Here is a 113,520-nt window from a genome sequence, read left to right as displayed (position 1 = left end):
CTACGAAATTGGTTGTTTTATTTTCGCCGGCCCGGCCATTTCTCTCTGCCGAACGGCGCTATGTGATGATCCTCTGGTTACGCTAGCTATCGTAGCGCTGCGATTTTTACCCTACAATCGATCCTCGTCGTCCATTCGTCGTAGACCCGGCGCGAGACAAGTGCCGCCAAGGTCCGGTCAACGAACCGCGCCCGACCCGTTACACTACCGGACCGGGCACGACGGCAGCATGAGCAGCGATCACGCGACAGGGATAAGGACCAAGGCCGTGGCAAGACGCAGGCGCAGTTCACAACGGGTCACCATGGGGGAAGTCGCGCAACTGGCGGATGTATCGCCGAGCACGGTGTCTTTGTACATGCGGCGCCCGGATGAGGTTTCCCCGCGACGCGCCGAGAAGATCCAGTCGGCGATCGACCGGCTGGGCTATCTGCCCAACACCATGGCCGGCGGGCTGGCCTCGTCGCGCTCCAATGTCATTGGCGTGATCGTGCCGACCATCACCAATTCGTTCTTCTCGGCCACGCTCGAGACCCTGGAACGCCATCTGCGTAGCGCCGGCTATCAACTGCTGATCGGCAACACCGAATTCGACGAATCCCGCGAAGAGGAGCTGATCCGCTCGGTCATGAGCTGGAACCCGGCCGGGCTGGTGTTGACCGGTTTCCTGCACAGTCGCAAGTCGCTCTCGCTGCTGGCCAACAGCGACACGCCGATCGTCGAGATGTGGGATTACGGCAGACCGGGGCTGGACATGGTGGTCGGGTTTTCCCATCACGCCAGCGGTCGCCTGGTGGCCGAACACATGCTCGGCAGGGGTTATCGACGTACCGCCTTCATCAGCACCAACTTCCAGCGCGACGTGCGCGCCGGCGATCGTTACCTCGGCTTTCGCGAGACCATCGAAGCCGCCGGCGGCCGGGTCGTGCTGCGCCAGCTTTCGGGACGCAGCGACACCGCGGAGACCGGCCGGCTGCTCGGCGAGCTGATCGCCGAAAACCCCGGGATCGAAGCGATCTGCTGCTCCAACGACATGGTCGCCCTCGGCGTGATGTTCGAATGCCAGCGGCAGGGCTGGCCGATCCCCGACCGCCTCGCCGTGGCCGGCTTCGGCAATCAGGACTTCACCGCCAGCACCGTGCCGCCCATGACCAGCGTCGAGCCGCCTCGTCAGGAAATCGGTCGCCATGTTGCACGCCTGTTGATGGCCAGACTGCGCGATGGCACGACGCCCCAGGAAGGCAACCTCGATCTGGGCGTCGAGCTGGTGGTACGCGAGAGTACCTGACCCCATGAGCGATCAGCGGACCTAATCGTCGCCAGCGCGCCAGCAATGCCTCGGCCAGGCAGCGCCAATGCCTGGCATCGAGGGGCGAGTCACTCACGCGCCTCTCTCCTTTCCGAAGGGGATGCACAGCGACTTATCGGGGCCGGACTTAAAAGTCGACGCTGTAACCCACGCTCAGCGTCCGGCCGCGACCGGCGAAGTAGCGGTCATTCATGTAATCCGCATTGCCGCTGTCCAGGGCACTCTGGGAGTAGTAGGTGATGTAACGCTTGTCGAACAGGTTGGCCACGGCAAGGTCGAGACGCCCGACCGGCAGCCGATAGCCGACCGCTGCATCGACCAGGGTGTAGCCGTCGAAGTCCAGGTCCCAGCCGTTGGTGCTGTCGTCAAAATCCTTGTCGAAGGCATGGTTGACCTGCACGAAGGTCGACCATTTCGGCGTCCAGTCGGCCGACCAACTGGCGACCAGGCGATCCGGCGCCACATTCAAGCCGTTGAGCTTGGCGTCGAGAGTGCCGTTGTCGTTGCTGTCATAGCGGCCGCGCATATGCGAATAGGCCAGTCGCGAGCTGTGACGCTCGTTGAACCGATAGTCGAGTGAGGCTTCGACTCCCTCGATCTCGGTCTTCTCGCGCTGCATCTCGAAAACGCCGTTGCGGGTCGTCAGCCGCGAGCCGAAGTCGGACGAGGATATGTAGTAGCTCAGCTCACCGCTGAGACGCCCGTTGTCGTAACGGACACCGGTCTCGATGTTGTCGGTGACTATCGGGCGCAGGTTCTCGATGTCGTCGACCGAACTGCCCGGCGTGTCGATGCCGCGCAACACCCGGCCAACGTCGGGAATGCTGAACCCTTCCGAGTAGTTGGCGAACAGGCTCCAGTCGTCCACCGGACGCCAGATCACCCCAGCGTTGAACAGGGTGTCGTTGAAGCTCGGCGAGCCGCCTTCGACATCGACGCCGTTGTTGGCGGCCACGGTACGATAGCCGTCAATGTCGAGCTTGGCGTATTCGTAGCGAGCCCCGGCAGAGAAGGTCAAAGCCTCGATCGGGCTGAAATCGACCTGCATGAAGGGTGACAGGTCGGAGTACTCCACCGGCGGTACGTAGGTGCGGTCGGTAAGCCACAGGTACTGCTCGGTCTCGTCGCGCAGAACGTCGAAGCCCAGGGTCAGCTTGACCCGATCGTTCCACAGATCGTCCTTGGTCAGCGACGACTTGATGCCGTACTTGCGGGTATCCGCCATGGACTGGTCGTAGAGCGTGCCGACCGGGGCGATGGCGGGATCCTGGAAGCTGCCGGAGTCGGTGGCGCCGAACAGCGATTCGTAATCCTGATAGAAGCCGAGCACGTTCAGGTGCATGCCGGCGAGATCGTAGTCGTCCCAGGTCAGCCCGGTGGTCCACACCCGGTTGTAGGGCGCGTCCCCCGGCGGGTCGCCGCGCTCCGAGGTGGTGGCGATGTCCGCCTGGCGATCGCCGGTGACACTGACGTACTCGTCCTCGCCTTCTACACGATAGTGATTGACGCTGAACTGCAGGCGGCGGTCGTCGCCGAACCAGTAGGCAACCTTGCCGAACAGGTCGTAGGCCTCGGAATTCATCAGGTCGCCCTGAGTGTTGTCGACGCCGACCGGGCGATCGTCACCGTCGAGGTATAGCCCGCGGTCCTCGTAGCTCATCGAGAACACGTAGTCGACCGGCCCCCGGTTGCCACTAAATCCGTAGTTGGTGCGATAACTGTCGGTGTCGGAATCGAATTCCGAGGTCGGCGTGGTGACCCGGGCCTCGAAGTGCTGATTGAACGAGCCGGGTTCCGGCCGCCTGGTAACCAGATTGATCACACCACCGGCCGCCCCCAAGCCGTTGGTGGCATTCGCCCCCTTGATCACCTCGATGTGGTCGACCATCGAGAAGTCGATGGTATGCAGCTCGCGACCGGTGGGGCGCAGCGGATTGGACTGCGGAATGCCGTCGATCAGGACCAGCGGCGTGCGCCCCCGCAGAGTCTCGCCGCTGCCGGTCATCTTCTGGCGGGGCGGTGCATAACTCGGCATCAGATTGCTGAGTATCTCGGACGAGTCCGAGGTGATGCGTTGCTGCTGTTCCAGCTCTTCCCGGGTAATGACCCGTATCACCTGGGGCGTGTCCTGTTGCGTTTCGCCCGAACGGGTCGCCGTCACCACCAGGGGATCCATCGTCGCGTCATCCGCCGCCTGTGCCAGACCGTAACTCGTGAGAAGGCCTGAGCCGACCATGAGACGGATTAGTGTCTTTCGCATGATCCTTACCCTGTGTCGCATTTTTCGTGTTCTTCGTGGGTGTTGTCGAGAGAAAGACCCTATCAGCCAAGTTTCGAATATAAAAGCAAATGATAATGGTTTTTATTGAATTTCATCAGCGGCAAATGCTTTCTACGACGGCAGGCTGGGCACCAACGGAACGGGACAGGCAAGCACGGCGGCACGCAGGCGCCGCCGGCCCATCACCGCGGCACCGGCAGCTGGCTATAGTGCTGCCGCCACATCAGCACCGCGCCGGCCACCGCGCCGGGCAGCAGCACCAGGTTGACCAGCGGCAGCCAGGTCGCCGCCATCACCCAGCCGCCGAAGGTCAGCGTCGGCCACCAGCGTTGGCGTAGCCGGCGGCGCATGTCCTTGAAGCTGACCCGGTTGTTGTCCATGGGGTAGTCGAGGTAGGTGATCGCCATCATCCACGCCGAGAACGCCGCCCACAGAAACGGCATCGCCAGGTTGAGCCCGGGCACGAAGCCGATCAGGAACAGTAGCGCCATGCGCGGCAGGATATAGCCCAGCTTGACCAGTTCGCGGCCCAGCGCGTCGATGCCGCCACGCACCAGGCTGCGTTCATCGGCCGGCGGCCGGCCGCTGAGCCGGGTCTCGACCTTCTCGGCGAGGAAGCCGTAGAACGGTGCGGCGATCAGGTTGGAGACCAGCGTGAAGGTGAAGAACACCACCACCACCAGGCTGACCACCAGCAGCGGCCAGATCAGCCACTCGAGCCAGTCGAGCCAACCCGGCACCTTGAGCATCCAGTAATCGAGCCAGCCGCCGAAATTGTTCAGCAGATAGACGATGGTGCCGACGTAGAGCGCCAGGTTGGCGACGATCGGCAGAAACACGTAACGGCGCAGGCCCGGCGAGAGCACCAGCCGGGTGCCCTGCGCCAGGGCGCCAAAGGCGTTGAGCATGACAGCGATCCGTAGGCCGACGTACAAGAAGGCCGCCAGCGAGGCGGCGTGTTCGTCCGCCGGCCAGGGCGGCGGCGGGCGAGGCCTAACCTTTACTGCCCAGTTCCTGCTCGTCAAGGGTATCGACGTCGCTGTGGCGGATGTCGAGGCCCTTGACCAGATAGATGACGTACTCGGCGAGGTTGTCGGCGTGATCGCCGATGCGTTCCAGCGCGCGCAGGATCCACATCACGCTGAGGATCGAGGTGATCGAGCGCGGGTCCTCCATCATGAAGGTCACCAGCGAGCGCATCGCCGAGGTGTATTCGCTGTCCACCGCCTCGTCCTCGCGGACCACCTTGAGCGCCAGGTCGGTATCGAAGCGGGCGAAGGCGGTCAATGCGTCGCGGACCATGCCGCGCACGTGCTCGCTGATGTGGCGGACCTCGACGAAGCCCCGTGCCGAGCGCCCCGACTCGGCCAGTGACAGCGCGTTGCGGGCGATCTTGTTGGCCTCGTCGCCGATCCGCTCGAGATCCGAGGTGGCGCGTATCACCGCCAGCACCAGGCGCAGATCGGAGGCCGCCGGCTGGCGACGCGCCAGTACCCGGGTACACTCCTCGTCGATCTTGAGCTGCATGTCGTTGACCGCGGTGTCGTTGTCGCGCACCTGCTCGGCCAGCCGGCTGTCGCCCTCGAGCAGCGCCGAGATGGCGTCCTGGACCTGCTTCTCGACCAGCCCGCCCATCGCCATCAGATGGGTCTTGAGCGCCTCGAGTTCCTGGTTGAACTGGTTGGAGATATGCTGACTGTGGGTATCGCTGGTGATGTCCATGTTTCCTCCGGGGCCGCGAGGGTTTCGAAAAAGCTCAACTCATGCGGCCGGTGATGTAGTTTTCGGTGCGCGCCAGGCGCGGATTGGTGAACAGCCGGTCGGTGGCGGCGTACTCGACGAGCTCGCCGGCCTGCAGGAAGGCGGTGTAGTCCGAGACCCGCGCCGCCTGCTGCATGTTGTGGGTGACCAGCACCAGCGTCAGCCGCGACTTGAGGCCACGGATCAGCTCCTCGACCTTGAGCGTCGAGATCGGATCGAGCGCCGAGGCCGGTTCGTCGAGCAGCAGCACTTCCGGCTGCACCGCCAGCGTGCGGGCGATCACCAGGCGCTGCTGCTGGCCACCCGACAGCGCCCACGCCGAGCCGTGCAGACGATCCTTGACCTCGTCCCACAGGGCCGCCGACACCAGCGCCGATTCCACCGCCTCGTCGAGTACGCGCTTGCGCTTGACGCCCTGCAGGCGCAGGCCGAACGCCACATTGTCGTAGACCGACATCGGGAACGGGTTGGGCGCCTGGAAGACCATCCCCACCCGGCGGCGCAACTCGGCGACATCGACATCGTCGGCATGAATATCCGCGCCCTCCAGGTGGATACGGCCCTGACGGCCGACCTCGTCGTTGAGATCGTGCAGCCGGTTGAGGGCGCGCAGCAGGGTCGACTTGCCGCAGCCCGACGGACCGATGAAGGCGGTCACCCGCTGGCGCGGGATGCGCAACGTCAAGCCGCGCAGCGCCGGCTTGCCGGCGTAGTCCAGCGACAGACCGTCGATGGCGAAACAGCTCGCCTGGTCGGCAAAATCGGCGATCGCCGTGGACACGGACGACGGGCTCGAAAGGGTGGACAACTAGATCAAACCTCCTAACGATGCAGAGCACGGTGACGTGCCCGCAGATGATGCCGCAAGAATATTGCAGTCAGGTTAAGCACCACGATCACCGCCACCAGCAGCAGCGCGGTGGCGTAGACCAGCGGCAACGCACTTTCGACATCGTCGCCCTGAAAGCCGAGGCTGTAGATATGGTAGCCGAGGTGCATGAACTTGCCGTCGAGATGCAGAAAAGGGAACTGCCCGTCCAGCGCCAGCTGTGGCGCCAGCTTGACCACCCCGACCAGCATCAATGGCGCCACCTCGCCGGCGGCCCGCGCCACCGCCAGGATCACCCCGGTGAGCATCGCCGGCAACGTCATCGGCAGCACCACCCGGCGCAGGGTCTCGTAGCGCGTCGCGCCGAGCGCCAGCGCCCCCTCGCGCTGATGATCGGGAATCCGCGCCAGGCCCTCCTCGGTGGCGACGATCACCACCGGCAGGGTCAGCAGCGCCAGGGTCAGCGACGCCCACAGCAGGCCACCGGTGCCGAAGGTCGGTGACGGCAGCCGCTCGCTGAACAGCCACTGGTCGAGTTGACCGCCGATGCCGTAGACGAACACCCCCAGCCCGAACACGCCATAGACGATCGACGGCACCCCGGCGAGATTGCGCACGGCGATACGCACCAGCCGGGTCAGCCGGCCCTGATAGGCAATCTCGTGCAGGTAGACCGCGGCCAGCACGCCGAACGGCGTGACCACCAGCGACATCAGCATCACCATCAGCACCGTACCGAAGATCGCCGGCCACACGCCGCCGCCGGTATTGGCGGCCCGTGGCCCCTCGCTGAGAAACGCCCATACCCGCTGCCCCCAGGCTCCGAGCTTGGCGAGCGGGTCCATGGCATTGGGTCGCCAGGCGTCGAGCACCTCCTCGAGGGGCAGCGTCAGACGCCGGCCATCGGCGCTTTCGAGCGTCAGCGACTCGCCGTCCAACGCCTGCTGCAGTTCGACGAGGCGCTGACGCGCCTTCGCGAAGGCCGCCAGTGTCGCCGGCGAGGGGTTATCGGTAGCGGCGATCTCGTCGGCCAGCGGCTCGAGGGTCGACGCGCGCAGCGCCGACAGTCGTTCACGCAGCGCTCGAGTCCTGGCCAGGCGATCCTGCAGGGCCTGCCAGCGCGCCGCCGACGATGGCGACATTCCGGCATCGGCTATCGACGGTTCCACCGCCCGCAGGTAGCCGATGAACGGCCCCCAGCGCCGGCGCTCCAGGCGGACGAGCTCTTCCGGCGTGTCGCGGTCGACGATGCGCCCGGCATCGACCCAGCGCCATGCCCGGCCATCGAGGTCGCGGTTGGCGGTGGCATAGAGCCACTCGTGGCGGCCGTCCCGGGTCTCTATCCGGCGGATCAACTGGCCCGCGATGACCTCGCCGTCGCTGAGCGTCACGCGCTCCAGTGCCGCGGGCCAGAAATGCCCCAGGCCCCGGCTGGCCAGCAGCACCAGCAGCGCCGTGACCATCAGCAGCGACAGCGCCACGCCACCGGCGGCCAGCCAGGGCCAGCCGCCCTCGCCACGCCGCCCTGTGCGCGCCACCCTGGAAGTTCCGGGGGCATTCATCGTGAGCCTCCGAGGCGCCGATAGCGACGCTGCAGACGTTGCCGAACCACCTCGGCCAGCGTGTTGACGGCGAAGGTGAAGGCAAACAGCACCAGCGCGCTCAACAGCAGGACCCGGTAGTGGGTGCCGCCGAACGCGGCCTCGGGCAATTCGATGGCGATGTTGGCGGCGATCGAACGCAGCCCCTCGAAGGGACTGACGGACATCAGTGCGGTATTGCCGGTGGCCATCAGCACGATCATCGTCTCGCCCACCGCGCGCCCGGCGCCAATCATCACCGCCGAGAGCAGGCCCGGGCTGGCGGCCGGCAGCCACACCCGCCACAGCGCCTGCCAGCGGGTCGCGCCCAGCGCCCGGGCGCCCTCGTCGAGTGCGCGGGGTACGCCGGAGAGCGCATCCTCGGCCAGCGCATAAATGGTCGGGATCACCGCAAAGCCCATCGCCACGCCGACGATCATGGCGTTGCGGGTGACGTAGGTCAGTCCCAGTTCGCTGGCCAGCCAGCCCTGAAGGTCGCCGCCGAACAGCGTCGCCTCGAGCCATGGCGACAACGTCAGCGACGCCGCGCACAGCAGCGCCAGCCAGGGCACCAGCCAGAGCCCGGCCCAGCCCAGCGGCAGCCGGTGCTGCAGCCGGGCAGGCAGGCGAGCCCACAGTGCCCCGACCAGCAGCAACCCCAGCGGAACCACCAGCGCCAGCGCCAGCGTGCCGGCCAGGTGACGGTCGACGTAGGGGGCGATCACCAGCCCAGCAACGAAACCGATCACCACCCCGGGCAGCGCTTCCATCAGCTCGAGCGCCGGGCGCACGCGGTTGCGCAGCCTCGCCGGCATGTACACCGCGGTGTGGACCGCCGCGGCGAGTGCCAGCGGCACCGCGAACAGCAACGCCCAGCCGGCGGCCTTGAGCGTTCCCCAGGCCAGCGGCGTGAGATTGAAGCGCGACTCGCCGCCAGCTCCGCCGACCTCGGCCTGCCAGCGCTGCACGGGCTGGGTATGCCCCTCGTAGAGCTGCGCCTGCCAGAGGGTGCGCCAGGTCACCGCGGCATGTTCGGCGCGGACGGTGCGCACCTGAAGCCCCTTTTCATCCAGCCACCAGAGTCGTTCCTCGCCGGCGACGCCCCACGCCAGCGGTTCGCCCGACGGCGCCCGACCCTGCCAGCGGCGCCCGCTCAGGGCCTGGTAGAGCCCCAGTCCACCGTGCGCATCGAGCGCCAGCGCCGCATGCTTTCCGGGCAGCGGCAGCAGGCGAGATATCGCTTCGCCGAGGGGTGCCGGGTCGCTCGGCGCGGCGATCAGCGGCGCCCGGCCATCGTGACGATCCAGCCAGCGCCGCAACTGGCCGCGGTTGTCGCCGACCAGCAGCGTCTCGCCCCCGGCGAGATAGCTCAACGCGGTGATTCGCCGATCCGGCCCATCGAGTGCCCTGATGTCCCCCAGCGCCTGCGCCCGGTCGCCGTCCAGCGTCCAGACGGCGAGCCGTGGGCCGCTGGCCAGTACCAACCGGCCATCGCCATCCAGCGCGAGATGCTCGGCTTCCTGGGGAACCGTGAAACGGCGCACGGCAGCCTCCCGGGAAGCGTCATCCTGGCCACCGCCGCGCAGCACGGCAACCCGGCCCTCCTCGCTGCGCCCCGCCAGCCACCAGCGTCGAGAATCGCCGGCCAGGGCCAGCTCGGCGGGCCGGGTTTCGGCGAACAGCGCGTAGCGCCTTGCGCGCGCCCCCTCGGGGCCGCCATCGGTGCCACGCGGGATGCGAATCACGTCGCCACCGGCAAGTGCCAGCACCAGCGCCGCGTCATTCGCGACGACCCCGGTAACCCGCTGCCCGGCGAGCAGCGCGCTCGGCAATCGATCCCAATCGCCCGGCGGCGCCCCGTCGAGCGAACGGGTGCGGTAGCGTCCATCGGGGGTGAGGGTGAGCAGCGTGTCGGCATCCAGCGTCACGCCACCGACGATCGTCTCGCTGGCGGCCATCGCCGGCCCAGCGGCCGGACCGGGCGAATCGATGCGCGCCGGCGCGAACAGCGGCAACACCTCGACGACCAGGAATACGCCGATCGCCAGGACCGCGGCGATCACCCCGGTCCCCGCCGCGCGGATCACCAGGCTGGCCAGGCGATCGCGCAGCTGGCGACGGCGGCGGCGGGAGGCGGAAGGGGCGATATCGAGCATGCAGCAGGGCGGGCCCATCGGGGGTAGAACGATAAACTACGACAGTAGCATGTCAGTTTGATGACGACTCACTCGGCCGACGCGAAATCGAGTCCCAGGCGCTGTCGCCAATGCTGGCGGGTGGCTTCGGGTAGCGGGATGAAGCCCGCCTCGGCGACCCGCGACTGGCCGGCCGGCGACAGCACCAGCGCGAGGAAGGCCCGTTCCAGGGGCGGCAACGGCTCGTCGGGGCGACGGTTGAGATACAGATACAGCCGCCGGGTCAGCGGATAGGCGCCGCTGGCCGCCGTTTCCGGCGTGGGCCGGACATGCCGGCCCTGTGCATCGATCAGTGCCAGCGGCTTGACCGCCGCGGTGAGATAGCCCATGCCGGCGTAACCGATCCCGCCCAGGCTGTCGCCCACCGCGGCGACCACCGCCGCCGAGCCCGGGTATTGATTGACCGACGGCTGGAAAGTGCCATGACACAGCACCTCGCGCTGAAAGACATCGAAGGTGCCCGACACGCTATTGCGGCTATGGCGGGTGATCGGCCGTTCCCGCCAGGGCCCGTCGAGCCCGAGCTGGCCCCAGCGGGTGAGCGCCGGCCGGCCGCTGCAGCGCCGGGTATCGGAGAAGATCGCGTCGAGCTGGTCGCGGCTCAGTGCCTCGACGGGGTTGTCGCGGTTCACGAACACCGTCAGCGCGTCGAGCGCCACCGGCACGGCGGTCGGCGGGTAGCCCTGCTCGGCAACGAAGGCGGCAAGCTCGGCATCGCTCATGGCCCGCGACATCGCGCCCAGCCGGGTGGCGCCCTGGGCCAGCGCCGGCGGCGCGGTGGCCGAACCGCTCGCCTGCAGTTGCAGTCGCACGCCGGGGTGGCGCGTCGCGAACTGCTCGCCCCAGCGCAGCATCAGCCCGGCCAGCGTGTCCGAGCCGATCGCGTCGAGCGTGCCGACGACCGGCTGTTGCGCCGCCACCGCCGGCGTTGCGCCAAGTGCCGCCACGAGCGCCAGCCCGGCCAGCGTCGGCGCCCCGACACCCCGCCGACGAGAGAGTGGTCGAGCGGGCCGCCCGCCGTTTAAGATGGCACTCAGCAAGCGGATAACAACAAGCGCTGAATTGGGAGCAAGCATGACCGACCTCGATGACGTACCGGCCCCGCAGGGCGATCTGACCCTGAAGGTCCTGGCGACCCGCCAGGACACCAATTTCTATGGCGATATCAGCGGTGGCTGGTTGATCAACCAGATGGACCAGGCCGCCGAGCTGTGCGCCGGCCGTAAGGCCCATGGGCGTATCGCCACGGTGGCGGTCGAGTCGATGGACTTCCTGTGCCCGGTACGCATCGGCTCGGTGGTCAATATCTTCACCGCCGTGCGCGACATCGGCCACAGCTCGATCACCATCGATGCCGAGGTCTGGATTCGCCCGCCCCACGAGCGCAACCCCGACGAGCTCTACAAGGTCACCGAGGCGCGTTTCGTGATGGTCGCCCTGGACGACAACGGGCGCATCCGCGCGGTGCCGGCCGAGACCTGACCCCGGCCGGCAGCATCGACGCGCCTGAAGGCGGCGCTTACCCGCGCACCATCGAGCGGTTCTTCAGATAGGCGAACTCGCCGGCGTCGGTGTACGGCCGGATGCGCTGCTGGAAGGCGCGATACGACTCGTAGATCCTGGCCGAGGCGGGATCGCTGGCCGCCTGCTCCTCGAGTACCTTCTGCGAGGCCTCGTACAGGGCCTTGAGCACATCGTCGGGCAGCGAGCGCAGCTTGACGCCATGCTCGTCGACCAGCGTCTTGAGCGCCTCGGCGTTGTGCAGGGTGAATTCGTCGATCATCGCCAGGTTGGCGCTGCGCGCCGCTTCGGCGACCACCACCTTGAGGTCGTCGGGCAACGCCTTCCAGGCATCCAGGTTGACGGTGCCCTCGAGGATCGCGCTGGGCTCGTTCCAGGCCGAGGTGTAGTAGTACTCGGCAACCTGATGCAGGCCGAAGGCCAGGTCGTTGTAGGGCCCCACCCAGTCGGCGGCGTCGAGCACGCCGGTCTGCATCGAGGTGAAGATCTCCGAGCCCGGAATGGTCAGCGCGGTGGCGCCGATGCGGTTCATTACCTCGCCGGCGAGCCCGGGCAGGCGGATCTTGAGCCCCTGCATGTCCTCCAGCGAGTCGATCTCCTGCTTGAACCAGCCGGCCATCTGGGTGCCGGTGTTGCCCACCGCGAACGGCTTGAGGTTGGACTCGGCGTAGAGCTCGTCCCACAGCTGCATGCCATCGCCCTGGTAGAGCCAGGCATTGGTTTCCATGGTGTTCATGCCGAACGGCACGGCGGTGAAGTACTGCGCCGCCTTGACCTTGCCGAGCCAGTAATAGGAAGCGGAGTGGCCCATCTGCGCGGTGCCCGACGATACCGCGTCGAACACTTCCATGGCGGGGACCATCTCGCCGGCGCCGTAGACCTCGACCTGCATGCGCCCACCGGAGAGCTCGCCGATGCGTTTGGCGAAATCGTTGGCGCCGGTGCCCAGCGCCGGAAAGTTCTTGGGCCAGGAGGTGACCATCTTCCAGCGCACGGTGTCCTGCGCGCGGGCGGTGGAAACGAAGGGCGCGGCGACCGCACCGGCGCCGAGCGCGGTAAGAAACTTGCGACGTTGCATAACGGGCGTGACTCCAGATGATTGTTCTATTGGCCCTCGAGGGGCGCAAAGGTCAGTGTCGGAGTATGCGCGAAGGACGTTTTCATGAGCAAGCGAAGGGGCTGCGCCTCATCGGGAAGTCACAGCGGCGTCAGCTTGGCGAAACCCAGCACCAGCCACTTGTCGCCCTCGCCCTCGAAGCTGACGTGGACCCGGGCGCGCTCCCCTTCGCCTTCGGCATTGAGAATCACCCCCTCGCCGAACAGCGGGTGGCTGACCCGTTGCCCCAGCGACAGCGCGGGCAGGTCGTCGCCGGCCGAGACCGTGGTCTGCTGCGACAGGCTGCGCCCCGCGCGCGTCGCGGTGACCGGACGCGAGATCTGGCCGCGCAGGCGCACCTCCTCGAGCAGTTCCTCGGGCAGCTCGCGGATGAACCGCGAGGGCCGCTGGAAGGTCTCCTTGCCGTGCAGCCGGCGCATCTCGGCATGCGTCAGGTAGAGCTTGTGCATGGCGCGAGTCACGCCGACGTAGCACAGCCGGCGCTCCTCCTCGAGACGGCCCGGCTCCTCCATCGACATCTTGTGGGGGAACAGCCCCTCCTCGACGCCGGCGACGAACACGATCGGAAACTCCAGGCCCTTGGCCGAGTGCAGCGTCATCAACTGCACGCAGTCCTCGAACTCGTCGGCCTCGTGATCGCCGGCGTTGAGCGCCGCCTCGGCAAGAAACGGCACGAGCGCCGCGCTGCCCTCGCCGACCTCCTCGAGGTTCATGGCGTCGCCCTGGGTGAAGGCCCGCGCGGCGTTGACCAGTTCCTCGAGGTTCTCGACCCGGGCCTGTCCCTTCTCGCCCTTCTCGCTGCGGTGATGCTCGACCAGGCCGGTGATCGCGTTGACGTGGGTGATGATCTCGTGGAGCGCCATGCCGGCGGTCTCGTTGTCGAGACGCTCGATCAGGTTGGAGAAGTTCGATAGCGCATTGCCGGCGCGGCCCCTGCAGGTGCCGTCGCTGACGCTGTCATGCAGCGCCTGCCACAGCGAGACGCCGTGATCGCGGGCTCGCTCGCGAAGGATTTCCACCGTACGGGTACCGATGCCGCGCGCCGGCACGTTGATCACCCGCTCCAGCGAGGCATCGTCCTCGCGGTTGAGCAACAGCCGCAGGTAGGCCAGCGCGTTCTTGATCTCAAGACGCTCGTAGAACCGCTGGCCGCCGTAGATGCGATACGGCATGCCCTGGCGGATCAGCGTCTCCTCGAGCACCCGCGACTGGGCGTTGGAGCGATACAGGATCGCCACTTCGCGGCGATTGAAGCCTTCGTCGACCTTGGCCTTGATGGTATCGACGATGAAGCGCGCCTCGTCCAGATCGTTGAAACCGGCATACACCGAGATCGGTTCGCCCTTGGCGCCGGCGGTCCACAGCTCCTTGCCCATGCGCCCGGCGTTGTGGCTGATCAGCGCGTTGGCGGCATCGAGGATCGCGCTGGTCGAGCGGTAGTTCTGCTCCAACCGCACGGTGCGGGTGTTGGCAAACTCCTGCTCGAAGCGGCGGATGTTCTCGACCCGCGCGCCGCGCCAACCGTAGATCGACTGGTCGTCGTCACCGACCACGGTGAGCCCGGCGCTGTCGCCGGCCAGCAGCTTGAGCCAGGCGTACTGCAGGGTGTTGGTGTCCTGGAACTCGTCGACCAGCAGGTGGGCGAAGCGCTCGCGGTAGTGGGCCAGCAGCCGCGGGTTGTCGCGCAGCAGTTCCAGGCTCCTGAGCAGCAGCTCGCCGAAGTCGACCAGTCCGCCGCGCTCGCAGGTCAACTGATAGCGTTCGTAGAGCTCGACCATCTGGCCCATGTAGACGTCGCCGTGGGTCTGAACCTGGTGCGCGCGCAGCCCCTCCTCCTTGCAGCCCGAGATGAAGTGCTGCACCTGGCGCGGCGGATAGCGTTCGTCGTCGACGTTGTGATCCTTGAGCAGGCGCTTGATCAGCCGCAACTGATCGTCGCTGTCGATGATCTGGAAGTGCTGGGGCAGCCGCGCGTCCTGCCAGTGGGTGCGCAACAGACGATGGGCGATGGAGTGGAAGGTGCCGACCCAGATGTTGCGCAGCGACAGGCCCAGCAGCGCCTCGAGCCGGGTGCGCATCTCGCGCGCCGCCTTGTTGGTGAAGGTCACGGCAAGAATCGCATAGGGCGAGAGCTGCTCGACCTGCATCAGCCAGGCGATGCGGTGAACCAGCACCCGGGTCTTGCCCGAGCCGGCGCCGGCCAGCACCAGCATGTTGCCCATCGGTGCACTGACGGCCTCGCGCTGGGCCGGATTGAGAGCGTCGAGAAGCGGCGAAACGTCGCCCGGCGAAACGTCATCCATGGGGAGTAATCGAAGGTGTCGAAATGGACGCCCAGCTTAGCATACCGACAATGACGCGACGCCCTTACAGGGTGTCGCTCATGATGCTTCCGGTCGTGACGGTGCACTCCCTCGCAGGCCGGCATGAAGCAGGACGCTCTGGCCAATGATTCGAAAGCCAATCATCACGCTCATTCGGGGCTCGGCAGCAGGGAACGATTGGCCTCGACCACTTCCCGAAGCACTTCGATGAAACGCTCCGCTGCGGGCGATAGTTCGCGCCGGCGCGAGGTAAGAACACCGATGTCGCGATAGAGTCGTTCACGAATGGGGATGAGGCAAACATCGTCACGTCGGAACATCATCTTCAGGGATGACGGCAAGGCACTGACGCCGATGTCATTGGCAACCATACCAAGAATGGTCGACTGGTAGGCGGCAACCTGCACCGGCTCCATCGGCTTGCCGGCGATGGCGAACCCCTTCTCGGTCAACCGGCGCATGCTAGTACGGGTTTTCATGGCAATGAATGGCCATTCCACGATCTGCTGCCAACTGACCTCGGCCGCATCGGCCAAGGGATGGCGTGGCGAGCAGACGAAGTAGAGATAGTCCTTGTAGATGGGATGGAACTCCACCTCGTCGACATGGGTCGGCGCCACGCTCACGCCGAAATCGACATCGCCCGCGATCACCTGCTGATAGATCGGTTCGTCACTTTCCTCCAGATACTCCAACCCGATATCCGGAAAGCGGGACTGAAATACCGCCATCGCTGCCGGGATCAAGCTGCCGCCGACCGTCAGCAATGCGGCAAAGCTGAGTCGCCCGCGCTGACCACTCGCAAGCGCCCGCATGTCCTGCATTCCGCGCTCCAGGCGTGCCAGTACACGTTCGGCCACCGGCAAGAAATCCTGCCCGGCGGCAGATAGCCTTACGCGACGCGTCGTTCGCTCGAACAATCTGACACCCAGGACGTCCTCTAACTGGCGCACGAGATGACTGAGCGACGGCTGAGAAAGATGAAGTCTTTCAGCAGCTTCGGTGAAACTGCCGAGATCGGCGACCGCGATCAACGCTTCGAGTTGACGGGCTGTAACGTTATTCATCGGGATTTCCAATTAATTCATTTTTCATTCGAATTTATCCGATTAATCCCGCCACGTATTCTGCCTTTTATTCCACGCTCACCTTCAAGGCACTACGTATGCTGAAGCAAGTCATCGATCTTCATGAAATTCTCGACAGCCCCAGCGCCTCGGGAGCTCGCGTCAAGGAGTATTTGATCAGTTGCGGCGCAACGCCCGAAACGGTTCAGGTCACCCGCGTCAGATCCGAAAAAGGTGCAAGCGATTTCCTGCATGTGCTGATCGCCGGTCGCGAAGGCAAGCAGGCAGGTGGCAACGCACCGACGCTGGGCGTAATTGGCCGCCTTGGCGGCATTGGCGCGCGGCCAGAGATCGCTGGCTACGTCTCCGATGGCGACGGCGCCCTGGCCGCCACGGCGGCAGCGGCCAAGCTGATCGGCATGGCCGCGAACGGCGATCGGCTGCCGGGCGACGTGATCGTGACCACGCACATCTGCCCCGATGCACCGACCCGCGAGCATCATCCGGTGCCATTCATGGATTCACCGATCAGCTTCGAGGACACCTGGGAGCACGAGATCGATGCCGCCATGGATGCTGTCGTCTCCATCGATACCACCAAGGGCAACCGCATCATCAACGTGCGCGGCGTGGCGATGTCCCCCACCGTCAAGCAGGGGTATATCCTGCGCATCAGCGAAGATCTGATGGACGTGATGTCCCGCGTCACCGGCCGACTGCCGGAAGTGTTCGCGCTGACCCAACAGGACATCACGCCTTACGGTAACGGTCTCCACCATCTCAACAGCATTCTGCAGCCGGCCGTGGCCACCTCGGCGCCGGTGGTCGGCGTGGCACTGGCCACCGAGACCGCCGTGGCGGGTTGCGCCACCGGCGCCAGCCATGAAGTGGATATCGAACAGGCGGCGCGCTTCGCCGTCGAGGTCGCCAAGGACTTCACCGCCGGCATCTGCCAATTCTTCGATGCCGAAGAGTTCGCACGTCTGACCGAACTCTATGGCGAACAGACTCACTTCCAGCATGGCGGGGCACGGGGATGAGCGAGTCGCCGACCGCCTCTTCACGACTCGGCATCGTCACCATCGGCCAGGCGCCACGCAGCGACCTGCATGACGATCTCGCCACGCTGCTCGACGAGAACATCGAGGTCGTCGAGCGTGGCGCGCTCGACTCGCTGACGCTGGAGGAGATCGAACGGCGCTATCCGGTAGGCGACCAGCCGCAGGTGCTGGTCTCGCGAATGCGCGACGGCCGTCAGGTCACCATCGCCGAGCCGGATCTGGAACCGCTGCTGGACACGGCCATCCGCACCATGGCGGACGACGATGGCGTCGATGCCATCGTCGTGCTGTGCACCGGTGATCTCCCCGATTACAACGACCTGGGCGTACCGGTGCTGTCGCCGAGGCGCCTGGTTCGGCATGGCATCCAAGCGCTCTTCCCTGCGGGACGGCTGCTGGTCATGAGCCCTGAAAGTCGCCAGAAGGCTCACGCGCGAATGCGCTGGCAAGCGGCAGGATTTCACGTCGAAACACTCAGCGCTTCTCCCTATGGCGATACCGCCGAACTGGAGCACGCGGCACGCCAAGCGGCGAGCCTCGAATGCGATCTGCTCTATCTCGACTGCATGGGCTACACGCTGTCCCAGCGGCAGCGTATCGCCAGGCTCTCCGGTCAGCGCACGGTCACGCCACGGCAACTGGTCTTTAGCGCGGCTAATCTACTGCTGGGTCACTGATACCGCAACAAACACAACAACATGGGCTACAACGATATGAACGATACTTCTCCACCCGCCTCCGCCGACACCAGTGCGTCTCGCCGTCATCCTCGATTCTTCGCCCCCGGTCAGATGGTGGTCAATGTCATCGTCTGCGTGCTGGGGGCGATTATCGGTATGGAGTTGATCACCCGGGTCGGTATCACGCCTAACACTTCGATCATCGGTGCGTTGATCGCGATTCTGCTTTCCTACATCCCGCTGCGGCTATTTCGTCGCTATCGTTCGCTGGAGAGCCAGACGCTGGTCCAGACGACGATCTCCGGGGCGACCTTCTCCGCCGCCAATGGCCTGCTGTTGCCGCTCGCGATCCCATTCTTGATGGGCGAATCGGACATGTTGATTCCAATGCTGATCGGCGCCGCATTGGCAGTGATCACCGACGCCTCGATTCTCTACTTTTCCTTCGATAGCAAGATCTTCTCGGCCCGCGCCGCCTGGCCGCCAGGCTTGGCCACGGCGGAAGCGCTCAAGGCCGCCGCCGACAAGGGGCGTAACGCGCTGCTGCTATTGGTCGGCATGGTCGGCGGCGTGGTCGGCAAGGCGTTCGGCATCCCGGCGGAAATGTTCGGCATCGCCTGGATAGCTAACATCTTCGCCATGTGCGCCCTCGGCTTGGGCTTGATTCTGCGCGGCTACTCCGAGCAGTTGTTCGGTTTCGATATCAGTACTGCCTACATTCCTCACGGCATCATGATCGGTGCCGGCCTGATCGCACTGGTCCAGATTCTGCTGCTGATGCGTCACGATCGCCGCCAGAGTAAAGCCAAGGGCGAGTCGACCCAGCGTCCGACCCGTTCGGCACTGCAGATGCGTACCGCCATGCTGAGCGGCTTCGGTGCCTATCTGATCATCGCCCTGATCCTGGCGCTCGGCACCGGTATCTATACTGGCATGTCGTTCGGCATGTTGATCGGTTGGCTGGTATTCGCTGCACTGGCGGCCATGGCCTCCGAACTCATCGTCGGTATCGCCGCCATGCACTCGGGCTGGTTCCCGTCCTTCGCCACTGCACTGATCTTCCTGGTCATCGGCATGCTGATCGGCTTTCCGACAACGGCGCTGGGCATTCTGGTCGCCTTCACCGTGGCGACCGGGCCGGCGTTCGCCGACATGGCCTATGACCTCAAGGCCGGCTGGACCATCCGTGGCGAAGGCAGCGACCCGGGATACGAGATGGATGGCCGACGTCAACAGTATTTCGCCGAGCTATTCAGCTTCGGCGTGGCGATCGTGATCGTCGCGTTCGCCTTCCATGCCTACTTTGCCGCCGATCTGGTACCACCGGTGGCGCGCGTCTATGTCGCTACCATCGACGCTGGCGCCAGCCTGGAAGTCGCCAAGCAACTGCTGATCTGGGGTAGCGTCGGTGCCATCATTCAGGCTCTCGGTGGCGTTTCGCGTCAGATCGGCGTGCTACTGGCCACCGGCCTGCTGATCACTTCACCCATCGCCGGTATCGTGATCTATCTCGCCCTGCTGGTGCGCTGGATCGTGCTCAAGCGCTTCGGCGATACTGGAGGCCACAAGCTATACGTGCTCGGTGCCGGCTTCATTACTGGCTCGGCCCTCTACAGTTTCTTCTCCTCGACCCTGAAGCTGGGCTCGAAATAAATCCGATTCGAGGACACCAGATGGTGTCCTCGGCGTTTGGGAGTCGTTTCATGTCTCGCCTTCTACTGCTCAGCAGCTCCCGCGCCGGTTCGACCGGCTATCTCGAACACGCCCAGCCGCTGATCGCCGATTTTATCGGCGCCAGGCCAGCACCGCCCAAACGCGTGCTGTTCATTCCTTTTGCCGGTGTCGTCAAGACCTTCGATGCCTATCTCGAACAGGTGCGCCCGGCATTCACGGCCATTGGTCTCGGTGTCGATAGTGTCCATCAGGCGGCCGATCCCCAAGCCGCCGTTCACGAGGCCGAAGCCATTGTCGTTGGCGGCGGTAATACCTTCGCCTTGGTCAAGCGTCTCCATGAGACAGATCTACTGGAGGCGATTCGCCAACGTGTTTCTGACGGCATACCCTACATCGGCTGGAGCGCCGGCTCGAATATCGCCGGACCGACGCTCTGTACTACCAACGACATGCCGATCGTCGAACCACCGAGCTTCGTTACGCTCGGCCTGGTACCGTTCCAGCTCAATCCGCACTTCATGGCCGGCAAGCCGCCTGGCCATAATGGCGAGAGCCGCGAGGAGCGCCTGGCCGAGTATCTGGCGCTCAATCCAGGGGCACTGGTCGTGGCATTGCGCGAGGGCACAGCGCTACGGCGGGAAGGCGATTCATTGACCCTCGTCGGCGGGCTAGATGGCGTGGCCTTCAGCGCCGATGGCCAGGCAGCGTTGGCCGCCGGAAGTCGCCTTGACACTCTGCTCACTCCGGGCATTCAGCCATGAAACGGGTCGGCATTTTGCGCGTCGTGACCTCCAGTGACCGCGAATTTCTCGAGCATCATCAGCGTCTGGTCCAGGCCGATCATCCCGAGTTAGCGCTGGAGACCCGTTGCCTGCCCGACCAGCCGCGGGGCATCCACGATGCCGAGAGCCTGATCCACGCGTTGCCGCAGATCGAGGCGCTGGCCAGCGAATGGGTCTGTGATCTCGATGGGCTGATCGTCAGTTGCGCCGCCGATCCCGGCTTGAAGAAGCTCAAGGCAACACTGCCGATCCCGGTCATCGGCGCCGGCGAAGCGTGCTGCGAGAAAGCGCTGATGATGGGTTCGCACATTGGCGCCATCGGTATCGAAGCCGATGCTCCGCCAGTGTTTCGCGCTCGGTTAAAGGGCCGATTGATGCGCTATCTCCAGCCTGACGGTGTCGAATGCACCCATGACATTCACACCGAAGAAGGCAAGCTCGCTATCATCGCCGCGGCGCAGGCTCTCGAGGGCCAAGGCGCCGACGTGGTGGCACTCGCCTGTACCGGCATGGCAACAACCGACGTGGCGATGCTCGTTGCGCCTTACATCCGTCTGCCAGTCGTTAATCCGGTGCGGGCGGCGGGCGACCTGATGAGTCGGCGCTTGTCGAGAGGATGATCGCTGGTCGGCTCCGTATCGCCATGCGGCATGCTCGATGAGAAGGTGCCTGTTCCGTCGATGTTTCCTCTCTGCGCCCGCCGGCTGATGGTCATTTATCCAACGACAGTTAGCGCGACTCACGGCTAATCGTTCAGGTATCACCCGGCGACTCTGGAAAGCGCAGCGGGTTGAGGCTGCGCTTGACGGCCTTGAGCTGTTCGGCGAGATGCGGCCCGCGGGTCTTGGCCACGCCCACCGCGAGCACGTCGATCAATACCAGGTGAGCGATGCGCGAGCTCATCGGCGTATAGATCTCGGTGTCCTCGTGAACGTCGATGTACAGCGGTAGGCCTACCTCCTCGGCCAGCGGCGTATCGCTGGGGCAAAGACCGATCACCGTGGCGCCGGTCTCGCGCGCCAGGCGCACGCTGTCGACCAGCGCGCGGGTGCGCCCGGTCTGCGAGATGGCCACCACCACGTCGCCCTCCTTGAGGGTCGCCGCCGACATGTTCTGCATGTGCGGGTCGGCATAGGCCGACGTCGATATCTGCAGGCGGAAGAACTTGTGCTGGGCGTCGAAGGCCACCGCCCCCGACGCGCCGAAGCCGTAGAATTCCACCCGGTTGGCCATCGCCAGGGCGTTGACCGCCCGGCCCAGCGCCTCGTTGTCGAGACGGTCGCGTACCGACAGCAGGGTGCCTACGGTGGAGTCGAAGATGCTGTGGGAAAACTCGGCGACGCTGTCGCTGTCGTTCATCGAGAACTGGGCGAACTGGCTGCCGGTGGCCAGCATCTGCGCCAGCTTTAGCTTGAAATCCTGGAAGCCGTCGCAGCCCAGTGCACGGCAGAAACGCACCACGGTCGGCTCGCTGACCTTGGCCTCGGTGGCCAGATCGACGATGCGCATGTGGATGACTTCATCGGGGTTGCGCAGCACGAAGCGCGCGACCTTCTGCTCGGAGCGCCGGAAGAGCTCCATGCGACGTCTCATTTCATCGAACAGGGCACGGCTCACGGCGGGCTCCTCGGTGATGGCCTTGCGGCATGGATAGTGCCCGAATACGGGAGGGCAGGCACTGAATTCGCGCGGGTTACGATCACCCCGTTCAGGCTGACCGACCCGGCAGGCGCAATCAAGCGTTAAAAACGCATTTATCGACGCCAATGTCACGCTTTTGTCAACTGGGGTATAGTAAAAAAGGTGTCGCAGTGACGTCACCGAAGAAAGGAGAGTCGATCATGCCTAATGCAACCCATCAGCTTGGCGCCGTGAAACGTGAACTCCTCGACATTTTCATGAACCTTGAGGTCGCCGATCACGAATCGCGCAAGAAGAGCGCCGCCATTCGTTATCTCAGGGCCCGGCGCGGCATCGAGATGCACAACGAGATAAAGCGCCTGGAGCGCGACATCGCCGCCTACGACGAAGAAGCCCTGCAGTAGCGACCTGATGGCAAGGCCCCGGTCGAGCCGGGGCCCTGCGAACGGTGCCGCGTGGAGCGTCTCAGAGACTGCCGACGAACACCACGATCACCCCCAGCGGGGCGACGAAACGCGTCACCAGCTGCCATAGCGTCGCGCTGCCGCCGCTGAGCCCCAGCTCGCTCTGCACGCTCCGGCGGTCCAGCCGCCAAGCGGTGAACAGGATAGCGCCCAGCCCGGTCAACGGCAGCATGAACTTGCTGGTCAGCGTGTCGAGCAGGTTGAAGACATCCAGCCCGAAGACCAGCGGCTCGCTCCACACGTTGAACGACAGCAGCGCGGCGATACCCAGCGCCCAGGCGCCGGCACCGGCGACCAGCGTCGCGCCGACCCGTGCCAGCGGCGTGCGCTCCTCGACGAATTCGACCACCGGCTCGAGCAGCGAGATCGCCGAGGTCAGCGCGGCAAAGGTCAGCAGCAGGAAGAACATCAGCCCCAGGATGACGCCGCCGTCCATGTTGCCGAAGGCCAGCGGCAGGGTGACGAAGATCAGCCCCGGTCCGGATGCCAGGTCGAGCCCGTTGGCGAAGACGATGGGGAAGATCGCCAGGCCGGCACCGAGCGCGATCACGGTATCCATGATCACCACCGTGCGCGCGGTCTTGAGCAGGTTGACCTCTTCGCCCAGATAGGAGCCGTAGGCCATCATGATGCCCATGCCCAACGACAGCGTGAAGAAGGCATGGCCCAGCGCCGCCAGCACGGTGGTACCGGTGAGCTTGCTCCACTCGGGATTGAACAGGTAATTCATCGCCTCGCCGAAATGCCCGGTGGTCATGCCATAGCCGATCAGGATCACCAGCAGCACCGCCAGGGCCGGCATCAGCGTGCGCACCGCGCCCTCCAGGCCGCTGGTCACGCCGCGGGCGACGATGCCGATCGTCAGGATCATGAACAGCGAATGCCAGCCGAGCAGCACCCCGGGGCTGGCCAGCATGCCGTTGAAAAGCCCACCGACGCCATCGGCGTCCAGGCCGCTGAACTCGCCGGTCACCGCGCCCAGCGTGTAGGACAGCGACCAGCCGCCGATCACGCTGTAGAACGACAGGATCAGAAAGGCCCCGAGCACACCGCTGATGCCCACCAGCGTCCAGCCTCGGCTCAAGCCGTTGTGGCGGGCCAGTTCGCTCATGGTGTTGATCGGATTCTTCTGGCCGCGCCGGCCCAGCAGCCATTCGGCCACCAGGATCGGCAGGCCGATCAGGGCGATACAGACCAGGTAGACGAGCACGAAGGCCGCGCCACCGCTCTCCCCCACCATGTAGGGGAATTTCCAGATGTTGCCCAGGCCGACCGCCGAGCCCGTCGCCGCAAGGACGAAGGTCAGCCGGGACGACCAGTGTGCGTGAAGTTGTTTCGACATAACTCACCCTGAATGTACGTGTCGTCATCGATCGATCGGATGCGATGACGGCTTGTGCTTGTTGTGCCACGTCCCGCGCGTCGCGGATCGCGCAACGCTGGCCAGGGGCATGACAGGATCCATGAAAGCCAGCAGGATCACTGCCGCGCGGCAACGCCGCGTCGCCATTGCCCGGTAAGGCGTCAGGCGATGAAGCGTGCCGGAGGATTACCGAAGAACGCCGGAACGAGCGCTTTTCAGCAAGGATCGCCATCGAGGCGAAAAAAGGCCCGACAAAACTATCCGATGACAGGACGAATGGCCAGTCCAAGCCGCTGCGAAGCGGCCTTCAGAACAACGTTGCCTGGCGCTCGCCGGGATAGGCGCCAGGCGCTTCCAAGATCCCCGCAGGCAGCCGGGACGTCAACGCACGGGCGAGTTCGGGGGCATGACGATTGTCCGGTGTATGCACAAAGAGATAAGGAGTTTTCCCCTGTTTTATCCACAGGACGAGGCGCTCGATCCAGGCCGCGAAATACCGCTGATTGATCGCCGTGTCAAGGTGTCCGATAAAACGGACGATCGGACGCTCGCCGGTGGAGAGCACGTGTAGCGGGCGTCGTGGCTTTTCGCCCTGCGCCTTGAGCAGGCGTGGGTCGTTGCCGGCCGGCGTCGAGAACAGCGGTCTCACGTCGAGCATCACCCGGTCGACGCCGTGACTTATCAACAAGCGGTTGAGTTGCTGCTCGGCGCTCCCCTTGTGGAAAAATTCACTGGCTCTGACCTCGACGGCACAGGGAATATTCCGTGGCCAGCGCTCGAGCACATCGGCCAGTCGGGGCAGCTCGTCGCTGCCGAAGTCACGCGGCAACTGGATCATCAGCGGCCCGAGCCGATCCTCGAGGGGCGCCAGGCTGGCCAGAAACGCCGCCAGCTCCTCATCGATCGCCACCAGGCGTTTCTCGTGGGTAAGGCGTGCCGGCAGCTTGAAACAAAATCGGAAGTACGCCGGAGCCTGACGCGCCCAACCGGCCACGGTGGCCTCGCGTGGCACCCCGCTGTAGAAGGTGGTATTGCCCTCGACGCTGCTGAAGAAGCGTGCGTAGTCGGCGAGGAACGTCGCGGCCTTGGCATGCCGCGGGTAGAGTCCTCCCCGCCAGTCGGTGTTGGCCCACATGGGCAGCCCCAGGTGAAGCCGGGGCTCGTCGCTCGTTGCCATTGTTTGCCTTTCCGGTTGCGCGTAGCGTCCGTTTCGTGCGCTGATATCGCCTCGAAAGAGGGCATTATCATCTGGCGTGCCTCGCCGGAACACGCACGTGGCCTCGATGTCGACCCCTGCAGGAACCGGTAAATGCGTGGCACGACCCTTGGCGTATAGCGTAACGTCCGCCTTGGCCTATAATCGCTGACGGTCGGCCCAGCGCCGAACCGCTTTCAGGGAACGGAAACAGGGGTAATCTGCGTGCGCAATCTGGCCATCGACCGGCGGCCGTCCGGCCTCTCCCATAAATTCGCTTCACGCCTTGCTGGATTGTGCCTCATGCTCTTGCTGGCCGCCTGTAGCAGCCGGCCGCCCTCGCCCACCATGCCGCCTCCATCGGCCGGCGGCGACCTCCGCGGGCAAATGCGGCCGATGCCCTGGCAGGCCCTGCCCGGCTGGCCGCAGGACAACGCCGTCAGTGCCTGGAGCGCCTTTCGCGCCAGTTGCACCCGGCTCGCCGACAAGCCTGCCTGGAGCGGCGTGTGTGCCGATGCCGGGCGCGTCGACCCGCTCGACAATCGCGCCATCACCCGCTTCTTCGAGCGGCATTTCGCGCCTCACCTGATGATCAACGACGACGGCTCGACCACCGGCACGATCACCGGCTACTACGAGCCGCGCCTGCAGGGCTCGCTCCAGCGCCACGGACGCTATCAGGTGCCGCTCTACCGGCTGCCGCCTGCCTGGGCACAAGACACCGGCAAGACTCGCCCGCCGCGTGCCGAGTTGATGGAGTCCGGGATCCTGCGCGGCCAGGAACTGGTCTGGGTCGACGATCCGGTAGAGGCCGCCTACCTGCAGATTCAGGGCTCGGGGCGTATCGAGCTGGCCGAGGGCGGCGTGATGCGGGTGGGCTTCGCGGGTACCAACAACCAGCCGTTTCGCTCCTTCGCCCGGGCGCTGATCGAACGCGGAGAGATCACCCCCGGCGAGGCGACCCTCGCCGGCATACGCGACTGGGCACGGGGCAACCCCCGGCGCGTCGACAGCGCGCTCGACGTCAATCCCCGCATGGTGTTCTTCCAGTCCCGGGGCATCGATCCCCGGGTCACCGGCGAGGGACCGGTCGGGGCACTGGGCGTACCGTTGACCTCGCAACGCAGCCTCGCCGTCGATCCGTCGCGCATCCCCCTGGGCGCACCGGTGTTCCTGGCCACCACGCAGCCGCTCTCCGAGGAACCGCTGCAACGCCTGATGGTCGCCCAGGATACCGGCAGCGCCATCAAGGGGTCGGTACGTGCCGACTTCTTCTGGGGGTACGGTGACGAAGCCGGCGAAAATGCCGGTCGCATGAAGCAGCCCGGTCAGCTGTGGGTACTGATGCCCAGGACGCGCTGATTGGCGCGCCGTCGCCAACCGCCGGGACACGCATACAGGACCTGGGCCAAGCTCCCCGTTCCTGGCAACTTCGTCAGAGTCACTTCCGCCCGAGCCAGGATGCCTTCGCGTGTCTCCTGGCTCGACTTCCTGCTCGGCCTTTTCATGTACCTTGTCACGCCCCATGCGCTCGCGCATGCCATGCCCGTTTCGATATCCGGTTTCACCGACCGTTGTGTTCGCTCACCAGTTGCTCCTTGAAACCAGGAGGTCATCAAAAGGCAGCTGGATATTCAAAGATCCGGCAGGACGAATTACTCGACGGTCACCGACTTGGCCAGGTTACGCGGCTGATCGACGTCGGTGCCCTTGAGCACAGCGACATGGTAAGCGAGCAACTGCAGCGGCACGGTATAGAGAATCGGCGCCAGCGCCTCGTCGATATGCGGCAGGCGCATCACGTGGACCCCTTCGGCCTCTTCCAGGTATACCGCCTCGTCGGCGAACACGAACAGCTCGCCGCCGCGGGCACGAACCTCCTGGAGATTGGACTTGAGCTTCTCCAGCAACTCATCGTTGGGCGCCACGGAGATCACCGGCATCTCACTGTCGATAAGCGCCAGCGGACCGTGCTTGAGTTCGCCGGCCGGGTAGGCTTCGGCGTGGATGTAGGAGATTTCCTTGAGCTTGAGCGCGCCTTCCAGGGCGATCGGGAAATGCGCACCGCGGCCGAGGAACAGCGCATGCTCCTTCTCGGCGAAAGCCATGGCCAGTTCCTCGATGTCACCATCCAGGCCAAGTACCTGGGAAACGGCCTGGGGCAAGTGTCGCAGGGCCTGAACGATCTCGCCTTCGCGGGACTCGTCCATGCCACGCAGCCGTCCCAGCGATAGCGTCAACAGCAGCAGCCCGACCAGTTGGGTGGTAAAGGCCTTGGTCGAGGCGACGCCGATCTCGGGGCCGGCGTGGGTCATCAGCGTCAGATCCGACTCGCGCACCAGCGAACTGCCCGGCACGTTGCAGATCGCCAGGCTGGCCAGATAGCCGCGTTCCCGAGCGAAACGCAGCGCGGCCAGGGTGTCGGCGGTTTCTCCGGACTGTGAAAGCGTGACGAACAACGTGCCCTCGGGCACCACGACCTGACGATAGCGGTACTCCGAGGCGACCTCGACCTGGGTGGGAATGCCGGCATACCTTTCCAGCCAGTAGCGTGCCACCAGTCCGGCATGGTAGCTGGTGCCGCAGGCGATGATGTGGATCTGGCGGGTTTCGGCGAACAAGGCCTCGGCCTCGGTACCGAAGCTCTTGACCAACGCATGACGCTCGCTGAGCCGGCCTTCCAGCGCGGCGGCGACGACCTGCGGCTGCTCGTGGATCTCCTTGAGCATGAAATGCCGATAGCCCCCCTTGGTGACCGCGCCGTCGCCATGCTCGTAGGTCTGTACGCTGCGCTCCTGATGCTCGCCGCGGCGATCGAAGATGGCCACCGGCTCGCCCCGCGCGATGCGTACCACGTCGCCTTCCTGAAGATAGATGAAGCGGTCGGTGACCGGCAGCAGGGCCATCGGGTCGGACGCCAGAAAGCTCTCGCCGATGCCGACCCCGACGACCAGCGGGCTACCCTGGCGGGCACCGACGATAACGTCGGGCTGGGCCTTGTGGATGACCGCCAGCGCGTAGGCACCATCGAGGGTCGCGACCACCGTCTGCACCGCCGTGAGCAGATCCTGGGTGCGGTTGAACTCCCTGCCCAGCAGATGCGCCACGACCTCGGTGTCGGTCTGCGAGGTGAAGACGTAACCCTGGCCCTCGAGTTCGCGCTTGAGCGACTCGAAGTTTTCGATGATGCCGTTGTGCACCACCGCCAGACTCTCGCCGGACTGATGCGGGTGGGCATTCTCTTCGCTGGGCCGACCGTGAGTCGCCCAACGCGTATGAGCGACACCCACCCGACCGCTCAACGGCGCCGTCAGCAAGCGTTCCTCGAGGGCCGCGACCTTGCCTGTCGCCCGCTGGCGATTGAGGCGCGCATCCTCGGACAGCACCGCCATGCCCGCCGAGTCGTAGCCGCGGTACTCGAGCCGTCGCAGGCCCTCGAGCAGGATCTCCTGAACGTTGCGTTCGGCAACGGCGCCAACGATTCCACACATGTTCGCTACTCCTCAATGATCGCGCTTGGACGCCTTCTGCGGGCGCACCCAGTCGGGCTTGCTGATCTGCCGGCCACGCGCCACCGCCAGCGCGCCGGCCTCGACATTCCTGCTGATCGTCGAACCGGCACCCACGGTCGCTCCTTCACCGACCGTCACCGGCGCCACCAGTGCGGTGTTGGAGCCGATGAAGGCGCTATCGCCGATCTCAGTAAGGTGCTTGTTGGCGCCGTCGTAGTTGCAGGTGATGGTGCCGGCACCGATATTGACGCCACGCCCCAGCCGCGCATCGCCGACGTAGCTCAAGTGATTGATCTTGGCGCCCTCGCCGAGATCGGCGTTCTTGGTCTCGACGAAATTGCCGATCCTGGCGCCGCGTGCCAGCCGCGTGCCGGGGCGCAGCCGCGCGAACGGGCCGATCCGGCTGTCGCCCTCGACGCTCGCCCCCTCGAGGACGCTATGCGCCTCGATCACGCTGCCGGGGCCGATGAGGCTGTCGCGAATCACGCAGTACGGCCCCACTCGAACGTCGTCGGCCAACTCGACGCGGCCCTCGAAGACGCAACCGACATCGATGACCACATCGCGCCCGCAGTCGAGCTCGCCGCGCACGTCGAGGCGTAATGGATCGGCCAGCGCCACCCCCTCGCGCATCAGCCGCTCGGCCTCGCCGGCCTGGAAGACACGCTCCAGGCGTGCCAACTGCACGCGGTCGTTGACGCCCTCGACCTCGCCGGGCGAGCCGGGCTGGGTGGTGGCAATCGCCGTGCCCTCGACGGCGGCCATGGCGATCACATCGGTCAGGTAGTATTCACCCTGCACGTTATCGGCGGAAAGCCGGGGCAACCAGCGGCGCAACTGCAGCGCGGTCATCGCCATGATGCCGGTATTGCACTCGCGAATGGTCCGTTCCGCCGCGGTGGCGTCCTTGTGCTCGACGATCGCCACCGCCTCGCCATCGGCGTCGCGCTTGATGCGTCCGTAGCCGGCGGGGTCGTCCAGATCGACGGTAAGCAGCCCCATGCACCGCTCGTCGACCCGCTCGAGCAAAGCCGTCAGCGTTTCACGTCGAATCAGCGGCACATCGGCATACAGAACCAGTACCTGGCCATCGCCGAGTCCCTCGAGCGCCTGGGCCACTGCATGACCGGTCCCCTTCTGCTCGGCCTGCACGACGAAATTGACCTCGGCATCGGCGAGCGCCTCGCGAACCTGGTCGCCGCCGTGACCGATCACCACGTGCAGACGCGCGTCCTCCAGGCTCGAGGCGGTGGCGATGACATGATCGATCAGCGCCTTGCCCGCCAGTTCGTGCAGCACCTTGGGCCGCGTCGAACGCATCCGTGTCCCCTGGCCCGCCGCCAGGATCACTACATCGAGAGTCATCATCACCCCTTTATTCGTGTACAGGTACCGAGCCGAACATAGCCCGCTATTCTACGGCGACCCGCCTGGCGCTACCAACGTCCGCGGACTACCGCGACCAATGCCTAGTGCCTTTCAGCGTTTACCAGTAACGCCGGCTCGCCTTGCCGGATACGTTCGGCTTACACGCATCAGCCCCCGTTGCAGGGTCGCTCATGCCTCGCCCGCCTTCCGACACACAAAAAAATGCCCCGCGGCGAACCACGGGGCATTCGTTGACGGCGCTAAAGGCTTATCAGCGCTTACCGCTCATGCGGCGCAACTGATCGAGGGTGCGTAGCTTGGCCACCGCCTCGGCGAGCTCGGCCGCGGCCCGAGTATAGTCCAGGTCCGACTTCTGCTCGTTGATCGACTTCTGTGCGTCCTGGCGCGCCGCCTCGGCCTCGGCCTCGTCGAGGTCCCGCGCGCGCATCGCGCTGTCGGCGAGCACCGATACCAGCGTCGGCTGGACTTCGATGAAGCCGCCGTCGACGTAGTAGATGCTCTCCTCGCCATCCTCGCCGAGGATCCGCAGCGGACCCGGCTTGAGCTCGGTCAACAGCGGCGCGTGCCCCGGCATGATGCCCAGGTCGCCCATCGTCCCGGCGGCGACAATCTGGCGGATCTCGCCGGAGAAGATCGAGCGTTCGGCGCTGACGATCTCGCATTGGAAGCTGTTCGCCATACCTTGATCCTCTTGGTGGACGGCTTACTTCATCTTGTTGGCTTTCTCGACGGCCTCGTCGATGGTGCCAACCATGTAGAAAGCCTGTTCCGGCAGTTCGTCGTACTCGCCGTTGAGGATGCCCTGGAAACCACGGATGGTGTCCTTGAGCGACACGTACTTGCCGGGCGCGCCGGTGAAGACCTCGGCGACGAAGAACGGCTGCGACAGGAAGCGCTGGATCTTGCGCGCCCGGTTGACCGACTGCTTGTCCTCGTCGGACAGCTCGTCCATGCCCAGGATCGCGATGATGTCCTTGAGTTCCTTGTAGCGCTGCAGCACGTTCTGCACACCGCGCGCGGTGTCGTAGTGCTCGTCGCCGACTACCAGCGGGTCGAGCTGACGCGAGGTGGAGTCCAGCGGATCGATGGCCGGGTAGATCCCCAGCTCGGCGATCGAACGCGCCAGTACCACGGTGGCGTCGAGGTGCGCGAAGGTGGTCGCCGGCGACGGGTCGGTCAAATCGTCCGCGGGCACGTAGACGGCCTGCACGGAGGTGATCGAGCCGGTCTTGGTCGAGGTGATGCGCTCCTGCAGCACACCCATCTCCTCGGCCAGTGTCGGCTGATAACCCACCGCGGAGGGCATGCGGCCCAGCAGCGCCGAGACCTCGGTCCCAGCCAGCGTGTAGCGGTAGATGTTGTCGATGAACAGCAGCACGTCGCGGCCTTCGTCGCGGAACTTCTCGGCGACGGTCAGGCCGGTCAGTGCCACGCGCAGGCGGTTGCCCGGCGGCTCGTTCATCTGGCCGTAGACCAGCGACACCTTGTCGAGGACGTTGGACTCCTGCATCTCGTAGTAGAAGTCGTTGCCCTCGCGGGTCCGCTCGCCGACCCCGGCGAACACCGAGTAACCGCTGTGCTCGGTGGCGATGTTGCGGATCAGCTCCATCATGTTGACGGTCTTGCCGACACCGGCACCGCCGAACAGGCCGACCTTGCCGCCCTTGGCGAACGGGCAGACCAGGTCGATGACCTTGATGCCGGTCTCGAGCAGCTCGTTGGAAGCCGCCTGGTCGGCGTAGCTGGGCGCCTTGCGGTGGATCGGCATGCGTTCGTCTTCGCCGATCTCGCCGGCTTCGTCGATCGGCTCGCCGAGCACGTTCATGATCCGCCCGAGCGTGGCCTTGCCCACCGGCACGGAGATCGCCGCGCCGCTGTTGGTGACTTCGTAGCCACGCTTCAGACCTTCGGTGGAGCCCATGGCGATGGCTCGCACCACGCCGTCGCCCAGCTGCTGCTGGACCTCGAGTACGGTCTCGGTTTCCGAGACCTTCAGCGCGTCGTAGACCTTGGGCACGTCGTCCCGCGGAAACTCTACGTCAATCACCGCGCCGATGATTTGTACGATACGTCCGCTCATCTTGGTTCCTCTTATACCTGCAAATGAAACCTGCTTAGCCTCACCGGCGCGCTATACCGCGGCGGCGCCACTTACGATCTCGGAGATTTCCTGGGTAATGGCCGCCTGGCGGGCCTTGTTGTACACCAGTTGCAAATCGTCGATCAGGTCGCCGGCGTTGTCGGTCGCGTTCTTCATCGCGATCATGCGCGCCGCCTGCTCGCAGGCTGCATTCTCGACCACCGCCTGATAGACCTGGGCCTCGACATAGCGCTTGAGCAGCTTGTCGAGCAGGTCCTGGGCATCCGGCTCATACAGGTAGTCCCAGTTGTCGGGACGGTTCTGTTCCTCGTCGGCACTCTCGTCGCCCCCCTCGTCGGAAGTGACCAGCGGCACCAGTTGGCGCGCCACCGGCTTCTGCGACATGGTGTTGACGAACTCGTTGTACACCACGTAGATCCGGTCGAGGGTGCCCTCGTCGAAGGCATCCAGCATTACCTTGACACTACCGATCAGATCCTTCGGCTCCGGCGACTCGCCGAGTCCGCTCTTGGCGGCAAGCAGGTTGCCGCCGTGATTGCGGAAGAAGGTCCCGGCCTTGGCGCCGATGGCGACGAAATCGATCTCGGCGCCCTTGTCGCGCCAACCCTTGGCTTCTCTGACCAGCGTCTTGAACAGATTGACGTTCAAGCCGCCGGCCAGGCCACGGTCACTGGACACGACGATATAGCCGACCCGCTCGACCTCGCGCTCGAGGGTGTACGGGTGGCGGTATTCGGGGTTGGCCTTGGCGATATGACCGACGACCTTGCGGATCTGCTTGGCATACGGCTGGCTGGCCCACATCCGCTCTTGCGCCTTACGCATCTTCGACGCAGCGACCATTTCCATGGCGCTGGTGATCTTCTGCGTATTCTTGATGCTCCCGATCTGGGTGCGAATCTCTTTTGCAGCTGCCATCGCGATCTACCTTATTCGTGGCCCCTCAGGGAAATCCCGGGCCCGCCGTGTGGCGGGCCCGAACGATCACCAGGTCTGAGTAGCCTTGAATTGCTCGACGCCGGACTTGAGACCTTGCTTGATCTCGTCGCTGTAGTCGCCGGTCTGGTTGATCTTGTCGAGCAGCTCGCCGTTTTCCGACTTCATGTAGTCGTGCAGCGCGCCCTCGAAATCCAGCACCTTGCTGACGTCGACGTCGTCCAGGAAGCCTTCGTTGGCAGCGAACAGCGACAGCGCCATTTCGGCCACGGACATCGGCGAGTACTGCTTCTGCTTCATCAGCTCGGTGACCCGCTGGCCATGTTCGAGCTGCTTGCGCGTGGCCTCGTCGAGATCCGAGGCGAACTGCGAGAATGCCGCCAGTTCGCGATACTGGGCCAGCGCCAGACGCACGCCGCCGCCCAGCTTCTTGATGATCTTGGTCTGCGCCGAGCCGCCCACGCGGGATACCGACAGGCCGGCGTTGATCGCCGGACGGATGCCCGAGTTGAACAGCCCCGTCTCGAGAAAGATCTGGCCGTCGGTGATCGAGATCACGTTGGTGGGAACGAACGCCGAGACGTCGCCGCCCTGGGTCTCGATCAGCGGCAGCGCGGTCAGTGAACCGGTCTTGCCGGTGACCTCGCCATCGGTGAACTTCTCGACGTAGTCGACATTGACCCGCGCGGCGCGCTCGAGCAACCGCGAGTGCAGGTAGAAGACGTCGCCCGGGTAGGCTTCGCGGCCCGGCGGGCGGCGCAGCAGCAGCGAGATCTGACGGTAGGCCCAGGCCTGCTTGGTCAGGTCGTCGTAGACGATCAGCGCGTCTTCGCCACGGTCGCGGAAGTATTCGCCCATCGAGCAGCCGGCGTACGGCGCCAGGAACTGCATGGCGGCCGGATCGGCGGCGCCGGCGGCGACGACGATGGTGTGTTCCATCGCCCCGTGCTCTTCGAGCTTGCGCACCACGCTGGCGATGGTCGACTGCTTCTGACCCACCGCCACGTAGATACAGGTAACGCCCTTGCCCTTCTGGTTGATGATGGTATCGACCGCGATGGCGGACTTGCCGATCTGGCGATCGCCGATGATCAGCTCACGCTGGCCGCGGCCGATCGGCACCATGGCATCGATCGACTTGAGACCGGTCTGGATCGGCTCGTCGACCGACTGACGGGTGATCACGCCCGGCGCGACCTTCTCGACCGCGTCGCTCAGCTTGGCGTCGATCTCGCCCTTGCCGTCGATGGGGTTGCCCAGCGCATCGACCACGCGGCCGACCAGCTCGGGGCCCACCGGCACCTCGAGAATGCGACCGGTGCACTGCGCGGTCATGCCCTCTTCGAGCTGCTGGTAGTCGCCGAGCACCACGGCACCGACGTTGTCGCGCTCGAGGTTGAGCACCATGCCGAAGATGCTGCCGGGAAATTCGATCATTTCACCGAACATCGCATCCGCCAGGCCGTGAATCTTCACGATGCCGTCGGAGACGCTGACGATGGTGCCCTGGTTACGGGCTTCGGATGCGACATCCAGCTTCTCGATGCGCTGCTTGATGATGTCGCTGATCTCGGAAGGATTCAGTTGCTGCATGCCATGTCCCTCAAACTCAGACGGAAAGTGAATCGCGCAGACGGGTCAGTCGACCGCGCACCGAACCGTCGATGACGGTATCGCCGGCACGCAGGATGACGCCGCCCAGCAGGTCACTGTCCAACTGAGTGGTAATGGAGATTTCGCGGTTCAGGCGCTTGGCCAGGGCACTCGCGAGCGTTTCCTGCTGCGTGGCGTCGAGCGGATAGGCAGAGACGATGGTCACGTCCATGCGCTGTTCCTGCTGCGCCTTGAGCAGCTCGAATTGCTCGGCGATCGCCGGCAGCGCCGCCAGGCGGTTCTTCTGGCCCAGGGTCCGCAGGAAGTTGATAGCTTCCCCGCTGAACGCATCGCCGCCGACGCCGATGATCACATCGGACTTTTCGTCGCCGGACAACCTTGGGTTGCCCAGCACGCGGGACTGCATAGCGTCATCGGCGACCACGCGGGCCGCCAATGTCAGCATTTCGGACCAGGCTTGCAGCGCCCCCTGGGCGTGCGCGAACTCGAACGCCGCTTTGGCGTAGGGCCGGGCGACGGTAGACGTCTCAGCCATGGGTCACCTCCTCAGAGCTCGGCGGCGAGCTTGTCGACGAGCTCGCGATGTTTGGCCTCGTCGATGGAGGATTCCAGGATGCGTTCCGCCCCTTCGACGGCGAGTCGCGCCACCTGCGAACGCAGCTCTTCCTTCGCGCGGTTGATTTCCTGCTCGATCTCGGAACGGGCGTTGGCAATCATGCGCTCGCCCTCCTGGCGGGCGTTGTCGCGCGCCTCCTCGATCATCTGGTTGGACCGCTTATGGGCCTGTTCAAGGATCTCGGCTGCCTGCTCCTTGCTCTCGCGCAACGTCTCGTTGGCCTGTTCCTGGGCCAGTTCGAGGTCACGGGTGGCACGGCTGGCAGCGTCCAGACCATCGGCGATCTTCTTCTGGCGTTCCTGCAGCGCCTGCATGACCGGGGGCCATACGTACTTCATGCAGAACCAGACGAACACCGCGAAGGCAATGGCCTGACCGATCAGGGTAAGGTTCAGATTCACGCCAGCACCTCTCGCTTCACAAATTTGTGGGTTAACGTCCCGGAAGGTCTCGCGACCGACCGCGATTTAACCGACAAACGGGTTGGCGAAGGTGAAGAACAACGCGATACCGACACCGATCATGGTCACGGCGTCGAGCAGGCCGGCGACGATGAACATCTTCACCTGCAGCTGGGGAATCATCTCCGGCTGGCGTGCGGCGCCTTCCAGGAACTTGCCACCCAGGATACCGAAGCCGATGGCGGTACCCAGGGCACCCAGGCCGATCAGCAGAGACACGGCGATAGCGGTCATGCCCAGAACTTGTGCTTCCATGGTTCACTCCAATTTCAAGTCAAGTGGTTTAGCGGGTTACGGGTTAACGGGGTTACACGGTCAATGCTCTTCGGTCGCCATGCTCAGGTAGACGATCGTCAGCATCATGAAGATGAAGGCCTGCAGGACAATGATCAGGATGTGGAAGGTTGCCCAGGCGAAGTGCAGCGGCAACTGCCAGAGTCCCAGCATGGCGATCAGGATGAAGATCAATTCGCCGGCATAGAGGTTGCCGAACAGACGCAGCGCCAGCGAAATGGGGCGCGCCAGCAACGTCACTACCTCGAGCAGGAAGTTGATCGGTATCAGTAGCACTTGGAAAAACTTGTTGGGGGTGTTGAACGGGTGCAGCGTCAACTCGGCGATAAAGCCCGACACCCCCTTGGAGCGAATCGCGTAAAAGATGATCAACGCGAAAACCGACAGCGACATGCCCAGGGTGGCGTTGACGTCGGTGGTCGGCACGACCTTGAAGTAGACATGCGCCGGGTCGGCGCCGAACATCGCGCCGATCTTCTGCGCCAGCATCGGCAGCACATCGACCGGCACCAGATCCATCAGGTTCATCAGAAAGATCCAGCAGAAGATCGTCAGCGACAGCGGCGCGATCAGCCTGCTCTTGCCGTGAAAGGTCTCCTTCACGGAGTTGTCGACGAACTCGACCATCATCTCGACGAAATTCTGCAGCCCCTGGGGCACGCCGGTACTCGCCGTCCTGGCAACCTTGCGGAACAGCCACAGGAACAGGAGACCCAGGCCGATCGACCAGCCCATGGTGTCGAGGTGGATCGCCCAGAACCCCATCTCGGAGGCCTGCTCGGGCGTCGCCGCCATCGACCAGCCGTTTTCGGGATGCAGCCCGAAGGTCATGTTCTGCAGATGGTGCTGGATGTACGCCGTGGACGTTAGATTGTCGCCTGTTGCCATTGCAGTGCCTCGATGTCAGGTGTGCGACGGGCGGCGCAGCAGCCATGGGCCCAGCCACTGCGTACCTAGCGTCGCCACGTAAGCGCCAAAGAAGAAAGCGGGGTTTGAAGGGGGCACTGCAATGAATACCAGGGCAAACAATGCCGCCGTCAAACCGAACTTGCCGGCCTCGGCACGGTAGAAACTCTTGACGATGTCCCTGGCGAATCGAGCCCCCTGATACCGAAAGGCACGCCAGGCAAAATAACCATTGGGCAGCAGGCAAACCAGACCACCCAGCAATGCCGAAACCGCTGCTGCGCCTGACAGGATAGCTGCGATTGCCGTCGCGGCCAGCACGACCATCGCCTGAGCCACCAGCAGGCGTTTGAACTGAGGGCGCTTTATCCGGGCCGGAAGCGGATCAGGCATAAATTCTCACGTGTGGTGCGGCGCCATTCGCAGCTGTATCCGTACCCAACGCACCCTCGGCGTCAGACCTCGGCGGATTATAGGGAAGCGGCGTGCCGGCTTCAACCGAGCCTGCCGCTAATTTGCGCGAAGTTAGACGACCTTACGACCAAAGCGCGAGGATCGTCGGGGAAAACCAGTTAACATGCTAACTAAGAATCCGCCGCTCGCGGTTCAGCGAATGTGCTCGAGAATGCCGTCGAGCTCGTCGAGACTGGCGTAGTGGATGGTCACCCGGCCCTTGCCGCTCTGGCCATGGCGAATCTTCACCGGCGCGCCGAGCAGATCGCCGAGCTTGCTCTCGAGCCGGGCCACGTCGGCGGAAGGCTTGTTCGCCGCTCTTTCCGCGGGCTTGCCCTCCTGATATTTCTTCACCAGCGCTTCGGTCTGCCGCACGGTAAGGTCGTTGTTGACCACGTCGTGGGCGGCCTTGCGCTGCTTGACGGCGGGCAGCACCAATAGCGCCCGGGCATGTCCCATGTCGAGATCACCCCGCTCGAGCAGCGTCTGCACCTCGGGGTCGAGCGCCAGCAGTCGCAACAGGTTGGCGACCTGGGCACGCGACTTGCCCACCGCGTCGGCGACCTGCTGCTGGGTCAGCTCGAACTCCTCGAGCAGGCGCTTGAGCGCCATCGCTTCCTCGACCGGATTGAGGTTCTCGCGCTGGATGTTCTCGATCAGCGCCAGCGCCAGCGCGCTCTGGTCGCTGACCTCGCGCACCACCGCCGGAATGGTGTCTAGCTCGGCGAGCTGGGCGGCCCGCCAGCGCCGCTCGCCGGCGATGATCTCGTAGCGATCCTCGCCGATCGGGCGCACCACGATCGGCTGCATCACGCCCTGGCTGCGGATCGAGTCGGTGAGTTCCTCGAGCGCTTCCGGCTGGATCTCGCGGCGCGGCTGGTACTTGCCGCGACTCAGCTGGCCGAGCGGCAGGCGCGCCAGGCGCTCTTCGCCGCTTGCCGACGGCTGCGCATCGCCGTCTTCCAGCGGCCCATCGATCTGGATGTCGGCATCGAGCAGGTCGCGACGGCGGGCGTTCGCCCCGATCAGGGCATCCAGGCCACGGCCCAGGGCACGTTTGCGAGTCATGGGGCGCTCCTTGGTGGGTTATCCCGGCTCATAGCGAGAGGCGACGAATGAGTTCCTTGGCCAGCACCCGATGGGCCTGGCTGCCACGCGAAAAGCGCGCGTACTTGGTCACCGGCAGGCCGTGACTGGGCGCCTCGGCGACCCGCACGTTGCGGGGGATGGCGGTCTTGAGCAGGGTATCGCCGAAATACTCCCGCAGCTGCTTGGTGACGTCGCGGGTCAGGCTGTTGCGGTTGTCGTACATGGTGCGGACGATGCCGAACACCTGCAGGGCGGGATTCACGCTGGCCTGGATCTGCTCGACGGTATCGAGCAGCGCCGAGAGCCCCTCGAGGGCGTAGAACTCGCACTGCAGCGGTATCAGCACGCCGTCGGCGGCGGTCAGGCCGTTGACGGTCAGCATGTTGAGCGACGGCGGGCAGTCGATGAGCACCACATCGTACTCGCTGGCCACGCCGCTGATCGCCTCGTGCAGGCAGCGCTCGCGGCCCTCGCGATCGAGCAGGTCGACTTCGGCGGCGGTCAGATCGGCATTGCCCGGCAGCAGCGCATAACCGGCCTCGGGGCAATCGAGAATGACCTCGGCGGCCCGCTTGTCGCCGAGCAGCACGTCGAGCACGCTGCCATCCAGCTCGTGCTTGTCGACCCCGCTGCCCATGGTGGCATGGCCCTGCGGATCGAGATCGACCAGCAGCACGCGGCGATCGAGCGCCGCCAGGCAGGCCGCCAGATTGACCGCGGTAGTGGTCTTGCCAACGCCGCCCTTCTGGTTGGTCAAGGCGATGATCTTGGTCACGGGTGACTCCCTTCTCGACGATGATCCCCAAGTCGCCGGCTAGCGCCGACGCAGGTGCAGCAGGTGGCGGACGGCCGAATCGCCGGGCACGCTGAGCCGACGACGCTCGCCGAGCACGACCGAGGCCGGCAATCGGCTCGCCTCATCCTCGCAGGCCGGTCCCTTCATCGCCAGCCATTCGCCGTCAACGGCCAGCAGTCGATCGCTGAGGGTGACGAAATCGGCGAGACTGGCGAAGGCCCGCGAAATGATCTGATCGAACGGCACGGCGCTGAAATCCTCGACGCGCGCCTGCACCGGTTCGACATTGGCGAGCCCCAGCTCGAGCACTGCCTGGCGCTGAAACCGGACCTTCTTGCCGTTGCTGTCGAGCAGCGTCACGGCAAGCGTCGGATCGAGAATCGCCAGCACCAGCCCGGGCAACCCGGGCCCGGCGCCGACATCCAGAAGCCGTGGGCCGTGCACCGCGGAGGCCACCGAGGCGCTGTCGAGCAGGTGACGAGTCACCATGGCCTCGGGGTCGCGCACTGCGGTGAGGTTATAGGCGCGATTCCACTTGTGCAATAACGCCAGCAGCGCCAGCAGACGCTCGCGTGCCTGGCCGTCGACGCCGATGCTCAGTTCGTCGAGACCGTGGTCGAGAAGCCGCTCGCAGCCCGGCGTCATGCATTCACCGCGCGATCGTCGTCGTCACGCACCTCGCCGAGAAGACGGTGTTTTTTCAGGTAGATCAGCAGGATAGACACCGCCGCCGGAGTAACCCCGGAGATGCGGCCGGCTTGCGCCAGCGTCTCCGGGCGCGCCGCACTGAGCTTGTCGCGAATCTCGTTGGACAGCCCCTCGACCCGGGCATAGTCGAGATCGGCCGGCAACGGTGTCGCTTCCTGGCGCTTGAGCTTGTTGATCTCGTTCTGCTGGCGGTCGATGTATCCCTGGTACTTGGCCTGGATCTGGATCTGTTCGGCGACGCGTTCGTCGGCAACGCCGTCGGCATCGACGAGATCGGCATAACCCAGCTCCGGACGCTTGAGCAGTTCGAGCAGGCTGAATTCGCGCTTGAGGGGCTTGGGCAGCTTGGCGGCGAGTCGCTCGGCTTGCTCCGAGCCCGGGTGGATCCAGGTCGCCTGCAACCGCGCCTGCTCGTCGGCGATCGCCTCGCGCTTGGCGGCGAAGGCCGACCAGCGGGCGTCGTCGATCAAACCCAGCTCACGGCCGGTTTCGGTCAGCCGCAGATCGGCGTTGTCTTCGCGCAGCAGCAAGCGGTACTCGGCGCGCGAGGTGAACATCCGGTAGGGCTCCTGGGTGCCCATGGTGATCAGGTCGTCGACCAGCACGCCGAGGTAGGCCTCGTCGCGACGCGGGCACCAGCTGGCCTCGCCGCGTACCCGCAGGGCGGCATTGATGCCGGCCAGCAGCCCCTGGGCGCCGGCCTCCTCGTACCCGGTGGTGCCGTTGATCTGTCCGGCGAAGAACAGGTTGTGGGTAAACTTGGTTTCCAGCGAGTGCCTCAGATCGCGGGGATCGAAGAAATCGTACTCGATGGCATAACCCGGCCGCGTGATGTGAGCGTTTTCCAGCCCCTTGATCGAACGCACCACCTCGAGCTGCACGTCGAACGGCAACGAGGTGGAGATGCCGTTGGGGTAGAGTTCGTTGGTCTCCAGCCCCTCGGGTTCGATGAATATCTGATGGCTCGCCTTGTCGGCGAAGCGATGAACCTTGTCCTCGATCGACGGACAGTAGCGCGGCCCGACGCCTTCGATCACTCCGGAATACATCGGCGAGCGGTCGAGATTGGCGAAGATGATCTCGTGGGTACGCTCGTTGGTGTGAGCAATGTGACAACTCACCTGCCGCGGATGCATCTCGCGGGTGCCCAGGTAGGACATCACCGGGGTGGGGGCGTCACCGTGTTGCTCCTCGAGGGTCGTGAAATCGACGCTCTTGGCATCGATACGCGGCGGCGTCCCGGTCTTGAGTCGGTCGACACGAAACGGCAGTGCGCGCAGCCGCTGCGCCAGGGCATTGGCCGGCGGATCGCCGGCGCGACCGCCGGTATGGGTGTCGAGACCGATGTGGATGACCCCGCCGAGGAAGGTCCCGGTGCACAGCACCACGGTCTCGGCATGGAAGCGAATTCCGGTCTGGGTCACCGCGCCGCAGACCGTATCGCCGTCGACGATCAAGTCATCCACACCCTGTTGGAACAGCGTCAGGTTGGGCTGGTTCTCGAGCATGCCGCGAATGGCTGCCTTGTAGCGTACACGGTCGGCCTGAGCCCGGGTCGCGCGAACGGCAGGCCCCTTGCGGGCGTTGAGCACTCGGAACTGGATACCGGCCCGATCGGTTGCCAGCCCCATTGCGCCACCCAGGGCATCGATCTCCTTGACCAGGTGGCTCTTGCCGATGCCGCCAATGGCCGGATTGCAGGACATCTGTCCCAGGGTCTCGATGTTGTGCGTCAGCAGTAGTGTCTGGCACCCCATGCGAGCGGCGGCCAGTGCGGCTTCCGTTCCCGCATGGCCACCGCCGATGACGATGACATCGAAGCGGTTGGGATAATCCACGTTGTTACCTCGACTTGCGCGATGCGCGTGCGTTTCTGGCGAATGTGATCAAGCGCGCCAGTATAACGTCCCTGTGGGTAACCGTCAGGGGTTTTCCACACACCCCGGCGGACGCTGGGTCACCGAATCACTATCAATAATAAAGTAAGTATATAAAGAAGAAGTTCTGTTGTTGTTATTACTACTAGTGTGGACATTTTTTGTGGAAAAGTGGTTTTAGTTTAATGGAATCATAAATTTGCATTGTTGATGGTGCATTGCAAAACGAGTCGACGGCGTCTGTATGGACGGTCGTCAGGCTGTGGACGAAAGAGCGTCCTATCCACAGCTGGACTTGTGCCCCGCTTATCCACCGTCGAGTACCTGGGCTTTGCCGGTATCGATCAACAGCCGGTCGTCGAAGGGTGGAAGGCGCCTGTGACGCGGGCTGTGGAAAGATCGTCAGCGTCGCGGAAAAATAATTATCCACAGGCGAAAAAAGCCGCTGTGGGCGGCTTTTCGTACGAGGCGGGAGTCGAACCGGGTGCCCGGGAGCGTCTGCCGAGTCGACGCTCCCGGCACGCTTCGGACAAGGCCCGAAGTAAGGACAGGCATACTTGTCACCGCCTGGACGGGCGGTAACCAGAACAAGGGCTCCGTCAGTGCTTGAGGACCCGCGCGAGGAAGGATTGGGTGCGCTCGTGGCGGGGATTGTCGAAGATCTCGCCCGGCGGGCCCTGTTCGACGATACGCCCGCCGTGAACGAAGATCACCCGATCGGCGACTTCGCGGGCGAAGCCCATCTCGTGGGTGACGATCATCATCGTCATGCCCTCGTTGGCCAGCTCGCGCATGGCATCGAGCACTTCGCCGATCATTTCCGGATCGAGTGCCGAGGTCGGCTCGTCGAACAGCATCAGCCGCGGTTCCATGGCCAGCGCCCGGGCCAGGGCGACCCGCTGCTGCTGGCCGCCGGAGAGCTGATTGGGGTACTTGTCGGCCTGGTCCGTGATGCCGACCCTTTCGAGCAGCCGGTCGGCGATCTCGGTCGAACGCCGGCGATCCCAGCCGCGCACCTTGAGCGGCGCCAGGGTGACATTGTCGCGCACCGAGAGGTGGGGAAACAGATTGAACTGCTGAAAGACCATGCCGACTTCGGTGCGGATGGTCTGCAGCGACTTGCCGCTCTTGCCGTAGGGCAGCAACTGATTGCCGTCGACCTCGATGGCCCCGCTCTGGAACTCCTCGAGGCCGTTGACGCAGCGGATCAGGGTCGATTTGCCCGAGCCGCTGGCACCGACGATCACCACCACCTCGCCGGTGGCCACCTCGAGGTCGATGTCCTGCATCACATGCAGCGAACCGAAATGCTTGTTGACCTTGTCCATCCTGACCATGGGCGCCTTGTCGGCGGTCCGGGCGGCGTCGTGACGCTGTGAATCGTTCATGGCGTGCTCCTCATTGACCGACCAGGCCGCGGCGTTCGAGCAACCGCAGGGCAAAAGACAGACTCAGCGTGATCGCCAGATACATCAGCGCGACCATGAAGTAGACCTCCAGCGCGGTGAAGGTGGTGGCGATGTAGACCTGGCCCTGGCGGACCAGCTCGCCGACGCCGATCACCGAGAACAGCGAGGTGTCCTTGATGCTGACGATGCCCTGGTTGCCGAGCGCCGGAATCATGCGCCGCAGCGCCTGGGGCCAGATGATGTAGCGAAATGCCTGGGTGCGCGACAGGCCCAGCGACAGGCCTGCCTCGCGCTGGCCCTTCTCGATCGATTGCACGCCGCCGCGGACGATCTCCGAAATATACGCACCGGCGTTGAGGGCGATGGCGGCGATACCGGCGGTGAGCGCATTGATCGGCCCGCCGATGATCTGTGGCAGCCCGTAGAAGATGAACAGCACCTGGACGAGCACCGGGGTGCCGCGAAATATTTCGATGTAGGCGATCGCCGGCCAGCGCAGCAGGCGGATCGGATTGATGCGCAGCAGGCCGAAGACGATACCGATGATGAAGCCGATGGCCAGGCCTCCGAACGAGATCAGCAGCGTCCAGGGGATGCCCTTGAGCAGGTAGGGAATCGAGGCGATGGCCGCCTGCCAGTCGAACTGGAAAGTGACGTCCACGTCGTGGTCTCCGGATGGGCGCTCCGCGAAGGGAGCGCTTGATGGGCATGAAACGACACGGGGCCGGGCGCGCTTCGGCCACCCGGCCCCGTGACAAACGGCGCGTTGTTACTGGCTATCGGGCGCTTCGCCGAACCACTTCTTGTGGATTTCGTCGTAGGTGCCGTCTTCCTTCATTTCGGCGAGTGCCTCGTTGGCCGGCTCGACCCAGTCGCTGCCATCGGCGAATGCGATGCCGTACTGCTGGCCCTCATAGAGCGGGCCGACGGTCTTGACCCGGCCTTCGCCCTTGGTCTGGGCGAAGTAGCCGACGTTGGGGGCGTCGTAGAACACGGCATCCACGCTGCCGCCGAGCAGCGCCATGTACATGTCGGAACTGCCCGGGTAGGGCGTGATCTCGGCGCTGTCGCCGAGGTTTTCCTGCAGGTAGTCATAGCTGGTGGAGCCGATCTTGGTGCCCACGCGCATGCCTTCGAGGTCGCTGACTTCCTGGACCTCGTCGTTGTTGGCGGCGACCAGGAGGCGCAGCCCCGAATCGTAGTAGGGGTCGCTGAAATCGACGATCTCTTCGCGTTCCTCGGTGATGGTGATGCCGGCGATGGCCAGATCGACGTTGCCGGTCTGCACGGCGGGGATGATGCCGTTGAAGTCCATGGTGCGCAGGTCGACTTCGAAGCCGGCGCGTTCGGCGATGGCATGCAGGATGTCCATGTCGAAGCCGACCATTTCGCCGCTTTCCTGATCCATCATCTCGAAGGGCACGAAACTCGGATCGGTCACGGCCTGCAGGGTCTCGGCCTGGACCGCGGCGGAAAGTCCGACGCCGAGCGCCAGCGCCGAGCCCAGAGAAACCTGTTTAAGCAGATTGTTTTTCATGAAGTTCCCCAAATTCGAATATTGTTCATGGAACGTGCCTGTTTACCTTGGCGAGTTCCCGGGGAAGCGTCAAGCAAAGGGCCGGCGCAGGACGCAGCCGGGCCGAGGAACGAATCGACGATTCAGACCATGAACGAGGAACCGCAGCCGCAGGTCGAGGTGGCGTTGGGGTTCTTGATCAGAAAGCGCGCCCCGGCCAGACCTTCCTCGAAGTCGACGGTCGAACCGACCAGGTACTGATAGGACAGCGGGTCGACGACCATGGCGACATCGTCGATCTCGATCAGGGTGTCGTCGTCGGCCACGCTGTCGGCGAAATCGAAGCCGTATTGAAAGCCCGAGCAGCCGCCGCCGGTGACGTAGACACGCAATTTGAGGGACGTGTTGCCCTCCTCGTCGGCCAGCGCACGCAGGCGATGAACCGCCGAATCGGTCAGCAGCAGCGGCGTGGGGGCGAAGGATGCGGCACCGCTCATTGGGGCCTCCAGGATTTTCGTGAGTGACTCCGGCAATTATCCACAATCCCCAGCAAAAGGGTCAACTTTGTGAGGGCGATGCCGGGCTCCGGTCCGCCGGACGCTTGAGCGGATGCGCGGCGATGCAGGTATGATGATCCTGATTGCGCGCCGCCGTGCTGCCTTGAAGGCGCGCGACGGCATCTCCTGGCATGAGGAACCCAGAGGCGTGCGCCACCTTTACGACCTGAGTCTCGACCGCTTTCGACGCCAGCTGGCGAACGTCGATGCCCTGCCGCAGCTTTGCGTGCTGGGGGTCGCCTCGGGGCTGCTGACCGGCGCTGTGATGGTCGTCTTCCGGTCGCTTCTCAGCGCGGGCGCCTGGTTGCTGATGCCGCACGGAAACATCGAATCCTTCGAGGCGCTGTCGCCCTATGTGCGCTCGCTGTCGCCGATCGTGGCGGTGAGCCTGATCGGTCTCTGGCTGTGGCGCCAGCCGCCCCAGGCACGCAAGATCGGCATTGCCCATGTGATCGAACGGCTCAGCTACCATCAGGGGCGTTTTCCGCTACGCAACTGGATCAACCAGTGGTGGATCGGCATAGTTTCCGTTATCGGCGGGCTCTCTGCGGGGCGCGAAGGGCCGGCCATCCATCTCGCCGCAGCGGCGTCCAGCGGGCTTGGGCAGCGCCTGCGTCTGCCCCACAACAGCCTGCGGGTGCTGGTGGGATGTGGCACGGCAGCAGGCATCTCGGTTTCGTTCAATACGCCTATCGCCGGGGTCATCTTCGCGATGGAAGTGGTGCTGATGGAATACACCACGGCCGGTTTCCTGCCGGTGATCCTGGCATCGAGCACGGGGGCCGTGATCGCGCAGCTGGTCTACGGCAGCGACCCGGCCTTCCAGGTGCCACCGGTGAGCCTGGGGTCGCTGATCAACTTGCCGTGGATCATCCTCACGGCACTGGTCATCGGGCTTCTTGCCGGTCTGTTCGTCCATGTTGCGCGCAGCTCGTATCTGGAGGCCGTGCCCGGCTGGTTGCGCCTGGCCATGGTCGGCGTGGCCGTCGGCTCGGTGGCCTGGTGGTATCCCCAGGTCCAGGGAATGGGCTATGACACCCTGGGTGCCACGCTGACCGGTAGCGTGGCCACGGACGTGCTGATCGCCGTCGCTGTCGGAAAGCTGCTGCTGACTGCCGGCGCGGTCGCCTGTGGCGTGTCGGTCAGCATAATCGGCCCGGTTCTGGTGGTCGGCGCCGCGGCAGGTGCGCTGTGCGGGATGCTGGGAGGCTGGCTGTGGCCGCAGGTCGCCTCCGATGCCGCGTTCTACGCCATGCTGGGCATGGCGGCGATGATGGGGGCCGTACTGCAGGCACCGCTGGCAGCGCTGATGGCACTGCTCGAGCTGACCCACAATCCCAATATCATCCTGCCGGGGATGCTCTCGGTCTCTGTAGCCATGCTCACATCGCGTCAGGTCTGCGGGTGTCAGGGCTTCTTCGTCACCCAGACGCAACACGGCCTGCACCGCTTGCAGCAACCCTTGATGCAGGCCCTGTCGCGGGTCGCGGTGCCGGCGGTGATGGAGCGCAGCGTGGTGCGCACTCAGCGCAGGGTAACCCTGGAGCAGGCGCGCAAGCTGCTCGACGACAAGCCCATCTGGCTGGTGATCACCCGCGACAGCGAGGACGAGCCACCGCTGGCGCTCAAGGCCGCCGACCTGGCGCGGGCGCTGCTCGACGAGCAGTGGCTCAGGGAGAGCCGCCTCGACCTGCTGGAGATTCCCGGTCAGCGCCTCGAGCTGGCGCCCATCCATCTTCAGGCGACGCTCAGCGAGGCCTTCGATCGTCTCAACGACTACGGTGTCGACGCGCTCTACGTTCAGCACACCACGGCGCCGATGATCCAGAAGATTTCCGGTATCATCACCCGCAGCGCCATCGAGAACTACTACCGCTACAAGCGCTGAATTCAACGGGTCCTATCGAGGAGACGCCATGTATCCATGGATAAAAGCCCTTCACCTTCTGGCCGTGGTGACCTGGTTCGCGGCGCTTTTCTACCTGCCGCGGCTGTTCGTCTACCATGCCCAGGCACGCGACAGGGGCGATGCCCAGGCCATCGACTATTTCAAGGTGATGGAGCGCAAGCTGTATCGCGCGATCATGACCCCGTCGATGATCGCCGTGGTGGTGTTCGGTGGCTGGCTGCTGTACATGATTCCGGGCTTCCTCAATCAGGGGTGGCTGCACGTCAAGCTATTGCTGGTCGTCGCGTTGATCGGCTACCACCATATGTGCCTGGTCTACATGAAGCGCTTTATGACAGGCACCTGCACGAAGTCGGAGCGCTTCTTCCGGGTCTTCAACGAGGCACCGACCATTGCGCTGGTGCTGATCCTCATCCTGGCCGTGGTGAAACCGTTCTGATGCAGCATGCCAAGCTTCCCGTGGTGCTCGCGCTGGGCGGTCACGACCCCACCGGCGGCGCCGGGCTGATCGCCGATGCCGAGGCGATAGCCGCCTGCGGCGGCTGGGCGCTGACCGTGCCGACCAGCCTCACGGTGCAGACCACCCGCGATGTACTGCGAGTCATGCCCTGCCCGGCCGATAGCGTGCGCGACATGGTCTGGCCGCTACTCGACGAGTTCGAGGTCGCGGCGATCAAGGTGGGGTTGATCGCCGCCGAGGAAACGCTGGATGCCGTGGAGGATGTGGTCCGCGCCTGTCCCGGGGTGCCGGTGGTGGTCGACCCGGTGCTCAGCGCCGGCGGCGGCAGCGAGTTGAGTTCGCGCGAGCTGATCGACGATCTGCGCCGTCGCCTGCTGCCGCTGGTCGATGTGCTGACGCCCAATCGACACGAACTGGCGCGGCTGGCCGGCGGGCAGAACGACGATGTCGAGCGCGTCGTCGAACTGCTGTCGTTGGGTTGCCAGGCGCTGTTGATCACCGCTACCGACGAGCCGGCCCCCGGCACCGCCGCCGACCAGGTGGTGCACACCCTGCATACCCCCGACAACAGCCGGCAGTGGCAATGGCCGCGCCTGGCGAACCGCTATCATGGCTCCGGCTGCACCCTGGCTTCTGCCCTGGCCGCTCGTCTGGCGGCGGGCGAGAGGTTGGTAAGCGCTTGCGAACAGGCGCAGCGCTTTGCCTGGCAAAGCCTGCGCCATGGCTGGCGACCGGGCAACGGCCAGGCGTTGCCGCGCCGGCTGTGGCAGCAGCCGGCGCCCTTCATCGCCGAGGAGGATGGCCAATGAGCTGGCGACAGGGTATCTACGCAATCACCGACAACGGCCTGTTGCCGGATGATGCGCGCCTGCTTGCCGCTTGCGAGGCGGCATTGCAGGGCGGTCTGGCGCTGCTGCAGTACCGCGACAAGTCCTCCGACGAGGCACGACGCCTGCGGCAATCGCGTGCGCTGGCCGCCCTGTGCCGGCGTTTCGGGGTCCCCCTGATCATCAATGACGACCTTGCCCTGGCGCATGACTTGCGCGAGGCGGGCTTCGACGGCGTCGGCCTGCATCTCGGCGAAGAGGATGGCTCGCTGCGCGAGGCGCGTCGCGTACTGGGTAGCGAACCGATCATCGGCGCCAGCTGCTATGCCAGTCTGGCCATCGCCGAGCAGGCTACGGCGGAGGGGGCCAGCTATCTGGCCTTCGGCCGCTTTTTCGCCTCGCATACCAAACCCGAGGCAGCGCCCGCACCGCTCGAACTGCTCGATGAAGCGGCGCGCTTCGGCCTGCCGCGGGTGGCGATCGGCGGACTGGACGTCGACAATGTGGCCAGGGTGCGGCGTGCCGGTGGCGACCTTCTGGCGACGGTACATGCGGTATTCGGCGGTGACGACCCGGCCGAGCGCGTTGCCCGACTGCGTCGCCATGCCGGCTATGCATAGCTTATCCACAAGCTGCCAACGGCAAGTTATTCCAACTGTCCAGAGAGTTATCCACAAATCTGACGCGAGGCCGACATGACCACTTCCGCCGAACTCTTCGAACGGGCCTGCCGGCACATCCCCGGCGGCGTGAATTCTCCGGTCCGGGCCTTCAAGGGCATGGATCGCCCCCCGTTGTTCATGGAACGCGCCCAGGGCGCCTATCTGTTCGACGTCGAGGGCAAGCGCTACATCGATTACGTGGGCTCCTGGGGGCCGATGATCACCGGTCATGCCGACCCCGAGGTGCTCGGCGCGGTGCGCGAGCGACTCGACGCCGGCCTGTCGTTCGGCACGCCGACCGCCATCGAAACCACCATGGCGGACCTGATCTGCGAGATCATCCCGTCGATCGACATGGTCCGGATGGTCAATTCCGGTACCGAGGCGACGATGTCGGCGGTACGCCTGGCGCGTGGCTATACCGGCCGCGACAAGATCGTCAAGTTCGAGGGCAACTATCACGGTCACACCGACTCGCTGCTGGTCAAGGCCGGCTCGGGCGCGCTGACCCACGGCGAGCCGAGTTCGCCGGGCATCCCCGCCTCGCTCGCCGAGCACACCATCACCTTGCCCTATAACGACATTGACGCGCTGGACGCCTGCTTCGCCGAGATCGGCGACCAGGTCGCCGGGCTGATCGTCGAGCCGGTGGCCGGCAACATGAACTGCATCCCGCCGCGGCCGGGCTTTCTCGAGGCGCTGCGCGAGCGCTGTGATCAGTACGGCAGCGTGCTGATCTTCGATGAGGTGATGACCGGCTTTCGCGTCGCGCTCGGCGGCGCCCAGGCCCACTATGCGGTGACGCCGGACCTGACCTGCCTGGGCAAGATCGTCGGTGGCGGCATGCCGGTGGGCGCGTTTGGCGGCCGGCACGAGATCATGTCGCAGATCTCGCCACTGGGGCCGGTCTATCAGGCCGGCACGCTATCCGGCAATCCGCTGGCCATGGCTGCCGGGATCGCCCTGCTCGGCAAGGTGCGCGAACCCGGCTTCCACGAGACATTGGCCGCCCGGGTAGCGAGCTTGTGCGACGGGCTCGAGCAGCGTGCCGCCGAGGCCGGCATCGAATTGATCACCCAGCGTGCCGGGGGCATGTTCGGGATCTTCTTCACCGGCCAGTCCAGGGTCGAGAACTTCGCCCAGGCGACCGCCTGCGACGCCGGTCAGTTCCGCCGCTTCTTCACCGCGATGCTCGACCATGGCGTTTACCTGGCGCCCTCGCCCTTCGAGGCCGGCTTCATGTCGAGCGCCCACGGCGATGAGGATATCCGGGGGACGCTGGATGCCGCGGAGCGCGTTTTTGCCGGAATGGCCAACTGAACCGTTTATAGACTGTCGGGAGACTGCCGTGAGCCAGGTAATGATCGATGCCCTCAAGGACCCCGCTTGCTATGACCATCCGGTCACGGCCATCGAGGTCTTCGAAACGCATATTTCGTGGATCGTGCTGACCGGCGACTTCGCCTACAAGATCAAGAAGCCCCTCGACTACGGCAGTTTCCTGGACTTTTCCACCCGCGAGAAGCGCCAGCGTTTCTGCGAGCAGGAGGTGCGCCTCAACCGCCGCCTGGCGCCTAACCTGTACCTCGGCGTGGTGGCGCTGTCCGGCGATGCTCGACAACCCCGGGTCAACGATGACAGCGCACCCTTCGAGTACGCGGTGAAGATGCGCCAGTTCAGTAACCGGCATCTCTTCAGCCATCTGCAGGCCAGCGGCGAACTCTCGCTGGAATTGCTCGACGATCTGATCGATCAGCTGGTGGCGTTTCATGAAGGCGCCGAGCGCCTTCACGCCGAAAACGATCACGGTTCGCGCGACGCGCTGCAGGCGATCCTCGAGCGCGAGTTCGAACTGATCGAAGCGCGACTGTCGAGTGGCGCCGATCAGCGCCGCCTCGAGCATCTCAGAACCTGGGTGGCGGAGGCCCTGGAGCGACTGGCCGGCGAGTTCGACCGGCGACACCGGGAAGGCTACGTACGCGAGACCCACGGTGACGTCCATCTGGGCAATGCCGTCCAGCATGAAGGCCAGGCGCTGCTCTTCGACGGTATCGAGTTCAACGATGAACTGCGCTGGAACGATGTCGGCAGCGATCTTGCCTTCCTGCTCATGGATCTCGAGGCGCGTGGCGAGCGGGCGTTCGCCAATCATGCCTTGAACCGCTATCTGGAATTGTCGGGCGATCACACGCTGGTGCGGCTGTTGCCGTTCTACAAGCTTTACCGAGCGCTGGTGCGGGCCAAGGTGGCGATGCTGCGCTATCACAATCCGGAACTGCATCCGGTCGACCGTCAGGCGATCATGGCCGATTACCGGCGCTACATTACCCTTGCCGAACAGTACGCCGAATTCAACTTTCCCTACCTGGTGATCGGCGTGGGCGTGTCGGGCAGTGGAAAGAGCCGCTTCACCGGCGAGATGGTCCAGCGCCTGGGCGGGATCCGCCTGCGTTCGGATGTCGAGCGCAAGCGGCTGTTCGGTTTCGATCCACAGGCCGCAACCGACCGGGCGGGTGTGGATATCTACTCGGCCGAGGCCACCGGACAGACCTATCGGCGCCTGGCACGGCTGAGCGGCATCCTGCTGGAGGCCGGTTTCCCGGTGTGCATCGATGCCACTTGCCTGAAACGCGAGCAGCGCGAGCTGCTGCGCCACCAGGCGGAAGGCCGTGGCTTGCCGATACTGATGGTCAGCTTCGAGGCCGACGAGGAGACGTTGCGTGGGCGCATCATCAAGCGCGCGCAGCGCGGGGGCGATCCCTCGGAGGCGGGACTGGCCGTGCTCGAACGCCAGCAGCGCGATTTCGAGGTCTTCGACGACGATGAGCGGCTGCATCTGGTCCATCTGGATACGACAGCCGACAACGCCAACCTCACCCTGGTGGGACTGATTCAGGAACGCCTGCGCTTGCAGTAGCCGCCATGGCGCCACGAGAAAAGCCCCGCTTGCGCGGGGCTCTTCAACGACGTCCCTTCGGTTCGATAAACGTCGGGTCTTAGTACTGGTAGACGTTGGCCACGTTGCCGCCGCCAGTCTGAGTGACCGTGGAAGCATTGTTGTAACCATGCTGAACCACGGTCGCGTTGTTGGCGGCCATGCTCATCATGCTGCCGACGAAGCCGCCCAGCGCGCCTTGCGTGATGGTCGATTCGTTACCCACACCGTCCTGGGTAACGCTGGCCATGTCGTTGTAACCGCTCTGGGTAATGTAGGAGTCGCCATCCCAGCCGGTCTGCTCGACCGTGGCATCGTTGTTGAAACCGCTCTGGGCCGTTTCGGCGAAGTTGCTCTCACCGCTCTGGTAGATATCGGAGGACTGGCCGAATCCGGACTGCGACACCGTGGCGTAGTTGTTCTCGTCACGCTGGGAGATGGTGGAGTCGTTGTGGGCACCGGACTGGTAGACGGTGGCGGCGTTATCCTGGCCACGCTGGGTGACCGTGGAATCCTGATCGAAACCGCTCTGCTCGATCTTGGCGTAGTTGTCGTGGCCGCCCTGCTCGACCGAGGAATCGTGGTAGCTTCCGGTCTGGGTGACGAGCGCGACATCGTCGCGACCGGTCTGGGTGACGTCGGAATCGTTGCCCTGGCCGTCCTGGGTCACCGCGGCGTAATCGCCCCCGGCCTGATAGACCGATGAGGTGTTGTAATAGCCATTCTGGTTCACCATGGCCGCGCTATTGCGCCCTTCCTGGGCGACCTGGGACTCGTTGTTGATGCCGCTCTGGTTGACGACGGCTTCGTTGAACGCGTCACGCTGAGAGACTTGGGAACGGTTGCCCCAACCTTCCTGCAATTGGGTGGCTTCGTTGCGCAGACCGCTTTGCAGGGCCGAGGCCTGGTTGTTGCCTCCGTCCTGCTCGATGGTGGAGTCGTTATTGCCACCGAACCAGCCCGAATATTGAGTGGCATCGGCATGGTTGCCGAAACCCGTCTGTTCGATGCTGGATTCGTTATTGGCCATGGCATTGGTGGATAGCGCGATAGCGGCGGCCAACAGCGTCATTTTAAGTTTCATGGTGTGTTCCCTTCTTTTGCTATGGTGTTGTGTTCTACGGTTGCTTTCGTGGTCGACATCCTGTCGTTACCGCTCCAGATATTCCGTTGGCGGGCTAGTGTTGAATCACCTGGATACTGGCTCGCCCCCGAGAAAACTGAGTCACGCTGATCGGGGTATGATCGCCACCCAGTTGAAGTACGGCGGCAGCGCCTGAAACTCCCAACTGGTTGATGGTGGCCTCCTTGTCGTACCCTTCCTGAACGATACTGGCGTTGTGGCTGGCACCGCTCTGCGTGATGTCGGCGCGTAGATAACCGCCCGACTGCAATATGGCGGCCTCGTTGCCATAGGCACCTTGGCGAACCGATGCCCGGTTGCTCTGGCCCAATTGCGCGATAGTAGCGCTGTTCCCGTGGCCGCCCTGGATACTGATGGCACGATTCGAAGTGCCAACCTGGTGGATGACGGCGCTGTTCGAGCCTGCAGAAGCCCTGTTACCTTCAAGCTCAGAGCCGATGGCCAAGTCGTTCCCGAAGACGGTCGGCGTTACCAGGAGGCAAGCAAGCAAGAGTAAGTATTTCATTTCGTGTCCTGGCGTTATCATTTGTTTACATTCTGATACCTTTACGATTTTGCGCTATAGGAAGAAAAAATTAAGTTGCAGATGAATTATCTAATTTACGGGGCAAAGCATTTAATGGACTGATTCATCAAAAGACATGTCACGAATTTAATGCGAAATGGATTCGTGGCATGACTCCCGTCTGCCAATAGAATACGAGTTTCCAGTTTTTTGACTTGTCGGCGGCGCTATGCAAAAAGCGCCCGTAAAGGGCGCTCGAGATAGGCGGCGTCGGTAACTACAGCATGGGCGTGGGCGCTTCGAGATAGGCACTGAGAATCGGATCGTCGATCTGCGCCGGATCGGCAAGTGTCCAGAGCCCGTTCTGTATACCACGTGCAATGAGATGGATCACTGAGGATTCGATAGCCGACATGACGGCCATTTGTACCGGTTCATTGTTGGTATAGCCGATTTCCCCTTCCAGTAATCTCTTGAAATCGATGAAACGGTACACCCCCGCCCTCAATTCGTGCGAAAAAATCGTCTTGCTGGTGGTCACGTTGCCTAGCACTTCGCCCGTAGCGATATCGATGGCTCGAAGATTGACCGTGACCTGGTCTACTTGGTATTTACCGGAAGCGCCAATACCGAAGTACTCGGCTCCGGCCCCTCCTGTGCGGACGTTCGAGTCATAGGCGATGATCCCCCCTTCCAGCAGTACGCGTGCGGCATTGAGCGAATTGAGGTCGTCGGTGCGTCCCGTGCGTTCGAGGTTGGCGCGGATGATCTTGCGTTCGGTCAGCAGGTTCTGTAGCCCGACCCTTTCGAGTGGAATGAACCAGCCCGAGTCGGCCAGAGCCCCGCTCAACATGGCTGCACCGCCCTGGGTTACCGCGGTGGAGAACGTACTTGCCGGTTGTGGCTTGTATTGCCCGGTCTGATCACGGAAATCATAAACGGCCGCGTAAATTTTCGCGCTCGGCTGCGGTAGGCTTATGAGATCGCTATAGGTGCCCGAGCGAGGCATCAGCGTAGCGGGTGCCTCTTCAAGTCCTTCGACATTGGTGACCATGCCAGTACAGCCCGAAAGCAGCAGCGTGCAAGTGACCAGGCCAGTTGCGATAATTTTCATTGTTGCGCATCTCCTCAGAGGCTGGGCGTGCCGAATCTGACGGTTGTTCTTTCACCGGTCTGTTTGTTGAGTATCAGCATTTCGAAGCCGCCACCTTGGAGACTGGTAACCTTGATGTTCAGGTTGGAGCTGTCAATGGTGCTGTTCGTGCCGTTGTTCAAGGCATCTTCGATGGCATCATTGGTCAATGAACTACGCAGATCCTGGAGAAACAGGTCGGACTCACTGAAACTTCCATAATCAAGCGCGTCCGGATCTTCGTTGTCATCCTGGGATTGAGCCTTGTTAAGCAAGTAGTTGCCATTCAATGGGTCGCCACCAAAGGAGGGGTTGATTGGCTGATAGATCAATTCCCCCGCGTATAGCGGACTGCTGGTCAGCATTATTGCCAGAATAAGTGGGGATGCTCTCATGGTTCGTTCCTCGCGTGTCTCGATCCGGGCCTGGTCACCATTCATCGCCAGCCAGGTCGCCGTTGTTTTCCAGGGCTTGCATTATTTTTCGCTGCAAATGGAGTTGCTCGACCTGTTCCACGGCAGCGGTAGCGTACTGATCGACATCGCTCAGCCTTGGCGGGAGTGTCGCCTGATAAAGTATGCGATTGTCTTCGGCGATCCAGATCAAGCTGCCCCAACGTGCCGAAGGCCTTTCATGGACGATGAGGCTTACATCGCTCAGCAATAAGCTGTCCAGTCGTCTCTGGCTGAATTGCCGAAAGAAAGTCTTGCCGATCATTGTTATCGTGCGATCTATCAATAGGCCACTGAGACTCGCGGAGCTATGAGGCTTGTAGGAGTCGTCGAGTACGGGGCCGTCTTTTCCTTCGGGCGTGTCATTTTGCTCTGATGCGGCGCGTTGTGGATCCGGAATGTTCACGTCCTGCGCCCATGACGTCGCGGTAAGCATCACCATGACGACAACCAGGGCAATCGGCGAGTTGGCGCGCGACATGACCGTCACCGACGCTGTGACTTGACGGGACTGGGCGGAGGGGCGCCCAGATTCTGTCGCGCCCAGTTCATCGCCTGGATGCGGTTGTGCACCTTGATCTTGCGGAAGATGTTGTACAGGTGCGACTTGACGGTGTGTTCACTGACGAACAGCTTGTCGGCTATTTCGGTGTTCGACGCGCCGGAACCGAGCAGCCCGATGATCTCGAGCTCACGATGGGTCAGGCCACACACGGGTCGATAGGCATTGAGCTGCTGTCGGCGGTAGAATTCGATCAACCGCGTCATCAGTGAGCGGGACATCCACAGGTCGTCGTCCAACAAGGTACCGATACCCTTGCAGATCAGTGCCATACTGTCGCGACGATAGAAAACGCCCTTCAAGTGCAGTGAAGAGAGTACGTCGGCGGCATGATCCTCATCGCGCAGATTGATCGCCGCCAGGGTCATGGACTCGCTCTCGGCGGCCTTGGTATGCCACTGCTGCATGCTGCTCTCATCGACATGATCGGCATCCAGGAGCACCAGGGTCTTGCCGCTTTCGAGGCCCTCTTGTATGTCGTGTGGCGCCACCGCCGATATCTGGCAGTCCAGACGCTCGGCGATGTATTCCATGAACAGCTGGGTTTGTGGATTGCAGTCGGTGACTAGCAGGATCGTTGCGTTCCCTTGGCTCATTTTTGTTGCTCCTGAAGTATGGGCCGATTCTTGAGTTTTAATGCTGTCCCTGCGCCCTCATGCTTAGGCTTGACTGAGCGTTGTTCTTTTTTGTGTTTTTGTAAAGTTAAGTTACAAGGCTAGGTTTATGCAATATAAGAATATGCAACAAGTTTTTTATAGATATTTTAATAATCCCCATATTTTTCAAATTCTTTTTTGTCAACCTAATGACTCTTTTCCAGAGAGACAAAAAACGGGTAGTGGAAAAACCGGGCGGGTAGTGTTTTTTGACTAGTGTTTTTTAGTTAGTCATGAATTAGTTTTCTAATGTCAAAATGATTAGATATGCGGTCCTTTTCCGCCCGGTCATTGCTACCCGAAAGCTGTTCGCGATCAAGCCTCTCGGCCTTTAGAATGGGTATAGACCCATTCAAGAGCGTAAGCACATGGAAAACCCCCTGGTACTGGCTAGCGGCAACACCGGCAAGCTGAGCGAGTTTCGGCAACTGCTGGAGCCGCTGGGCTACCAGCTAGACCCGCAAAGCGAGTATGACGTCAGTGAGGCCGATGAGACGGGGCTGACCTTTCTGGAAAATGCCCTGATCAAGGCACGCCACGCCTGCCGTATCAGTGGCCGGCCGGCGTTGGCCGACGATTCCGGCCTGGCGGTGGACGCGCTGGGTGGGGCGCCGGGCATCCATTCGGCCCGTTACGCCGGCGAGCCCAGAAGCGACGAGGCCAATAACCGCAAACTGCTGGAAGCGTTGGTGGATGTTCCCGAAGGCCGGCGTACGGCCAGTTACTGGTGTGTACTGGTATGGCTGCGTCACGCCGAAGACCCGGTGCCGGGCATCGTCCAGGCGAGTTGGCCGGGCGAGATACTGGCGCATCCGCGGGGCGAGGGCGGTTTCGGCTATGACCCGTTGTTCTGGGTACCTGAACGGGGGATGAGCGCTGCCGAACTGAGCGCTGGAGAAAAGAATCAACTCAGCCATCGGGGGCGCGCGCTGCGTGCGCTTCTGGAGCAGTTGTCTTGATGGTATCGCTACCCTCGCTTTCTCTATACATTCATGTTCCGTGGTGCGTGCGCAAGTGCCCCTACTGCGATTTCAATTCCCATGGGGTCGGCCGCGATACCGAGTTGCCGGAGCAGGACTACCTGGCGGCGCTCCTCGCGGACCTGGAGGACGATATCGCTCTGGTGGGTGGTCGTCAGGTGCAAAGCATCTTCATCGGCGGCGGTACGCCGAGTTTGATGTCGCCCGACTTCTTTCGGCGCTTGCTCGAAGGGGTGCGGCGGCGAGTGGCATTGCACGAGGATTGCGAAATCACTCTGGAAGCCAACCCCGGCACCGTGGAACAGGCGCGCTTCGAGGGCTTCCGCGAGGCTGGCATCAACCGTCTTTCGCTGGGGATCCAGAGCTTTCAGCCTGCCCAACTGGCGGAGCTGGGGCGCATCCATAGCGGTGACGAAGCCTTCCACGCCGTGGGTTGCGCGCGGCGCGCGGGTTTCGACAACATCAACCTGGATCTGATGCATGGCCTGCCGGGGCAGACTATCGAGTTGGCCCTGGCCGACATTGACCAGGCCCTGTCGTTGGCACCGGAACATCTCTCCTGGTATCAACTGACCCTGGAGCCCAATACGGAGTTCTACGTTCACCCGCCGCTGTTGCCACATGACGAGACGCTCTGGGCGATCCAGGACGCCGGCCATGAACGCCTCGAGGCCGCGGGCCTGGTTCGTTACGAAATATCCGCCTATGCCCGAGCGGGCAGGATTTCCCGGCACAATCTCAATTATTGGCAGTTCGGCGATTATCTGGGGATCGGTGCGGGAGCCCATGGCAAGCTGAGCGCCTGGAACGAACAGGCCGAGCTGATCGTGGAGCGGCGCTGGAAGAGTCGTCAGCCTGAGGCCTACCTGCGGCGCTGCGACGACCCCCGGGGCTTCATCGCCGGGCGTCGCCGGGTCGAGGCCGACGAGCTACCGCTCGAGTTCGCCATGAATGCACTGCGCCTGGTGGACGGCGTTCCGCTGTCGCTATGGCCGGCCCACACGGGGCGTTCACTCACCGTGCTGGGACCTCATCTGCAACAGGCGCGGAAAAAAGGACTCCTGGTGGATTCCTGCGAGCGGCTGCAGGCGACCCCTACGGGTCTGTTATTCTTGAACGACTTGCTGGGCATGCTCGATGAACCCGAGTGAAACCTCTGCGAGCGACAATCGAATCGAGGAGACAGGAGCTTTGTTCAGGATGATTGATAAGCGACTCTGGATGGCCATACCGCTGGCGAGTCTACTGGCACTCGGCGGGTGTAGCACGAACAACTCCCAGACCGGTGACTCCCAGCGCAGCAATACCACGACCGGGGCCGGCATCGGCGCCGCGGTCGGTGCGGTGGCCGGCTTGCTGAGTGGCGATAGTGCCACGAGCCGTCGCGACCACGCCGCCATCGGCGCGGCGGTGGGCGCCGCGGCCGGCGGTGGCATCGGTTACTATATGGATCGCCAGGAAGAGCAGCTGCGCGAGCGCCTGCAGGGCACCGGCATCGGTGTCGAGCGCCAGGGCAACGACATCGTTCTCAACATGCCCAACCAGGTGACCTTCGGTGTCGACTCCAGCGAGTTGTCCGGCGAGGCGCGCCAGGCGCTCAACGACGTGACTGCCGTGCTCCGCCAGTACCCGGAAACACGCATCACCGTCGCGGGCTACACCGACAGCACCGGCGCCGAGGACTACAATCAGCGTTTGTCCGAGCGCAGAGCCGCTGCGGTCAGCGACTACCTGGTTCAGGGTGGGGTCGAAAGCCAGCGCCTCAGCCGGGTCGGTCATGGCGAAAGCCAGCCGGTCGCCAGCAACGATACCGAGCAGGGTCGAGCCCAGAACCGTCGCGTCGAAATCACCGTGACGCCGATACAGCAGCAGCAGTAACGGCAGCGATTGCCCAACGAGCCCATTGCCTTCATCAGCGATGGGCTCTTTACGTAGGATGGCACATGCTTGCTTACCAACATGCCTATCACGCCGGCAATTTTGCCGACGTACACAAGCATCTGGCGCTTTTTTCCCTGACCCGCCATTTATTACGTAAGAAATCATCCGTTACGTATATAGACACGCATGCCGGCCGTGGCTTGTATCGGCTCGCCGAGCCCGAGACGCAGAAGCTCAAGGAGTATGAGTCGGGCGTGGGTGCGCTATGGGCGGGACGCCAGGCGCTCTCGGGGCGCAACGAATTGCTGGATGCCTGGTTGGCGGCCCTGCAGCGCCTGCAGCCTGCCTCCATGAAGACGCTGAGCCATTATCCCGGCTCGCCCTGGTGGCTGGCCCAGGCGCTGAGAAGCCACGACCGGTTGTCGCTCTTCGAGCTGCACCCCGGCGAGCATGGATGCCTCGAGGGCCAGCCGCTGCCAGGAGAGGCGAGGCGAATTCACGGCGATGGCCTGGCCGGCTTGCAGCGCGTGTTGCCGGTCGCCACACCCCGCCTGTGCGTGCTGGTCGATCCCAGCTACGAGCGCAAGGCGGAATATCTCGAAGTCGCCGAATCGCTGCGTTTCGTTGCACGCAAGGTTCGCCATGCCGTGGTCATGGTCTGGTACCCGCTGCTCCCGGCGGGGCGCCACGCGGCGCTGCTCGAGGCGGTACGCAAGGCCGACATACGCAAGGTCTGGCGCAGCGAGTTCGAGGTGCGCGGCCTGGATAGCGCGACGCACGGCATGTACGGCAGTGGCTTGCTGGTGCTCAACCCGCCCTGGGGCCTAGGCGACGAACTCGAGAGCGCGCTGGACTGCCTTATGCCCCGGTTCGGGCCGCAGGCACGTCAGCGAGCCGGCTGGTGGGTCGCGGAATAGCGCTCACTTGCCGATGCAGAACTCGCCGAATATCTTGCCGAGCAGTTCGTCGGCACTGAACTCGCCGGTGATTTCCCCCAGTGCCTGCTGAGCTTCGCGCAGGTCCTCGGCCAGCAGTTCGCCGGCGCCGTAACCCTGAAGCTGGGCTTCACCATTGCTCAAGGCTCGTTCGGCCCGATCAAGCGCGTCAAGATGGCGTCGCCGGGCCGAGAAACGACCTTCGGCGGTGGTCGAGTAGCCCATGATCGATTTCAAGTGGTCCTTGAGACTGTCCACACCCTGTCCGGTCTTGGCGGACAGACGGACGACCGGCGGGGTTGTGGATAACTCCACTCCGGGCGGTTCCTGGCTGCTGTCGATCTTGTTGCGCACCAGCGTCAATCGACCCGGGTCGGGCAGTCGTGAAACGAACTCCGGCCAGATGGCCATCGGATCGGTTGCCTCGCCCGTGGTGGCGTCGACCAGCAACAGTACCCGGTCGGCCTTCTCGATCTCCGCCCAGGCCCGGGCCACACCGATCTTCTCGACGGCGTCCGGGGTGTCGCGCAGACCGGCGGTGTCGATGACGTGCAACGGCATGCCGTCGAGATGAATATGCTCGCGCAGGACGTCGCGGGTGGTGCCGGCGATCTCCGTGACGATGGCGGTTTCCTGCTGGGTGAGTGCGTTGAGCAGGCTCGACTTGCCGGCGTTGGGTCGACCGGCGATCACCACGTTCATGCCTTCGCGCATCAGCGCACCCTGGCCGGCCGCCTGGCGGACCGCGGCGAGGTCGTCCTGCACTTCGCCGAGCTTGGCGGCGACCCGGCCATCGGCGAGGAAGTCGATCTCCTCCTCGGGGAAATCGATCGCCGCCTCGACATACATGCGCAGCTCGATCAGGCGCTCCACCAGGCTGGCGACCCGGCTGGAGAACTCCCCCTGCAGCGAACGCAGAGCGTTTTCCGCGGCGGCGCGGGAACTGGCATCGATCAGGTCGGCAATCGCCTCGGCCTGGGCCAGGTCCAGCTTGTCGTTGAGAAAGGCGCGCTCGGAAAACTCGCCCGGGCGGGCCAGCCGGGCGCCCAGGGTGACGCAGCGCTCGAGCAGCAGGTCCATGAGCACCGTGCCTCCATGGCCGTGGAGTTCGAGCACGTCTTCGCCGGTGAACGAATGCGGGCCGGGGAAATACAGCGCGATACCTTCGTCGATGGCCTGGCCGCTGGCCCCCGTGAAAGCGCCGTATAAGGCGTGCCGGGGCGCCGGGCAGCGACCCAGCACCTTCTCGGCGATCGCCTGGCAGGCGGGCCCTGAGACGCGGATGATGCCCACGCCGCCACGTCCGGGGGGCGTGGCCAGCGCAGCGATCGTGTCCTGAGTGTAGAGCGGCTGGTCGAGCATGAGCGTTTCCTGGATAGCGGTTGGGCCATTGTCGATAGCCACGGGCCCCAACGCCAGACCCCCGCACTGAGGCGGGGGTCTGGGTCATGCGGCGGAGCAGGGCGGCTACTTGCCCTTGGCGGGGGCCGGCTCGCCTTCGATCTTGCGGGTGATGATCCATTGCTGGAGGATCGAGATGCTGTTGTTGACGATCCAGTAGATCACCAGACCGGCCGGGAACCACAGGAAGAAGAAGGTGAAGACGATCGGCAGCAGCTTCATGATCTTCGCCTGGGTCGGATCCGGTGGCGCCGGGTTGAGCTGCTGCTGGATGAACATCGTCAGGCCCATGATGATCGGCAGAACGAACAGCGGATCCTTGACCGACAGATCGTCGATCCACAGCATGAACGGCGCGTGACGCAGCTCGACCGATTCCATCAGCATCCAGTACAGGGCGATGAACACCGGCATCTGGATGATGATCGGCAGGCAGCCCCCCAGAGGATTGATCTTCTCCTTCTGGTAGAACTTCATCATCTCCTGGGACATCTTCTGGCGATCGCTGCCGTACTGCTCCTTGATGCGCTGCATCTCGGGGCCCAGCTTGCGCATCTTGGCCATCGACTTGTAGGCCTTGGCCGAGAGCGGAAAGAGGATGATCTTGACGGTGATCGTCAGCATCACGATCGACCAGCCCCAGTTGCCCAGCACGTCGTGGATCTTGTCGAGCAGCCAGAACAGCGGATTGGCGAGGAACCACAGCCAGCCGAAATCGACGGTCAACTCCAGGTTTGGAGCGACTGCCTCGAGCCGATCCTGGACCTTGGGCCCCATGTAGAGCGTCGCCTCGAGGGCGCTTTCTCCACCGGGGGCGATGGTCTGGGTGGGGCTGGCAAAGGCCACCACGTTGCGATCCCGCGAGTCGGTGGTCGCGTAGTAGAGATTCTGCTGGTCCTCTTCCGGCACCCAGGCCGACGTGAAGTAGTGCTGAATGATTGCAGCCCAGCCACCCTGCACGTCACGGTTGTTGAACTGGCCTTCCTGAATCGTCTCGAAATCGATCTTTTCGTAATGATTTTCGGGCGAGGAGTAGGCCGCACCCAGGTAGGAACTCATCCCCACGCCGCCGCCCGATGAAGGGTCGGGGCTGTTGTCGCGAGCCAGCTGGCCGATGAATCGTGCGGTGACCGGCGTTTCGCCCTGGTTGGCAAGATGATAGCTGACGTCCACCGCGTAGCTGTCGCGTTCGAAGGTCATGCGCTTGATGACGTCGACGCCGTTGACGGTGGCGTTCAGGTCGACGGTCAGGCTGTCCTGGCCCTGGGCGAGGGTATAGCGGGTCTTTTCCGCCTCGAACGCGATACGTCCCTGGTGTCCCTCGAGCTGCAGGCCCGACTTGGCGACGTAACTGCGGGTCTGACCATCCGAGAGCAGCACGAAGGGATGTTCGGCATCCTGGCTCATCTTGTGCTGGGGCAGCGCCGCATAGACGATGTCGCCGCCACGTGGGTCGATACGCACATCGAGGGTATCGGTCACCACTTCGATCAGGCTGCGACGATTGCCGTCCTGGTCGCTTTCGGCCATGCCCGGATTGTCGCTCGGCGCTTGGCTGCCGCCGGTGGGAGCCGCCAGGCCCTGCTCGGTATCGGCTGAGCCGTCCGCATCGCCGCTGTTCGACTGGCTATAGGTGGGGACTTCGGTCTCGACGGCGGTCTGGCCGTAATCCTCATTCCACTGGACCACCAGGAGATAGGCGAGTACCGCAAGTGGAATGACGAGGAGGAGTCGTTTTACGTCCATTAGGGATCTGCCCGATGGGATATTGGATCGTTCTGCGGGTTGGTCGGGTCACGCTGTTCCGAATTCAGGAGGCCGAGATGGCAGGTGACTGCTTGCCAACCTCCTTTTCCAGCCGTCGCCACAAGCCGTGAAGCTGTCGGTGCAGTGTGGGATTGTCCAGCTCGTGTACGCCACGGCGGGCCAGGACAACGATATCCACAGCGGGTAGGCGATGCTGCCGGAGACGGATGGACTCACGCACCAAGCGCTTTAGACGGTTGCGATCTACGGCACGACGAACGTTTTTCTTGCTGAAGACCAGGCCCACGCGCGGGTGACCCAAGGAGTTGTCCCTGGCCAGTACCAGCAACCCTTTGGCGTGTACCTTGTACGATGCTTGTTCGAAGACGTACCCATAGTCCCCGGCAGTCAGCAGACGCAGTTGCCGGGGAAAGCCCTGACAGGACATTCGCGAGCCGCGATCAAGCGCTCAGACGCTTGCGGCCCTTGGCACGGCGGCGAGCCAGGACCTGGCGGCCGTTCTTGGTGGCCATGCGTGCACGGAAGCCGTGGACACGCTTGCGCTTCAATACGCTGGGTTGAAATGTGCGTTTCATGACGGCGGATTCCCACGTGGTTGGTTTGACATTGATCGATGCCCCGGCTCCCACATGGAACCCGGGCGGATTTCGTTCAAGGCCGGGAATTCTAGAGGCTTTGCAAGCCGGGTGCAATTTCTGCGCGCAATTATCCACACCGCTGCCGGCGTGGTGCGGCGATGCGCCGCTGGCGGAGCTTCGCCGCATCGAGGTGTCGAGCGACCCGGAGCTCGACGGCCAGGGGCTATGGGCTTACTACAATAACTAGAAGGTTTATTTAATGCTGTTGTTATTAATGCTGGGGACCTTTTCTGTGGATAACCTTGTAAAAACATTACGCATCAAAACACTACATCCAGTATAAAGGCGTGGACAACGTGCGTAGAGGCGGTGATTCAAGGGTCATGAAGCTGTGCATGGAAAGCCGGGATATCCACCGCCAAGGGTTGTCCACGCAATCATACCGGGCCGGTCCCCCGAGGCGTACCCTAGTTTTCCACAGCACCGTTCGAACCGCCTTGCGTGTGGATAACTCGTAGTGAGAACGCTACAATGGCCGGTCTTTTTCGCAAACGGGATGGTGAGGTCGCGTGTCGGTCGCTCTTTGGCAACAATGTCTGGCTTATCTGCAGGATGAGCTGAGTTCGCAGCAGTTCAATACCTGGATTCGTCCCCTGCAGGCGGAAGACGCTACCCCCAACGAGCTCAACCTGTTGGCGCCCAATCGCTTTGTACGCGACTGGGTCAGCGACAAGTACCTCAAGCGGATCAATGAGTTGTTGCGCGAACTGGCGCCCAGCAAGCCGCCCAAGGTGAGCCTGTCGGTGGGCAGTCGGCGTGCTGCGCCGAGCCCGCAGCCGCGGGACCTGGGTAACCCGGTCTCGGCCAGCCGCTTTCGCCAGCCTTCCGCACCCGCGGTGCACACGCCGCCCCGGGGTGACGAATACGCCGATGAGCGGGAGATCGACAAGCTCAGCGGCGAGGGCCAGCGCCGTTCCTCACAGCAGCCCGCGGGGGAGCGGCAGGTCCAGGTGGAAGGCAGCCTCAAGCACCAGAGCGGTCTCAACCCCAACTTCACGTTCGACACCTTCGTCGAGGGTAAGTCCAACCAGCTTGCCAGGGCCGCTTCGCGACAAGTCTCCGAGAACCCCGGCGGCGCTTACAATCCACTGTTCCTGTATGGTGGGGTGGGCTTGGGCAAGACCCACCTGATGCACGCCGTGGGCAACCAACTGGCTGCCCTGCGCGACAATGCCAAGGTGGTCTATCTGCATTCCGAACGCTTCGTCGCCGACATGGTCAAGGCGCTTCAGCTCAACGCCATCAACGACTTCAAGCGGTTCTATCGAAGCGTCGATGCGCTGCTGATCGACGATATCCAGTTCTTTGCCGGCAAGGAGCGCTCCCAGGAGGAGTTCTTTCATACTTTCAACGCCTTGCTGGAAGGCGGTCAGCAGATGATCCTGACCTCGGACCGCTACCCCAAGGAGATCAGCGGGGTGGAAGAGCGACTCAAGTCGCGTTTCGGCTGGGGGCTGACGGTCGCCATCGAACCTCCCGAACTGGAAACCCGGGTGGCTATCCTGATGAAGAAGGCCGACCAGGCCAAGGTCGATCTGCCGCACGATGCGGCCTTCTTCATTGCCCAGAAGATACGTTCGAACGTGCGTGAGCTGGAGGGTGCGTTGAAGAAGGTGATCGCCGATTCCCATTTCATGGGCAAGCCGATCACCCAGGATTTCATCCGCGAATCGCTCAAGGACCTGCTGGCTTTGCAGGACAAGCAGGTGGGGGTGGACAATATTCAGCGTACGGTCGCCGAATACTACAAGATCAAGCTGGCGGATCTGCTTTCCAAGCGCCGTTCGCGCTCGGTGGCCAGGCCGCGGCAGGTCGCCATGGCCCTGGCCAAGGAATTGACCAATCACAGCCTGCCGGAAATCGGCGACGCCTTTGGCGGGCGCGACCATACAACCGTGCTGCATGCTTGCCGAAAGATTGTGGCGCTACAGGAAGAAAACGCGGATATTCGCGAGGATTACAAGAACTTGCTGCGATTGCTGACCAGCTGACACGTGTCGTCCATCGCATCTCGTTCCCGTCTTTGAAACTCAGGAGAAGAGTGGAGCCCTCATGAAATTTTCCATTTCCCGTGAAGCCCTGCTGCGCCCATTATCGCTGGTGGCCGGCGTGGTCGAACGGCGCCAGACCCTGCCGGTACTTTCCAATGTGCTGATCGAGGTACAGGATACCCAGTTGGCGCTCACCGGCACCGATCTCGAGGTCGAGCTTATCGGCCGTATCGAGCCCGGCCAGGTCGACGAACCGGGTTCGGCCACCGTGCCGGCCCGCAAGCTGATGGATATCTGCAAGTCGCTGCCCGAACAGGCGGAAATCTCCTTTGCGCTGGAGGAGGGGCGGGCGATCCTGCGTTCGGGGCGCTCGCGGTTCACGCTTTCGACATTGCCGGTGGCCGAATTCCCCAATATCGAGGACAGCCAGGCCAGCCAGGAGCTGACCCTGCCGCGAGGTACCCTCAAGCAGCTCATCGACGCCACGTCCTTCGCCATGGCGCAACAGGACGTGCGCTACTACCTCAACGGCATGCTGCTGGAGCTTGGCCACAACCTGGTGCGCACCGTGGCCACCGATGGCCACCGCCTGGCGATGTGCACGCGCAGTGCCGAAGTGAACGTCGAACCGACGCAAAAGCTGATCGTGCCTCGCAAGGGGATTCTCGAGCTGGTGAGGCTGCTCGATGGCAGTGACGAACCGGTCGAGCTGACGTTGGGTTCCAATCACATCCGTGCCCATACCGGTAGCTTCACCTTCACCTCCAAGCTGGTCGACGGCAAGTTCCCCGACTACGAGCGGGTGATTCCTCGCGGCGGGGACAAGGTGTTCATTGCCGATCGGGCCGAGCTGCGGCAGGTGCTCTCGCGTACCTCGATCCTTTCCAACGAAAAGTACCGGGGTGTGCGCCTCAACCTGGAGGCCGGCAATCTGCGTGTGCTGGCCAACAATCCCGAGCAGGAAGAAGCCGAGGAGAATGTCGCGATCGACTACGATGGCAACGCCCTGGAGATCGGCTTCAATGTCGGGTATCTCATCGATGTGCTCAATGCGCTCGACGAGGATCGCATGCAGATGACCCTTTCCGACTCCAACAGCAGTGCCATCATGGAAGAGCCGGGCGGTGGCGATGCGTTGTACGTGGTCATGCCGATGCGTCTGTGAACGTGAACACGCTTTAATGCAGGCTGCGATGTTGTTTTCGCGCTTTCCGAACCCAGCTTTTCGCCGGTGCCTGGATGCCTCTTGATCGCTTGTCCTTCCAGGGTTTACGTAATCTCGAGGCACTGGACATGCAGCCCTCGTCGTCGATCAACGTGATCGTCGGCGAAAACGGAAGCGGCAAGACGAGCCTGCTGGAAGGAATCCACATCCTTGGCATGGGCCGGTCCTTTCGTACGCAACAGCTTCGTCATGCCATTCACCATGGCGGCGACAGCGTCACTTTGCACGGCCGCCTGGCCGGTGACCCTCCTGTGCCGCTGGGGGTTCGCAGACACCGTACTCAGGGCGAGCTCGAGATGCGCATGGCCGGCGAGCGCGTGGCTCGGGTTTCCGAACTCGTCGAAGCATTGCCGCTCCAGTTGATCAACCCCGATGCGTTCCGGCTGCTCGAGGGTGCGCCCGCTTCGCGCCGCGAGTTCTTCGACTGGGGTGTGTTTCACGTGAAACACGATTTTCTCGATGCCTGGAAACGCACTCGGCGGGCGCTTAAACATCGGAATGCGTTACTCAGGCATGATAGAATCGACGAGCAATCGATTGGAGTCTGGGAGCATGAGTTCGCGCACTGGGGCAATCGCCTGGACGCCCTGCGAGACGATTACATGGCAGCCTTTCTCCCGGTTTTCGAAGAGACACTTGCTGAACTCTTGCCGCTTCCCGACCTGACGCTGCGCTACTATCGCGGTTGGGATCGCCAGCGCGATCTGGCAGAGGTCCTGGCCCAGGGGCGCGCTACCGATCGCCAGATGGGGTTTACCCAGCAGGGTCCACAGCGTGCCGACCTGCGAATACGCGTCGAACGACGACCGGCAGTGGAGGTACTCTCGCGCGGCCAGCAAAAGCTGGTGGTCAGTGCCATGAAATTGGCCCAGGGGCGTTTGCTTGAGATGGCCACGGGACGCACCTGCCTCTACCTGATCGACGACTTGCCGGCGGAGCTCGATGCCCGGCATCGCCGCATCTTCTGCCGCTGGCTGGAGCACATGGGCTGCCAGGCGTTCATCACCAGCGTCGACCAGGAGGCCTTGGCGGGGCTGTGGCAGGCAGAAACAACGGTCGCGATGTTTCACGTGAAACAGGGTCGGCTTGCGACATACGGAACGAAAGACTTCACGACGGAGTAGTCAATGAGCGAACAAGCTTACGACTCAACGAGCATCAAGGTCCTGAAAGGGTTGGATGCGGTGCGTAAGCGCCCCGGCATGTACATCGGCGACACCGATGATGGAACGGGGCTGCATCACATGGTGTTCGAACTGGTGGACAACTCCATCGACGAAGCCTTGGCCGGCTATTGCAGCGAGATACGCGTGGTCATCCATCCCGACGAGTCGATAACCGTCAGTGACAATGGGCGCGGCGTGCCGACCGACATCCACAGCGGCGAGGGTGTTTCGGCGGCCGAAGTGATCATGACGGTACTGCATGCCGGCGGCAAGTTCGACGACAACTCCTACAAGGTCTCCGGGGGACTGCACGGGGTCGGTGTTTCGGTCGTCAACGCACTTTCCGAAGAGCTCAAGCTGACCATCTGGCGCGCGGGTCAGGTCCATGAGCAGATATACCACCATGGCGTCCCGGATGCGCCGCTCGCCATCGTCGGGCAGACGGAGAATAGCGGTACGCGGGTGCACTTCCGCCCGTCGTCGGAAACCTTCACGCATATCGAGTTTCACTACGACATACTCGCCAAGCGGTTGCGCGAACTTTCGTTCCTGAATTCCGGTGTGGCCATTCGCCTGATGGATGAGCGCAGCGGCAAGGAAGAGCTTTTTCATTACGAAGGCGGCCTGAGAGCCTTCGTCGACCACCTCAACACCAACAAGTCGACGCTCAACCCGGTTTTTCACTTCGACTCCCAGCGCGAGGATGGCATTGCCGTCGAAGTGGCGATGCAGTGGAACGACACCTTTGCCGAAAACATATTCTGCTATACCAACAACATTCCCCAGCGTGACGGCGGCACCCACCTGGCCGGTTTCCGTGCGGCGCTGACCCGCTCGCTCAATAGCTATATCGAAGCCGAAGGCGTACTCAAGAAGACCAAGGTCAATACATCGGGCGACGACGCCCGGGAAGGCCTGACGGCGATCATCTCGGTCAAGGTTCCCGACCCCAAGTTCTCTTCCCAGACCAAGGAAAAGCTGGTCTCTTCCGAGGTCAAGACAGCCGTCGAGCAGGAGCTCGGTCGGCTGTTTTCCGATTACCTCGTCGAGCATCCCAACGAAGCCAAGTCGATCGTCAACAAGATGATCGATGCGGCCCGCGCGCGCGAGGCTGCACGCAAGGCGCGCGAAATGACTCGCCGCAAGGGGGCGCTGGACATCGCTGGCCTGCCTGGAAAACTCGCCGATTGTCAGGAGAAGGACCCGAGCCTGTCCGAGCTTTACCTGGTCGAGGGCGATTCGGCGGGTGGCAGCGCCAAGCAGGGCCGCGATCGCCGCACGCAGGCGATACTGCCGCTCAAGGGCAAGATACTCAACGTCGAGAAGGCCCGCTTCGACAAGATGCTGTCTTCGGCGGAAGTCGGCACCTTGATCACGGCGCTGGGTTGCGGCATCGGCCGGGAGGAATTCAACCCGGACAAGCTGCGTTACCATTCGATCATCATCATGACCGACGCCGACGTCGATGGTTCGCATATCCGCACGTTGCTGCTGACGTTCTTCTTCCGTCAGATGCCGGAACTCATCGAGCGTGGCCATGTCTTCATCGCCCAACCGCCGCTCTACAAGATCAAGCGCGGCAAGCAGGAGATGTATCTAAAGGACGAACAGGCGTTGCTGGATTACCTGACCACGACGGCACTGGATGGCGGAGGCCTGCATGTCAACGCCGATGCGCCGGGGATCAGTGGCGAGCACCTGGAAGCCCTGGTCAAGCAGTATCGTGATGTAATGAAGCGCATCGACCGCCTGCTGCGGGTCTATCCGCACGAGGTGTTGCGCAAGATCGTGCATGCGGCAACCCTGAATGGCGAAGAGAGCCTGCGTGACCGGATCACCATGCAGCACTGGATCGACCATCTGCAGCAGGAAATGGATGCGTTGATCGCCTACGAAGGCGGACCGCGCTATGTCTTCCAGCTTCAGCAGGACGACGAGCGAGGATTTTACCTGCCGAGCGTGGCTCTGACGGCTCATGGCGTGACCACCGAGTACGTATGGGGCGCGGATTTCTTCCGCAGCGCCGACTATCGTGCCATGGCTGCACTGGGCGAGACGCTCAACGGTCTCCTGGGCGAGGGGGCTTATGTGTCGCGGGGCGAGCGCAGCAAGAAGGTCGAGACCTTCTACGAAGCCCTCGACTGGCTGATGGCCGAAGCGCAGCGAGGTTTCTCCATCCAGCGCTACAAGGGGCTGGGCGAGATGAACCCCGATCAGCTCTGGGAGACCACCATGGATCCCGAGACCCGGCGCATGTTGCGCGTGTCGATCGAGGATGCCGTAGCCGCCGACATGATGTTCAACACGCTGATGGGGGATGAGGTCGAGCCGCGGCGTTTCTTCATCGAACAGAATGCCCTGGTGGCCAACCTAGACGTGTGATGTTTCACGTGAAACACGCTCTGGCCACGCAGGAGCGTCGAGTCTGTCTCCAGGCAGCAAGCCCAGCCCAAGCGCTGGGCTTTTCATGTCTGCGCGCGGGAGCTTTTTCGTCGAACCGCTGACTGGCATTGCAGTCAGGCCCGATCCTGAGGCGGTCGGAGTCATGCGGCTCCCCCGCCAGAGATGCCGATTCCGGGCGCCTGAAGTATCGCGGGCTTATCTCTCGACTTTCCTTCAGGTTACGTAGCTCTCGATCCAGCTTCTCCATTTTCTCGTGAAGCGTTTCCCTGGCTTCCGGTCACGGTCACGGTCACGGGTCAAAGATCGGCTGATCATCCAGTATGCATGGCAGTAGAGTACAGATGGATTCCCGCTTCAGGCCCGCAGCGCTGAGCAAGACGACACGCTTGGCAGCCAGCACCATGTTTTCGTCTTGGTCGCGATAGCCCGCTTCCGTCCTGGCGGGGGCCGGAAGCCCCGGCTTTACCGAACAGGTCCCGGAGGACGGGATGACGTCGCCGCGCGGGGGAGGGCGCTCTGGATGACGATATCCGAACCGCCCCACACCCCTGGCGCGGCGAGGGCGCGTCGAGGAGTTTGCCAATCCGGCCATCTTCCTGGCCAGCGATGCCTCGAGCTATGTCAGCGGACACAATCTGGTCGCCGATGGAGGCTACTCGGTGAAGTGATTGCCAGTGCCCCCTTGAACAACGCCCCATTCACGGGGAAGGGCTGAGCACTGGTATCGGTTAACGGTCCGCTGCAATCAGGTTCCCGGCGTGCAGCGAAAGGCCGAAACCCTCAGTTTTCGACCAGGTAGTCGGCGAAGGTTGCCAGATCGTCGAAGATTCTCGCCTGCTCCAGGCCCCCCCTAGCTTCGGTCTTCTTCCCCTTGCCTGTGCGGACCAGCACCGGGTGACAGCCCCTGGCGATCCCGGCATCGAGATCCCTCTGGCTGTCGCCTACCATCCAGGCGCCCTGGAGGCTTTCCAGGTTCAGCGCATGCTGGATCTGGTCGAGCAGGCCGGCCTTCGGCTTGCGGCACTCGCAGCCATCGTCGGGACCGTGAGGGCAGTAGGCAATATGGGCAATCCTTCCTCCCGCGGTCGATACCCGTTCACGGAGATCGTCATGCATCCGTTGCAGGGTGGCTTCGTCGAAATAACCGCGTGCCACCCCCGACTGATTGGTGGCCACGGCGACGGTCCAGCCATGCCGGCTCAGCCGGGCAATGGCCTCGATGGACCGAGGGTAGGGCAGCCACTCCGCGAGCGACTTGATGTAGTCTTCCGAATCCGCGTTGATGACGCCGTCGCGGTCGAGGACGACGACCCGGCTCGGTACCAGATCATAGGGCTGGCTGGGTAGCGGGTGCTTGTTCATGGCAGAGCGACCTGGGCGAAAGTGTTTCACGTGAAACAAGCATGACGTAAAAACGTTTCACGTGAAACATGCATGAAAAAGCCGGCCCTGAGGCCGGCCGGGAAAACCCCGTGTCGTGCGTCTATTGCTGCAGCTGGGCGATATCCGCCACTTCGAGGAACAGTGCCTGAAGCTCGGCGAGCATGGCCAGGCGATTACGCCTTATGGCGCTGTCATCGGCCATCACCATCACGTCATCGAAGAACCGGTCCACGGGTTCGCGGAGCGTCGACAGGGCATCCAACGCTTCGCTGTAGCGCGCCTCGGCAAACAGCGGGGCGACGATGCGGCGGCGGTCGGCCAGGGCCTGGGCAAGCGCCCGCTCGGCGTCCTCGGCGAGGAGCGAGGCATCCACTGACTCGGCGACCTCGTCGGCCTGCTTGGTCAGAATGTTGGAGACGCGTTTGTTGGCGGCGGCCAGAGCGGCTGCTTCCTCGTGCTGGCTGAAGGCATGCACGGCGCGAACGCGCCGCGCGAAGTCCAGCGGCCGGGTGACGGGGCGCGCACGGACCGCAAGATAGACCTCGACGGCGATGCCTTCATCCTGGGTCCAGGCGCGAAAGCGATCGAGCATGTACTCGAGTACTTCCTCGGCAAGACCCGCGGCCTGGGGCAGCCCGCTATGCCGGTCTGCGGCCTGGGTGAGCAGCTCGCGCAGATTGAGATCCAGTTCGGCCTTGATCAGGATGTTGAGCACCCCGATCGCCGCACGGCGCAGGGCGAACGGATCCTTGGCACCGGTGGGGCGCGCGCCGATGCCGAAGATTCCGGTGAGGGTGTCGAGTCGGTCGGCCAGTGCCAGTGCCAGTCCGGTCTTGCTCTCGGGCACCTCATCACCGGCAAAACGCGGCAGATACTGCTCATGAATGGCCTGGGCCACGTCCTCGGGCTCGCCGTCGTGGCGAGCGTAGTAGCAGCCCATGGTGCCCTGCAGCTCCGGAAATTCGAGCACCATTTCACTGGTCAGGTCGCACTTGGCGAGTTGTGCGGCCCTGGCGGCATGTTCGACGTCGCCTTCGATACGCTCGGCGATGTAGCGGGCGAGCGCCTCGCAGCGATCGGCCTTGTCGGCCAGCGTACCCAGCTGCTGCTGGAAGACCACGTTGGCCAGTCCCTCGCGCCGTGAAGCCAGGCTGTGCCTGAGGTCGGTCTCGTAGAAGAAGGCGGCGTCGGCCAGGCGTGGGCGAATGACCCGTTCATTGCCTTCGATCACCCGCTGGGAATCGCGGCTGTCGATATTGGCCACGGTGATGAAGCCGGGCTCGAGCTTGCCATCGGCATCGAGCAGGTGGAAATATTTCTGATTGGCCTTCATCGACGAGATCAGGCACTCGGCGGGCACCTCGAGGAAGCGTTCATCGAAGCTGCCGGCCAGGGCCACCGGCCATTCGACGAGGCCGTTGACCTCGTCGAGAAGGTCCTCGTCGATGACGGCGGTGGCCGCCTGGACCTCGGCTTCGGCAAGCACCTGCTCGCGGATCCGCTCGCGACGGACCCGACGATCGACCAGCACATAGGCGTTTTCCAGGGCATCCACGTAATCGTCGGCCCGGGGCAGGGCGATGGCGGCGGGGGCATGAAAGCGGTGGCCGCGAGTCTCGCGCCCGGCGCGCAATCCCAGCACCTGGGCGTCGACCACGTCGCGGCCGTAGAGCGCCACCAGCCAATGCACCGGCCGCGAGAACTCGATGCGTGAATCGCCCCAGCGCATGTTCTTGGGCACCGGCAGCCCGGCTACCGTCTGCACGACGATCGGGGGCAACAACGCCTCGATGGTGGCGCCCGGCTGTTCGAAGCGGTATCCCAGCCAGGTGCCCTTGTCGGTTTCGAGATGGACGAGTTCATCCACCTCGACGCCGCAGGAGCGAGCAAAGCCCTGGGCGGCCTTGGTCGGCTCGCCATCCTTGAAGGCGGCGGCCAGTGCCGGTCCGCGGCGTTCGATAAGGCGGTCGGGCTGCTTGGCTTCGAGCGCCTCGATCTGTACGGCCAGGCGGCGCGGCGTGGCGTAGGCCCGGACCGTGCCGAAACCGACCTCGGCCTCGCGCAGGCCGTCGGCGAGGCCGTCGGCGAAGGCATCGGCCAGCGAATCGATGGCGCCCGGCGGCAGCTCTTCGACGCCCAGTTCGACCAGCAGTGTGTTGGCAGCCATGCTCAAGCGTCTCCCTTTTCGGCAAGTGGCTCTTCGGCCAGCAGTTCCTGGCGCAGCGACTCGGGGGCCATCGGGAAGCCCGCGGCCTTGCGTGATTGGTAGTAGGCCTGGGCGACATCGCGGGCCATGGTGCGCACACGCAGGATGTAGCGCTGACGCTCGGTGACCGAGATGGCGTGACGGGCATCGAGCAGGTTGAAGGTATGCGACGCCTTGAGCACCATTTCGTAGGCGGGCAGCGGCAGGTTCGCCGCGATCAACTTGCTGCACTCGCCCTCGAGATGGTCGAAGCTCGCGAACAGGGCCGGAACGTCGGCGTGCTCGAAATTGTAGGCGGACTGCTCGCGCTCGTTCTGCAGGTAGACGTCGCCATAGGTGACCCGGGACCCATCGGGAGCGATCGCCCAGATCAGGTCGTAGACGCTGTCGACGTCCTGCAGGTACATGGCGATGCGTTCCAGCCCGTAGGTCAGCTCGCCGGTGACCGGAAAGCACTCGATGCCGCCGGCCTGCTGGAAGTAGGTGAACTGGGTCACCTCCATGCCGTTGAGCCAGACTTCCCAGCCCAGTCCCCAGGCACCCAGGGTGGGCGACTCCCAGTTGTCCTCGACGAAGCGGATGTCGTGGACCAGCGGGTCGATGCCGAGCCGCTCCAGCGAGCCGAGGTAGAGTTCCTGGAGATCGGCCGGCGAGGGCTTCATCACCACCTGGAACTGGTAGTAGTGCTGCAGGCGGTTGGGGTTCTCGCCATAGCGGCCGTCGGTGGGGCGGCGCGAGGGCTGCACGTAGGCGGCATTCCAGGTCTCGGGACCGATGGAGCGCAGGAAGGTGGCCGGATGGAAGGTACCGGCACCCACTTCCATGTCCAGCGGCTGCATGATCACGCAGCCCTTTTCGGCCCAGTACTGCTGCAGGGCGAGGATCAAACCCTGAAAGGTTGTGACGTCTGGCGTCGACTGTGTCATTGCGGGTCACCGTTGGCCCATGAATTCGCGGACCGCCAAGTATACAATTAGCGGGTAATCGGTTATAGGCACCGCGCCGAATTGCCTGCCGCATGGCCGTGGCGGGCCGCAACCACCAAGAGGATTCGCGACATGATCGTAGTGACGGGCGGCGCCGGTTTCATCGGCGCCAATCTGGTGAAGGCGCTCAATGCACGGGGCCGCGACGACGTGCTGGTGGTCGACGACCTGACCGACGGCACCAAGTTCGTCAATCTCGCCGATTGCACCCTCGGCGACTACCTGGACAAGGAAGACTTCCGCGTGCGCGTCGAGGCGGCGCTGCGTGGCGAGCCCAGCGACCTGCCGCCGATCGAGGCGATCTTCCACGAGGGCGCCTGTTCGGACACCACCGAATGGGACGGCCAGTTCATGCTCGACAACAACTTCGAGTACTCCAAGGTGCTGCTAGCCTACTGCCAGCACAAGCGCATCCCGTTCCTGTATGCCTCGTCGGCGGCCACCTACGGCGGCAGCGAGGTGTTCGTCGAGGCGCCGGAGCACGAGAAACCGCTCAACGTCTACGGCTACTCGAAACTGCTGTTCGACCAGTACGTGCGCGCACGCTGGGAGACCTTCACCAGTCAGGTGGTGGGGTTTCGCTACTTCAACGTCTATGGCCCGCGGGAGCAGCACAAGGGCAAGATGGCCAGCGTGGCCTACCATCACCACACTCAGGTCAGTCAGGGCCAGAATCCGCGCCTGTTCGGCGCCTGGGAAGGCTATGAGGCCGGCATGCAGAGCCGCGATTTCGTCTATGTCGGCGACGTGGTCGACGTCAACCTGTGGTTCCTCGACAATCCCGAGGTCTCCGGCATCTACAACCTGGGCACCGGTCGCGCCGAGCCGTTCAAGGCGATCGCCGAGACGGTCATCGATTACTACGCGAAAGGCGAGATCGAGTACATCGACTTCCCCGACGAACTCAAGGGGCGTTACCAGAGCTATACCCGCGCGGACATTTCGCGACTGCGCGAGGCGGGCTACAACGCCGAGTTCAAGACCGTGCGCGAGGGTGTCAGTGCCTATCTGGATTGGCTGAATGGGTAAAGCGTCAGCGCCGCGCATCCTGGTCGTCGGGCCCTCCTGGGTCGGCGACATGGTCATGGCCCAGAGCTTGTTCATGACGCTCAAGGCACGCTACCCGGGGGCGACCCTGGGCGTCCTGGCACCGGCCTGGTCACAGCCGATCCTGGCTCGCATGCCGGAAGTCGACGAGACGATCGCGCTCGAGGTGGGGCATGGCGAGTTCGGCTGGCAGGCGCGTCGCGCGGTGGCCGACTCGCTGCGCGGGCGTTTCGACCGGGCGCTGGTCCTGCCGCGCTCGTGGAAGTCGGCGCTGGTACCGTTTCTGGCGCGGATCCCCGAGCGCATCGGTTTTACCGGCGAGCAGCGCGTGGTGCTGCTGAACCGGCGACGCCGGCTCGACAAGTCGCTGCTCGACCAGACCGTCAAGCGCTTCGTCTCGTTGGGGCTCGACGAAAAGGAGGCGGAACGCGGCGATTTCACCATTCCCCGGCCGCGGCTGCGTGTCGACCCGGACAGTCAGCGCACTCTTCGCGCAACGCTGGGGCTTGGCGACGGCCCGGCCATCGGCCTGATGCCGGGTGCCGAGTACGGGCCTGCCAAGCAGTGGCCGCTGGATCATTTTCGCGAGTTGGCCGTGGCGCTCACCCGGCGCGGTTATGGCGTCTGGATATTGGGTGGTCCCAAGGATACCGACGATGGCGAGCATATCGCCCGAGGGGTCGATGGCGTCGTCAACCTGTGTGGCAGGACCAAGCTGGCCGATGCGGTGGACCTGCTGGCCGCCTGCGAACAGGTGGTCACCAACGATTCGGGGCTGATGCACGTGGCCGCCGCGGTGAATACGCGCATCCAGGCCATCTATGGCTCGTCGTCGCCGGCCTATACGCCGCCGCTGACCGAAAACGCCGTCATCCACGACCTCGAGCTCGATTGTTCCCCGTGCTTCCAGCGCACCTGCCCGCTGGGCCACACTCACTGCCTCAAGCACATCATGCCCGAGCGGCTGAACCACGCCATCGTTGCTTCCCGCTGATGCCCTGATCGACCGCGTTCCGTATCGCATGCCTGGCGGCTGGCCATTTTCGCAGCTATTATTAGTCTGCTATCAAAATATCGAGGATGCGCTTCGCTAGCGAGTTAGCGAACATCGTTTTATAATGTTCGTGTACGCACAGGGTCAGTCACATGTCGAAAATCAAGAATCGGGACGCGGTCGCCGCCATACCCGAAGCCCCGGCCGGAGATCCGGCCTTCATGGCGCTCTACGACGCGCGCATGCGCTGGCCCGTGCGCCGGGCATGGCTCCAGGTCGCCGTTAGGGATGCGTTCCAGACACGTATCGGCGCGCCTTTCGAGCTGGCCTGGTTCCGGCGCTGGGAGCAGGGCCGATCGGGCGGTCGGTTACTCGAACGCCTGGGCCTGCCGCGGCGTGCCGTCGAGGCGCGCCTGGGCGATGCCCTGACCATCGAGGTGGACCCGCGGGCCTTGATCCGCAGCGTCGACTGGCGCGGCAACGATCAGCGGCCGACCTCGTCGGCTTTCATCTGGGATGGCGACTGGGACCTGCGGCGCGGCGATCTTCGCCATGGTTCGCGCTATCGTTTCATCAGCGACCTGGATGAACACCGCGACGACCTGCGCCGCACCGAGCGTTTTCGCCATCTGCACGATCGACTCCTGCAGGGCGAGCCCTGGGTGTCGCACCAGCAGGGTGTGCTGCTGGATAGCGACGAGCGAATCCTGACCTACCTGCGCGCTTACCTGAGTTTTCTCGACGACATGACCGTGCGCGGCTTCGATGCGGCGCGGGGCAAGGATGAGCTGGGTGTCGCGGTGACCCGGGAAGGGCACTTGCTCAAGATCAACCGCGGCCTGCACCGCCTGGCCATGGCCCAGCGCATCGGCCTGCCGGCGGTGCCGGTACGGATCAGGAGTGTCCATCGTCAGTGGTGGCAGCGTGTCACGGCCGGCGCCCGCGGCGAGCAGGCCTTGCAGCGCATGGCGACGGCGCTGCGCGAATGCCGTCCCGAGGCACGGCCCGGCCAGCTGGATTCGGCGATTTCTCAGGGCGAGATCGAATGGCCGGCGCCGCGCCTGGCGGCTAGCGCGACGACTCGTCCGAGGGGATCTTCCATAAGCGTTGCTGCAGCGCGTTTTCCTCACGCATGCGGGCATTGATCGTCTCGATGCCGTGACGCTCCAGCAGTGTCTGGGCCGGCGACAGCAAGGAGGCGCCGAGTCCGGCGCGGTGGGCGGGTACCTCGAACCCCATGGCTTCCATCACCGTGGGCAGTACGTCGACCATCGACGACTCGCGCTCGATGACCCGTGGCTCGAGGTCGTTTCCCAGCATGATCAAGGTGTTCTCGCGGTCTCCGGCGATCAGCGACTGCCAGGCGGAATTCTTCATCGACAGATGGTCGCTGGCGACCACTACCAGAGTGTTTTCGAGCAGCCCCTCGCGCTCGAGACGCTCGACGAAACGACGCGTCAGCCAGCCGGTGCATTTGATGGAATAGAGTATGTCCTTGCCGTCGAAGACCCCCTGGTTGTCGCGACAGGCCTGGGCGGGGTGGCCGTAGGGCGGATGTGCCGACAGGGTGACCGCGAACAGCCCGAAGGGCCCGGGCCGGTCTTGCAGGGTGCGAACCCGCTGCACCGCCATATCCAGCAGCGAATCGTCGTAAAGACCCCAGCTGTTGAGATAGTCGGGATCGTCGAGGCGCGGGCTCAGCGCCTCGCGACCGAGCACGGTGTCGAAGCCATGCTGCTCGTAGAACAGGCCCTTGCCGGCGAATTCGATGCTGGCGCCACCCATGAAGGTCAGGTCGTAGCCACGCTCGGCGAGCAGATCGCCGAGGCAGTCGACCCCCGGCACCACATGCTCCAGCGGCTCGAACTGGGAATCGTGCATCAGCCCGGCGGGCATCAGTGGCGCGCCGCACTGGCTGGCGATCATGCCCGCCATGGTCCAGCCGGTATTGTCGATCTGACGCAGATCGTGAAAGACCACCCCGCGGTGGCCGAGTGCCTCGAGATCGTCGTAGGCGGTGCCGAAGCGCGCTTCGTCGGCATAGGTGCCTTCGGTACTTTCCAGGTACAGGTAGATCAGATTGGGCGGGTCTCGGGGCATGGCGTCGATCTGCGGCGGCACGTAGCGGCGCTCCAGCCAGGCGCCATCTTCGGTGACGATCGCCGCGCCCTGCTGGGTGATGCCGAACAGCAACGGGTTGAAGGCCAGCAGGAACAGCACCAGCACGCGCTCGAGCAGCCGCCAGCGCTGGTCGACGCGCACCAGCCAGGTAAACGCGCCGAGCATGACGACCCCGGCCAGGCTATAGATGACCGCGAAGAAGATGCGCTCGCCGCTGCCGTTTTCGGCGATGCCCGCCTGCAGGTGAAAGATCACCGCGCCGAGATCGACCTTGCCATAGCTATCGGCCAGGAACAGGTAGATCCACCACAAGGCCAGCGGCAGCAGCGACCAGGGCCAGGCGCGTGGCAGGACGACCTGATGGGCGGGCGCGCCCCAGCGAAACAGCCAGGCGAACCCCAGCCACAGGGCCAGGACCGGTAGCGTCCAGAGATGCGTCAGGCTGAACGCCGTGGTCATGGCGTAGCCGATGCACAGGCCCAGGTAGGCGATGGCCCACCAGCGCCCGGCGGATAAACGGGTCGACATCTGCAAGAGTCCTTTCGAGCAACGCTGTCTAGATTAGCAAGCGCGTCATGGGGCTGTCATAGCCGCGTCATCGGTGTGACTCGTCGCCATGATCGACGCGCTCGTTTTCATGAAGTTCGTTGAGCTTGGCGTACTTCATGTAGGCGTGAAATGCCGTGGTCAGGGCGACCGTCATGCCGTCGGCGCCCTGGAACAGTCCCCCCTTGAACAGCAACTTGCGCAGCGTCGCCGTCAATGCGTGCAGGGCGGGACGCAGCGGCGAGGGCGCCACGCCACGCTCCTTCATCGCCCAGGCATCACGGGTCGACAGCGCATCGATGCGCTGGATCCAATGCGACAGGCTGGCGTAGGTGAAATGACGCAGGTGGGCCGAGGTGATCTCGACGCGTGGCGCCTTGACCGACGAATGGGCCTTCTTGGGCAGATAGCCCGCGGTGGTGCGGTTGTACAGCCGGGTCACCGCATCCGGGTAGAAGCCGGCGGCGCGGATCCAGTGCCTTCCGACGTAGTTCTTGCGCCGGAAAGCGTAGGCCAGTGCCGGATCGTCCAGCGCCAGGCCCTCGATCAGGTCGACCGCATCGTCGTCGAGTCGCTCGTCGGCGTCGAGGGCGAGGATCCAGTCATTGCGCGCGAAGGGCACGCCATGCGCCTTCTGCGGGCCGTCGCCGAGATACGCCTGGGCGATGACCCGTGCGCCATGCGCCTCGGCGATCGCCACCGTGTCGTCCTCGCTCAGCGAGTCGACGACGATCACCTCGTCGCAGACACGCTGCAGCGAGCGGATGCAGGCGGCGATGTTGGTGGCCTCGTTGAGGGTGATGACGATGCCGGTGATGGGCATTAGCGGCTCCCCGTGGCGGGCATGGGCGGCTCGGTCGATGTCGGCCACCAACCGGCGATGGCCTGTGCCGCGGCCTCGATGTCGATGCGACTCATGTCGGTGGCATGCTCGTGGGCGGGCGGGCTGAACGCCAGACGATGGATGTCGCGATTGCAGGTCTGCCAGCGCAGCGGCGTCGCCGAGCGCTTGGCCGGGTAGAAGCCGGCGGTGGGCACGTCCAGGCATCCAGCGATATGCAGCGGCCCGGTGGAGCCGGCGATGAGCAGGTCGGCGGCGCTCAGGCCATGGGCGAAATCGACCAGATCATCACGTGGCGGCATGACCTGCGCCGCCACGCCCCGGGCGGCGATCTCGTCGCACAGCGCGGCGGCGGCGGCGTGCTCGCCGGGGCCCGAAGTAAGTACCCACTCCGGCGGTGTGTCCAGGCGCGCGTCGATCGCCGCGACCAACTCGGCATAGCGCGCGGGTGTCAGATTGACCGCCGATCCGCCGCTGCCGCCGTGCACGAAGCCCCAGCGACGTCGCACGTCGAGGCCGCACTCGCGGGCCAGGCGCCGACGCTGCTCGGCGCGGGTCGCGGACGGCAATGGCCAGTAGGGCGGCTCGAGCGCTGGGATCGGTTGGCCGAGCTGGGCCAGCAGCGTCTCGGCGAGTTCCAGGTTGTAGCGATATTCCGGGCGTGCCGAACGCGAACGACGCTGGACAATGCGCCGGTTGTAGAACACCTGGGCCCATTTGGTCGCCGGGGCCAGGCGCAGCGCAATGCCGGCCCGCCAGCCCAGCCAGCCGATGCGCGGTGTCGAGAACAGCGTCAGCAGGGCATCGAAGCGGCGCTCGCGCAGCCCGGCGAGCAGGGCACGTTGCTCGCGCCGCGTCGCCGCGTCGCCGGGGTCGACGAGCACCTCGTCGACCCACGGGCAGGCCCGCGCCAGGCCGGCGGTATAGCTCGGCACCAGCACGCTGACACGATTGTCCGGATGGGCTTGCTTGAGGCAGGCCAGGGCGGGCCAGGCGAGCATGAAGTCGCCGAGCTTGTCGTTGCGCACGACCAGCAGTCGCTGGCCCCTGGGCTGTGACATGTCAACTCCCCGTAGTGGCGCGTCAACGTCATGGCATGGATTCGTGGCGAATTATACCCGAGCCGATGGAACCGCGGCAGCCTGGCTAGTACAGGCCCGCGGTTCGTTCGTAGCCGCGCAGGATCGCCGGCACCGCCGCCTCGGCCTCGAACTTCGCCAGCGAGCGCTGCAGGCGTTCGATATTGGCGTTCTGCCAATTTCCCCGGCGGCGCAGACGGCAACGATCCAGATCGATCAGCCAAACCGACTCGTCGGGGGTGATCAGCAGGTTGCGGGCGTTGAGATCGACATGGTCGAGCCCGGCATCGTGGAAGCGGCGAATCGTGGCGCCGACGCGCTCGAGCAGGGCCGGGTCGGCACCGGCAACATCGTCGACCAGGCAATCGGCCAGGGCGCGCGCGCCAGCCAGGCGCACGGTGAGCAGCGCGGCGGTGTAAGCGAGGCCGTGGCGCGCCACCCGGGCGGCCACCGGACGCGGCACCGGCAGACCCCGCCCGTACAGCGCCGCGGTGAGGCGCATCTCGCGAAAGGCGCGGCTGCGCTCGCGGCCGGCCCATACGTAATGCGCCTCGCTGAGTCGCGCCGCCATGCCGCCGCGCCGGTAGTCGCGCAGCACCCACTGCTCGTCGGCCACGGCGATCTGCGCGGCATCGACGAACAGGCTGGTGCCGCGCCCCGGGGCCTGGCCAACCACCGCATCGTGGCGCCGCCAGAAGGCGGCGTCGAACCACGCCGGATCGAAGGTGTCGGGCGCGCCTGCGGCCGCCGGCGTTTGTGGCGCGATCGCGGCGTCACATAGAATACCGGCGTCATGTAAAATGAATTGCCTGCCCACCTGGAGTGTTGCCAACCGCATGAAGCATCCTCTGCCAGCTCAGCCCGCGCACATCGGTATCCTGCGCCTTTCCGCGTTGGGCGACGTCTGCAATCTGGTGCCCACCGTGCGAGCCCTGCAACGCCAGTGGCCCAACGCCCGCATCACCTGGATCATCGGCAAGGCGGAGCACAGTCTACTGGCGGGCCTGTCCGGGGTCGAGTTCGTGGTCTACGACAAGGCGACGGGGCTGGCCGGGATGCGCGAGATCTGGCGCCAGCTGGCGCAGACGCGCTTCGACGTGCTGCTGCACATGCAGCAGGCGCTGCGCGCCAGCGTGTTGCTGATGGGGCTCAAGGCCGGCGTGCGGGTGGGCTACGACAAGGCCCGCGCCAAGGATTGGCAGCACTGGTTCACCCATCGCCAGCTCGACGTTCACGAGCGGGCCCACGTCCTCGAGTCGTTCATGGACTTCGCCCGCCTGCTGGGCGTCGAGGATACCCGGCTCGCCTGGGATCTGCCGATCCCCGAGGCGGCGCGCAGCGAGGCGCGGAGGCTGAGCGGCGAGGGCGACTACGTGGTGATCAGCCCCTGCGCCAACCCGCGGCTGCGCAACTTTCGCAACTGGTCGGCGCAGGGCTACGCGACCCTGATCGAGCATCTGTGGACCCAGCATGGCCTGAAAAGCGTGCTGAGCGGGGGCGGCAGTGTCCAGGAGCGCGAGATGGGCGAGCGCATCCGGGCGCTGGCTGCCGCCGAATCGGTGATCGACGCCATCGGCGGCAGCTCGCTCAAGGGCCTGCTGGCACTGATCGAACAGGCCCGGCTGGCCATCGCCCCCGATTCCGGCCCGGTGCACATGGCCAACGCCCTGGGCACGCCCACCGTCGGGCTCTATGCCACCACCAACCCGGATCGCGCCGCGCCCTACTGCTGGCGCGAGCATGTCGTCGATCGCTATCCTGACGCGGTGCGCCGCTACCTGCACAAGGACCCGCAGACGATCCCCTGGGGGCAGCGGGTCCGCCACCCGGATGCCATGGCCCTGATCCACGCCGAGGACGTGATCGCCCGCGTCGATCGGGTCCTGGCCCTTCCCCGACCCCACGAGACGCTGGAGCCGCGCGATGAAGTTTGACCTGACCGCCCTCGAACGGGCCCGCCTGCTGGTGGTGGGCGACGTGATGCTCGACCGCTACTGGCATGGCGGCACTTCGCGCATCTCGCCGGAGGCGCCGGTGCCGGTGGTGCGCGTCGACGAGAGCGAGGACCGGCCGGGCGGTGCCGCCAACGTGGCGCTCAATGTCGCCGCGCTGGGGGGCCGCGTGGCGCTGGCGGGACTGGTCGGCGACGATGACAATGCCGGGCTGTTGACGACGCGGCTGGAAGACTCCGATGTGAGTACTCACTTTCAGCGCAGCGCCGAAATACCCACGATCACCAAGTTGCGGGTGATGAGTCGCAGCCAGCAGCTGATTCGCCTGGATTTCGAGGACAGCCTGGCCGGCATCGACACCGGCGAGATGCTCGACCGGGTCGAGGCCGCGCTGCCCGACAACGACCTGGTGATCCTCTCCGATTACGGCAAGGGCACGCTGAGCCGTGTCGAGGAACTGATCGCGCTGATCCGCGCCAGCGGCAAGCGGGTGCTGGTCGATCCCAAGGGCAGCGACTTCCGGCGTTATCGCGGCGCCAGCGTGATCACCCCCAACCTGGGAGAATTCGAGGCGGTGGTCGGCGTCTGCCGCGATGACGCCGAGCTGGCCGCCAAGGGCGAACGGCTGCGCGCCGAACTCGCGCTGGAGGCACTGCTGATCACCCGCAGCGAGCGCGGCATGACCCTGATTCGCGAGGGCCACGCGCCGCTGCACCTGCCGACCCATGCCCGCGAGGTGTTCGACGTCACCGGCGCCGGCGACACCGTGATCGGCGTGCTCGGGCTGGCGCTGGCCGCCGGCCACGGCTACCCCGAGTCGGTGACCCTGGCCAACCTTGCCGCCGGGCTGGTGGTGGCCAAGCCGGGCACCGCCACGCTGTCGGTGGCCGAGCTCTACACCGCCCTGCATGGCGACAAGCTCGCCGAGTTCGGCGCCATCGATGCGGCGACGCTGGTCGAGGCGGTGCGCGCCGCCCAGGCCCGCGGCGAACGGGTGGTGATGACCAACGGCTGCTTCGACATCCTTCACGCCGGGCACGTCGCCTATCTCGAGCAGGCCCGGCGGCTCGGCGACAGGCTGATCGTCGCGGTCAACGACGACGCCTCGGTGGCGCGGCTCAAGGGGCCGCGCCGGCCAATCAACACCCTGGCGCGGCGCATGCAGGTGCTGGCGAGTCTATCCGCCGTCGACTGGGTCGTCGCCTTCGGCGAGGAAACCCCGGCCCGGCTGATCGAGGCGGTGCTGCCCGACGTGCTGGTCAAGGGTGGCGACTACCGGCCCGAGGAGATCGCCGGCGGCGAGGCGGTGATCGCCAACGGCGGCGAGGTCAGGGTGCTGGGTTTCGAGGACGGCGTGTCGACCACCGCGATGATCGCCACCATCCTCGACCGCGAGCGCTGAGCGTGGCCTCCCGTTCCGGGCTGGCGCGGCTTGCCTACAGTGGCGTGGTGTATCTTGCCGCGCCGCTGATCTGGCGCCGGGTGTGGCGTGAGTCGGCGCCCACGCACCCGCGCGGCGAACGGCTGGGCCTGATCCCCCCGCCTGGCGACGCGCGGCCGCGCATCTGGCTGCACGCCGCCTCGCTCGGCGAGGTGGTCACCGCCACGCCGCTGATCCGCGCGCTGCTGGCGCGTCACCCCGATCACGCGCTGGTCGTCACCACCATGACCGCCACCGGCGCCGAGCGCGTCGCTACGCTGTTCGGCGATGCGGTGCGTCATCATTTCCTGCCCCTCGACTTTCCCGGTGCTACCCGACGCTTCGTCGAGCGCCTGCGGCCGGCACTGGCGATCATCGCCGAAACCGAGCTGTGGCCCAACCTGTTGCACGCCTGCGCAACGTGCGGGGTGCCGGTGGTGATCGCCAACGGCCGGCTCAGTGGCGGCGCCTTCGCCACCTATCGGCGCTTCGCCGCGCTCAGCCGCGACATGCTCGAGAGCGTCGCCTGGGTGGGTGCCAAGTCGAACGAGGATGCCGAGCGCTTTCGCGCGCTGGGCTGTCCGGCCTCCAGAGTCGCCGTCACTGGCGCACTCAAGTTCGACATCCAGCTCGATGACGGTCTCGAGAGTGAAAGTGAGTGCTTACGTACATCCTGGGGCGAGCGACCGGTGTGGGTCGCCGGCTCGACCCACCCCGGCGAGGATGAGGCGGTGCTCGTCGCCCATGCCCGGCTGCGGGAGCGCTACCCGGACGCCCTGCTGGTGCTGGTGCCGCGCCACCCGCAACGCTTCGACGCCGTCGCCGAGCTATGCCGGACGCGGGGCTTGGCCATGGTGCGGCATTCGCGCGGTGAGCTGCCGGGGCCGGACACCGCCATTCTGCTGGGCGACACCATGGGCGAGCTGATGCGTTTCTATGGCGCGGCGGACGTGGCCTTCGTCGGTGGCTCGCTGGTATCGGTGGGCGGCCACAACCTGCTCGAACCGGCGGCGCTCGGCGTGGCGGTGGTCAGCGGCCCCTGGCTGGACAATCTGCGCGAGATCGCCGATACCCTGGCGGATGCCGACGCGCGGCGCGAAGTCGCCGATGGCCCGGCGCTGGGCGAGGTGCTGGTCGCGCTGTTCGACGAGCCGGACGAGCGCCGGCGCCTGGGTGCCGCGGGCCGGGCGGTGGTCGACGCCAACCGAGGTGCGCTGGCAAGGACGCTGGACGAAGTGAGTGGTTACTTACTAGCTGGTGCCTAGTTGATCGATCACTGGCGTCCCTTTACCGCGTAAACCGCGCCGCGCCATCCTCGCCGGTCAGCAGCAGCACGTCGCCGCCGCGGGCGGCGTATCGCCAAGGCGGCTTTCAGCCATCCACCAGGAGATCGCCATGCAGGTCACCGTCTACAGCAGCCAACCCTACGACCGGCGTTTTCTCGACGCGGTACGCTCGGCGAATTTTGCCGCCACGGACATCGAGTGGCGGTTTCAGACGGCGGCGCTCGACGCCGGCACGGTGGCGCTGGCGCAAGGTAGCGACGCGGTCTGCGTGTTCGTCAATGACGTGCTCGATGCTGCGGTGCTCGAGGCGCTCAGCGAAATCGGAGTGCGTGGCGTGGTACTGCGCTGCGCCGGCTTCAACAATGTCGATATTGATGCCGCGCAGCGACTGGGGTTGTTCGTGGCGCGGGTTCCGGCGTATTCCCCCGAGGCAGTCGCCGAGCACGCCATGACACTGGTCATGACGCTCAATCGCAAGACCCATCGCGCCTACAATCGGGTGCGCGAGGGCAATTTCGCCCTCGACGGCCTGCTGGGAACCACGCTGCACGGCAAGACCGCCGGGGTGGTGGGCACCGGGCGGATCGGCCTGGCCATGGCGCGACTGCTGCACGGCTTTGGCTGCCGCGTGCTGGGTCACGACCCCGCGCCCAGCCCGGCATTCGCACAGTGGGGCGAGGCGGTGGCGCTGGACGAACTGCTGGCGCAAGCCGATCTCGTCTCGCTGCACTGTCCGCTTTCCGAGGCGACCCACCACCTGATCGATGCCGCGGCGCTGACGCGCATGAAGCCCGGGGCGGTGCTGGTCAATACCTCGCGCGGTGCGCTGGTCGACACGCAGGCGGTGATTGCCGCGCTCAAGTCGCGTCATCTCGGCGCCCTGGCGATCGACGTCTACGAGCAGGAAAGCGAGCTGTTCTTCCACGACCATTCGGCGGAGATCATCGACGACGATGTATTTGCCCGGCTGACGTCGTTTCCCAATGTGCTGATGACCGGCCATCAGGGGTTTTTCACCGAAGAAGCGCTCACCGAGATTGCCCAGGTCACCTGCGAGAATCTGGTGTGCTTCGCCGAGGGCCGGAACTGCGCCAACGCCCTGGCCCAGCGCGGGATCAGCGGGTAAACCGCGCCACGCCATCCTCGCCGGCCAGCAGCAGCACGTCGGCGCCGCGGGCGGCGAACAAGCCGTTGGTGACCACGCCGACGATATTGTTCAGCTCGGCCTCGGTACGCTGTGGATCCTCGATCAGGAAGTCGTAGCAGTCGAGGATCTGGTTGCCGTTGTCGGTGACCACGCCGTCGCGGTAGACCGGGGTGATGCCCCGCCTGACCAGTTCGCGGGCGACGTAGGAACGCGCCATGGGGATCACCTCGATGGGCAGCGGAAACCCGCCGAGCACCGCGACGCGCTTGGAGGCGTCGGCGATGCACACGAAGCGTTCGGCGCAGGCGGCGACGACCTTTTCGCGGGTCAGGGCGGCACCGCCGCCCTTGATCATCTCCAGGCGCGGGTTGATCTCGTCGGCACCGTCGACATAGACCGGCACGCTGCCCACGTGATTGAGTTCGAAGACCTCGATGCCATGATCGCGAAGCCGCTTGGCGGTGGCGTCGGAGCTGGCCACCGCGCCCCTGAAGTCGTGGCGGTATTGCGCCAGCAGGTCGATGAAGTGGACGGCGGTGGATCCGGTGCCGACCCCGATCACGCAGTCGGCGTTGAACAGCGGCTTGACTTCGTCGATGGCGGCGGCGGCCACCGCACGCTTATGGGCGTCCTGGGTCATGGCAAGGCTCGTTGGTCGATGGGCAAGGCCGGCCATTATAGGCCAGCGAGAGGTCGCTGTGGATGCCCGCCATGCCGCGCCCAGCGGGCATTCACAGCGGCGCTTTCGCTGGACGCCGAGGCGTCGCGTCTGCTACCAATAGAGGTTTTCCCAGCCGGGTGCAACGCCCACGCGACGCGGCTCATGCGACGTGCGACTCAGGACTCCAGGATGCTCGAAGACACCGTCAAGAAGATACTCCAGGCCCGCGTTTACGAAGCGGCCCGCGAAACCCCGCTTTCGCCCGCGCACTTCCTGTCCCGCCGTCTCGACAACCAGATTCTGATCAAGCGCGAGGACCTGCAGCCGGTCTACTCGTTCAAGGTGCGTGGCGCCTACAACAAGATGGCGCAGCTCACCGAGGAGCAGAAGGCCAAGGGCGTGATCGCCGCCTCGGCCGGCAACCACGCCCAGGGCCTGGCGCTGGCGGCCAAGCAGCTCGGCGTCAAGGCGGTGATCGTGATGCCGCGCATCACGCCCGAGATCAAGGTCCAGGCGGTGCGCGCCCGGGGCGCCAAGGTGGTATTGCGCGGCGACGCCTTCGGCGAGGCGCTCGACCATGCCCGTGAGCTGATCGAGGCGCATGGCTACACCTACATCCCGCCGTTCGACGATATCGACGTGATCGCCGGCCAGGGCACCGTGGGCATGGAGATCCTGCGCCAGCAGCCCGGCCGGCTCGATGCGATCTTCGTGCCGGTGGGCGGCGGCGGGCTGATTGCGGGCATCGCCGCCTACGTCAAGTACCTGCGTCCCGAGATCAAGGTGTTCGGCGTCGAGAGCGAGGACAGCGCCTGCCTCAAGGCCGCGCTGGAAGCCGGCGAGCGGGTCACCCTGGAGCAGGTCGGGGTTTTCGCCGAGGGCGTCGCGGTGGCACAGATCGGCGAGGTGCCGTTCGCGGTGATGCGCGACCTGGTCGACGGCGTGATCACCGTCACCACCGACGAGATGTGCGCGGCGGTCAAGGACACCTTCGAGGACACCCGCGCGGTGGCCGAGACCTCCGGTGCGCTGGCGCTGGCCGGGCTCAAGAAATACGTCCAGCAGACCGGTGCCAGAGGTCAGACGCTGGTGTGCATCAATTCCGGCGCCAACACCAACTTCGATCGCCTTCAACACATCGCCGAACGCACCGAACTCGGCGAGCAGCGCGAGGCGATCCTGGCGGTGACCATCCCCGAGCGTCCGGGCAGCTTCAAGAAGTTCTGCCGGACCATCGGCAAGCGCATGGTTACCGAGTTCAACTACCGCTACGCCGATGCCGACAGCGCACACATTTTCGTCGGCGTGCAGGTCAAGCCGGGCGGCGAGGATCGCCAGGCGGTGGCCGACAAGCTGCGCGAGGCGGGCTATCCGGTGGAGGACCTGACCGACAACGAGCTGGCCAAGCTGCATATCCGTCATCTCGGCGGCGGCCGGCCCAAGGAGCGTTTCGAGGAAGAGGTCTATCGCTTCGAGTTCCCCGAGCGTCCCGGCGCGCTGATGAACTTCCTGACCCACCTACCGGCCGACTGGAACATTTCGCTGTTCCACTATCGAAATCACGGCGCAGCCTACGGTCGGGTGCTGGTCGGCATGCAAGTGCCCAACGGCGATCGTTACCATGTCGAAGAGTATTTCGAGAAGATTGGTTACCGTTATTGGAAGGAAACCGAGAACGTTGCCTACCGGCTGTTCATGGAATAACGCGAGTTTTACCGCCCAATTCATGTAAGTGGCCACTCGCTAACCTGTAAGCCCTTGTAACAAAGGGCCTCTATCGATTGGCGTTTATGCGTTGAGTATTGTCATTCTTTTATCGTAGCCCTATAGTCGGGGCGTTATCTGGGTGAAGCAATATTCAACGATAAATCTCGGAGTTGGTCATGAAACGCAAGCCCGACCTGGTCATGGCGCTGGTATTGATCTTCGGTCTGGGAGTAGTCGCCACCGGCTACGCACAGACGCTGATCGGTAGCTAGTTGCCAGCCGGGCCAGTATCGAGCCATTAAAAAACCGCCAGGGGCCTCTGCGCCGCTGGCGGTTTTTTAATGCCGTTTCGTCAGCGCTCAGCGACGCGGCGGGCGCACTACCCGGCGGTCGCTGACGATGGCGTCGAGGGGCACGTCCCAGCCGGCGAACGGCAGCCGCTCGACCTGCTGGCAGTCGTGGGCGACGCCGATCAGCCGTGGCCGCGGGCCCCGGCCACGGGTAAAGGCGAAGCTGCGATCGTAGAATCCACCGCCCATGCCCAGCCGGTTGCCCTGGTCGTCGAAGCCGACCAGCGGTAGCAGCACCAGGTCGAGCGCCCAGGGCGCGAGCTGGCGGGCACGGTGAGCGCCATGACGGGTATCGGGTTCGCGAATGCCGAAACGGTTGCGGACCATCGGCGTGGCGGCATGATAGTGCACGAACCATAGCCGGTTCTCGGCCAGCGGGCGCAGCACCGGCAGGTAGACACGCGCGCCGCGTCGGCGCAGCCAGGCCAGCAGCGGGGTGGCATCGATCTCGCCATCGTTGGGCAGATAGAGCGCGACTCGGCGGGCGCGCTGGACTTCCGGCAGGCGACGCAACCGGCGGCACAGCGCTTCGGCGGCCTGTCGCTGCTGGGCTTTCGTCAACGCGCGACGGCGTTGGCGCAAAGACCGTCGCAGGGCCTTGCGCTGGTCATCGGGAAGCTGCGGGTCAGACACGGGCATGGCCATGAATGGCTGAAAGGGAGTTCCCCAGAGTGCCGTTGTCGTTCTGGCCCTTGAACCCACTGGTTCAAGGTGGGTGGCCGCAGACAGACCGTCAGGCTTTCCGTCGCACGGACATGCACACGGGTCTGTCTAGCAATTGGCCCCCTGGGTACTGCGCATAGGCTCGAGGGACGTCAACGACTGACGTACACCCCAGGGAACGTCTTCATCGTAACAGAGCCGAGTGCGTGGCCAAAGGACTGTTTGCCGACTCGCGACACGCGCCTTGCCGGGGCGTTAACCGGGCTCAACGCTGGGGCACTTCGCCGAGCGCGCGCTCCAGGCGCTGGCTGAGTTCGGCCAGGCTCTCGTCGCCGGCCCGCTTTTCGTCCTGCACCTGAAGCAGCTCATGGGTGATGTTGAGCGCGGCCATGATGGCGATCTTCTCGGCGTCGAGCACCTTGCCGCGGGAGTGGATGCCGTGCATCGCGCGGTCCAGGTAGCGGGCGGTGCGCTTGAGCTCGGCCTCCTCGTTGGGCGGGCAGGCGATGGCGTAAGAGCGTCCCAGCAGGGTGATCTCGGTGGTCGACCGTGCGTCGTCGCTCATGGCAGGCTCCAGGCGCGGGCCAAGACGCGGCCCGTACGATAAGATGAACTCAGGTTTCGAGCCACTATAGAGAGGCCCCGACGGCCGGTCAACGCACTGCTCCGGCCCGCTGCGACCGCCGCGGGCCTCTCCCAACCGCGATAATGGAAGCGCATGTCTATCATCAACGATCAGCTCGACTTCTCCACCGTCGCCGATGTCTTTCTGGTTCACGGCAGCCTGCAGTCACCGGCGTTTCTGGATGGTCAGCTGAGCGCCGCCCTGGCGCTCCACGACATTCCCGCCGAGGCCTGGCTGGAGACGGTATGCCTGGCGATGGGCGTCGAGCAGCCCCATGACCGCGAATCCGGCGAGGTGCTGCTGGCCTGGCGCCGCCAGGCCCTGGAGGCGCTCTCCGCCGCCGACCTCAATTTCGAACCGCTGCTCCCCGACGAGCTGTTCTCGCTCGCCGAGCGCGCGCGGGGCTTGCGGGAGTGGACGCTGGGCTTCCTCGAGGTCGTCAATCAGGTCGGCGGCGAGACCCGCGACGCCTGGTCGGCCAACCTTCGCGAAGCGATCGAGGACCTGGAGACGCTGGCCGGGCTCGACGAACTGGCCCTCGACGACAGTCCCGAGAACGAGAACGATCTGTTCACGCTCACCGAGCACGCGCGGATGGCGGCGATGCTGCTCTATACCGAGCAGCATCCCGCCAGCCCGCAGGTCGAACAGGGCGACACTCCACCACCCACTCAATAATTGAGCGTCGATGACGCAACGAGTCGTCGACCCAGTGAAAAGGAGCGCGCATGGCATCCGATACTCTACCCCGACCACCGGCCATCGGGCTCGATGAATACCGCTGGCGGCGCCGGGCGCTGATGGACGCGTTGCCGGCGTCGAGCGCGGTACTCTTGCCCGCCGCGACGCTGGTCACGCGCAGCAACGACAGCGAATACCCCTTCCGTCAGGACAGCGATTTCCACTACCTGTGCGGCTTTCCCGAGCCCGATGCGTTGCTGCTGCTGTTGCCCGGCCGGGAGGATGGCGAGGCGATCCTGTTCTGCCCCGACAAGGACCCCGCCCTGGAAGCCTGGACCGGCATCCGGGTCGGCGCCGAGGCGGCGGTGGAGCGCTTCGGCGTCGACCAGGCGTTCGCCAACAGCGAGCGCGACGAACGCCTGGCGGGATTGCTCGACGGGCGGCACAGCCTCTATCTGCCGCTCGGCGACGAGCGCGCGATGGCGCTGGCCGACGAGGTGCGGCATCAACTGCTGGCACGCGCGCGCCAGGGCGCACGCGCCCCCCAGGCGCTGGCCGACATCGCGGTGCCGATCCATGAGCAGCGTCTGATCAAGAGCGACGGCGAACTCGAGCTGATGCGCCATGCCGCGCGCATCTCCGCCCGGGCCCATGTGCGTGCGATGCGCAGCGTCCGGCCGGGTCTCGCCGAATACCAGCTGCAGGCCGAAATCGAGCACGAATTCCTGTGGCATGGCGCGAGCGCTCCGGCCTACAGCACCATCGTCGGCGGCGGTGCCAACGCCTGCGTGCTGCATTACATCGAAAACGCCGCGACGCTCGCCGACGGCGACCTGGTGCTGATCGACGCCGGCGCCGAATTTGCGCTGTACGCCGGCGACATCACCCGCACCTTTCCGGTCAACGGCCATTTCAGCGATGCCCAGCGCAGCGTCTACGAGATCGTGCTCGCCGCGCAGGTGCGCGCCGTCGAGTCCGTGCGTTCCGGCGTGACGCTGGGCGAGCTCCATCGTGGCGTGGTCCGCGACCTGACCCGCGGGCTGATCGAGCTGGGCCTGCTCGAGGGCGATCTCGATGCGCGCATCGACGACGAGAGCTACCGGCGCTTCTACCTGCACTCGACCTCGCACTGGCTGGGGCTCGACGTGCACGACGTCGGCGGCTATCGCCGCGATGGCGAGCCGCGCCAGCTCGAGCCGGGGATGGTGCTGACCATCGAGCCGGGGCTGTACATTCCCGACGACAGCGATATTCCCGCTGCGCTGCGGGGCATCGGCGTTCGCATCGAGGATGACGTGGCGGTCACCGCCAGCGGCCATGAAGTGCTGACCGCCGACGTGCCCAAGCGGGTCGAGGATATCGAGGCCTTGATGGTCAAGCATTGACCACTCGAGGCCGGTCAATTTTTGATCATACGTAAATTACGTAAAGCGGCGCAGGCGGCCGGAATGGCCGCGCAGGCGGATCGGCGGGCCTGTCGGCCCTGTCACAGGGGCCTCGCTGCTGGAGCAAGGAGCGTCCATGGGCGTAACCACGGTAGATATCGCGATCGTCGGCGGCGGGCTGGTCGGCGCGAGCCTGGGCTGCGCGCTGGCGCCGCTGATCGAGCGTCACGGCCTGCGCGTGGCGGTGATCGAGGCGGCACCGCTGGCGGCGCAATCGGGGTCGGACCCGCTGGCGGACTACCAGCCGAGCTTCGACGTGCGGGCCAGCGCCATCTCGCTGGGCTCGCGCTGGCATTTCGAGGCACTGGGAGCCTGGGCGGAACTGGTCCGCGAGGCCACGGCCATCGAGACCATCCATGTCAGCGAGCGTGGCCGGCTGGGGGCGACCCGGCTGACGGCGCAAGAGATGGGGGTGGAGGCGCTGGGTTATGTCATGCCCAACGCCTGGATGGGCCGCGTACTGCATGCGCGGCTGGGCGAGCAGGCGCTCGACTGGCAGTGTCCGGCGCGGGTCGAGTCGATCGCCCCGCAGCCCGAGGGGCACCGCCTGGCGCTGTCCAACGGCGAGACTCTCGAGGCCGGACTGACCGTGCTCGCCGACGGCGGCCGTTCGGGGCTCAAGGAACGCCTGGGGATCGCCAGCCGGACCACGCCCTATGAGCAGAGCGCGCTGATCGCCACCCTCGAGGTCGGCCGGCCGCACCGTGGCGTGGCCTTCGAGCGCTTCGCGCCGGATGGTCCGCTGGCGCTGCTGCCGCTGCAGGGCAATCGCATGGAATTGATCTGGACCCATGAGAAGGGCCGCGAACAGGCGACCCTGGCGCTCGACGACGCGGCCTTCCTGGCACGCCTGCAGGCGGCGTTCGGCGAACGGGTCGGGCGCTTTCGCCGGGTCGGCGCCCGCCACGTCTACCCGCTGTCGCTGGTGACCGCCCGGGAGACGGCGCGCCCGGGCCTGGCGGTGCTGGGCAACGCCGCGCACTCGTTGCATCCGGTGGCCGGGCAGGGCTTCAACCTGGCGCTGCGCGGGGTGATGGACCTGGTCACGACGCTCGAGTCGGGGCTGGCCGAGGGCCACAAGCCGGGCGACATGGCCCTGATGCAGACATTCGAGGCGCGCCGCGAGCGCGACCGCCACAACGTGATTCGTTTCAGCGACGGGCTGATCAGGCTGTTCGGCCTCGACCATCCGCTGCTCTCCCACGCCCGCGCGGCGGGGCTGGTGGGCCTCAACCTGGCCGGCCCGCTGCGGCGGACATTGGCAAGACGGGCGATGGGCATCGAACGCTAGGCTTGACTGAAAAGTGTCTGCGCTCGGCCATGCCGCGTTAAAAATTGGCTCAAAATACTCATTTACAACCGTAGACTCCGTTTTCTCGCCAATTTTTGCCTTGCCTGGCCATCGCTCGTCGACTTTTCAGAGCAAGCCTGCTCAATGGCTATATGCAAAGGACAACGACCCATGACAGACAGCGACGTCGCGGCGGAGCGGGAAACCCCGCCGCAGGACAGGGACTTCACGGAGGAAGTGATCATCGTCGGCGGCGGGCTGGTGGGGGCCACCCTGGCGCTGCTGCTCGGCGAGGCGGGGGTGAGCGTGCGTGTGCTCGAGAGCCGTGAACGGCCGCTCGATGGCGACGCGGTCGGCAGGGACCAGCCGGCGGCGCGGGTCAGCGCACTGACCCCGGTCAGTGAGCGCTTGCTCGCCAGCCTCGGCGTGTGGCCGGCGATTGCCGGACGGCGCGTCACGCCCTACACCGGGATGCAGGTGTGGGACGGCGAAGGCAGCGGCGAGATCCGCTTCCATGCCGACGAGGTGGGCGTTGCGGCGCTGGGGCACATCGTCGAGAACGAGGTGGTTCTCGCCGCGCTGGAGGCGCGTCTGGCGCTGCTGCCCTCGGTACGCATCGATTACGGCGCGCGGCTACGGGCCTTGCAGAGCCCCGCCGACGGGCGCCGGCTGATCCTCGAGGATGGCCGCCAGCTGCAGGCGCCACTGGTGGTGGCCGCCGATGGCGCGCGCTCGCAGCTGCGCGAGCTGGCCGAGATCGGCGTGCGCGAGCACGCCACCGGCCAGTCGGCGCTGGTGACCACGGTGCGCTGCGAGTGCCCGCACGGCGGCGTCGCCCGCCAGGTCTTTCGGGCCGACGGGCCGCTGGCGTTCCTGCCGCTGACGGTCGCGGGCGATGCGCACTACTGCTCGATCGTCTGGTCGACGACCCCCGACGAGGCCGAGCGCCGCATCGCGCTGCCCGGCGAGGCCTTGGCGGGCGAACTGGGCGAGGCCTTCGAGCAGCGCCTGGGCCGAGTGACGGTGACCGGCGCCACGGCGTGCTTTCCGCTGACCCAGCGTCACGCCGCGCATTACGTCGAGCCGGGCTTGGCGCTGGTCGGCGATGCCGCCCACAACATCCATCCGCTGGCCGGCCAGGGCGTCAACCTGGGGCTGATGGACGCCGCCGTGCTGGCCGAGGAGCTTCTTGCGGCGCGCGCCCGCGGGGCCGCGCTCGGTGATGTGCGCATCCTGGCGCGATACCAGCGCCGTCGGCGTGGCGACAACAGCTTGATGCTGGCGCTGATGGATGGCTTTCGGCTGCTGTTCGGCGCCCGGGCCCCGGCGCTGCGGCTGCTGCGCAACGTGGGGCTGAGCGGGGCCGACCGGCTGGTGCCGGTCAAGCGGCTTATGATGCGCCAGGCGATCGGCGAGCGTGGACGGCTACCGGCGCGCTGTCGATAGTCCATAGCCGCCGACGTATCGCCGCGGCTAGTCGGTCGACGTTTCGCCTGACCGGGCCGGCCGGCGTTCGAGCACGTTGAGCGCCTTGAGCAGGTTGAGCGCCTCGCCGAGCTGGTAGTCCTGCACCGGTCGGCTGGATGCGTCGGCCTGCGGGGCGCTGCCGTTGGGATTGGCCAGCCGCCCGGCGAGATCCGATTCGCGCAGGCCGAAGTCGTTGCCCTCGGCGATCTCGAGCCGGCCACGTACCACCTCGACATCGGGGGCGATGCCCTGGGCCTGGATCGAGCGGCCGTTGGGGGTGTAGTAGAGCGCCGTGGTCAGCTTGAGGCCGTCGCCGTTGCCCAGCGGCATGACCTGCTGCACCGAGCCCTTGCCGAAACTCTGGGTACCCATCACCACCGCCCGGCTCTGGTCCTGCAGGGCCCCGGCGACGATCTCGGCCGCCGAGGCGCTGCCGCCGTTGATCAGTACCACCATCGGTACATCGGTCAGGGTGGCGTCGGCATGCGCCGAGAAGCGCATGTCGCTGTCGGGCAGGCGGCCTTCGGTATACACGATCAGGCCGCTGTCGAGGAAGGCATCGGCGACCTCGACGGCGCTGTCCAGGACCCCGCCGGGATTGTTGCGCAGATCGAGTATCAGGCCGTTCAACGGGCCTTGCGCCTTGAGCGCGGTCAGCGCGTCCTCGACCTGCTCACCGGTGCGGCTCTGGAACTGGCTGATGCGCAGGTAGCCGTAGCCGGGTTCGAGCAGCTCGTGCTTGACGCTGTCGCTGCGGATGATCTGGCGGGTCAGGGTCAGCGTGCGCGGCGAATTCTCGCCCTCGCGCAGGATGGTCATCTGGATGTCGGTGCCGGCGTCGCCGCGCATCAGCGTCACGGCTTCCTGCAGCGACATGCCCTCGGTGGGCGTCTCGTCGATGCGCAGGATGGTGTCATGGGGCTGGAGCCCGGCCTCGGCCGCCGGCGTGTCGTCGATCGGCGCGATCACGGTCAGTTGACCATCCTGCATGCCGACCTCGATGCCCACGCCGCCGAACTCGCCCTCGGTGGACTCGCGCAGGGCCTCGAAATCCTCGCTGTTGAGATAGCTGGAGTGCGGGTCGAGCTCGCTGAGCATGCCGCGCATGGCGTTGCGCATCAGCGTGCTGTCGTCGACCTCCTCGACATAGGCGCGCTTGATGCGCTCGAAGACCTCGGCAAAGGTCTGGACATCGGCCACCGGCAGGTCGTCGTCGGACGTTTCGGGCTCGGCCAATGCCGGCGTTGCGAAGGAAACGAGAAGGGCTGGCAGCAGCCAGCGAAGACAATGAACGCGCATGCTTACTCCGAGGTCGCGTCGGGCGAGGGCTCAGCATAGCGTTAGCGACGGGGCCAGTGCTACCCGCGAAGGCGCAAGGCCGTTGCCACCCGGGGTCGATCCTCGGCAAGCCCCCCATAGATCCATTTATGCCAGCCCTGTACATCGATACCGGGCGGGGGTGAGTGTCAGCGCTGGCTGATCCAGCGCCGCGGATCGATCGGCTCGCCGTTCTTGCGTATCTCGAAGTACAGCGCCGGGTCGCTGCGCCCGCCGCTGGCGCCGACGGCGGCGACCGTCTGGTCGTTGGCCACGGGGGCGCCGACGGCCACGTCGAAGCGCTGGACGTGCGCATACAGCGACATCACGTCGTCGCCGTGGTCGATGATCAAAAGATTGCCGAAGCCGCGCATCCAGTCGGCGAACACCACCCGGCCGGCGTGGATCGCCTTGATTGGCGTGCCGGCGGCGGCGGCGATCACCAGGCCGTTGCGGTCGACCCCCTCGCCGCTGCCGTAGGCCGAGACGATCCGGCCCTGTACCGGCCAGGGCAGGTCGCCGCGGGTCTTGTCGATGGCGGTGGAGGGCGGCGGTCGGTCGAGCCGCTCGAGCTCCTCCCGGATGCGCGCGAGCCGCCGTTCGGCCTCGCTGCGCGCACTGGCCAGCGCCCGTTGGCGGCTTTGCTCGTCGCTGTAGCGCGCGTCGAGCTTGGCGACCAGCGCTTCGCGCTCCCGCGCCTGGCGATCCAGCGCGCTGCGCTGTTCGGCGGCCTCTTCGACCAGCTCGGCGAGGCGCTGGCGGCGTTGGTCGAGTGTGGCGCGGGTCTCGGCGAGCCGGGTGTCGAGTCGCGCCAGTTCGTCGAGCTGGCGGGCGCGCGCCCGGGAAAGGTGATTGAGGTAGGTCTGCAGGCGATCGAGCCGTCCCGGTTCGTCCTGGTTGAGCAATAGCTTCAACTGCGGCGAGTTGCCGACCCGGTAGAGCGCGTCGAGCTGCTTCGCCAGGGCATCGAGCTGCTCGCGGCGCCGTTCGCGCAGGGCCTCGCGGCGGCTCTCGAGCTCGGCGATCTCGCCGTCGAGCCGGCGCCGTTCGTCTTCCAGCGAGGCCAGCCGCCGGTGCAGCTCGGCAAGCCGGGTCTCGACCTTGGCGAGCGCCTCGCTGGCGTCGCTGCGCGCTTCGCGGGTCGCCGCCAGGCGCTCGCCGAGTGCCTCGAGATCCTTGCCGAGCGCATCGACACGCGCCTCGGCGGCCTGGGCGTCGTCCTTGTCGACGGACTGCGCCGTCGCGGCCGGCCCGCCCGCCACCAACAGCACGGCGCCGGCCACCAGGGCCAGCGCCGTATCTCGAATGGCGCGCGCGGCGCCGCTCAGCGTGCCGACAGCCACCCGCCGGTCAGCGGTAATCGACCAGCACGTTGCCGGTCATCTCGTCGGGGATCGGCTCGTCCATCATCGCCAGCAGCGTGGGGGCGAGATCGCACAGCCGGCCGTCGTCGCGCAGGCTGGCCTGGCGCCGGGTGACGTAGATCAGCGGCACCTCGAAGGTGGTGTGGGCGGTCTGGGGATTGCCGGTCTCGGGGTGCACCATCTGCTCGGCGTTGCCGTGGTCGGCGGTGACCAGGCACTCGCCGCCGGCGCGCTCGATCGCCTCGACCACCCGACCCAGGCAGACGTCGACCGCCTCGATGGCCTTGACCGCGGCGTCGAAATCGCCGCTGTGGCCGACCATGTCGCCATTGGCGTAGTTGCAGACGATCAGGTCGTAGGTCCCCGCATCGATCGCCGAGACCAGCGTGTCGGTGAGCTCATGGGCGCTCATCTCGGGCTTCTCGTCGTAGGTCTTGACGTCCTGCGGCGACGGGATCAGTTCGCGGTGCTCGCCCTCGAACTCGGCCTCGCGGCCACCGGAGAAGAAGAACGTCACGTGGGCGTACTTCTCGGTCTCGGCGATGCGCAGCTGGGTCATGCCGCGCTTGGCGACCACCTCGCCGAGGGTATTGACCAGATCGCTGGGCGGGAAGGCGCAGGGGGCCGGGATGTCGGCGGCGTACTGGGTCAGCATCACCAGACCCTCGCCGGCCAGCCGCGGCCGCGCCCGGCGCTCGAAGCCGCTGAAGTCGTCCTCGACGAAGGCGCGGGTCAGCTCGCGGGCGCGGTCGGCGCGGAAGTTCATGAAGATAGCCGCGTCGCCGTCGGCCATCACCACCGGCTCGCCCGCCGGGCGCACGCTGGTGGCGGCGACGAACTCGTCGGTCTCGTCGCGCTCGTAGGCGGCCGCGAGACCCGCTTCGGCGGACTCGGCGACGTGCTTGCCCTCGCCTTCGGTCACCACCCGGTAGGCCTGCTCGACGCGATCCCAGCGGTTGTCGCGATCCATGGCGAAGTAGCGCCCGACGATCGAGGCGACGAAGCCGTTGTCGGCGCCGACCAGCTCGGCGAGCTTGGCGTTGGCGCGTTCGAGTGACGCCTGGGCGCTCTTCGGCGCGGTATCGCGGCCGTCGAGGAAGGCATGAATGTAGATGCGCTGGGCGCCGCGTGCCGCGGCCAGCTCGGCCATGGCGAGAATATGGTCCTCGTGGCTGTGCACGCCGCCCGGCGACAGCAGGCCGAGCAGGTGCACGGCGCGTCCTTCGGCCACTGCGGCATCGATCGGCTGGGTCAGCGCGGTGATGTCGGCCAGCTCGCCATCGGCGATCGCCTTGGTGATACGGGTGAAATCCTGGTAGACGATGCGGCCCGCGCCGAGGTTCATGTGGCCGACCTCGGAGTTGCCCATCTGCCCGTCGGGCAGGCCCACGTAGCCGCCGTCGGTGTGTATCAGGCCGTGCGGGTAGCGCGACTTGAGCGAATCCATCACCGGCGTGTCGGCGGCGGCGACGGCATTGTGTTCGGTCGACTCGTTATGGCCGTAGCCATCGAGGATGATCAGCGCTACCGGGCGCGGGCGGGAAGCTGTGGCATCTGCCATGTTGGGGCCTCGTGTCTGCTGTGGCGAAATTGGCCGGTGGCCTGGCTGCACCAGCCTCCGGGCTTCGCGACTCACGTCTCCTGATGGCATCATACCGTAGCGCATGGGCGGGCGTCACAAACCCGCCGCGCTCGACGGACGCATCCGCAACGCTTGTGTATACTGGGCGCCGCCCGTACGCGCGGGCCGATTTCAACCGAGCTATCAACTAGCGCTATCCGGCAGAGTTACCCAGACCCATGATCGATCAGTTGTTCGAATTCGTGCAGAACCACCCGCTGCTGGTGGGTGCCTTCGTGGCGGTGCTCGCCGCCTGGCTGGCCTACGAGGCCAAGACCGGCAACCATGGTGTCGATACCGGCGAGGCCACCAAGCTGATCAATCGCGACGACGCGGTGATCCTCGATATCCGCGACCCCAAGGAGTTCAAGGCCGGGCGCATCGCCGGTGCCCGCAACATTCCCCAGGGCAAGCTCGACGAGCGCCTCGGCGAACTCGACAAGTTCAAGGACAAGCCGATCGTGGTGGTCTGCAAGCAGGGCCAGTCCTCCGGCGCCGCCGTCACCAAGCTGACCCAGGCCGGCTTCGCCCGTGCGCTCAAGCTCAAGGGCGGCATGGCCCAGTGGCAGGCCGACAACATGCCGGTGGTCAAGAAGTAGCCGGCGCACCCGCTTCATCGGATACCCCCATCAAGAGATCCAAGAGAACGAGTTATGGCAGACGACAACAACCCCCAGGCCGCCCAGGGCGACGAACAGCCGCAACTGCAATTCTCCCTGCAGCGCATCTACGTCAAGGACATCTCCTTCGAGTCGCCCAACGCGCCGTCGGTCTTTCAGCAGCCGTTCAAGCCCAAGGTGAGCCTGGATCTCAACACCACCAGCGAGCAGGTCGGCGAGAACCTCTACGAGGTGGTGGTCAAGGTCACCGCCCAGGTCGCGCATGCCGAGAGCGGCACCACCTCGTTCCTGGTCGAGGTCGAGCAGGGCGGGCTGTTCCGCATCGCCGGCCTGGAAGGCGAGCAGCTCGACCACACCCTGGGTGCCTTCTGCCCCAACGTGCTGTTCCCCTACGCGCGTGAATGCATCGACAACCTGGTCAATCGCGGCAGTTTCCCGCCGCTGATGCTGGCGCCGGTCAACTTCGAGGCGATGTACGCCCAGAAGAAGCAGCGTCAGGCCGAAGGCAGCGAAACCACCCAGTAAGCCAGTGACCAGTAAGGCGACACCGCGATGAGCGCCCCGCGCATCCATCTCGACGCCACGCTCACCACCGGCGCCGAGCTGACCCTTCCCGAAGGCCCGGCGCGCCACGTCGCGGCGGTGCTGAGGTTGCGCGAGGGCGCGGCGTTGACGCTGTTCGACGGCCATGGCCGGGAGGCCGCGGCCGTGCTCGTCGAGGCTACCCGCAAGCGGGTCGTCGCACGCATCGAGGCGGTGACGGCGGGGCGCGGCGAGTCGCCGCTGGCGGTGCATCTGGGCCAGGCGATCTCCAAGGGCGACCGCATGGACTACGCCATCCAGAAGGCCGTCGAGCTGGGCGTGGCGGCGATCACCCCGCTCTACACCGAGCACGGCGACGTGCGCCTGAAGGGCGAGCGCGCGGCCAAGAAGCTCGCCCACTGGCAGGGCGTGGCGAGCAGCGCCTGCGAGCAGAGCGGGCGCGCCACTGTCCCCACGATTCACCCGCCGCAGGCGCTCGGGGAATGGCTGGCCGGCCGCGACGACGCGTTGCGGCTGGTGCTGCACCCGGCCACCGACACCACCTGGCAGCAGGCCGGTGAGATCTCCAGCGCCGCGTTGCTGATCGGCCCCGAGGGTGGCCTGTCCCCCGCCGAAGTCGACGCCGCCACGACCGCCGGCTTCACCCCACTGACCCTAGGCCCGCGCATCCTGCGCACCGAAACCGCCCCCGTCGTCGCCCTGACGTTGCTGCAGCATTATTTCGGGGATTTGGGATGATTGGTAGATTAATCCTCAGGGTGTATAGCCGGCCGTGAAGATCTCCCGAAGCACCTGCGGCACGATCAAGAACGGAACGGTTGCACGTCCCTGACTAAACCGCGCGGTTGCCGCTAGCCGCGATGTGCCGAACGATGACCTAAGTCGTTTGCATTCCGCACCGTGCCAAGACACGAGATGAAAGAGATATCGCATCGCAATCAGTATCGTGCAAAACAGCCTTAACTTAGCGCTATTTTGGTCTTTCCCGTATTGTTCTTAACGCCGGGCCTGGATCGCTGGCCCGCAAGCCTTCCGGCTCGTTTGCCAGTTGAGCCTGTGCTGTTTTGCCGAGTGCATCAATTAACCAGCCAAGGAATGCGCGTTTACGAGCATCGGAGTCGATAGACGAGGGCGACAGTAGCCAATAGGACGAACCGTCGGCGATGAAGCCCATGGGGCAACGAGCTCACCTGTCTCAATCTGGTCGGCGACCATGTAGATCGAGCCCATGGCAAAGCCCAGCCCGGCACGTGCAGCCTGGAGACTGAGATAGAAGTGCTCGAATTCGAGTTCTCGATCGATGCTCGCGGTCTGTCGAAAGCGAGACCGCCATGGGGTCCATGCCGATGGCCGTGATGTCGTTTGGAGTATCGTCTGCCTTGCGTTGGCGGAAGCCGGCAGCCCAGGTGAAGCAACAACGCCGGTGAGTTCATCCGCGACGCGGTAGGTGAAAACGTGGCCCCCATTCGAAATCGTCCCGACGTAGCGCCAGATCGATTGAGGTCGCCTGGAAATCCATAGGCCCGCCGGCAGCGAACAGATGGAGCGTGATGTCGGGATGCTGGGCGTAGAAATCTGGCAGCCGGGGGATTAGCCACTGCATGGTGATCGTGGGTTCGCATGACACTACTAGCGGCGTGTTGGACGCGATGGGCTGCTCGAACGTGGCCAATGCGCTTGAGAGCGTATCGAAAAGGCTTTGACTCACGCGATACAGCTCAGTGCCTTTGGCCGTCAGTCGCACTGAATGGTGTTGGCGCTCAAAAAGTTGGGCACCGAGCTCTTGCTCCAGATCCCTGATTCGTTTGCTCACTGCGCCGGGCGTTACAAACAGGCGCTCCGCAGCAACTATCATGTTTTCTGCTCGGGCAACCGCCACGAACACACTCAGCATTAACTGCGTAGGGGGTGCAGAAATCAGGGGGTCATTACACGCCCGCTTAGTAGCTTTGTTAGCGGTTGCTAAATTTATAGCCGGCATTCATGCTTGCCGCCATGCCGCAGAGAAAGGAACGATGCCTCTCCGTCTTGTTTGGATCGCAGTCAAGGCATCGATTCCAAAATGCGGCCTGTCGTATTGATCGGTCAATCATAACCAGGCCTCGCCATCCGGGTGGGTTAAGGATAATACGTGTCAGATAGACACTGGATTGGCATCGGTATGATGCTCGCGATCGGGAGCGTCGTCGCTTTATTGGCCATGCAAACTCCGGTTGGCCGGGAAACGGCCGAGGCCAATGCCCCTGATGATAGCGATACAGAGACATCTCGCCCCGATCCCCAGTTTGCGGTGAACCGTGACGGTCCGTCGCCAGCGCTTGAACCGCTGCGCGGTCTGCCGATACCGCCTTCGGGCCCCCTCGATCTGTCCGATGTCGCCACCACAGGCAGCGAACGCAACCGACTGCGTCTGCGTCTACCCGCCGGCTTCGGTGCCTGCGAACTGACCGCCGAGGCGCCGCCGGAAAACGGCCATGCCGTGGTCTGGAAGCCGCGGCTCGGCGAACGCTTCACTCGCGGCCGCTTGATCGAGGTCCCGGCTGGCGAGCAGACTTGGGAACTAAGCACCGACGACGGTCGACGCCAGTATTTCTATGGTGTCGAGGTCGCGACCCATCTGCATTGCGACGGTACGCTGCATTGGCGTAACACTGCGCACGGCGGCGATACGCCCTGGCTGGTCGATGTCGGCCGTCTTCTCGGCCACCGTCCGGATCCCTCTACGCCGGCCGACCGATTTTTCGAGCGCACACGTTTTTTCAATTCGCGCGGCGAGCCGCTGCGACCTATGCGTCGTGATGCCCGGCTCGACGTGGCGCCGGGCGACTGGGTACGCGAACTCGGCGAATCGACGCTGGCTGATTACATGACGTCCGACGGCAACATCCGCTTCTGGGGCCGGGTGAAACGCATTCGCTGGGTCGAGCTGAGCGGCCAACCGATCGAACGACGCTGGCACGACCGATTGGAGAGCTACGAATGAACAATCCGCCGAGGGTCGCGCGTGTCGGCCTGGCCTTGTTACTGCTCGTCGCGGGCAGTGCCCAGGCGGCGACATATTGGCTCGATAAGCAGCTCGATACGGTTGCCCGCGGCCAGGCCCAATACAAGGCCGAAGTAAGCGAGATACGCGCCCAACCCGGCTGGCCGATCACCATCCGGCGCGTAGACGACGGTGGGCTGTACATGGAAAGCTATGTCGACGACCCCAGGCTGGGCGGCGATTACAAGGTTGTCGGGCCGTTCAAGCAATACCGCGATGGCGGCGATCACGCGCTGATCGAAAAAGGCCAACGTTCGGCCGGCGGCGAAACCACCGGCACGATCACCGTCTACGATCGCCAGGGCCGTATCGCCCGCACGGTCGAATACGACCACAGCCAGCGCAACGGCAAGATGCGCGAATATACCGAGGATGGCGAAGTCTACCGCGTTACCGATTATGTCGATGGCAAGATCGACGGCAAGCGCGTGTCCTTTCGCAACGGCATCATCGACGGCGTCGAGCATTATCGTGACGGCCGGATGGAAGGTGCCGCCGAATATTATTATCTCGGCGACAAAGGCGACGCCGACCACGACAAGCCGCCGCTGCGTCTGCGCATTCACTATGAAAACGGGTGTAGGGATGGCTGGGCACGGAACTGGACCCGCCAGGGCCAGATGAAGAGCGAAACGCATTACGCCGACGGCAAGAAAGATGGCGTCGAGCGTTTTTTCTATATCGACGACGATGGCGATCGTCATCTGGCGAGCATCGTTCATTATCGGGCCGGCAAGCTCGTGGGCGTGGCCCGGGATTTCTATCGACACGAGCGCCGGATCTATGCCGACGACGGCAGCCAGCGCTTGATTGAGGAGGCGGATATATATCCGCCAACGGGCAAACCGCTGAGCCGGAAGCGCCAGCTCGGCGAAGGCAAGAACGCCCGCACCGTGACTGAAACCTTCGATCGGGCGGGGTATCTAACCACGCGCGTTATTGATAATCGGCACGGAGGCCGGCGCGTGCTCTATCAATTCGCTGGGGACGGGCGACTGATCGTGCGGCGAGAACGCGTCTACGGGGGCAAGGTCGGTCGCTTCGTCCAGGAAACGTATGGCGGTACGATCGAACGGGGCCGGTACGACGACAACGGCAATCGCACCGGCGAGGTCATCGAAACCCGTAACGGCGAGCTGATCGCGAAAAGCCATTATGTCGACGATGAGCGCGACGGCGCCTATGTGCGGTACGACGAGCAGGGTCGTGTGATCGAGAGTGGCGCGTACGCTAAGGGCAAGCGCAGCGGTGTCTGGCGGATTCACGGCGCCAATCACTACGACCAGATATGGCAAGGCCGCTACGACAACGGGAAGCGCGTGGGGCACTGGGAAGTCCTCGATGACACGGGCCGCCTGCTCGGAGCCGGTGACTACGACGATCAGGGTGAGGAAAATGGCGTCTGGGTGGTCTATGACGACGACGGCCAGTTGAAGAACTGCCCGCGTTATACCCATGGCCAGCGCGGCGATACGCCTGATTTCGACGCCGATGATACGCCCAAGGCCGCCGAATACTGTCGCGACCGCCTGCCGGACTGGGCAGAGCCTAAAGTCTAGGAAGGTGTCACCAGACCCAAGCGACCCTCCCTCCCTATTCCTTGCACCGGCTAGCTACGGGTCAACGACCTTAAGCGCGACTACTTTGCGGCGGATATAGGTCTGGCGCCGAGATACCGAAAGATCCCGCTTTAAGTCCCGGACGCACGCTACGATTCAGTCGCTTGGCAATCGGCATCGAGTCGAGGCGGCCAGATTGTCTCGCCATTGCCATCACGAATCACCTCGACGCCGCAGTCGACTTCCTCTCGGCTTGCCAGTGTTTTGCCGCTTGAATCGATCCATACGAGTTCGTCCAGCGCGTCGATAGGAGTTGCTGACCAGACATCGCCTGTTTGGTAAGTCTGCTCAGCACTCCGCCAAGCCGGGTTTAGTTGCTTGTAAGAAGTCGTCGTCAGCGTCTTGTTGTCGAGGTTTACTAAAATAAAGTGTCCTTTGGAAGTGGTTACCGGGCCGACACCTTCGTAAAACTCACCAATGCTTTGGTAGCGTCCAGGCTCGATTAGCACTTGACCTTGCGTATCAATGAGCATCGGCCGCCGGCGATTGTTCTTGCTAGGCGCTAATACTGTCGAAGTCCCATTAACAAAATCGGGGCGTGTGGCGAAGCCTTCCTCCTCTGGGACGACGACTTCGTTGGTCGTCCAACGGCGTAGGCCGATAAGCCCGGAGCTGGAGGTTCGATACGCCAACATATTGGCGCCTGCGCTCATCATCAACCCTTCTGTAGGGACCTCGAACAGCGTTTGGCCCGAGCGGTCGATTAGCGCGTAGTGATCGTGAGCGGCTTTGAGTAAACGGTCAGGCCCGAGTACATGCAGAGCATAGCGCAATGCCGGCTCGATGAGCGTGTGGCCGTCCCGGTCGATCAGTCCGATGCGTCGCTGCTGAGCTGAATACACATCGGAGCCGACGGGTTGAATCACAGCCATGCCGTCTTTAAAGGCTTGTGCGTCGACGTACTCGCCGTCGAAGGCTGGTTTACCGTTGCGATCGATATAGCGACAGCTGGAGTGGCCGTCCCATGAGCCGCCGATCCAGCGACAGACCGGGGCGCGATCATCCACCATGGGTCCGGCGGTCATATAGATAGGCTCGATTACCCAGTTCCCCTGACGGTCGATGAATCCTTTCTTCTGCCGTGACAACCTGCTCGCAAGTGCGAGGCCATCATGGAACTCACCGATCCACTCGAATTTCGCATCGAACCAAGGCGTGCCGTCGGGGTGCAAAAGCCCGCTTTTATCGTCTCTGATGAAACGCCAGCCGTCGTCGCGGACATATAGTGCCTCATAGCGCGGCGTTACTGCCCATTCGCCGTTACGCTGGAGTAGGCCGCAACGAGTGCCTGAATGGCTGTCCACGCAAATTGGTAGCAGGAGCGGTGGTTCCGATGCGTTGGGCACGTCTGCCCGCGCGGAATTGACGAGAGCGATACAGAGCATGCACAACAGCCACCACATATTACGTATACATGTGCCACGGAAATTTGGTTCCGACATCGTTTATCTCCTCCGGCGAATAATTGAGCGAGTACCGGCTTGGCTGGCCGGCCCGCGAGGTCGAAGCGTAGCACAGTGGTTTTAAAGCGAGGCACGGCCTTAGGACTATTCATGAGCGACGTCTACTAGAGGGTCATAGGATGCTGGAGGGCGTATAGCCGAATATTGGTGATCATCTGGGTGTCTTCGCTCTGGGCACTGAATCTGGCGCCTGAGTTTCGAGCTGCCGGATGTTGTTGCCGCCGAAGCGAACGGTCTCCCCGTTCTCAACGGTCGGTTTTTCCCTATTGGCCTAACCTTGACGCTACTCTGACCTAGGGAAACGCTGCACAAATCCCGGCGCAGCTGCCTGACTGGCTCCGCCGAGGTAGAATCTGACCATCCCGCCACCGTCTCACAGAGCCATACGATCAAGCAGATCTCTTTCGCTCAGGCCGAACACCAGAACAAGAAGAAGGTTACCCGCCGAGAGCGATTCCTGTCCCAGATGGAGACCCTGGTGCCGTGGCAACGGCTGATCGACGCGCTGTCGTCGTCCTATTTCCCGAGCGCGGCGGGCAAGCGCGGCCGACCGCCCATCGGCCTGGAGCGCATGCTGCGGATCTACTTCCTCCAGCAGTGGTATGCCCTGGCGGATGAGGCGCTGGAGGATGCCATCTACGACAGTCAGGCGATGCGCGACTTCGTGGGTATCGATTTGGCATCAAGAGCGTGTCGGATGCGACCACACTGCTGCGCTTCCGCCACCTGCTGGAGAAACATGCCCCGACCCAGCGGATCTTCGAGGAAATCAACGCCCACCTGGCCGAGCAGGGTCTGTTCATGCGCGAGGGCACAATCGTCGACGCCACCATCGTGGCCGCCGCGTCCTCTACCAAGAACAAGGCCGCAGCGTGATCCGAAGATGAAGCAGACCAAGAAGGGCAACCAGTGGTATTTCGGCCTGAAGGCCCACATCGGCACCGATGCGGTCACCGGACTGACCCACAGTGTCGCTGCTACCTCGGCCAACGTCACCGATGTCACTATGGCCGGCGTTCTGGTCCGTAAGGATGACAAGCGGGTATACGGCGACGCGGGCTACACCGGCACGGGGAAGTACCTGGACGAAGAGAAGGATGCCCCGGATTGCCAGTGAGATGGACGACAGCCCCGATGAAAACGCTGCTGCTGGCGATCGAGAAGGCCAAGGCCAGCATCCGCGCCAAGGTTGAGCACCCGTTTCATGTCATCAAGAACCTCTTCAGCTACCGGAAGGTGCGCTACAAGGGGTTGGCCAAGAACCGGGCGCAACTCTTCAGCCTGTTCGGGCTGGCCAATCTGGTGCTGGCGACACGATGCGAGGGCCAAGTTGATTGGGCCAGTATGCCTTGAATCTGGCCTGGCAGCCGGATAACCTGGCTGCCGGGGAAATAGGCCGCCTGTGGTGATCAGTAATTAACCGCTGAGAAGCAGGGATTGCAGCGCTGAGTGCCAAAGGCGCTCGCGATCGAATTGATCAGCGGTTCCTTAGGTCTCCTACCACGCCCGTGGGTGACGCCATAGCTGGGAATCAATCCGCCCGAAGTTCTGCTGGCGCTCCACTCGGCTGCTTGCTCAAGGTACCATATGCGAGAGAAAGAATAATGAATCCAAAGCAACTCGTCTTAGCTTTTTGGGACGCAATGAAAACAAACGACTTTGTGCAAGCTGGCGAGTGGCTAAGCCCTGATTTCGAGGGGGTCTGGCCACAATCAGGAGAATTAATAATAGGGCGTGACAATTTTGTAGCGATAAATTCTTTCTATCCAGCAAACGGCAATTGGCTGTTTAACGTTAACTCTATCGTTTGTGACGGTGCAACGGTTGTTACTGATGTTTCAATTTCTGATGGCGTTCAAAAAGCTAGAGCGATTACTTTTCACACAGTCGAAAATGGCCTGATTAGTAAGCAGAAAGAGTTCTGGCCTGATGATATGGAAGCCCAAGAATGGCGAGCTAAATGGGTTAAAGTTGTGTCAGAAGAGCAAGGCTCACTATAAAGCGTTCAAGGGCCTTTCGAGCGGAGAGGTAGACTTGGTCGATGGCTTCAACTTCGAGAAAGAAGCCTGCTTTGCCTGGCTCCAGTCCACATGGTCGGAAGAGTCGTGACTTTCCCAGAACGCTCGCTCTTCCGCTTCCGTCTTGAACTCAGGCCTCTTTTTTGACTTGCTCATGAACGCCCTCTCCTTGCGGTGCATGTCGCGAGCGGAAATCACTCGAATCAGCGTATTGTTCTGCTTGTCTTCCCCGCGTTTACGCACTGCCCGTGCCGCTCTTGTCGTCTGACTCCGGGTTTTCCGCTTCATCCGCGGCGGGCTCCAGTGGTTCGCCGGTCTCGTCCTGAAGCTGGTGGTCGTAGGCCGCCTGCAGGCCGGGTTCTTCCTCGCTTTCTGCCTCTTCGGTCTGGGCAATGTAGCCGGGGTAAAAGGGCGAGAGGATGGCCACCAGGATGCCGAGAGCCGAGAACATGGCAAACGCCTGGGCGTAGTCGAATGCGTTTACCAGCAGGCCGACGACGGGCGAGCCGGTGGCCTGCCCGAGGGAGACGGCCATGAAGGGCAGTACCGGCCCCATCGACAGCCGGCCCGGCAACAGACGGATGCCGGTCATCAGGTAGAGCCCGGTCAGGCTCATGTAGGCCAGGCCGAAGACCAGCGCCGAAAAGGCCGCCAGCACTGGCTGGCCGGGGCTGGCGGCGAGCAGGGCCAGGCTCGCGGCGAGCATCATCAGCATCAGTGCCTGGGTGATGGGCGGGTTGTTGCGATCGGCCAGGTCGGCCACCACGGCTCCGCCCAAGCCGGCGATGCCCACTGCGAGCCATAGCCACCCGGTGGCGCTGGGGGGCAGGCCGCCGAGGGTGACCGCCAGGTCGGGCGCGAATATCCAGTAGGCGGATGAGACGAAGCCCATCACGAAGGCAAACAACGAGAGCCTGACCAGGCGCGACCACGGCAGTTCGCTGATCGGCGGCGGAGGCGCGGCATCCGCCGGGGTGATCCGCGACACCGAGGGAAGGAACAGCCACGCGGCGACCACGCCGATGCCTGCCAGCACGGCGAAGGAGACGTACGCGAAACGCCAGGCCCCGGCCAGGAACAGCACCGTCGGTACAGCAACGACCACGCCGATGCTGGTCCCCGCGTTCATCACCGAGCTTACGCGCCCATGCAGCGAGCGTTTCACCAGCGCCTGCATGGCCGCGGTGAGCGCCGGCATCATCAGGCCGGTGCAGATGCCGCAGGCGAACACCCCTGCGCCGAGCGACAGCGCGCCGGTGGCCTGACTGATGAGCGCCAGACCGCCGACCCCGAACGCCCCGGAGAGCACCGCCGCGTTGCGGGCACCCAGATAGTGGGTGGTGAGCGGCGCAACCAGGGTGGCCAGCAGGAAGCTGATCAGCGGCAGCGCGCCGATGACGCCGATCGTGTCCGGCGCGAGGCCCAGCTCGTCGCGAATCGGCGGCACGAACAGCCCGAAAGCGAAACGCGCGAGGCCGTAACCGATCGCGATCAGTCCCGCCCCGAGTAGCGCAAACCCTGTGCTCGAAAGTGGCTTCATGCGGTTTCCTCCAGGCGGGCGCCGGCGATTCCGCCCCGTTCCGGCCCCTGTTCTCGCTCCTGCCGCGCGGTGGCCGCTCGTCGATGTTCGGTCCGTTCATGGGCGTTGGTCATTGTGGGCCCCTGCCTACTGGATTCATGGAACAACTGTAGCTGGAGCACAGCAAGCCACACGATAAAGGCCGAAGGGCCGTGACCTTTGCCCGTGTCGCCCTGCGGCGTGATAATGGGCGCCTATCTCTCGTAGGTGATTGCCGCCATGCCCCGCTCCCAGAACCCTTCCCCGCGCTCCCCCGCCACCGGGCGGCGTGCGTCGCCGGACTCGCGCCAGCCGCTTGGCGAGGTCGGCGAGGTGGCGCTGCTCAAGGTGGTCACGGTCAACGCCACCGGGGCCTTTCTCGACTGGGGGCGGCCCAAGGACCTGCTGCTGCCGTTCGGCGAGCAGGACTTCCGCCCGGCGGTCGGCAAGTCGGTGCTGGTGAAGATCAATGTCGACGAGAGCGGCCGGCCGGTGGCCTCGATGCGCCTGGACCGGTTCGTCAAGGACGAGGCCGAAGGGCTGGCGCAAGGCGACGCGGTGACGCTGGTGATCGGCGATCGCACCGAGCTGGGCGTCAAGGCGGTGGTCGATCACCGTTTCTGGGGCCTCGTGTATCACGACGAATACCAGGCGGTGGGTTCGCGGCCACCGCGCCGCGGCGAGCGTTTGACCGGTTACGTGAAGCGCGTCCGCGACGACGGCCGGCTGGATCTGACCCTGCAGCCTCTGGGCGGCGCCCGCCGCGACCTGGCCGGCGAGCGGATCATGGCAGCGCTCGATGACGGCGAGGGCTTTCTGGCGCTGACCGACAAGAGCCCGGCGAGTGCGGTCAAGGCACGGCTGGGGATCAGCAAGAGCGCCTTCAAGCAGGCCATCGGCGGGCTCTACCGGCAGCGCCTGATTCGCCTCGAGGGCGACGGCATCCGCCGCGTGGAGCCCGATGCCGCCTACGACGCTGACCCTGATGCCGACTGAGCGCCGCTTGGTCTTGTGACGGCCGCTACGGCATACTGCCGCAATCATTTCCTACCCATGGAAGACCGTACCGATGAGCGAACGCGCCCTCAGGATCGGGGTGGTGATGGACCCCATCGCCGACATCACCTACAAGAAGGACACCACGCTGGCCATGTTGTGGGCCGCCCAGTCGCGAGGCGCCTCGCTGTACTACATGGAGCAGGAAGATCTCTACCTGGAACAGGGCCGCGCCATGGCCCGGCTGCGCGACCTGAGCGCCTTCCGCGATCCGCAGCACTGGTACGAGCTCGGCGAGCCGCGGGCCACGCCGCTGGCCGAGCTCGATGTGATCCTGATGCGCAAGGACCCGCCGGTCGACAGCCACTTCCTCAACGCCGTGCACCTGCTGGGCTTCGCCGAGCGCGAGGGCGTGCTGGTGGTCAACCCGACCCGCGCGCTGCTCGAATGCAACGAGAAGCTCTTTGCCCAGCAGTTTCCGCAGTGCGTGCCGCCGACGCTGGTGGCGTGCAGCGACAAGGTGCTGCGCGCCTTCCACGCCGAGCATGGCGACGTGATCTTCAAGCCGCTCGACGGCATGGGCGGCACCGGGATCTTTCACGTCCAGCCCGAGGGTCGCAACATCGGCGCGATCATCGAGACGCTGACCGAGCGCGGCCAGCGCCAGATCATGGCCCAGCGCTACCTGCCCGAGATCAAGGACGGCGACACGCGGATCCTGCTGATCGACGGCGAGCCGGTGCCCTACGGC

At 64.5% G+C, this 113,520-nt stretch carries 107 protein-coding genes and 1 other RNA gene; 47 read left to right on the top strand and 61 right to left on the bottom strand.

Going from position 1 to position 113,520, the window contains the following annotated elements; all coding sequences use genetic code 11:
- Positions 1-229 precede the first annotated feature (229 nt).
- A complete protein-coding gene (locus HR9077_RS03380; protein ID WP_136065123.1) occupies positions 230-1,288 on the top strand; it encodes a LacI family DNA-binding transcriptional regulator in 1,059 nt (352 codons plus the stop codon).
- A 148-nt stretch (positions 1,289-1,436) separates the two neighbouring features.
- On the opposite strand, the gene HR9077_RS03375 is transcribed toward HR9077_RS03380, so the two are convergent.
- From HR9077_RS03375 to HR9077_RS03345, 7 genes are all read right to left on the bottom strand, one after another.
- Positions 1,437-3,569, bottom strand: coding sequence for a TonB-dependent receptor (locus HR9077_RS03375; RefSeq protein ID WP_244613009.1), 2,133 nt, complete (start codon positions 3,567-3,569; stop codon positions 1,437-1,439).
- A 203-nt stretch (positions 3,570-3,772) separates the two neighbouring features.
- Positions 3,773-4,498, bottom strand: a complete 726-nt coding sequence (gene cysZ / locus HR9077_RS03370) for a sulfate transporter CysZ (protein ID WP_136065119.1) — start codon at positions 4,496-4,498, stop codon at positions 3,773-3,775.
- Between the two features lie 85 nt (positions 4,499-4,583).
- Positions 4,584-5,312, bottom strand: a complete 729-nt coding sequence (gene phoU, locus HR9077_RS03365; RefSeq protein ID WP_136065117.1) for a phosphate signaling complex protein PhoU — start codon at positions 5,310-5,312, stop codon at positions 4,584-4,586.
- 34 nt (positions 5,313-5,346) lie between these two features.
- Positions 5,347-6,120: a phosphate ABC transporter ATP-binding protein PstB gene (gene pstB, locus HR9077_RS03360; RefSeq protein WP_210725845.1), complete on the bottom strand. Its 774-nt coding sequence runs from the start codon at positions 6,118-6,120 to the stop codon at positions 5,347-5,349.
- 53 nt (positions 6,121-6,173) lie between these two features.
- Positions 6,174-7,742, bottom strand: a complete 1,569-nt coding sequence (gene pstA, locus HR9077_RS03355) for a phosphate ABC transporter permease PstA (protein WP_136065113.1) — start codon at positions 7,740-7,742, stop codon at positions 6,174-6,176.
- Entirely contained in the window at positions 7,739-9,916 is a 2,178-nt protein-coding gene (locus HR9077_RS03350) for an ABC transporter permease subunit (protein ID WP_136065111.1), read from the bottom strand. The genes pstA and HR9077_RS03350 overlap by 4 nt, the downstream gene beginning before the upstream one ends.
- 68 nt (positions 9,917-9,984) lie before the next feature.
- Positions 9,985-10,902 carry a PstS family phosphate ABC transporter substrate-binding protein gene (locus tag HR9077_RS03345; RefSeq protein WP_244613007.1) on the bottom strand — a complete coding sequence of 306 codons (918 nt, stop codon included), beginning with the start codon at positions 10,900-10,902 and terminating at the stop codon, positions 9,985-9,987.
- Positions 10,903-11,029: 127 nt separating this feature from the next.
- On the opposite strand from HR9077_RS03345, the gene HR9077_RS03340 reads away from it, so the two are divergent.
- The gene (locus tag HR9077_RS03340) at positions 11,030-11,437 is read left to right on the top strand and encodes an acyl-CoA thioesterase (RefSeq protein ID WP_136065107.1); all 408 of its coding nucleotides are present in this window, start codon (positions 11,030-11,032) and stop codon (positions 11,435-11,437) included.
- Positions 11,438-11,474: 37 nt separating this feature from the next.
- On the opposite strand, the gene HR9077_RS03335 is transcribed toward HR9077_RS03340, so the two are convergent.
- The 3 genes from HR9077_RS03335 to HR9077_RS03325 form a co-directional block, all read right to left on the bottom strand.
- Positions 11,475-12,554: a TRAP transporter substrate-binding protein gene (locus tag HR9077_RS03335; RefSeq protein WP_136065105.1), complete on the bottom strand. Its 1,080-nt coding sequence runs from the start codon at positions 12,552-12,554 to the stop codon at positions 11,475-11,477.
- Between the two features lie 119 nt (positions 12,555-12,673).
- Positions 12,674-14,896, bottom strand: a complete 2,223-nt coding sequence (gene uvrD / locus HR9077_RS03330; RefSeq protein WP_136065103.1) for a DNA helicase II — start codon at positions 14,894-14,896, stop codon at positions 12,674-12,676.
- Between the two features lie 170 nt (positions 14,897-15,066).
- On the bottom strand, positions 15,067-15,984 hold the full coding sequence (locus tag HR9077_RS03325; protein ID WP_136065101.1) for a LysR family transcriptional regulator: 918 nt from the start codon (positions 15,982-15,984) through the stop codon (positions 15,067-15,069).
- Positions 15,985-16,082: 98 nt separating this feature from the next.
- Between HR9077_RS03325 and HR9077_RS03320 the strand changes: the two genes are divergently transcribed.
- The 5 genes from HR9077_RS03320 to HR9077_RS03300 are packed head-to-tail and all read left to right on the top strand — an operon-like array spanning position 16,083 to position 20,801.
- Positions 16,083-17,024 carry a DUF1177 domain-containing protein gene (locus HR9077_RS03320; protein ID WP_136065099.1) on the top strand — a complete coding sequence of 314 codons (942 nt, stop codon included), beginning with the start codon at positions 16,083-16,085 and terminating at the stop codon, positions 17,022-17,024.
- Positions 17,021-17,722 (top strand): AroM family protein, encoded by a 702-nt coding sequence (locus HR9077_RS03315; protein WP_136065097.1) that lies wholly within the window; start codon positions 17,021-17,023, stop codon positions 17,720-17,722. The genes HR9077_RS03320 and HR9077_RS03315 overlap by 4 nt, the downstream gene beginning before the upstream one ends.
- A gap of 36 nt (positions 17,723-17,758) precedes the next feature.
- Positions 17,759-19,378, top strand: a complete 1,620-nt coding sequence (locus HR9077_RS03310) for an OPT/YSL family transporter (protein ID WP_136065095.1) — start codon at positions 17,759-17,761, stop codon at positions 19,376-19,378.
- A gap of 50 nt (positions 19,379-19,428) precedes the next feature.
- Positions 19,429-20,160, top strand: coding sequence for a dipeptidase PepE (gene pepE / locus HR9077_RS03305; protein ID WP_136065093.1), 732 nt, complete (start codon positions 19,429-19,431; stop codon positions 20,158-20,160).
- Positions 20,161-20,183: 23 nt separating this feature from the next.
- Positions 20,184-20,801, top strand: a complete 618-nt coding sequence (locus tag HR9077_RS03300) for an aspartate/glutamate racemase family protein (protein ID WP_210725843.1) — start codon at positions 20,184-20,186, stop codon at positions 20,799-20,801.
- Between the two features lie 133 nt (positions 20,802-20,934).
- On the opposite strand, the gene hexR is transcribed toward HR9077_RS03300, so the two are convergent.
- The gene (gene hexR, locus HR9077_RS03295) at positions 20,935-21,798 is read right to left on the bottom strand and encodes a transcriptional regulator HexR (RefSeq protein ID WP_136065089.1); all 864 of its coding nucleotides are present in this window, start codon (positions 21,796-21,798) and stop codon (positions 20,935-20,937) included.
- Positions 21,799-22,022: 224 nt separating this feature from the next.
- Here hexR and HR9077_RS03290 point away from each other — a divergent pair, with 224 nt between their 5' ends.
- Complete coding sequence (locus HR9077_RS03290; protein WP_136065087.1) at positions 22,023-22,226, top strand: PA3496 family putative envelope integrity protein; 204 nt, start codon at positions 22,023-22,025, stop codon at positions 22,224-22,226.
- Positions 22,227-22,287: 61 nt separating this feature from the next.
- Here the strand turns inward: HR9077_RS03290 and HR9077_RS03285 are convergent, their stop codons facing one another.
- Both HR9077_RS03285 and HR9077_RS03280 read right to left on the bottom strand, forming a co-directional pair.
- Positions 22,288-23,628: a sodium-dependent transporter gene (locus HR9077_RS03285; RefSeq protein WP_136065085.1), complete on the bottom strand. Its 1,341-nt coding sequence runs from the start codon at positions 23,626-23,628 to the stop codon at positions 22,288-22,290.
- Between the two features lie 328 nt (positions 23,629-23,956).
- On the bottom strand, positions 23,957-24,826 hold the full coding sequence (locus HR9077_RS03280; protein ID WP_136065083.1) for a DUF72 domain-containing protein: 870 nt from the start codon (positions 24,824-24,826) through the stop codon (positions 23,957-23,959).
- Between the two features lie 414 nt (positions 24,827-25,240).
- On the opposite strand from HR9077_RS03280, the gene mltA reads away from it, so the two are divergent.
- A complete protein-coding gene (mltA, locus tag HR9077_RS03275) occupies positions 25,241-26,206 on the top strand; it encodes a murein transglycosylase A (RefSeq protein ID WP_244613006.1) in 966 nt (321 codons plus the stop codon).
- Between the two features lie 293 nt (positions 26,207-26,499).
- Here mltA and glmS read toward each other — a convergent pair whose 3' ends face one another.
- From glmS to erpA, 19 genes are all read right to left on the bottom strand, one after another.
- Positions 26,500-28,335: a glutamine--fructose-6-phosphate transaminase (isomerizing) gene (glmS, locus tag HR9077_RS03270; RefSeq protein WP_136065079.1), complete on the bottom strand. Its 1,836-nt coding sequence runs from the start codon at positions 28,333-28,335 to the stop codon at positions 26,500-26,502.
- 12 nt (positions 28,336-28,347) lie between these two features.
- Positions 28,348-29,721 carry a bifunctional UDP-N-acetylglucosamine diphosphorylase/glucosamine-1-phosphate N-acetyltransferase GlmU gene (glmU, locus tag HR9077_RS03265; protein ID WP_136065077.1) on the bottom strand — a complete coding sequence of 458 codons (1,374 nt, stop codon included), beginning with the start codon at positions 29,719-29,721 and terminating at the stop codon, positions 28,348-28,350.
- A gap of 274 nt (positions 29,722-29,995) precedes the next feature.
- On the bottom strand, positions 29,996-30,424 hold the full coding sequence (locus HR9077_RS03260; RefSeq protein ID WP_136065075.1) for a F0F1 ATP synthase subunit epsilon: 429 nt from the start codon (positions 30,422-30,424) through the stop codon (positions 29,996-29,998).
- A gap of 24 nt (positions 30,425-30,448) precedes the next feature.
- Complete coding sequence (gene atpD / locus HR9077_RS03255; protein WP_136065073.1) at positions 30,449-31,825, bottom strand: F0F1 ATP synthase subunit beta; 1,377 nt, start codon at positions 31,823-31,825, stop codon at positions 30,449-30,451.
- A gap of 51 nt (positions 31,826-31,876) precedes the next feature.
- Positions 31,877-32,764: a F0F1 ATP synthase subunit gamma gene (gene atpG / locus HR9077_RS03250; RefSeq protein WP_136065071.1), complete on the bottom strand. Its 888-nt coding sequence runs from the start codon at positions 32,762-32,764 to the stop codon at positions 31,877-31,879.
- A 66-nt stretch (positions 32,765-32,830) separates the two neighbouring features.
- Positions 32,831-34,375 carry a F0F1 ATP synthase subunit alpha gene (gene atpA, locus HR9077_RS03245; RefSeq protein ID WP_136065069.1) on the bottom strand — a complete coding sequence of 515 codons (1,545 nt, stop codon included), beginning with the start codon at positions 34,373-34,375 and terminating at the stop codon, positions 32,831-32,833.
- Between the two features lie 16 nt (positions 34,376-34,391).
- Positions 34,392-34,931: a F0F1 ATP synthase subunit delta gene (locus HR9077_RS03240; RefSeq protein ID WP_136065067.1), complete on the bottom strand. Its 540-nt coding sequence runs from the start codon at positions 34,929-34,931 to the stop codon at positions 34,392-34,394.
- Positions 34,932-34,942: 11 nt separating this feature from the next.
- Positions 34,943-35,413, bottom strand: coding sequence for a F0F1 ATP synthase subunit B (locus tag HR9077_RS03235; protein WP_136065065.1), 471 nt, complete (start codon positions 35,411-35,413; stop codon positions 34,943-34,945).
- A 66-nt stretch (positions 35,414-35,479) separates the two neighbouring features.
- Entirely contained in the window at positions 35,480-35,728 is a 249-nt protein-coding gene (gene atpE / locus HR9077_RS03230) for a F0F1 ATP synthase subunit C (protein WP_011508579.1), read from the bottom strand.
- 60 nt (positions 35,729-35,788) lie between these two features.
- A complete protein-coding gene (atpB, locus tag HR9077_RS03225; RefSeq protein ID WP_136065063.1) occupies positions 35,789-36,655 on the bottom strand; it encodes a F0F1 ATP synthase subunit A in 867 nt (288 codons plus the stop codon).
- A gap of 15 nt (positions 36,656-36,670) precedes the next feature.
- Entirely contained in the window at positions 36,671-37,066 is a 396-nt protein-coding gene (locus HR9077_RS03220; protein WP_136065061.1) for a F0F1 ATP synthase subunit I, read from the bottom strand.
- A gap of 213 nt (positions 37,067-37,279) precedes the next feature.
- Positions 37,280-38,194 (bottom strand): ParB/RepB/Spo0J family partition protein, encoded by a 915-nt coding sequence (locus HR9077_RS03215; RefSeq protein WP_136065059.1) that lies wholly within the window; start codon positions 38,192-38,194, stop codon positions 37,280-37,282.
- Between the two features lie 28 nt (positions 38,195-38,222).
- Positions 38,223-38,990: a ParA family protein gene (locus HR9077_RS03210; protein WP_136065056.1), complete on the bottom strand. Its 768-nt coding sequence runs from the start codon at positions 38,988-38,990 to the stop codon at positions 38,223-38,225.
- Between the two features lie 39 nt (positions 38,991-39,029).
- Positions 39,030-39,656 (bottom strand): 16S rRNA (guanine(527)-N(7))-methyltransferase RsmG, encoded by a 627-nt coding sequence (gene rsmG / locus HR9077_RS03205; protein ID WP_136065054.1) that lies wholly within the window; start codon positions 39,654-39,656, stop codon positions 39,030-39,032.
- Complete coding sequence (gene mnmG / locus HR9077_RS03200) at positions 39,653-41,557, bottom strand: tRNA uridine-5-carboxymethylaminomethyl(34) synthesis enzyme MnmG (RefSeq protein WP_136065052.1); 1,905 nt, start codon at positions 41,555-41,557, stop codon at positions 39,653-39,655. Before mnmG ends, rsmG begins: the two co-directional genes overlap by 4 nt.
- Positions 41,558-42,195: 638 nt before the next feature.
- The gene (locus tag HR9077_RS03195) at positions 42,196-42,984 is read right to left on the bottom strand and encodes an amino acid ABC transporter ATP-binding protein (protein WP_280178402.1); all 789 of its coding nucleotides are present in this window, start codon (positions 42,982-42,984) and stop codon (positions 42,196-42,198) included.
- A gap of 10 nt (positions 42,985-42,994) precedes the next feature.
- Positions 42,995-43,666 (bottom strand): amino acid ABC transporter permease, encoded by a 672-nt coding sequence (locus tag HR9077_RS03190; protein ID WP_136065050.1) that lies wholly within the window; start codon positions 43,664-43,666, stop codon positions 42,995-42,997.
- 108 nt (positions 43,667-43,774) lie between these two features.
- Complete coding sequence (locus HR9077_RS03185; protein WP_136065048.1) at positions 43,775-44,542, bottom strand: transporter substrate-binding domain-containing protein; 768 nt, start codon at positions 44,540-44,542, stop codon at positions 43,775-43,777.
- A 122-nt stretch (positions 44,543-44,664) separates the two neighbouring features.
- Positions 44,665-45,018, bottom strand: a complete 354-nt coding sequence (gene erpA / locus HR9077_RS03180; RefSeq protein ID WP_136065046.1) for an iron-sulfur cluster insertion protein ErpA — start codon at positions 45,016-45,018, stop codon at positions 44,665-44,667.
- A gap of 130 nt (positions 45,019-45,148) precedes the next feature.
- On the opposite strand from erpA, the gene HR9077_RS03175 reads away from it, so the two are divergent.
- The 6 genes from HR9077_RS03175 to HR9077_RS03150 all read left to right on the top strand — a co-directional run bounded on the left by HR9077_RS03175 (position 45,149) and on the right by HR9077_RS03150 (position 51,853).
- The gene (locus tag HR9077_RS03175; RefSeq protein WP_244613004.1) at positions 45,149-46,966 is read left to right on the top strand and encodes a chloride channel protein; all 1,818 of its coding nucleotides are present in this window, start codon (positions 45,149-45,151) and stop codon (positions 46,964-46,966) included.
- Positions 46,967-46,994: 28 nt separating this feature from the next.
- Positions 46,995-47,426: a protoporphyrinogen oxidase HemJ gene (gene hemJ / locus HR9077_RS03170; RefSeq protein WP_136065044.1), complete on the top strand. Its 432-nt coding sequence runs from the start codon at positions 46,995-46,997 to the stop codon at positions 47,424-47,426.
- Complete coding sequence (gene thiD / locus HR9077_RS03165) at positions 47,426-48,256, top strand: bifunctional hydroxymethylpyrimidine kinase/phosphomethylpyrimidine kinase (protein ID WP_136065042.1); 831 nt, start codon at positions 47,426-47,428, stop codon at positions 48,254-48,256. The genes hemJ and thiD overlap by 1 nt, the downstream gene beginning before the upstream one ends.
- The gene (gene thiE / locus HR9077_RS03160; RefSeq protein ID WP_136065040.1) at positions 48,253-48,894 is read left to right on the top strand and encodes a thiamine phosphate synthase; all 642 of its coding nucleotides are present in this window, start codon (positions 48,253-48,255) and stop codon (positions 48,892-48,894) included. Before thiD ends, thiE begins: the two co-directional genes overlap by 4 nt.
- 75 nt (positions 48,895-48,969) lie before the next feature.
- Positions 48,970-50,256 (top strand): glutamate-1-semialdehyde 2,1-aminomutase, encoded by a 1,287-nt coding sequence (gene hemL / locus HR9077_RS03155; protein WP_136065038.1) that lies wholly within the window; start codon positions 48,970-48,972, stop codon positions 50,254-50,256.
- 28 nt (positions 50,257-50,284) lie between these two features.
- Positions 50,285-51,853 (top strand): bifunctional aminoglycoside phosphotransferase/ATP-binding protein, encoded by a 1,569-nt coding sequence (locus HR9077_RS03150; protein WP_136065036.1) that lies wholly within the window; start codon positions 50,285-50,287, stop codon positions 51,851-51,853.
- 79 nt (positions 51,854-51,932) lie between these two features.
- On the opposite strand, the gene HR9077_RS03145 is transcribed toward HR9077_RS03150, so the two are convergent.
- The 6 genes from HR9077_RS03145 to HR9077_RS03120 form a co-directional block, all read right to left on the bottom strand.
- Entirely contained in the window at positions 51,933-52,955 is a 1,023-nt protein-coding gene (locus tag HR9077_RS03145; RefSeq protein WP_136065034.1) for a hypothetical protein, read from the bottom strand.
- A gap of 94 nt (positions 52,956-53,049) precedes the next feature.
- Positions 53,050-53,520 carry a curlin gene (locus HR9077_RS03140; protein ID WP_168380881.1) on the bottom strand — a complete coding sequence of 157 codons (471 nt, stop codon included), beginning with the start codon at positions 53,518-53,520 and terminating at the stop codon, positions 53,050-53,052.
- 277 nt (positions 53,521-53,797) lie between these two features.
- A complete protein-coding gene (locus tag HR9077_RS03135; RefSeq protein WP_136065030.1) occupies positions 53,798-54,634 on the bottom strand; it encodes a CsgG/HfaB family protein in 837 nt (278 codons plus the stop codon).
- A 14-nt stretch (positions 54,635-54,648) separates the two neighbouring features.
- A complete protein-coding gene (locus tag HR9077_RS03130) occupies positions 54,649-55,047 on the bottom strand; it encodes a curli assembly protein CsgF (RefSeq protein ID WP_136065028.1) in 399 nt (132 codons plus the stop codon).
- A 34-nt stretch (positions 55,048-55,081) separates the two neighbouring features.
- Positions 55,082-55,585, bottom strand: coding sequence for a CsgE family curli-type amyloid fiber assembly protein (locus tag HR9077_RS03125; protein WP_136065026.1), 504 nt, complete (start codon positions 55,583-55,585; stop codon positions 55,082-55,084).
- Positions 55,586-55,590: 5 nt separating this feature from the next.
- Positions 55,591-56,262 carry a LuxR C-terminal-related transcriptional regulator gene (locus HR9077_RS03120; protein ID WP_136065024.1) on the bottom strand — a complete coding sequence of 224 codons (672 nt, stop codon included), beginning with the start codon at positions 56,260-56,262 and terminating at the stop codon, positions 55,591-55,593.
- A gap of 428 nt (positions 56,263-56,690) precedes the next feature.
- On the opposite strand from HR9077_RS03120, the gene rdgB reads away from it, so the two are divergent.
- The 4 genes from rdgB (at position 56,691) to HR9077_RS03100 (ending at position 60,100) form a co-directional block, all read left to right on the top strand.
- The gene (gene rdgB, locus HR9077_RS03115; RefSeq protein ID WP_136065022.1) at positions 56,691-57,281 is read left to right on the top strand and encodes an RdgB/HAM1 family non-canonical purine NTP pyrophosphatase; all 591 of its coding nucleotides are present in this window, start codon (positions 56,691-56,693) and stop codon (positions 57,279-57,281) included.
- On the top strand, positions 57,281-58,453 hold the full coding sequence (gene hemW / locus HR9077_RS03110) for a radical SAM family heme chaperone HemW (RefSeq protein ID WP_168380883.1): 1,173 nt from the start codon (positions 57,281-57,283) through the stop codon (positions 58,451-58,453). The genes rdgB and hemW overlap by 1 nt, the downstream gene beginning before the upstream one ends.
- A 49-nt stretch (positions 58,454-58,502) precedes the next feature.
- Entirely contained in the window at positions 58,503-59,180 is a 678-nt protein-coding gene (locus HR9077_RS03105) for an OmpA family protein (RefSeq protein ID WP_136065018.1), read from the top strand.
- A 65-nt stretch (positions 59,181-59,245) separates the two neighbouring features.
- Positions 59,246-60,100 carry a 23S rRNA (adenine(2030)-N(6))-methyltransferase RlmJ gene (locus HR9077_RS03100; RefSeq protein ID WP_136065016.1) on the top strand — a complete coding sequence of 285 codons (855 nt, stop codon included), beginning with the start codon at positions 59,246-59,248 and terminating at the stop codon, positions 60,098-60,100.
- 3 nt (positions 60,101-60,103) lie between these two features.
- Here HR9077_RS03100 and mnmE read toward each other — a convergent pair whose 3' ends face one another.
- The 4 genes from mnmE to rpmH form a co-directional block, all read right to left on the bottom strand.
- Complete coding sequence (mnmE, locus tag HR9077_RS03095; RefSeq protein WP_136065014.1) at positions 60,104-61,480, bottom strand: tRNA uridine-5-carboxymethylaminomethyl(34) synthesis GTPase MnmE; 1,377 nt, start codon at positions 61,478-61,480, stop codon at positions 60,104-60,106.
- Positions 61,481-61,585: 105 nt separating this feature from the next.
- Positions 61,586-63,265, bottom strand: a complete 1,680-nt coding sequence (gene yidC / locus HR9077_RS03090; RefSeq protein ID WP_136065012.1) for a membrane protein insertase YidC — start codon at positions 63,263-63,265, stop codon at positions 61,586-61,588.
- A 64-nt stretch (positions 63,266-63,329) separates the two neighbouring features.
- Positions 63,330-63,713, bottom strand: coding sequence for a ribonuclease P protein component (rnpA, locus tag HR9077_RS03085; protein ID WP_136065010.1), 384 nt, complete (start codon positions 63,711-63,713; stop codon positions 63,330-63,332).
- A gap of 13 nt (positions 63,714-63,726) precedes the next feature.
- Complete coding sequence (gene rpmH / locus HR9077_RS03080; protein WP_011508608.1) at positions 63,727-63,861, bottom strand: 50S ribosomal protein L34; 135 nt, start codon at positions 63,859-63,861, stop codon at positions 63,727-63,729.
- Between rpmH and HR9077_RS03075 the strand changes: the two genes are divergently transcribed.
- From HR9077_RS03075 to HR9077_RS22300, 6 genes are all read left to right on the top strand, one after another.
- On the top strand, positions 63,860-64,111 hold the full coding sequence (locus tag HR9077_RS03075; protein WP_136065008.1) for a hypothetical protein: 252 nt from the start codon (positions 63,860-63,862) through the stop codon (positions 64,109-64,111). The genes rpmH and HR9077_RS03075 overlap by 2 nt on opposite strands.
- A gap of 322 nt (positions 64,112-64,433) precedes the next feature.
- Positions 64,434-65,915: a chromosomal replication initiator protein DnaA gene (gene dnaA / locus HR9077_RS03070; RefSeq protein ID WP_136065006.1), complete on the top strand. Its 1,482-nt coding sequence runs from the start codon at positions 64,434-64,436 to the stop codon at positions 65,913-65,915.
- Between the two features lie 61 nt (positions 65,916-65,976).
- Complete coding sequence (gene dnaN, locus HR9077_RS03065; protein ID WP_136065004.1) at positions 65,977-67,080, top strand: DNA polymerase III subunit beta; 1,104 nt, start codon at positions 65,977-65,979, stop codon at positions 67,078-67,080.
- Positions 67,081-67,154: 74 nt separating this feature from the next.
- Positions 67,155-68,264, top strand: a complete 1,110-nt coding sequence (gene recF, locus HR9077_RS03060; protein WP_136065002.1) for a DNA replication/repair protein RecF — start codon at positions 67,155-67,157, stop codon at positions 68,262-68,264.
- A gap of 3 nt (positions 68,265-68,267) precedes the next feature.
- Complete coding sequence (gyrB, locus tag HR9077_RS03055) at positions 68,268-70,688, top strand: DNA topoisomerase (ATP-hydrolyzing) subunit B (RefSeq protein ID WP_136065000.1); 2,421 nt, start codon at positions 68,268-68,270, stop codon at positions 70,686-70,688.
- A gap of 569 nt (positions 70,689-71,257) precedes the next feature.
- Positions 71,258-71,377, top strand: a complete 120-nt coding sequence (locus HR9077_RS22300) for an SDR family oxidoreductase (protein ID WP_210725844.1) — start codon at positions 71,258-71,260, stop codon at positions 71,375-71,377.
- 112 nt (positions 71,378-71,489) lie between these two features.
- On the opposite strand, the gene gmhB is transcribed toward HR9077_RS22300, so the two are convergent.
- The 3 genes from gmhB to glyQ form a co-directional block, all read right to left on the bottom strand.
- Entirely contained in the window at positions 71,490-72,071 is a 582-nt protein-coding gene (gene gmhB, locus HR9077_RS03045) for a D-glycero-beta-D-manno-heptose 1,7-bisphosphate 7-phosphatase (RefSeq protein WP_136064998.1), read from the bottom strand.
- Between the two features lie 121 nt (positions 72,072-72,192).
- On the bottom strand, positions 72,193-74,259 hold the full coding sequence (glyS, locus tag HR9077_RS03040; protein ID WP_136064996.1) for a glycine--tRNA ligase subunit beta: 2,067 nt from the start codon (positions 74,257-74,259) through the stop codon (positions 72,193-72,195).
- A gap of 2 nt (positions 74,260-74,261) precedes the next feature.
- A complete protein-coding gene (glyQ, locus tag HR9077_RS03035; protein ID WP_136064994.1) occupies positions 74,262-75,224 on the bottom strand; it encodes a glycine--tRNA ligase subunit alpha in 963 nt (320 codons plus the stop codon).
- 132 nt (positions 75,225-75,356) lie between these two features.
- On the opposite strand from glyQ, the gene rfaD reads away from it, so the two are divergent.
- The 3 genes from rfaD to HR9077_RS03020 all read left to right on the top strand — a co-directional run bounded on the left by rfaD (position 75,357) and on the right by HR9077_RS03020 (position 78,470).
- The gene (gene rfaD / locus HR9077_RS03030; protein WP_136064992.1) at positions 75,357-76,313 is read left to right on the top strand and encodes an ADP-glyceromanno-heptose 6-epimerase; all 957 of its coding nucleotides are present in this window, start codon (positions 75,357-75,359) and stop codon (positions 76,311-76,313) included.
- Positions 76,306-77,325 carry a lipopolysaccharide heptosyltransferase II gene (gene waaF / locus HR9077_RS03025; RefSeq protein WP_136064990.1) on the top strand — a complete coding sequence of 340 codons (1,020 nt, stop codon included), beginning with the start codon at positions 76,306-76,308 and terminating at the stop codon, positions 77,323-77,325. The genes rfaD and waaF overlap by 8 nt, the downstream gene beginning before the upstream one ends.
- 152 nt (positions 77,326-77,477) lie before the next feature.
- Positions 77,478-78,470, top strand: a complete 993-nt coding sequence (locus HR9077_RS03020) for a hypothetical protein (RefSeq protein ID WP_210725841.1) — start codon at positions 77,478-77,480, stop codon at positions 78,468-78,470.
- Here HR9077_RS03020 and HR9077_RS03015 read toward each other — a convergent pair.
- The 4 genes from HR9077_RS03015 to HR9077_RS03000 form a co-directional block, all read right to left on the bottom strand.
- Positions 78,394-79,974, bottom strand: a complete 1,581-nt coding sequence (locus HR9077_RS03015) for a sulfatase-like hydrolase/transferase (RefSeq protein WP_136064988.1) — start codon at positions 79,972-79,974, stop codon at positions 78,394-78,396. The two genes, HR9077_RS03020 and HR9077_RS03015, sit on opposite strands and share 77 nt — an antisense overlap.
- Positions 79,975-80,041: 67 nt before the next feature.
- Positions 80,042-80,815, bottom strand: a complete 774-nt coding sequence (locus tag HR9077_RS03010) for a glycosyltransferase family 2 protein (RefSeq protein WP_136064986.1) — start codon at positions 80,813-80,815, stop codon at positions 80,042-80,044.
- Positions 80,815-81,894, bottom strand: a complete 1,080-nt coding sequence (locus HR9077_RS03005; RefSeq protein WP_136064984.1) for a glycosyltransferase family 9 protein — start codon at positions 81,892-81,894, stop codon at positions 80,815-80,817. The genes HR9077_RS03010 and HR9077_RS03005 overlap by 1 nt, the downstream gene beginning before the upstream one ends.
- Before the next feature lie 85 nt (positions 81,895-81,979).
- Positions 81,980-82,750, bottom strand: coding sequence for a 3-deoxy-D-manno-octulosonic acid kinase (locus HR9077_RS03000; RefSeq protein ID WP_136064982.1), 771 nt, complete (start codon positions 82,748-82,750; stop codon positions 81,980-81,982).
- On the opposite strand from HR9077_RS03000, the gene HR9077_RS02995 reads away from it, so the two are divergent.
- The 4 genes from HR9077_RS02995 (at position 82,749) to HR9077_RS02980 (ending at position 87,696) form a co-directional block, all read left to right on the top strand.
- Positions 82,749-83,846, top strand: a complete 1,098-nt coding sequence (locus HR9077_RS02995; protein ID WP_136064980.1) for a glycosyltransferase family 9 protein — start codon at positions 82,749-82,751, stop codon at positions 83,844-83,846. The genes HR9077_RS03000 and HR9077_RS02995 overlap by 2 nt on opposite strands.
- Positions 83,836-85,266, top strand: a complete 1,431-nt coding sequence (gene hldE, locus HR9077_RS02990) for a bifunctional D-glycero-beta-D-manno-heptose-7-phosphate kinase/D-glycero-beta-D-manno-heptose 1-phosphate adenylyltransferase HldE (RefSeq protein WP_136064978.1) — start codon at positions 83,836-83,838, stop codon at positions 85,264-85,266. The genes HR9077_RS02995 and hldE overlap by 11 nt, the downstream gene beginning before the upstream one ends.
- 2 nt (positions 85,267-85,268) lie before the next feature.
- Positions 85,269-86,549, top strand: a complete 1,281-nt coding sequence (gene waaA / locus HR9077_RS02985; RefSeq protein ID WP_244613002.1) for a lipid IV(A) 3-deoxy-D-manno-octulosonic acid transferase — start codon at positions 85,269-85,271, stop codon at positions 86,547-86,549.
- A gap of 130 nt (positions 86,550-86,679) precedes the next feature.
- Positions 86,680-87,696 carry a 2-hydroxyacid dehydrogenase gene (locus HR9077_RS02980; protein WP_136064976.1) on the top strand — a complete coding sequence of 339 codons (1,017 nt, stop codon included), beginning with the start codon at positions 86,680-86,682 and terminating at the stop codon, positions 87,694-87,696.
- On the opposite strand, the gene rpiA is transcribed toward HR9077_RS02980, so the two are convergent.
- Positions 87,686-88,357, bottom strand: coding sequence for a ribose-5-phosphate isomerase RpiA (rpiA, locus tag HR9077_RS02975; protein WP_136064974.1), 672 nt, complete (start codon positions 88,355-88,357; stop codon positions 87,686-87,688). The two genes, HR9077_RS02980 and rpiA, sit on opposite strands and share 11 nt — an antisense overlap.
- Positions 88,358-88,540: 183 nt before the next feature.
- On the opposite strand from rpiA, the gene ilvA reads away from it, so the two are divergent.
- Entirely contained in the window at positions 88,541-90,082 is a 1,542-nt protein-coding gene (ilvA, locus tag HR9077_RS02970) for a threonine ammonia-lyase, biosynthetic (protein ID WP_136064972.1), read from the top strand.
- A gap of 362 nt (positions 90,083-90,444) precedes the next feature.
- On the opposite strand, the gene HR9077_RS02965 is transcribed toward ilvA, so the two are convergent.
- From HR9077_RS02965 to HR9077_RS02955, 3 genes are all read right to left on the bottom strand, one after another.
- Positions 90,445-91,068 carry a 5-formyltetrahydrofolate cyclo-ligase gene (locus tag HR9077_RS02965; RefSeq protein ID WP_244612998.1) on the bottom strand — a complete coding sequence of 208 codons (624 nt, stop codon included), beginning with the start codon at positions 91,066-91,068 and terminating at the stop codon, positions 90,445-90,447.
- 26 nt (positions 91,069-91,094) lie between these two features.
- Positions 91,095-91,279: non-coding RNA, 6S RNA (gene ssrS, locus HR9077_RS02960), on the bottom strand.
- Positions 91,280-91,363: 84 nt separating this feature from the next.
- Complete coding sequence (locus HR9077_RS02955; RefSeq protein ID WP_136064968.1) at positions 91,364-91,663, bottom strand: cell division protein ZapA; 300 nt, start codon at positions 91,661-91,663, stop codon at positions 91,364-91,366.
- A gap of 153 nt (positions 91,664-91,816) precedes the next feature.
- Here HR9077_RS02955 and HR9077_RS02950 point away from each other — a divergent pair, with 153 nt between their 5' ends.
- The 4 genes from HR9077_RS02950 (at position 91,817) to HR9077_RS02935 (ending at position 96,586) form a co-directional block, all read left to right on the top strand.
- Positions 91,817-92,401 (top strand): UPF0149 family protein, encoded by a 585-nt coding sequence (locus tag HR9077_RS02950; protein ID WP_136064965.1) that lies wholly within the window; start codon positions 91,817-91,819, stop codon positions 92,399-92,401.
- 50 nt (positions 92,402-92,451) lie between these two features.
- Positions 92,452-93,789 carry a Xaa-Pro aminopeptidase gene (pepP, locus tag HR9077_RS02945; protein WP_136064963.1) on the top strand — a complete coding sequence of 446 codons (1,338 nt, stop codon included), beginning with the start codon at positions 92,452-92,454 and terminating at the stop codon, positions 93,787-93,789.
- Between the two features lie 136 nt (positions 93,790-93,925).
- A complete protein-coding gene (gene ubiH, locus HR9077_RS02940; protein ID WP_136064961.1) occupies positions 93,926-95,140 on the top strand; it encodes a 2-octaprenyl-6-methoxyphenyl hydroxylase in 1,215 nt (404 codons plus the stop codon).
- A 171-nt stretch (positions 95,141-95,311) separates the two neighbouring features.
- Positions 95,312-96,586, top strand: a complete 1,275-nt coding sequence (locus tag HR9077_RS02935) for a UbiH/UbiF/VisC/COQ6 family ubiquinone biosynthesis hydroxylase (RefSeq protein WP_136064959.1) — start codon at positions 95,312-95,314, stop codon at positions 96,584-96,586.
- Between the two features lie 27 nt (positions 96,587-96,613).
- Here HR9077_RS02935 and HR9077_RS02930 read toward each other — a convergent pair whose 3' ends face one another.
- The 3 genes from HR9077_RS02930 to gpmI all read right to left on the bottom strand — a co-directional run bounded on the left by HR9077_RS02930 (position 96,614) and on the right by gpmI (position 100,849).
- A complete protein-coding gene (locus HR9077_RS02930; RefSeq protein ID WP_136064957.1) occupies positions 96,614-97,906 on the bottom strand; it encodes a S41 family peptidase in 1,293 nt (430 codons plus the stop codon).
- A 167-nt stretch (positions 97,907-98,073) separates the two neighbouring features.
- Positions 98,074-99,267: a murein hydrolase activator EnvC family protein gene (locus tag HR9077_RS02925; protein ID WP_244612996.1), complete on the bottom strand. Its 1,194-nt coding sequence runs from the start codon at positions 99,265-99,267 to the stop codon at positions 98,074-98,076.
- Between the two features lie 7 nt (positions 99,268-99,274).
- A complete protein-coding gene (gpmI, locus tag HR9077_RS02920) occupies positions 99,275-100,849 on the bottom strand; it encodes a 2,3-bisphosphoglycerate-independent phosphoglycerate mutase (RefSeq protein ID WP_136064955.1) in 1,575 nt (524 codons plus the stop codon).
- Between the two features lie 239 nt (positions 100,850-101,088).
- On the opposite strand from gpmI, the gene HR9077_RS02915 reads away from it, so the two are divergent.
- From HR9077_RS02915 to HR9077_RS02905, 3 genes are read left to right on the top strand one after another with little or no spacing between them, the layout of a single operon-like run.
- The gene (locus HR9077_RS02915) at positions 101,089-101,508 is read left to right on the top strand and encodes a rhodanese-like domain-containing protein (RefSeq protein ID WP_136064953.1); all 420 of its coding nucleotides are present in this window, start codon (positions 101,089-101,091) and stop codon (positions 101,506-101,508) included.
- Between the two features lie 54 nt (positions 101,509-101,562).
- The gene (gene secB / locus HR9077_RS02910) at positions 101,563-102,054 is read left to right on the top strand and encodes a protein-export chaperone SecB (RefSeq protein ID WP_136064951.1); all 492 of its coding nucleotides are present in this window, start codon (positions 101,563-101,565) and stop codon (positions 102,052-102,054) included.
- A 27-nt stretch (positions 102,055-102,081) separates the two neighbouring features.
- Positions 102,082-102,810 (top strand): 16S rRNA (uracil(1498)-N(3))-methyltransferase, encoded by a 729-nt coding sequence (locus tag HR9077_RS02905; RefSeq protein ID WP_136064949.1) that lies wholly within the window; start codon positions 102,082-102,084, stop codon positions 102,808-102,810.
- 342 nt (positions 102,811-103,152) lie between these two features.
- Here the strand turns inward: HR9077_RS02905 and HR9077_RS22435 are convergent, their stop codons facing one another.
- Together HR9077_RS22435 and HR9077_RS21990 are read right to left on the bottom strand one after the other, a co-directional pair.
- Positions 103,153-103,473, bottom strand: a complete 321-nt coding sequence (locus HR9077_RS22435; RefSeq protein ID WP_458692905.1) for a LysR substrate-binding domain-containing protein — start codon at positions 103,471-103,473, stop codon at positions 103,153-103,155.
- 28 nt (positions 103,474-103,501) lie between these two features.
- Positions 103,502-103,966 carry a LysR family transcriptional regulator gene (locus HR9077_RS21990; RefSeq protein WP_280178401.1) on the bottom strand — a complete coding sequence of 155 codons (465 nt, stop codon included), beginning with the start codon at positions 103,964-103,966 and terminating at the stop codon, positions 103,502-103,504.
- A gap of 267 nt (positions 103,967-104,233) precedes the next feature.
- On the opposite strand from HR9077_RS21990, the gene HR9077_RS02895 reads away from it, so the two are divergent.
- Both HR9077_RS02895 and HR9077_RS02890 read left to right on the top strand, forming a co-directional pair.
- Positions 104,234-105,055 carry a hypothetical protein gene (locus HR9077_RS02895; protein WP_136064947.1) on the top strand — a complete coding sequence of 274 codons (822 nt, stop codon included), beginning with the start codon at positions 104,234-104,236 and terminating at the stop codon, positions 105,053-105,055.
- The gene (locus HR9077_RS02890) at positions 105,052-106,674 is read left to right on the top strand and encodes a toxin-antitoxin system YwqK family antitoxin (protein WP_136064945.1); all 1,623 of its coding nucleotides are present in this window, start codon (positions 105,052-105,054) and stop codon (positions 106,672-106,674) included. The genes HR9077_RS02895 and HR9077_RS02890 overlap by 4 nt, the downstream gene beginning before the upstream one ends.
- Before the next feature lie 149 nt (positions 106,675-106,823).
- On the opposite strand, the gene HR9077_RS02885 is transcribed toward HR9077_RS02890, so the two are convergent.
- Positions 106,824-108,176 carry a WG repeat-containing protein gene (locus tag HR9077_RS02885; RefSeq protein WP_136064943.1) on the bottom strand — a complete coding sequence of 451 codons (1,353 nt, stop codon included), beginning with the start codon at positions 108,174-108,176 and terminating at the stop codon, positions 106,824-106,826.
- A 487-nt stretch (positions 108,177-108,663) separates the two neighbouring features.
- Here HR9077_RS02885 and HR9077_RS02880 point away from each other — a divergent pair, with 487 nt between their 5' ends.
- The 3 genes from HR9077_RS02880 to HR9077_RS02875 all read left to right on the top strand — a co-directional run bounded on the left by HR9077_RS02880 (position 108,664) and on the right by HR9077_RS02875 (position 110,197).
- Complete coding sequence (locus HR9077_RS02880) at positions 108,664-109,314, top strand: IS5 family transposase (RefSeq protein WP_280178400.1); 651 nt, start codon at positions 108,664-108,666, stop codon at positions 109,312-109,314.
- Positions 109,315-109,331: 17 nt separating this feature from the next.
- The gene (locus HR9077_RS22295) at positions 109,332-109,550 is read left to right on the top strand and encodes a transposase (RefSeq protein ID WP_458692904.1); all 219 of its coding nucleotides are present in this window, start codon (positions 109,332-109,334) and stop codon (positions 109,548-109,550) included.
- Between the two features lie 251 nt (positions 109,551-109,801).
- A complete protein-coding gene (locus HR9077_RS02875) occupies positions 109,802-110,197 on the top strand; it encodes a nuclear transport factor 2 family protein (protein ID WP_136064941.1) in 396 nt (131 codons plus the stop codon).
- Here HR9077_RS02875 and HR9077_RS02870 read toward each other — a convergent pair.
- Together HR9077_RS02870 and HR9077_RS02865 are read right to left on the bottom strand one after the other, a co-directional pair.
- Entirely contained in the window at positions 110,192-110,371 is a 180-nt protein-coding gene (locus HR9077_RS02870; RefSeq protein ID WP_136064939.1) for a CopG family antitoxin, read from the bottom strand. The two genes, HR9077_RS02875 and HR9077_RS02870, sit on opposite strands and share 6 nt — an antisense overlap.
- 79 nt (positions 110,372-110,450) lie before the next feature.
- Positions 110,451-111,755 carry an MFS transporter gene (locus HR9077_RS02865; protein WP_136064937.1) on the bottom strand — a complete coding sequence of 435 codons (1,305 nt, stop codon included), beginning with the start codon at positions 111,753-111,755 and terminating at the stop codon, positions 110,451-110,453.
- Between the two features lie 258 nt (positions 111,756-112,013).
- Between HR9077_RS02865 and HR9077_RS02860 the strand changes: the two genes are divergently transcribed.
- Complete coding sequence (locus tag HR9077_RS02860; protein ID WP_136064935.1) at positions 112,014-112,769, top strand: CvfB family protein; 756 nt, start codon at positions 112,014-112,016, stop codon at positions 112,767-112,769.
- A gap of 73 nt (positions 112,770-112,842) precedes the next feature.
- Positions 112,843-113,520, top strand: a 678-nt coding sequence (gene gshB / locus HR9077_RS02855) for a glutathione synthase (protein WP_136064933.1), incomplete at its 3' end; no start/stop codon positions are given.

The sequence above is a fragment of the Modicisalibacter radicis genome (assembly GCF_900961225.1).
GTDB lineage: Bacteria > Pseudomonadota > Gammaproteobacteria > Pseudomonadales > Halomonadaceae > Modicisalibacter.
The sequence above is the reverse complement of the archived record's forward strand: the minus strand, read 5'-3'. Positions and strand labels throughout refer to the sequence as shown.

Coding starts and splice junctions, on each gene's coding strand:
- HR9077_RS03380 (WP_136065123.1), top strand. CDS start 230: ATGAGCAGCGATCACGCGACAGGGATAAGGACCAAGGCCGTGGCAAGA.
- HR9077_RS03375 (WP_244613009.1), bottom strand. CDS start 3,569: ATGCGAAAGACACTAATCCGTCTCATGGTCGGCTCAGGCCTTCTCACG.
- cysZ (WP_136065119.1), bottom strand. CDS start 4,498: ATGCTCAACGCCTTTGGCGCCCTGGCGCAGGGCACCCGGCTGGTGCTC.
- phoU (WP_136065117.1), bottom strand. CDS start 5,312: ATGGACATCACCAGCGATACCCACAGTCAGCATATCTCCAACCAGTTC.
- pstA (WP_136065113.1), bottom strand. CDS start 7,742: ATGAATGCCCCCGGAACTTCCAGGGTGGCGCGCACAGGGCGGCGTGGC.
- HR9077_RS03350 (WP_136065111.1), bottom strand. CDS start 9,916: ATGCTCGATATCGCCCCTTCCGCCTCCCGCCGCCGCCGTCGCCAGCTG.
- HR9077_RS03340 (WP_136065107.1), top strand. CDS start 11,030: ATGACCGACCTCGATGACGTACCGGCCCCGCAGGGCGATCTGACCCTG.
- HR9077_RS03335 (WP_136065105.1), bottom strand. CDS start 12,554: ATGCAACGTCGCAAGTTTCTTACCGCGCTCGGCGCCGGTGCGGTCGCC.
- uvrD (WP_136065103.1), bottom strand. CDS start 14,896: ATGGATGACGTTTCGCCGGGCGACGTTTCGCCGCTTCTCGACGCTCTC.
- HR9077_RS03325 (WP_136065101.1), bottom strand. CDS start 15,984: ATGAATAACGTTACAGCCCGTCAACTCGAAGCGTTGATCGCGGTCGCC.
- HR9077_RS03320 (WP_136065099.1), top strand. CDS start 16,083: ATGCTGAAGCAAGTCATCGATCTTCATGAAATTCTCGACAGCCCCAGC.
- HR9077_RS03315 (WP_136065097.1), top strand. CDS start 17,021: ATGAGCGAGTCGCCGACCGCCTCTTCACGACTCGGCATCGTCACCATC.
- HR9077_RS03310 (WP_136065095.1), top strand. CDS start 17,759: ATGAACGATACTTCTCCACCCGCCTCCGCCGACACCAGTGCGTCTCGC.
- pepE (WP_136065093.1), top strand. CDS start 19,429: ATGTCTCGCCTTCTACTGCTCAGCAGCTCCCGCGCCGGTTCGACCGGC.
- HR9077_RS03290 (WP_136065087.1), top strand. CDS start 22,023: ATGCCTAATGCAACCCATCAGCTTGGCGCCGTGAAACGTGAACTCCTC.
- HR9077_RS03285 (WP_136065085.1), bottom strand. CDS start 23,628: ATGTCGAAACAACTTCACGCACACTGGTCGTCCCGGCTGACCTTCGTC.
- HR9077_RS03280 (WP_136065083.1), bottom strand. CDS start 24,826: ATGGCAACGAGCGACGAGCCCCGGCTTCACCTGGGGCTGCCCATGTGG.
- mltA (WP_244613006.1), top strand. CDS start 25,241: ATGCCCTGGCAGGCCCTGCCCGGCTGGCCGCAGGACAACGCCGTCAGT.
- glmS (WP_136065079.1), bottom strand. CDS start 28,335: ATGTGTGGAATCGTTGGCGCCGTTGCCGAACGCAACGTTCAGGAGATC.
- glmU (WP_136065077.1), bottom strand. CDS start 29,721: ATGACTCTCGATGTAGTGATCCTGGCGGCGGGCCAGGGGACACGGATG.
- HR9077_RS03260 (WP_136065075.1), bottom strand. CDS start 30,424: ATGGCGAACAGCTTCCAATGCGAGATCGTCAGCGCCGAACGCTCGATC.
- atpD (WP_136065073.1), bottom strand. CDS start 31,825: ATGAGCGGACGTATCGTACAAATCATCGGCGCGGTGATTGACGTAGAG.
- atpG (WP_136065071.1), bottom strand. CDS start 32,764: ATGGCAGCTGCAAAAGAGATTCGCACCCAGATCGGGAGCATCAAGAAT.
- atpA (WP_136065069.1), bottom strand. CDS start 34,375: ATGCAGCAACTGAATCCTTCCGAGATCAGCGACATCATCAAGCAGCGC.
- HR9077_RS03240 (WP_136065067.1), bottom strand. CDS start 34,931: ATGGCTGAGACGTCTACCGTCGCCCGGCCCTACGCCAAAGCGGCGTTC.
- atpE (WP_011508579.1), bottom strand. CDS start 35,728: ATGGAAGCACAAGTTCTGGGCATGACCGCTATCGCCGTGTCTCTGCTG.
- atpB (WP_136065063.1), bottom strand. CDS start 36,655: ATGGCAACAGGCGACAATCTAACGTCCACGGCGTACATCCAGCACCAT.
- HR9077_RS03220 (WP_136065061.1), bottom strand. CDS start 37,066: ATGCCTGATCCGCTTCCGGCCCGGATAAAGCGCCCTCAGTTCAAACGC.
- HR9077_RS03215 (WP_136065059.1), bottom strand. CDS start 38,194: ATGACTCGCAAACGTGCCCTGGGCCGTGGCCTGGATGCCCTGATCGGG.
- rsmG (WP_136065054.1), bottom strand. CDS start 39,656: ATGACGCCGGGCTGCGAGCGGCTTCTCGACCACGGTCTCGACGAACTG.
- HR9077_RS03195 (WP_280178402.1), bottom strand. CDS start 42,984: ATGAACGATTCACAGCGTCACGACGCCGCCCGGACCGCCGACAAGGCG.
- HR9077_RS03185 (WP_136065048.1), bottom strand. CDS start 44,542: ATGAAAAACAATCTGCTTAAACAGGTTTCTCTGGGCTCGGCGCTGGCG.
- erpA (WP_136065046.1), bottom strand. CDS start 45,018: ATGAGCGGTGCCGCATCCTTCGCCCCCACGCCGCTGCTGCTGACCGAT.
- HR9077_RS03175 (WP_244613004.1), top strand. CDS start 45,149: ATGATGATCCTGATTGCGCGCCGCCGTGCTGCCTTGAAGGCGCGCGAC.
- hemJ (WP_136065044.1), top strand. CDS start 46,995: ATGTATCCATGGATAAAAGCCCTTCACCTTCTGGCCGTGGTGACCTGG.
- thiD (WP_136065042.1), top strand. CDS start 47,426: ATGCAGCATGCCAAGCTTCCCGTGGTGCTCGCGCTGGGCGGTCACGAC.
- thiE (WP_136065040.1), top strand. CDS start 48,253: ATGAGCTGGCGACAGGGTATCTACGCAATCACCGACAACGGCCTGTTG.
- hemL (WP_136065038.1), top strand. CDS start 48,970: ATGACCACTTCCGCCGAACTCTTCGAACGGGCCTGCCGGCACATCCCC.
- HR9077_RS03145 (WP_136065034.1), bottom strand. CDS start 52,955: ATGAAACTTAAAATGACGCTGTTGGCCGCCGCTATCGCGCTATCCACC.
- HR9077_RS03140 (WP_168380881.1), bottom strand. CDS start 53,520: ATGAAATACTTACTCTTGCTTGCTTGCCTCCTGGTAACGCCGACCGTC.
- HR9077_RS03135 (WP_136065030.1), bottom strand. CDS start 54,634: ATGAAAATTATCGCAACTGGCCTGGTCACTTGCACGCTGCTGCTTTCG.
- HR9077_RS03130 (WP_136065028.1), bottom strand. CDS start 55,047: ATGAGAGCATCCCCACTTATTCTGGCAATAATGCTGACCAGCAGTCCG.
- HR9077_RS03125 (WP_136065026.1), bottom strand. CDS start 55,585: ATGTCGCGCGCCAACTCGCCGATTGCCCTGGTTGTCGTCATGGTGATG.
- HR9077_RS03120 (WP_136065024.1), bottom strand. CDS start 56,262: ATGAGCCAAGGGAACGCAACGATCCTGCTAGTCACCGACTGCAATCCA.
- rdgB (WP_136065022.1), top strand. CDS start 56,691: ATGGAAAACCCCCTGGTACTGGCTAGCGGCAACACCGGCAAGCTGAGC.
- hemW (WP_168380883.1), top strand. CDS start 57,281: ATGGTATCGCTACCCTCGCTTTCTCTATACATTCATGTTCCGTGGTGC.
- HR9077_RS03105 (WP_136065018.1), top strand. CDS start 58,503: ATGATTGATAAGCGACTCTGGATGGCCATACCGCTGGCGAGTCTACTG.
- HR9077_RS03100 (WP_136065016.1), top strand. CDS start 59,246: ATGCTTGCTTACCAACATGCCTATCACGCCGGCAATTTTGCCGACGTA.
- mnmE (WP_136065014.1), bottom strand. CDS start 61,480: ATGCTCGACCAGCCGCTCTACACTCAGGACACGATCGCTGCGCTGGCC.
- yidC (WP_136065012.1), bottom strand. CDS start 63,265: ATGGACGTAAAACGACTCCTCCTCGTCATTCCACTTGCGGTACTCGCC.
- rnpA (WP_136065010.1), bottom strand. CDS start 63,713: ATGTCCTGTCAGGGCTTTCCCCGGCAACTGCGTCTGCTGACTGCCGGG.
- HR9077_RS03075 (WP_136065008.1), top strand. CDS start 63,860: ATGACGGCGGATTCCCACGTGGTTGGTTTGACATTGATCGATGCCCCG.
- rpmH (WP_011508608.1), bottom strand. CDS start 63,861: ATGAAACGCACATTTCAACCCAGCGTATTGAAGCGCAAGCGTGTCCAC.
- dnaN (WP_136065004.1), top strand. CDS start 65,977: ATGAAATTTTCCATTTCCCGTGAAGCCCTGCTGCGCCCATTATCGCTG.
- recF (WP_136065002.1), top strand. CDS start 67,155: ATGCCTCTTGATCGCTTGTCCTTCCAGGGTTTACGTAATCTCGAGGCA.
- gyrB (WP_136065000.1), top strand. CDS start 68,268: ATGAGCGAACAAGCTTACGACTCAACGAGCATCAAGGTCCTGAAAGGG.
- gmhB (WP_136064998.1), bottom strand. CDS start 72,071: ATGAACAAGCACCCGCTACCCAGCCAGCCCTATGATCTGGTACCGAGC.
- glyS (WP_136064996.1), bottom strand. CDS start 74,259: ATGGCTGCCAACACACTGCTGGTCGAACTGGGCGTCGAAGAGCTGCCG.
- glyQ (WP_136064994.1), bottom strand. CDS start 75,224: ATGACACAGTCGACGCCAGACGTCACAACCTTTCAGGGTTTGATCCTC.
- rfaD (WP_136064992.1), top strand. CDS start 75,357: ATGATCGTAGTGACGGGCGGCGCCGGTTTCATCGGCGCCAATCTGGTG.
- waaF (WP_136064990.1), top strand. CDS start 76,306: ATGGGTAAAGCGTCAGCGCCGCGCATCCTGGTCGTCGGGCCCTCCTGG.
- HR9077_RS03020 (WP_210725841.1), top strand. CDS start 77,478: ATGTCGAAAATCAAGAATCGGGACGCGGTCGCCGCCATACCCGAAGCC.
- HR9077_RS03015 (WP_136064988.1), bottom strand. CDS start 79,974: ATGTCGACCCGTTTATCCGCCGGGCGCTGGTGGGCCATCGCCTACCTG.
- HR9077_RS03010 (WP_136064986.1), bottom strand. CDS start 80,815: ATGCCCATCACCGGCATCGTCATCACCCTCAACGAGGCCACCAACATC.
- HR9077_RS03005 (WP_136064984.1), bottom strand. CDS start 81,894: ATGTCACAGCCCAGGGGCCAGCGACTGCTGGTCGTGCGCAACGACAAG.
- HR9077_RS02995 (WP_136064980.1), top strand. CDS start 82,749: ATGAAGCATCCTCTGCCAGCTCAGCCCGCGCACATCGGTATCCTGCGC.
- HR9077_RS03000 (WP_136064982.1), bottom strand. CDS start 82,750: ATGCGGTTGGCAACACTCCAGGTGGGCAGGCAATTCATTTTACATGAC.
- hldE (WP_136064978.1), top strand. CDS start 83,836: ATGAAGTTTGACCTGACCGCCCTCGAACGGGCCCGCCTGCTGGTGGTG.
- HR9077_RS02980 (WP_136064976.1), top strand. CDS start 86,680: ATGCAGGTCACCGTCTACAGCAGCCAACCCTACGACCGGCGTTTTCTC.
- rpiA (WP_136064974.1), bottom strand. CDS start 88,357: ATGACCCAGGACGCCCATAAGCGTGCGGTGGCCGCCGCCGCCATCGAC.
- ilvA (WP_136064972.1), top strand. CDS start 88,541: ATGCGACGTGCGACTCAGGACTCCAGGATGCTCGAAGACACCGTCAAG.
- HR9077_RS02955 (WP_136064968.1), bottom strand. CDS start 91,663: ATGAGCGACGACGCACGGTCGACCACCGAGATCACCCTGCTGGGACGC.
- HR9077_RS02950 (WP_136064965.1), top strand. CDS start 91,817: ATGTCTATCATCAACGATCAGCTCGACTTCTCCACCGTCGCCGATGTC.
- pepP (WP_136064963.1), top strand. CDS start 92,452: ATGGCATCCGATACTCTACCCCGACCACCGGCCATCGGGCTCGATGAA.
- ubiH (WP_136064961.1), top strand. CDS start 93,926: ATGGGCGTAACCACGGTAGATATCGCGATCGTCGGCGGCGGGCTGGTC.
- HR9077_RS02935 (WP_136064959.1), top strand. CDS start 95,312: ATGACAGACAGCGACGTCGCGGCGGAGCGGGAAACCCCGCCGCAGGAC.
- HR9077_RS02930 (WP_136064957.1), bottom strand. CDS start 97,906: ATGCGCGTTCATTGTCTTCGCTGGCTGCTGCCAGCCCTTCTCGTTTCC.
- gpmI (WP_136064955.1), bottom strand. CDS start 100,849: ATGGCAGATGCCACAGCTTCCCGCCCGCGCCCGGTAGCGCTGATCATC.
- HR9077_RS02915 (WP_136064953.1), top strand. CDS start 101,089: ATGATCGATCAGTTGTTCGAATTCGTGCAGAACCACCCGCTGCTGGTG.
- secB (WP_136064951.1), top strand. CDS start 101,563: ATGGCAGACGACAACAACCCCCAGGCCGCCCAGGGCGACGAACAGCCG.
- HR9077_RS02905 (WP_136064949.1), top strand. CDS start 102,082: ATGAGCGCCCCGCGCATCCATCTCGACGCCACGCTCACCACCGGCGCC.
- HR9077_RS21990 (WP_280178401.1), bottom strand. CDS start 103,966: ATGCTGAGTGTGTTCGTGGCGGTTGCCCGAGCAGAAAACATGATAGTT.
- HR9077_RS02895 (WP_136064947.1), top strand. CDS start 104,234: ATGATGCTCGCGATCGGGAGCGTCGTCGCTTTATTGGCCATGCAAACT.
- HR9077_RS02890 (WP_136064945.1), top strand. CDS start 105,052: ATGAACAATCCGCCGAGGGTCGCGCGTGTCGGCCTGGCCTTGTTACTG.
- HR9077_RS02885 (WP_136064943.1), bottom strand. CDS start 108,176: ATGTCGGAACCAAATTTCCGTGGCACATGTATACGTAATATGTGGTGG.
- HR9077_RS02880 (WP_280178400.1), top strand. CDS start 108,664: ATGGAGACCCTGGTGCCGTGGCAACGGCTGATCGACGCGCTGTCGTCG.
- HR9077_RS22295 (WP_458692904.1), top strand. CDS start 109,332: ATGAAAACGCTGCTGCTGGCGATCGAGAAGGCCAAGGCCAGCATCCGC.
- HR9077_RS02875 (WP_136064941.1), top strand. CDS start 109,802: ATGAATCCAAAGCAACTCGTCTTAGCTTTTTGGGACGCAATGAAAACA.
- HR9077_RS02870 (WP_136064939.1), bottom strand. CDS start 110,371: ATGAGCAAGTCAAAAAAGAGGCCTGAGTTCAAGACGGAAGCGGAAGAG.
- HR9077_RS02865 (WP_136064937.1), bottom strand. CDS start 111,755: ATGAAGCCACTTTCGAGCACAGGGTTTGCGCTACTCGGGGCGGGACTG.
- HR9077_RS02860 (WP_136064935.1), top strand. CDS start 112,014: ATGCCCCGCTCCCAGAACCCTTCCCCGCGCTCCCCCGCCACCGGGCGG.